This is a genomic window from Psychrobacter sp. 1176_08, from assembly GCF_052850615.1.
On record NZ_VXCU01000003.1, the window covers coordinates 1 to 115,343 of the forward strand.

Annotated in this window: 88 protein-coding genes, 3 tRNA genes and 1 pseudogene (1 of these 92 running past the window's edge); 50 read left to right on the forward strand and 42 right to left on the reverse strand. The window is 43.1% G+C overall.

Annotated elements, in window-relative coordinates; translation table 11 throughout:
• Nucleotides 1-38: 38 nt before the first annotated feature.
• Together purN and purM are read right to left on the reverse strand one after the other, a co-directional pair.
• Nucleotides 39-734 (reverse strand): phosphoribosylglycinamide formyltransferase, encoded by a 696-nt coding sequence (purN, locus tag FW759_RS04380; protein ID WP_446442313.1) that lies wholly within the window; start codon nt 732-734, stop codon nt 39-41.
• Nucleotides 734-1,783 (reverse strand): phosphoribosylformylglycinamidine cyclo-ligase, encoded by a 1,050-nt coding sequence (gene purM / locus FW759_RS04385; protein WP_446442314.1) that lies wholly within the window; start codon nt 1,781-1,783, stop codon nt 734-736. Before purM ends, purN begins: the two co-directional genes overlap by 1 nt.
• 340 nt (nt 1,784-2,123) lie before the next feature.
• Here purM and FW759_RS04390 point away from each other — a divergent pair, with 340 nt between their 5' ends.
• The 3 genes from FW759_RS04390 to FW759_RS04400 all read left to right on the forward strand — a co-directional run bounded on the left by FW759_RS04390 (nt 2,124) and on the right by FW759_RS04400 (nt 5,162).
• Nucleotides 2,124-3,230 carry an AI-2E family transporter gene (locus tag FW759_RS04390; RefSeq protein WP_062845200.1) on the forward strand — a complete coding sequence of 369 codons (1,107 nt, stop codon included), beginning with the start codon at nt 2,124-2,126 and terminating at the stop codon, nt 3,228-3,230.
• Between the two features lie 364 nt (nt 3,231-3,594).
• On the forward strand, nt 3,595-4,398 hold the full coding sequence (gene hda, locus FW759_RS04395; RefSeq protein WP_062845199.1) for a DnaA regulatory inactivator Hda: 804 nt from the start codon (nt 3,595-3,597) through the stop codon (nt 4,396-4,398).
• 56 nt (nt 4,399-4,454) lie between these two features.
• On the forward strand, nt 4,455-5,162 hold the full coding sequence (locus FW759_RS04400; RefSeq protein ID WP_446442315.1) for a DUF2057 family protein: 708 nt from the start codon (nt 4,455-4,457) through the stop codon (nt 5,160-5,162).
• Between the two features lie 128 nt (nt 5,163-5,290).
• Here the strand turns inward: FW759_RS04400 and FW759_RS04405 are convergent, their stop codons facing one another.
• Together FW759_RS04405 and FW759_RS04410 are read right to left on the reverse strand one after the other, a co-directional pair.
• The gene (locus FW759_RS04405) at nt 5,291-5,776 is read right to left on the reverse strand and encodes a Dps family protein (RefSeq protein ID WP_446442316.1); all 486 of its coding nucleotides are present in this window, start codon (nt 5,774-5,776) and stop codon (nt 5,291-5,293) included.
• A gap of 374 nt (nt 5,777-6,150) precedes the next feature.
• Nucleotides 6,151-6,810 (reverse strand): YcxB family protein, encoded by a 660-nt coding sequence (locus FW759_RS04410; RefSeq protein WP_446442317.1) that lies wholly within the window; start codon nt 6,808-6,810, stop codon nt 6,151-6,153.
• Between the two features lie 488 nt (nt 6,811-7,298).
• On the opposite strand from FW759_RS04410, the gene serS reads away from it, so the two are divergent.
• The 6 genes from serS (at nt 7,299) to FW759_RS04440 (ending at nt 14,566) form a co-directional block, all read left to right on the forward strand.
• On the forward strand, nt 7,299-8,585 hold the full coding sequence (gene serS, locus FW759_RS04415; RefSeq protein WP_446442436.1) for a serine--tRNA ligase: 1,287 nt from the start codon (nt 7,299-7,301) through the stop codon (nt 8,583-8,585).
• Nucleotides 8,586-9,080: 495 nt separating this feature from the next.
• Nucleotides 9,081-11,078, forward strand: coding sequence for a transketolase (tkt, locus tag FW759_RS04420; RefSeq protein WP_446442318.1), 1,998 nt, complete (start codon nt 9,081-9,083; stop codon nt 11,076-11,078).
• 225 nt (nt 11,079-11,303) lie between these two features.
• On the forward strand, nt 11,304-12,653 hold the full coding sequence (locus FW759_RS04425) for a hypothetical protein (RefSeq protein WP_446442319.1): 1,350 nt from the start codon (nt 11,304-11,306) through the stop codon (nt 12,651-12,653).
• 141 nt (nt 12,654-12,794) lie between these two features.
• A complete protein-coding gene (locus tag FW759_RS04430; protein WP_446442320.1) occupies nt 12,795-13,538 on the forward strand; it encodes a DUF3239 domain-containing protein in 744 nt (247 codons plus the stop codon).
• 41 nt (nt 13,539-13,579) lie between these two features.
• Nucleotides 13,580-14,365, forward strand: coding sequence for a nuclease-related domain-containing protein (locus FW759_RS04435; RefSeq protein ID WP_446442321.1), 786 nt, complete (start codon nt 13,580-13,582; stop codon nt 14,363-14,365).
• A gap of 27 nt (nt 14,366-14,392) precedes the next feature.
• Nucleotides 14,393-14,566, forward strand: a complete 174-nt coding sequence (locus FW759_RS04440; protein WP_446442437.1) for a topoisomerase DNA-binding C4 zinc finger domain-containing protein — start codon at nt 14,393-14,395, stop codon at nt 14,564-14,566.
• Nucleotides 14,567-14,610: 44 nt separating this feature from the next.
• Here the strand turns inward: FW759_RS04440 and FW759_RS04445 are convergent, their stop codons facing one another.
• Nucleotides 14,611-15,567, reverse strand: coding sequence for a LysR family transcriptional regulator (locus FW759_RS04445; protein ID WP_446442322.1), 957 nt, complete (start codon nt 15,565-15,567; stop codon nt 14,611-14,613).
• Nucleotides 15,568-15,886: 319 nt separating this feature from the next.
• On the opposite strand from FW759_RS04445, the gene FW759_RS04450 reads away from it, so the two are divergent.
• On the forward strand, nt 15,887-16,306 hold the full coding sequence (locus FW759_RS04450; RefSeq protein ID WP_446442323.1) for a nuclear transport factor 2 family protein: 420 nt from the start codon (nt 15,887-15,889) through the stop codon (nt 16,304-16,306).
• Nucleotides 16,307-16,412: 106 nt separating this feature from the next.
• Here the strand turns inward: FW759_RS04450 and FW759_RS04455 are convergent, their stop codons facing one another.
• The 7 genes from FW759_RS04455 to exaC form a co-directional block, all read right to left on the reverse strand.
• Nucleotides 16,413-17,384 carry a peptide ABC transporter ATP-binding protein gene (locus FW759_RS04455; protein ID WP_446442324.1) on the reverse strand — a complete coding sequence of 324 codons (972 nt, stop codon included), beginning with the start codon at nt 17,382-17,384 and terminating at the stop codon, nt 16,413-16,415.
• Entirely contained in the window at nt 17,381-18,454 is a 1,074-nt protein-coding gene (locus FW759_RS04460; RefSeq protein ID WP_353670230.1) for an ABC transporter ATP-binding protein, read from the reverse strand. The genes FW759_RS04455 and FW759_RS04460 overlap by 4 nt, the downstream gene beginning before the upstream one ends.
• Before the next feature lies 1 nt (nt 18,455).
• Nucleotides 18,456-19,370 (reverse strand): ABC transporter permease, encoded by a 915-nt coding sequence (locus tag FW759_RS04465; protein ID WP_062845187.1) that lies wholly within the window; start codon nt 19,368-19,370, stop codon nt 18,456-18,458.
• Nucleotides 19,371-19,511: 141 nt separating this feature from the next.
• Complete coding sequence (locus FW759_RS04470; protein ID WP_062845186.1) at nt 19,512-20,528, reverse strand: ABC transporter permease; 1,017 nt, start codon at nt 20,526-20,528, stop codon at nt 19,512-19,514.
• Between the two features lie 163 nt (nt 20,529-20,691).
• The gene (locus FW759_RS04475; protein WP_443531338.1) at nt 20,692-22,332 is read right to left on the reverse strand and encodes an ABC transporter substrate-binding protein; all 1,641 of its coding nucleotides are present in this window, start codon (nt 22,330-22,332) and stop codon (nt 20,692-20,694) included.
• 535 nt (nt 22,333-22,867) lie between these two features.
• Entirely contained in the window at nt 22,868-23,194 is a 327-nt protein-coding gene (locus tag FW759_RS04480; RefSeq protein WP_095570011.1) for a DUF779 domain-containing protein, read from the reverse strand.
• 276 nt (nt 23,195-23,470) lie between these two features.
• Nucleotides 23,471-24,997: an acetaldehyde dehydrogenase ExaC gene (gene exaC / locus FW759_RS04485; RefSeq protein WP_443567321.1), complete on the reverse strand. Its 1,527-nt coding sequence runs from the start codon at nt 24,995-24,997 to the stop codon at nt 23,471-23,473.
• A 418-nt stretch (nt 24,998-25,415) separates the two neighbouring features.
• On the opposite strand from exaC, the gene FW759_RS04490 reads away from it, so the two are divergent.
• From FW759_RS04490 to FW759_RS04500, 3 genes are all read left to right on the forward strand, one after another.
• Complete coding sequence (locus tag FW759_RS04490) at nt 25,416-27,383, forward strand: AAA family ATPase (RefSeq protein ID WP_446442325.1); 1,968 nt, start codon at nt 25,416-25,418, stop codon at nt 27,381-27,383.
• 144 nt (nt 27,384-27,527) lie between these two features.
• Nucleotides 27,528-28,673: a type I glyceraldehyde-3-phosphate dehydrogenase gene (locus tag FW759_RS04495; RefSeq protein WP_446442326.1), complete on the forward strand. Its 1,146-nt coding sequence runs from the start codon at nt 27,528-27,530 to the stop codon at nt 28,671-28,673.
• A gap of 95 nt (nt 28,674-28,768) precedes the next feature.
• Nucleotides 28,769-28,859, forward strand: a tRNA-Ser gene (locus FW759_RS04500).
• Between the two features lie 109 nt (nt 28,860-28,968).
• Here the strand turns inward: FW759_RS04500 and FW759_RS04505 are convergent.
• The 3 genes from FW759_RS04505 to FW759_RS04515 all read right to left on the reverse strand — a co-directional run bounded on the left by FW759_RS04505 (nt 28,969) and on the right by FW759_RS04515 (nt 30,519).
• Nucleotides 28,969-29,697, reverse strand: coding sequence for a hypothetical protein (locus FW759_RS04505; protein WP_443567325.1), 729 nt, complete (start codon nt 29,695-29,697; stop codon nt 28,969-28,971).
• Nucleotides 29,698-29,924: 227 nt separating this feature from the next.
• Nucleotides 29,925-30,254 carry a hypothetical protein gene (locus tag FW759_RS04510; RefSeq protein ID WP_062845178.1) on the reverse strand — a complete coding sequence of 110 codons (330 nt, stop codon included), beginning with the start codon at nt 30,252-30,254 and terminating at the stop codon, nt 29,925-29,927.
• A gap of 189 nt (nt 30,255-30,443) precedes the next feature.
• Nucleotides 30,444-30,519: transfer RNA gene (locus tag FW759_RS04515), tRNA-Asn, on the reverse strand.
• 483 nt (nt 30,520-31,002) lie between these two features.
• Here FW759_RS04515 and FW759_RS04520 point away from each other — a divergent pair.
• The 15 genes from FW759_RS04520 (at nt 31,003) to FW759_RS04590 (ending at nt 53,329) form a co-directional block, all read left to right on the forward strand.
• A complete protein-coding gene (locus tag FW759_RS04520; protein ID WP_062845978.1) occupies nt 31,003-31,347 on the forward strand; it encodes a DMT family transporter in 345 nt (114 codons plus the stop codon).
• Between the two features lies 1 nt (nt 31,348).
• Nucleotides 31,349-31,930 carry a TetR/AcrR family transcriptional regulator gene (locus FW759_RS04525; protein ID WP_353670223.1) on the forward strand — a complete coding sequence of 194 codons (582 nt, stop codon included), beginning with the start codon at nt 31,349-31,351 and terminating at the stop codon, nt 31,928-31,930.
• Between the two features lie 147 nt (nt 31,931-32,077).
• Nucleotides 32,078-33,580 (forward strand): betaine-aldehyde dehydrogenase, encoded by a 1,503-nt coding sequence (gene betB / locus FW759_RS04530; protein WP_446442327.1) that lies wholly within the window; start codon nt 32,078-32,080, stop codon nt 33,578-33,580.
• Between the two features lie 128 nt (nt 33,581-33,708).
• Nucleotides 33,709-35,409, forward strand: coding sequence for a choline dehydrogenase (betA, locus tag FW759_RS04535; protein ID WP_446442328.1), 1,701 nt, complete (start codon nt 33,709-33,711; stop codon nt 35,407-35,409).
• Between the two features lie 269 nt (nt 35,410-35,678).
• The gene (gene betT / locus FW759_RS04540) at nt 35,679-37,724 is read left to right on the forward strand and encodes a choline BCCT transporter BetT (protein ID WP_095570115.1); all 2,046 of its coding nucleotides are present in this window, start codon (nt 35,679-35,681) and stop codon (nt 37,722-37,724) included.
• A 198-nt stretch (nt 37,725-37,922) separates the two neighbouring features.
• Nucleotides 37,923-38,411 (forward strand): M48 metallopeptidase family protein, encoded by a 489-nt coding sequence (locus FW759_RS04545; protein WP_446442329.1) that lies wholly within the window; start codon nt 37,923-37,925, stop codon nt 38,409-38,411.
• Nucleotides 38,412-39,469: 1,058 nt separating this feature from the next.
• On the forward strand, nt 39,470-46,141 hold the full coding sequence (locus FW759_RS04550; protein WP_446442330.1) for a YadA-like family protein: 6,672 nt from the start codon (nt 39,470-39,472) through the stop codon (nt 46,139-46,141).
• Nucleotides 46,142-46,226: 85 nt separating this feature from the next.
• On the forward strand, nt 46,227-46,688 hold the full coding sequence (locus tag FW759_RS04555) for an outer membrane protein assembly factor BamE (RefSeq protein WP_446442331.1): 462 nt from the start codon (nt 46,227-46,229) through the stop codon (nt 46,686-46,688).
• Between the two features lie 423 nt (nt 46,689-47,111).
• Nucleotides 47,112-47,534 carry a tetratricopeptide repeat protein gene (locus FW759_RS04560; RefSeq protein WP_446442332.1) on the forward strand — a complete coding sequence of 141 codons (423 nt, stop codon included), beginning with the start codon at nt 47,112-47,114 and terminating at the stop codon, nt 47,532-47,534.
• A gap of 154 nt (nt 47,535-47,688) precedes the next feature.
• Nucleotides 47,689-48,630 carry a DMT family transporter gene (locus FW759_RS04565; RefSeq protein ID WP_446442333.1) on the forward strand — a complete coding sequence of 314 codons (942 nt, stop codon included), beginning with the start codon at nt 47,689-47,691 and terminating at the stop codon, nt 48,628-48,630.
• Between the two features lie 181 nt (nt 48,631-48,811).
• The gene (locus tag FW759_RS04570) at nt 48,812-50,572 is read left to right on the forward strand and encodes a TrkH family potassium uptake protein (RefSeq protein ID WP_446442334.1); all 1,761 of its coding nucleotides are present in this window, start codon (nt 48,812-48,814) and stop codon (nt 50,570-50,572) included.
• Between the two features lie 111 nt (nt 50,573-50,683).
• Complete coding sequence (locus FW759_RS04575) at nt 50,684-51,385, forward strand: potassium channel family protein (RefSeq protein ID WP_443509249.1); 702 nt, start codon at nt 50,684-50,686, stop codon at nt 51,383-51,385.
• Between the two features lie 44 nt (nt 51,386-51,429).
• Nucleotides 51,430-51,972, forward strand: coding sequence for a DUF3124 domain-containing protein (locus FW759_RS04580; protein WP_446442335.1), 543 nt, complete (start codon nt 51,430-51,432; stop codon nt 51,970-51,972).
• Between the two features lie 47 nt (nt 51,973-52,019).
• Nucleotides 52,020-52,433, forward strand: a complete 414-nt coding sequence (locus FW759_RS04585; protein WP_062845166.1) for a PaaI family thioesterase — start codon at nt 52,020-52,022, stop codon at nt 52,431-52,433.
• Between the two features lie 77 nt (nt 52,434-52,510).
• The gene (locus tag FW759_RS04590) at nt 52,511-53,329 is read left to right on the forward strand and encodes a hypothetical protein (protein ID WP_446442336.1); all 819 of its coding nucleotides are present in this window, start codon (nt 52,511-52,513) and stop codon (nt 53,327-53,329) included.
• Nucleotides 53,330-53,381: 52 nt separating this feature from the next.
• Here FW759_RS04590 and FW759_RS04595 read toward each other — a convergent pair whose 3' ends face one another.
• From FW759_RS04595 to FW759_RS04610, 4 genes are all read right to left on the reverse strand, one after another.
• Entirely contained in the window at nt 53,382-54,410 is a 1,029-nt protein-coding gene (locus tag FW759_RS04595) for a glycosyltransferase family 2 protein (protein WP_446442337.1), read from the reverse strand.
• Between the two features lie 75 nt (nt 54,411-54,485).
• A complete protein-coding gene (locus FW759_RS04600) occupies nt 54,486-55,688 on the reverse strand; it encodes a hypothetical protein (RefSeq protein WP_446442338.1) in 1,203 nt (400 codons plus the stop codon).
• Nucleotides 55,689-55,690: 2 nt separating this feature from the next.
• Nucleotides 55,691-57,079, reverse strand: coding sequence for a glycosyltransferase (locus FW759_RS04605; RefSeq protein ID WP_446442339.1), 1,389 nt, complete (start codon nt 57,077-57,079; stop codon nt 55,691-55,693).
• 118 nt (nt 57,080-57,197) lie between these two features.
• Nucleotides 57,198-58,781, reverse strand: a complete 1,584-nt coding sequence (locus FW759_RS04610) for a glycosyltransferase family 2 protein (RefSeq protein ID WP_446442340.1) — start codon at nt 58,779-58,781, stop codon at nt 57,198-57,200.
• Between the two features lie 671 nt (nt 58,782-59,452).
• Between FW759_RS04610 and FW759_RS04615 the strand changes: the two genes are divergently transcribed.
• Together FW759_RS04615 and FW759_RS04620 are read left to right on the forward strand one after the other, a co-directional pair.
• Nucleotides 59,453-61,810: an ATP-binding protein gene (locus tag FW759_RS04615; protein ID WP_446442341.1), complete on the forward strand. Its 2,358-nt coding sequence runs from the start codon at nt 59,453-59,455 to the stop codon at nt 61,808-61,810.
• A 47-nt stretch (nt 61,811-61,857) separates the two neighbouring features.
• Entirely contained in the window at nt 61,858-62,799 is a 942-nt protein-coding gene (locus tag FW759_RS04620) for a response regulator (RefSeq protein WP_062845159.1), read from the forward strand.
• Between the two features lie 322 nt (nt 62,800-63,121).
• On the opposite strand, the gene FW759_RS04625 is transcribed toward FW759_RS04620, so the two are convergent.
• Complete coding sequence (locus FW759_RS04625; protein ID WP_353670200.1) at nt 63,122-63,490, reverse strand: hypothetical protein; 369 nt, start codon at nt 63,488-63,490, stop codon at nt 63,122-63,124.
• Nucleotides 63,491-63,823: 333 nt separating this feature from the next.
• Here FW759_RS04625 and FW759_RS04630 point away from each other — a divergent pair, with 333 nt between their 5' ends.
• From FW759_RS04630 to FW759_RS04670, 9 genes are all read left to right on the forward strand, one after another.
• Nucleotides 63,824-64,687, forward strand: a complete 864-nt coding sequence (locus tag FW759_RS04630) for a LysR substrate-binding domain-containing protein (protein WP_443530988.1) — start codon at nt 63,824-63,826, stop codon at nt 64,685-64,687.
• 267 nt (nt 64,688-64,954) lie between these two features.
• A complete protein-coding gene (locus tag FW759_RS04635) occupies nt 64,955-66,379 on the forward strand; it encodes an aspartate ammonia-lyase (RefSeq protein WP_446442342.1) in 1,425 nt (474 codons plus the stop codon).
• A 454-nt stretch (nt 66,380-66,833) separates the two neighbouring features.
• Nucleotides 66,834-69,014 carry a TonB-dependent receptor gene (locus tag FW759_RS04640; protein WP_446442343.1) on the forward strand — a complete coding sequence of 727 codons (2,181 nt, stop codon included), beginning with the start codon at nt 66,834-66,836 and terminating at the stop codon, nt 69,012-69,014.
• 96 nt (nt 69,015-69,110) lie between these two features.
• Nucleotides 69,111-70,157: an ABC transporter substrate-binding protein gene (locus FW759_RS04645; RefSeq protein ID WP_446442344.1), complete on the forward strand. Its 1,047-nt coding sequence runs from the start codon at nt 69,111-69,113 to the stop codon at nt 70,155-70,157.
• Entirely contained in the window at nt 70,154-71,173 is a 1,020-nt protein-coding gene (locus FW759_RS04650) for a FecCD family ABC transporter permease (RefSeq protein ID WP_446442345.1), read from the forward strand. Before FW759_RS04645 ends, FW759_RS04650 begins: the two co-directional genes overlap by 4 nt.
• The gene (locus FW759_RS04655) at nt 71,166-72,203 is read left to right on the forward strand and encodes a FecCD family ABC transporter permease (RefSeq protein WP_443571910.1); all 1,038 of its coding nucleotides are present in this window, start codon (nt 71,166-71,168) and stop codon (nt 72,201-72,203) included. Before FW759_RS04650 ends, FW759_RS04655 begins: the two co-directional genes overlap by 8 nt.
• Before the next feature lie 19 nt (nt 72,204-72,222).
• Entirely contained in the window at nt 72,223-73,065 is an 843-nt protein-coding gene (locus tag FW759_RS04660; RefSeq protein ID WP_446442346.1) for an ABC transporter ATP-binding protein, read from the forward strand.
• On the forward strand, nt 73,062-73,862 hold the full coding sequence (locus FW759_RS04665) for an IucA/IucC family C-terminal-domain containing protein (protein ID WP_446442347.1): 801 nt from the start codon (nt 73,062-73,064) through the stop codon (nt 73,860-73,862). The genes FW759_RS04660 and FW759_RS04665 overlap by 4 nt, the downstream gene beginning before the upstream one ends.
• A gap of 161 nt (nt 73,863-74,023) precedes the next feature.
• Nucleotides 74,024-74,785 (forward strand): class I SAM-dependent methyltransferase, encoded by a 762-nt coding sequence (locus tag FW759_RS04670; RefSeq protein WP_446442348.1) that lies wholly within the window; start codon nt 74,024-74,026, stop codon nt 74,783-74,785.
• Between the two features lie 101 nt (nt 74,786-74,886).
• On the opposite strand, the gene FW759_RS04675 is transcribed toward FW759_RS04670, so the two are convergent.
• From FW759_RS04675 to FW759_RS04685, 3 genes and pseudogenes are all read right to left on the reverse strand, one after another.
• Nucleotides 74,887-75,741 carry a patatin-like phospholipase family protein gene (locus tag FW759_RS04675; RefSeq protein ID WP_446442349.1) on the reverse strand — a complete coding sequence of 285 codons (855 nt, stop codon included), beginning with the start codon at nt 75,739-75,741 and terminating at the stop codon, nt 74,887-74,889.
• A 45-nt stretch (nt 75,742-75,786) separates the two neighbouring features.
• Complete coding sequence (cueR, locus tag FW759_RS04680; protein ID WP_446442350.1) at nt 75,787-76,179, reverse strand: Cu(I)-responsive transcriptional regulator; 393 nt, start codon at nt 76,177-76,179, stop codon at nt 75,787-75,789.
• A gap of 110 nt (nt 76,180-76,289) precedes the next feature.
• Nucleotides 76,290-78,521: pseudogene (locus FW759_RS04685) on the reverse strand (heavy metal translocating P-type ATPase); the annotation flags it as partial.
• 422 nt (nt 78,522-78,943) lie between these two features.
• Here FW759_RS04685 and FW759_RS04690 point away from each other — a divergent pair.
• Complete coding sequence (locus FW759_RS04690; protein ID WP_062845150.1) at nt 78,944-79,849, forward strand: LysR family transcriptional regulator; 906 nt, start codon at nt 78,944-78,946, stop codon at nt 79,847-79,849.
• 225 nt (nt 79,850-80,074) lie between these two features.
• Here FW759_RS04690 and FW759_RS04695 read toward each other — a convergent pair whose 3' ends face one another.
• The 5 genes from FW759_RS04695 to FW759_RS04715 form a co-directional block, all read right to left on the reverse strand.
• Nucleotides 80,075-81,391: a DUF3100 domain-containing protein gene (locus FW759_RS04695; RefSeq protein WP_062845149.1), complete on the reverse strand. Its 1,317-nt coding sequence runs from the start codon at nt 81,389-81,391 to the stop codon at nt 80,075-80,077.
• 63 nt (nt 81,392-81,454) lie between these two features.
• On the reverse strand, nt 81,455-82,618 hold the full coding sequence (locus FW759_RS04700) for a M20 aminoacylase family protein (protein ID WP_095570138.1): 1,164 nt from the start codon (nt 82,616-82,618) through the stop codon (nt 81,455-81,457).
• An 18-nt stretch (nt 82,619-82,636) separates the two neighbouring features.
• Nucleotides 82,637-84,178 carry an aldehyde dehydrogenase family protein gene (locus FW759_RS04705; RefSeq protein ID WP_446442351.1) on the reverse strand — a complete coding sequence of 514 codons (1,542 nt, stop codon included), beginning with the start codon at nt 84,176-84,178 and terminating at the stop codon, nt 82,637-82,639.
• Nucleotides 84,179-85,108, reverse strand: a complete 930-nt coding sequence (locus FW759_RS04710) for an NAD(P)-dependent oxidoreductase (RefSeq protein ID WP_446442352.1) — start codon at nt 85,106-85,108, stop codon at nt 84,179-84,181.
• 380 nt (nt 85,109-85,488) lie between these two features.
• The gene (locus FW759_RS04715; protein WP_062845146.1) at nt 85,489-85,920 is read right to left on the reverse strand and encodes an Lrp/AsnC family transcriptional regulator; all 432 of its coding nucleotides are present in this window, start codon (nt 85,918-85,920) and stop codon (nt 85,489-85,491) included.
• A 168-nt stretch (nt 85,921-86,088) separates the two neighbouring features.
• Between FW759_RS04715 and FW759_RS04720 the strand changes: the two genes are divergently transcribed.
• From FW759_RS04720 to FW759_RS04735, 4 genes are all read left to right on the forward strand, one after another.
• Nucleotides 86,089-87,183, forward strand: coding sequence for an ornithine cyclodeaminase (locus FW759_RS04720; RefSeq protein WP_446442353.1), 1,095 nt, complete (start codon nt 86,089-86,091; stop codon nt 87,181-87,183).
• Nucleotides 87,184-87,409: 226 nt separating this feature from the next.
• Nucleotides 87,410-88,369 (forward strand): arginase family protein, encoded by a 960-nt coding sequence (locus FW759_RS04725; protein WP_131400698.1) that lies wholly within the window; start codon nt 87,410-87,412, stop codon nt 88,367-88,369.
• A 94-nt stretch (nt 88,370-88,463) separates the two neighbouring features.
• Nucleotides 88,464-89,873, forward strand: coding sequence for a YjiH family protein (locus FW759_RS04730; protein WP_353670187.1), 1,410 nt, complete (start codon nt 88,464-88,466; stop codon nt 89,871-89,873).
• A 511-nt stretch (nt 89,874-90,384) separates the two neighbouring features.
• On the forward strand, nt 90,385-90,984 hold the full coding sequence (locus tag FW759_RS04735; RefSeq protein WP_443522419.1) for a BLUF domain-containing protein: 600 nt from the start codon (nt 90,385-90,387) through the stop codon (nt 90,982-90,984).
• A 483-nt stretch (nt 90,985-91,467) separates the two neighbouring features.
• Here the strand turns inward: FW759_RS04735 and FW759_RS04740 are convergent.
• Nucleotides 91,468-91,544 (reverse strand) — tRNA-Val (locus FW759_RS04740).
• A 264-nt stretch (nt 91,545-91,808) separates the two neighbouring features.
• On the opposite strand from FW759_RS04740, the gene FW759_RS04745 reads away from it, so the two are divergent.
• On the forward strand, nt 91,809-92,786 hold the full coding sequence (locus tag FW759_RS04745) for a glutathione S-transferase family protein (protein ID WP_443505865.1): 978 nt from the start codon (nt 91,809-91,811) through the stop codon (nt 92,784-92,786).
• 291 nt (nt 92,787-93,077) lie between these two features.
• Here FW759_RS04745 and hemB read toward each other — a convergent pair whose 3' ends face one another.
• From hemB to FW759_RS04770, 5 genes are all read right to left on the reverse strand, one after another.
• Nucleotides 93,078-94,085, reverse strand: a complete 1,008-nt coding sequence (gene hemB, locus FW759_RS04750) for a porphobilinogen synthase (protein WP_062845092.1) — start codon at nt 94,083-94,085, stop codon at nt 93,078-93,080.
• A 249-nt stretch (nt 94,086-94,334) separates the two neighbouring features.
• Nucleotides 94,335-96,137 (reverse strand): efflux transporter outer membrane subunit, encoded by a 1,803-nt coding sequence (locus tag FW759_RS04755; protein ID WP_446442354.1) that lies wholly within the window; start codon nt 96,135-96,137, stop codon nt 94,335-94,337.
• Nucleotides 96,134-99,364, reverse strand: coding sequence for an efflux RND transporter permease subunit (locus tag FW759_RS04760; protein ID WP_062845090.1), 3,231 nt, complete (start codon nt 99,362-99,364; stop codon nt 96,134-96,136). Before FW759_RS04760 ends, FW759_RS04755 begins: the two co-directional genes overlap by 4 nt.
• Before the next feature lie 35 nt (nt 99,365-99,399).
• Nucleotides 99,400-100,800, reverse strand: a complete 1,401-nt coding sequence (locus FW759_RS04765; protein WP_062845089.1) for an efflux RND transporter periplasmic adaptor subunit — start codon at nt 100,798-100,800, stop codon at nt 99,400-99,402.
• Between the two features lie 611 nt (nt 100,801-101,411).
• Nucleotides 101,412-102,437, reverse strand: a complete 1,026-nt coding sequence (locus FW759_RS04770) for a polyprenyl synthetase family protein (protein WP_443505863.1) — start codon at nt 102,435-102,437, stop codon at nt 101,412-101,414.
• Nucleotides 102,438-103,012: 575 nt separating this feature from the next.
• Here FW759_RS04770 and rplU point away from each other — a divergent pair.
• The 3 genes from rplU (at nt 103,013) to lolA (ending at nt 104,742) form a co-directional block, all read left to right on the forward strand.
• Nucleotides 103,013-103,324: a 50S ribosomal protein L21 gene (gene rplU, locus FW759_RS04775; RefSeq protein ID WP_062845087.1), complete on the forward strand. Its 312-nt coding sequence runs from the start codon at nt 103,013-103,015 to the stop codon at nt 103,322-103,324.
• 91 nt (nt 103,325-103,415) lie between these two features.
• Nucleotides 103,416-103,673: a 50S ribosomal protein L27 gene (rpmA, locus tag FW759_RS04780; RefSeq protein ID WP_062845086.1), complete on the forward strand. Its 258-nt coding sequence runs from the start codon at nt 103,416-103,418 to the stop codon at nt 103,671-103,673.
• A gap of 370 nt (nt 103,674-104,043) precedes the next feature.
• Complete coding sequence (lolA, locus tag FW759_RS04785; RefSeq protein ID WP_095570177.1) at nt 104,044-104,742, forward strand: outer membrane lipoprotein chaperone LolA; 699 nt, start codon at nt 104,044-104,046, stop codon at nt 104,740-104,742.
• A 179-nt stretch (nt 104,743-104,921) separates the two neighbouring features.
• On the opposite strand, the gene scpB is transcribed toward lolA, so the two are convergent.
• From scpB to mrdA, 8 genes are all read right to left on the reverse strand, one after another.
• Nucleotides 104,922-105,467, reverse strand: a complete 546-nt coding sequence (gene scpB, locus FW759_RS04790) for an SMC-Scp complex subunit ScpB (RefSeq protein ID WP_443505888.1) — start codon at nt 105,465-105,467, stop codon at nt 104,922-104,924.
• A 150-nt stretch (nt 105,468-105,617) separates the two neighbouring features.
• Nucleotides 105,618-106,499, reverse strand: a complete 882-nt coding sequence (locus FW759_RS04795) for a segregation and condensation protein A (protein ID WP_443505862.1) — start codon at nt 106,497-106,499, stop codon at nt 105,618-105,620.
• 70 nt (nt 106,500-106,569) lie between these two features.
• Nucleotides 106,570-107,655, reverse strand: a complete 1,086-nt coding sequence (trpS, locus tag FW759_RS04800) for a tryptophan--tRNA ligase (RefSeq protein ID WP_095570178.1) — start codon at nt 107,653-107,655, stop codon at nt 106,570-106,572.
• Between the two features lie 126 nt (nt 107,656-107,781).
• Complete coding sequence (locus tag FW759_RS04805) at nt 107,782-108,870, reverse strand: LpxL/LpxP family acyltransferase (RefSeq protein WP_095570179.1); 1,089 nt, start codon at nt 108,868-108,870, stop codon at nt 107,782-107,784.
• 363 nt (nt 108,871-109,233) lie between these two features.
• Nucleotides 109,234-109,620, reverse strand: a complete 387-nt coding sequence (gene rpsI / locus FW759_RS04810) for a 30S ribosomal protein S9 (RefSeq protein ID WP_062845080.1) — start codon at nt 109,618-109,620, stop codon at nt 109,234-109,236.
• Between the two features lie 10 nt (nt 109,621-109,630).
• On the reverse strand, nt 109,631-110,059 hold the full coding sequence (gene rplM / locus FW759_RS04815) for a 50S ribosomal protein L13 (protein WP_062845079.1): 429 nt from the start codon (nt 110,057-110,059) through the stop codon (nt 109,631-109,633).
• A gap of 195 nt (nt 110,060-110,254) precedes the next feature.
• Nucleotides 110,255-110,944 carry a 16S rRNA (guanine(966)-N(2))-methyltransferase RsmD gene (gene rsmD / locus FW759_RS04820; RefSeq protein ID WP_062845078.1) on the reverse strand — a complete coding sequence of 230 codons (690 nt, stop codon included), beginning with the start codon at nt 110,942-110,944 and terminating at the stop codon, nt 110,255-110,257.
• 22 nt (nt 110,945-110,966) lie between these two features.
• On the reverse strand, nt 110,967-112,946 hold the full coding sequence (mrdA, locus tag FW759_RS04825) for a penicillin-binding protein 2 (RefSeq protein WP_062845077.1): 1,980 nt from the start codon (nt 112,944-112,946) through the stop codon (nt 110,967-110,969).
• A gap of 502 nt (nt 112,947-113,448) precedes the next feature.
• Between mrdA and FW759_RS04830 the strand changes: the two genes are divergently transcribed.
• Both FW759_RS04830 and FW759_RS04835 read left to right on the forward strand, forming a co-directional pair.
• Nucleotides 113,449-114,783, forward strand: a complete 1,335-nt coding sequence (locus FW759_RS04830) for a hypothetical protein (protein WP_062845076.1) — start codon at nt 113,449-113,451, stop codon at nt 114,781-114,783.
• Nucleotides 114,784-114,991: 208 nt separating this feature from the next.
• Nucleotides 114,992-115,343, forward strand: the 5' end (the start) of a protein-coding gene (locus FW759_RS04835) for a heme lyase CcmF/NrfE family subunit (RefSeq protein ID WP_062845075.1). Its footprint extends 1,679 nt past the window's final position; 352 of the gene's 2,031 nt are visible here — the first part of the coding sequence; it begins with the start codon at nt 114,992-114,994; its stop codon lies off the right edge, out of view.

Sequence of the window (115,343 nt, forward strand, 5' to 3'; positions counted from 1 at the left end):
ACTGTCATTGAATAATAATCTGTTATCTTATTATCCCATCAACTGTCTAGATACAGTTTTAAAGGCAGAGCTGGTAAAAAAGTGCTGGCCTGACTATTTGACTCACCGTGATTCAATGATAATACGCCTTTTGCCAATAATAAAACGGTCCAAGGTAGTAATTGATGCTCAAGCTTTTGTACACGCTTCTGCAAATTCTCAGCCGTATCTTTTTGATCCAAAGATAGGACAGCTTGGGTCAGAACGGCTCCAGCATCAAGCTCAGCGGTCACAACATGAATGCTACAACCATGATGATACTCACCTGCTTGTATGACGCGTTGATGTGTATCAAGACCCTTATAGGCAGGCAGTAGAGAAGGGTGCAAATTGATCATCGGTGCTGGTGAGGTATTGATAAATGAGGCACTCAATACCCGCATAAAACCTGCCAGCACAATGAGATCTGGCTGCCATGCTTGAAGCTGATCACTGGCATGGCGCTCAAAGGTTTTGATACCCATACGCTTACCACTAGCAACGTGTGACAACACGGCCACTGGAATAGAAGCAGCATTGGCACGTGTGATGGCATAAGCGTCATCACGATTGCTAATCACACCAACTATCTCGATGGGTAGCGCGCCGGCTTGCATGGCATCGATCAAGACTTGTAGATTGCTGCCGCTACCAGAGACCAAAACCGCCACTCGTAGTGGTTTGGTAGTTTGGGCTTGGTTCGTATTAACGGACATTAACTGTATACCACCGCGTCAACGTCACGATTGACCATTTCGCCCAATTGCCAAGCGTTTTCACCAGCGTCGTTTAGTGTTTTGATTGCGATGTCAGCTTTGTCTTTAGGAACTACGATGACAAAACCGACACCGCAGTTGAAGGTGCGGTACATCTCGCTTTGTTCGATATTGCCTTGAGTTTGCAACCAAGTGAATAGCTCTGAGAACTGCCAGCTATTGGTGTCGATACTGGCGGCCAAGTTCTCTGGTAAGACACGAGGTAAGTTATCGGTCAGACCACCACCTGTGATGTGAGACATCGCATGCAAAGCTGAACTGCCAAGAGTGTCTTGTAAGGCTTTGATGGCTTTTACATAGATACGAGTAGGGGCCATTAGTGCGTCTTGGATAGGTTGACCATCTAGCTGCTCATTGCTGTTAGTCACATCAATACCGCTCACTTCGATGACTTTTCGAACCAATGAGTAACCATTAGAGTGCGCGCCACTTGAAGCAAGCGCAATCAGTACGTCACCTTCAGCAACATTTTCACCCGTGATGACTTCGCTTTCTTCAACCACACCCACACAGAATCCGGCCAAGTCGTAATCTTCATCTTGATACATGCCTGGCATCTCAGCCGTTTCGCCACCGATTAATGCACAGTTCGATAACTTACAGCCTTCACCAATACCAGTAACCACAGTCGCCGCGGTATCGATATCAAGCTTGCCCGTTGCATAATAATCTAAAAAGAATAACGGCTCTGCGCCGCATACCAATAAATCATTGACACACATGGCGACCAAGTCGATACCGATTGTGTCGTGACGATTCAGCTGCAAGGCCAATTTGAGCTTAGTACCAACGCCGTCAGTACCCGATACTAATAAAGGCGACGTGTAACCAGTTGGAATGCGACAAAGCGCTCCAAAGCCGCCAAGTCCGCCCACAACCTCAGGACGAGAGGTGGCTTTTGCCACTGATTTAATACGTTGAACCAGCGCATCGCCAGCATCAATATCAACGCCAGCATCTTTGTAGCTTAAAGAAGGCTTGTTACTCATGGTCATCTCACAATTTTATAGGGGAATGAAGGTCAGTCAGTAGAAAAGCGAATCGGTCGTGTTAATTTTGCTGATAGTGCGCGCATTATACCCAAAAATGCCCCTCACTCGCAAAGCAACTTGCCGATATTTGGCTGATTTTCACTAGGATTTGCTATAACTCATCAATCAGACGTCAAGAAACAAAAAAATGACGGATTTTTTTTTGGACTCTGCGATAATGGAACGCTAAATTTATTGTCAATAACGGCTCATTATTATACTGGTGTTACTCAATAGATATAAGATCTACTCAATCACGCCGATGTCTTAAATTAGCCCTGTCATAGGATTGCTTATCATGATAAACCAACCAATAGATCCCTTTTTTCGGCGTTTATTTATTGTCGTTGGTCTGGTTGTCGCTATTTATTTATTATATTTGATGCTACCGGTCATTATGCCTTTTGTCGTCGCTTTCGTACTTGCATACCTGTTCAATCCGCTGGTGAGACGTTTGTCAAAGTATCTCAAACGTTGGGTGGCGATTATCATTGTGTACTCCACCATTACTTTTGGGATGGCATTACTACTTTGGTGGTTAGTCCCGACATTGTGGTATCAGTTGCAAGCCGCGTGGGAGTACTTGCCTAAAGTGCTGAATTGGTACAATCAAGTGGTACGTGAATGGTTTGTGGCTAACACTCCCATGCGTCTGCCAAGGCTTGAGTCCAAAGAGTTTTCTGATACTTTGCTAGATTATATGCAAACGAATTATAAATTTTCAGATGCCAGTACCTTGATGAGTCAAGTCATTGCATCGAGTATGATCTTTATCAACAACGCAGGACTTATTGTACTTGTACCAATTCTGACCTTCTATTTCTTATTTAATTGGGACAAGCGCTTGCATACATGGAAGATGGCACTCCCTGCCTCTCATTGCGAAAGAATTATTCATATCGCTCAAGAATGTGATCGTGCGCTAATGGCTTTCATCAAAGGTCAGTTGCTAGTGATGGTGCTATTAGGGGCTATTTACGCAGTACAGCTACAACTGATTGGGCTTGAGCTTGGACTTATCATTGGTATGGTTGCAGGTATTGCAAGCTTCGTTCCTTACTTGGGTTTTGGTATTGGTTTTATTGCCGCCATCATCGCCTGTCTATTTCAGTTTGGACTAGATTGGACATATTTGGCGTTGGTTGTTGGTGCGTTCTTGGTCGGGCAGGCAGCAGAAGGCTATATTCTACAGCCATTGCTCTTAGGGGATAAAATCGGTTTATCACCATTATGGGTTATTTTTGCTGTACTAGCAGGAGCCAGCCTGTTGGGCTTCGTTGGTATGTTGATTGCCTTGCCCGTTTCTGCTGTGCTTAATGTATTGTTCCGCCATTTATACGCTTACTATCGCTCAACGGATTTTTATAGAGGCCGTAAACAACTGGTTTTGTTTAAAAAAGAGTAGGTAGGTCATTAGTTAGTCAATTGGGCCATGGAGCCTTGATGACGAATGGCAAGGTAGGAAAGCCGCGCCTATTCAACCTTAATCTGTAAAAGACTTGTCAGTCATTTTGCAAATATGTTATATATAGGCGCAGTATTGATGGTATAAGTTGCTATTAAGCATGTCAGGCATAAGCGTCATTTTGGTAAATACGCCTGTGGTTTACATTTAAAAAAAGACAATTTATGAACGCTGTCAATCGGTAGCAAGTAATTCGCATTAGATAGTTCATACTAAATAGTATCAGAGCAGTTCGCACCTTTAAAAATATTGGTACTCTATTCCTTTTTATTATATTGCATTACGCAAAACGAGTTGATGATTCATGGCAGAAGCACAGCTAAGTCTCAATCTGGACATTAAGCATGATGCAAGTTTAAGCGACTTTGCCGGTCCGGGTTGGATGTCGATTATTGACGCAGTACGGCAACTCCATGTCGGCCTGATTGGTCAGCTATATCTGTTTGGCAGTCCTGCCACGGGTAAGTCTCATCTGCTGTCTGCTATTTGTGAGTCGTTTATTGAGATGGACAAGTCGGCGATTTGTTTGTCACTCAATGAGTTGATTCATACGGATGTGCACGTACTGTCTTCTTTAGAGAACTTTGATCTGATTGCGATTGATGATTTAGAAGTGTTAGAGCAAAGCAGTCAGTGGCAAGAAGCCTTATTTCACCTGATCAATCGCAGCCGTGAAGGGCAACGTCAGTTGTTGTTTGCGGCCAATACGCCTGCTGGTGATTTGCCATTTCAGCTAAGAGATTTGATGACTCGTTTGGCACAAGCGCCTACGTTTAAAGTCCCTAACGGTCATGATCTTGCCGACCGTCAAGCATTGTTACAGTCTATTTTACGTCGTCGTGGCTGGCAGTTTGATGATCGAATTATTGATCATTTACTGACAGAGGGGCCTCATCGTATTGGGGCCATGATGGAAGTACTTAACTATATTCAGCCCATGTTTTCTAACCTTGGACGTAGTAATATATCCAAAGCAGTCATCAGCGATGCTCTACGTACTATTGATGAGCAGACGCTCGCAGCTGAGCTTGCTGATATTGCACAAGAAACACAAGTAGATAACGATGCGGCTGGTCAAGAGCAGCATACAATGCCCCTCGATTTTTAGTATTAAGAACACCCATTTTTCTATCCAAAACGCTTTTACTATTAATGGAACCCTTTATGAAACCAAACGCTTCTTTGCTAAAAAAAATGACTCTCAGCACGTTACTTGTTACTGCTGCGTCCGTTCCTATGCTGTCACAAGCCGCGGTCACTTTGTCCGTTGATGATCATATAAAGGTAACTGCTATCAATGGACAGGAGTTGCAGCAAAGTATTTTTCAGCCATTAACCAAAGAGTTTACTCTTGAGCCGGGTCGTCACGCAATTACTGCAAAATACGATCGTCTATATGATTTGCGCCGTGATGAACATGACTACTTGCGCTCTGGTAACGTCAGTGTCGTCGCAGAATTGGCAGACAACCAAAACTATCGTCTTGTCATGCTAAATCAGCCAGAAGAGTATCAAGCTGCCAAAGAATACGCCAAACAACCGACGCTAGCGATACAACAGAACGGCACAGTAATCGCAAGTCAAAAGGCGATGGCGGGCAGTCAGGGCAGTTTGTTTGCAGGATTGGGTAAAGCGTTAGGCGGTGTATTTGATGGCGCAGGTGATGCTGAGATGCAAAATCAGCGCGCTATTGCCGCGATCAGCCCAGCAACGACAAATACTCAAAATAACATGAGTGCTGGAGCAGTTACTTCTACCACTCAAACCACAAACATGAATGCATCTACGGATAAGCTGGATCAGTTTATGCAAATTTGGCTACAAGCAACGCCAGCTGAGCGTGAAAAAATGCGTCAGTGGGTACAAAAATAACGCGTTACTTCTATCAAATTTAAAACCAAAAAAAGCACCTGTTAAGGTGCTTTTTTCTTACGCTTCATATTTTTTAGTGCCATGAATTCTTTGATGTTATGAATACAAGGGACTATTTAAGCGGGTTATTAACCCAAAAAGGCATTATACATCCATACATGCTTTTCTTGTAGCTGCACATATTCATCGACCAAATCCGCTGTACCTTGATCTTCTGCTTCTTGCGCTGCGGCTGACACATCACGTTGTTCTTCAATCATTGTTTGTAAACCAGTTACAATGCCTTTTACGCAGGTTTTGCCATCTTTGACATTTTTATCTTCTTTGATGGTTGTGTGCTGAGCAAAGTCGCTATAAGCGTGAAGCGGTGTGCCGCCTAGCGTTAGGATACGTTCTGCGATCTCATCAATCTGTAATTGTAGTTCAGTATATAACTCTTCAAACTTAGGATGTAATGAAAAGAAATGCTCGCCTTTCACGTTCCAATGATAGCCACGCACGTTGATATAAAACGTATGATAGCTTGATAACAGACCGTTTAGCTTCGTGATGATACTGCTCATGTCGGCTGTTTCTAGACCAATTTGGTTTGTATCGTTATTAGTATGACTCATAATATTATCCTTATAGTGTGAGTGTTGATATAGCAGGCTTAAAGAAGATTAAAAGTGTAACAACTCGCTTGCTGTATTACCATACATACTTTATATATGGCGACTTATAATGTTAAAGTTTTTTGAACCAGAGTTAATAAAGTACGTTTGAATCAATAAAACTTTTTTACCTTCTTTTGATGCTTATTATAATAACAAATAACTATCTATAAGTTAAATTCAATGAATTTAATAATGCGATTGGTTTTACAAATTAATATGGTTTAATAAAATTGCAATCCAAACAAACATGTATCCAAGCGACTACTGGTACTTATTAACAACGATAACCCCTTTATCGCTTATTACATGAACGATAAAAGGGAGGTTTTGCTTCACACTGGCGGTTTTAAGTTTTCAGGATTTAACCCTTTAACGGCAACCACTTCTTGTAAGTGTTGACGTACTGTGTCAATTGGGAATTTCTGTGCTTGCAAACGTTTTGGTAAGATTTGGCTGCCTTGCTGACCTTTCATCTCAAACATCATAAAAATATAGTCGTCGGTCTCATCCCAGCTTTTAATAGCGCTCCAAGGTATAACGGCTTGCTGAGTAGAGCCAGCTCGCATCTGCATACCGCGCATCTGATTACTTTTCATCATGTCAGGCTGGTTGCTTGGCATTGCCATCACTAAGCCATGTTTTTGTACGCCGAGCTTCATTTGACGCATCTCATCTGGCATTTCTTGATCGGCTACTTGTTTCTCAAACTCCCGTTTGACATACCATTTAAAGCCAAGCGTACGAACCAATAAATAAATTACAACTGCAACCATCATCAACCAAAAAATAATGGTGGAATAGCCAGTGACAAAAACCAGCCCTGCAACCGCTAATATCACAACGATTGCCATGATGATCCATTCTTTTTTCTTAATGCTCTTTAGACCAAAAGAAGGACTGGCACTAGCAAACAATTCGTATTGTGCTTGATGAAATTCAGCCTCGGTGATGTTTAAGGCGACAGGTTGCAGCGTGTAGGGGTACAAGGCCATAAAGGTTTCTCAAATACTTGTATGAAAAGCGTTGGGTTTAAATCGTCAAATTAAAGCAGTAATGCCATATTTGACCAAATGTCGAAAAATAGTATGCGCTTATCTTACCGAAAAGTGCTCCTAAATGAAACAGATAAGCCATCCTCTTCACCGATAGAGGGCACATTATTGCTATTAATTGAGCGAGACAGTATAAATTGAGAGTAATTGCAGACCAAAGCATGATTTATCGTCAGAACAGGCTTGCCATAAACCAAATACATGAGGCAAAACAGCGTATTTAGAAAACGCGCAAAATTTAACCAAAACATGGTCAAATCTGCTGGGTCTTGGTATTATAGCGTCTGGCTTATATTTTGATAAAGAATAGGCCAGCATGGCAAGATAATGATTGGGCTATCAAGCTTAATGATATCTATGAGCTGACCAATGATTATACCAATAATGTTTCAACTTCTTATTCACTCTCAGTGTTACAGGCAACTATTATGATTGATCCGAAACTCTTACGTGGCGATTTAAGCGATTTACAGCAACAACTGGCCACTCGTGGCTACGCGCTTGATATGGAGTTTTGGCAATCGATTGAGTCCGAGCGTAAATCCTTGCAAGTTAAGACTGAAGAGCTACAAGCGCAACGTAATGCTGGTGCTAAGCAAGTGGGCGCGCTAAAAAAATCAGGCGAAGATGCCACTGAGCTGCTTAATGAGATGCAGCAAGTCAGTGGAGAGATCAAGGCGGCTGAAGATGAGCTGCGCACCTTACAAGAACGTATCACGCAAGCGGCATTGCAGATTCCCAATATTCCAGCAGCAGATGTGCCAGTAGGTACATCAGAAGAGGATAACGTCGAGCTACGCACATGGGGTACGCCGCGTACGTTTGATTTTGAGATAAAAGATCACACGCATATCGGCGAAACGCTTGGTATGCTGGATTTTGAAGCAGCGACTAAGCTAACGGGCAGCCGTTTTAATGTGCTACGAGGCCAGCTTGCTCAAATGCATCGCGCACTGATTCAGTTCATGCTGAACACGCACACCATCAAGTATGGTTATACTGAAATGTATGTGCCTTATATTGTCAATTCGGAGAGCTTAAAAGGCACAGGTCAGCTGCCTAAGTTTGAAGATGATTTGTTTAAATTGACCAATCATACGAACAATGACGAGATGGACTTTTATCTGATTCCAACAGCAGAGGTACCAATGACCAACTTGGTACGCGGTGAGCGTTTGGATATCAAAGAGTTGCCGCTAAAGTTCACTACGCATACGCCTTGTTTCCGTAGTGAAGCAGGTTCGCATGGTCGTGATACGCGCGGTTTGATTCGTCAGCATCAGTTCGAAAAGGTTGAGATGGTCAACATCGCTACCGCTGAGCAGTCTGATGAGTTGCTTGAGGCGATGACTGGACAAGCCGAATATATCTTGCAGCAACTTAATTTGCCGTATCGCGTGGTTAAACTATGCACTGGCGATATGGGTTTTTCGGCGCAAAAAACCTACGACATCGAAGTATGGCTACCAAGCCAAGACACTTACCGTGAAATCTCTAGCTGCTCTAACTGTGGCAATTTCCAAGCCCGTCGTATGGGCACACGTGTCAAAGATGGCAAGCAAACCAGCCTCGCGCATACCCTAAACGGTTCAGGCTTGGCAGTCGGTCGTACGCTGTTAGCCGTGATGGAAAACCATCAAAACGCTGATGGTAGCATTGCGATTCCAAAAGTACTGCGTCCATTTATGGGCGGTGCTGAGCGTATTGAAATTTGAAGTTAGTAACGTCATGAAGATCTTGACCATAGTTGATGAATTGAATTACTCACAATATCTCATCTATGGTCAAAGCAGCGGCGACAATTTGTTAGGCTTTGAAATAGATGCCAATATATTTTTCTGTTGTAAGGAAAACAATGTTGGTTGCGATTTTCTTGATCAAGAACGCCATGATGATGCAAATTGTATGCTTACGTTGCGCTGCAAATTTGCAAATTTGCAAATAATATAAGCTATCAGCAAATGGCAGATTATTTGGAAGAGAGATGGCTTCAGTATGTTTGTTATCGAGAATTTGAGAAACATTATATTGAAGTCATTAATAATCAATTGATTTTTTATTATGTGACCCGATCAAGTTGTGGACTAGGAGTAACAGGAAAAATTGTTGCTACTTAGTTTATAATGAGCCACCTATTTAGATATCCAAGCAAATTCAGTTCAAGAGCCTTTTTTAATCAAATAAACTTTCCTTTAATATTAGGACATGCTATGCCTACCCCAATTAACGAACGTAAACTAGCCAATGCCATCCGTGTGCTGTCGTTTGACGCGGTTCAAAAAGCCAACTCTGGACATCCAGGTGCGCCAATGGGTATGGCCGACATTGCCGAAGTGTTGTGGCGTAAATTTTTGAAGCATAATCCTGCTGATCCGCAGTGGCATAACCGTGATCGCTTTGTACTGTCAAACGGTCATGGCTCAATGCTTATCTACTCATTGCTACATTTATCAGGCTATGACGTTAGTGTTGATGACCTAAAAGGCTTTCGCCAGTTACATTCAAAAACCCCAGGTCACCCTGAGCTTGGTTATACGCCAGGGGTTGAAACCACGACAGGTCCACTAGGACAAGGTATTGCTAATGCCGTTGGTTTTGCCATTGCTGAAAAAACATTAGCGGCGCAGTTCAATCGTGACGGGCATAATGTTGTTGACCATCATACCTATGCATTCTTAGGCGATGGTTGCTTGATGGAAGGTATCAGTCATGAAGTTTGCTCACTGGCTGGCACGTTAGGTCTTGGCAAACTGGTATTCTTCTATGATGACAATGGCATCTCAATCGACGGTAATGTCGAAGGCTGGTTCACTGATGATACCGAAGCCCGCTTTGAATCGTATGGCTGGCAAGTCATCAAAGTTGACGGTCATGATACTGATGCCATCACGCAAGCAACTGAGCAAGCGATTGCAGAGACTAGCAAGCCAAGTCTAATCATTTGTAAAACCACGATTGGTGCTGGTAGCCCGAACAAACAAGGCCTAGCAGCAAGCCATGGTGCACCACTCGGTGATGACGAAATCATATTGACTCGTGATGCCTTAGCTTGGACGCATGCGCCATTTGAATTAGATGATGAAATCTATGGAGCGTGGGATGCCAAACCAAAAGGCGATGTACAACAAAAGAATTGGGAAGCAGATTTTGCCGCTTATGAAAAAGCCTATCCAGAGCTTGCAGCAGAACTGTCACGTCGTCTAAATGGCGAGTTGCCTGCTGACTTTGCTAGCCAAGCGCAAGCGTATATTCAGCAAACGCAAGAAGCGGGCGGCGATGTTGCTAGCCGTAAAGCCAGTCAAAATGCTATCAACAGCTTGCAGCCATTATTGCCAGAGTTACTAGGCGGCTCAGCTGATCTCGCTGGCTCGAACCTTACGCTATTTAAAGGCGCTAAAGGTATCGAGAAAGACGCTGATGGCAACTATATCTATTACGGCGTACGTGAGTTTGGTATGACGGCGATTGCCAATGGTATTGCATTACACGGCGGCTTTATCCCTTACGTAGCAACGTTCTTGATGTTTATGGAATACGCGCGTAACGCAGTACGTATGGGCGCACTCATGAAGCAGCGTGTCATCCATGTCTATACGCATGACTCGATCGGTTTGGGTGAAGATGGCCCAACGCATCAGCCAGTTGAGCAATTGACGAGCCTACGTACCACGCCAAACCTACGCACGTGGCGTCCGTGTGATGCGACTGAATCTGCCAGTGCTTGGGTAGAAGCAATCAAGTCTGAAAATAATCCATCAGCATTGATCTTTAGTCGTCAGAGCTTGCCACATCAAGCACGTGATAGCGAGCAAGTAGCTAACATCACCAAAGGTGGTTATGTACTGGCGAAAGAACAAGGCGAGCTACAGGCAATCATCATCGCAACTGGCTCAGAAGTTGGTCTAGCGATGGAAGCGTACGAGACACTAAGTGCAAACGGTGTTGGTGTGCGTGTGGTGTCTATGCCATGTGCTGAGATATTCGTTGAGCAAGAGGCGAGCTACCGTGAAGCCGTATTGCCTGCCAATATCCGTGCTCGTGTCGCAGTGGAAGCTGCGCATGTAGATTACTGGTACAAGTTTGTTGGCTTAGATGGCAAAGTCATTGGTATGACCACTTATGGTGAGTCAGCGCCAGCAGATGAGCTGTATAAAGAGTTTGGTATCACGACTGACGCTGTGGTTGATGCGGTGAATAGCTTGGTGTAATAAACTTGAGTTAGTTAATGTTTAGAAAAAGAGCCATCAGATAAATCTGGTGGCTTTTTTTGTTATTCATAACAGAGTAAAAGATTGACTAATGTATATAGAAATAGTTAATATGCTTGGAAATATGTATTAGATTAGTAAAAAAATTTTACAATACATAATTAATCGTGCATGGCTTGTTGCAAAGCATGAATGCTAAATTAACTTTATCCAATGAGCCTATACATGTCGACTACTTACACTATAAAGAAATTAAGCTCTGCTATTGCTATTATTCTTTTCGCCACTTCATTAACGGCTTGTGGTGGAGGCTCTGACTCTGGTGGTCAGAGTAATAACAACCCTGATAAACCCCCTGTTAATATCCCTATTGATAAATGTAAAGGCGTTACCGCTAGTAATTCAGGACAAGCAGATTTGGACAAAGATGGCATCATTGACGACTGTGATCCAGACATTGATGGTGATGGTGTTGAAAATGAGAAAGATGCAAAACCGCTAGATGCTACTGTTGCTGGTGTCAGCACTAAATCCTATCGAGGAAACGGTTTTGGTTATGTGAACGCGACAGAAATTGCTTATTTTAATGCAAAAAAACAGCTTATCGAAACAGAATATTTATCTTCTTATAATCCTGAACGAGCTAATTCATCAGAGAGATTTACTTATGATAATAAAGGTCGTTTGATTCGTCTTGAAAGTACTCGTGGTATTGATAAACAAACTGATAGGATTGAAGTATGGGTATACGACAAAAAAGATCAGTTGATTGAACATCAGACTAACGATGATGGGGATAGTGTATTTGAAGCAGTAACTACTTATCGATATAACTTAAATGGTGATATAACGCAAATAGCAAAGAGTGATACGAGCGATACAAGTTATTTTGATAATTCAACAAGCACCTATATTTACAATGATTTAAATCAATTAGAACAAATTGAGACTGATGAATATAACAATGGTAGTATAGATAGAATCAGATATATAACTCTCAATGCTAATAATTACGTAGCCAAGTCTGCTTTATATTATCTAGAAGGTAATGATGTTACTAACACCGAAGTCAAAAAATTGTATGAGACTTTTGAATACAACTATGATGACCAAGGTAACGTTACAAAGCTGATTGATAGCTCACTTGATTATGGAAGTGTTCGAACAGTCAACTATGCTTATGATAATCAAAAAAATATTATTAGAGAGACAACCAATAACAATTCTGGTGGCATAGATGTTATTGATATTAAAGTAACTTATGATAAAGCTAATTTGGCCACTGGTGCTACGTTTGAATATGATAGCTTCAATAACATTCAGGATGTGACCGAAAAAGCTGAATATAACAGTGCTGGATATTTGACTAAAACTTTAGTTGATGTCAGTCAAAATGGAAAAATTAACCAAGAGATTACTTATAACTATGAAGGAAGCGTTCCGCTGAAATTTAATATGCCAACATTTTTAAATTTTGGATTACCTAATAATAGAGCTCCTACTGCGACTAGTCTATTGAGTAGAGTGAATGCTAGATATACCGCAGATATGGTTAAAGATTTTTATTATTACTAACTAAGTGTCTGAGCTTATTCTGATTATAAAGAATTTAGTGTGATTTAAGCTCAAACTGAACTTTTAGTTGATAAAAGAGTTGCTAAATTAATTTGGCAGCTCTTTTTATTTATATACCAAGTTTGATAAAGTGAATATTAAATGAGAAATAATTACACAGTCGATGATAATAGTGTCGCTTCAAACCCAGGCAATGCAGAGCTAAATAAATGGGTATGGTTTTGTCATAATAAAATGGATGTAGGTTTACTAACTCTGTTTCTAATTTGCTCACTATTAGCTGCAATAGTCGTAGATATTATGTATTTATTTATCGTGGTTATTGCAATCGTTATAAACCTTTATTACTGGACAAATAAAAAGGAGCATTTCTTAAGTGGAGATTCAAATGGCGGTATCGTTGTAGATATTCATCCGACGCTCATTGCAGTTAATACAAATTTAACTAAGGGTTATGGTGACTTTCCTGTGGTAAAAATAACGAAACGCGCTTCGTTGAAAAATGTGTCTATTGGCGATAGAGTTCCCACAGTTGCACTTTATACGGCCTCAACTAATGAGAGTTTAGCGCATTGGCTAGACTTCAACCCTATTCCTTTATCCTATGCAACTAATGATGTAAAGGTCATAAACTTAGCGATGCAAAGTTATCCAAATGAGCAGTGGGAGCAGCTAGAAAAATATTTATTAGAGTTGGAGAAGCCCTATAAAACAGGTTTGTATCAAGTTGATAAAGAACAGAGTGGTTGGAATGGAATACCGAGTGATGCCATGAGTGTTCTAGATGATCTTGAAAAGGGAGATGGAAGTATAAACTTCAAGAAAATAGTAATTGGTGTAATTATATTTATCGCTATTTTGAAAGTTTTTGATTTTTTTAGATAGAAAATATCAGCTTCAATGATTGATTTTTTGAGATTACTACCATGTCCCTAAAATCCACCTTCAAAGGCTTTTTCGGCGAAACCGTCATCAACGTCGCCATGTGGCTAAAGCTTGAAAAAGACGTTTATCATCGCCTAAACAATGTCACCTTGCCATTAGCTAATGGTGGGAGTACGCAAATTGACCATATTATCGTCTCCGTATACGGCATCTTTGTCATTGAAACCAAAAACTATAAAGGCTGGATATACGGTAGCGAGAACCAAAAGCAGTGGACGCAATCATTCCCAAATGGCAGTAAATTCAAATTCCAAAACCCACTACGTCAGAACTACTTGCACATAAAGACGCTCGCAGATTTATTAGACTTGGAGCTGCGCTACTTTCATTCGATGATTGCGTTCATCGGTGAGTGTGAGTTGAAAACCCGCGATGAGCTACCCGAACACGTATTGACGAGTGGTATGGTCTCTTATGTGAAGAGAAAACAAGATAAACTACTGACTGAAGACGAGGTCATATCCATTGTTGAGCAGATTGAGAGCAAGAGATTTAGCAAATCGTGGCGCACCAATCGGCAGCACAAAGCCTATCTAAAAGATAAGCATAGTAACCCGAGCAAAAATACTGACAATCCTACACCTGAACCAACAGTAAAAGAAACCGTAAAAAGACCTATCCTAAAAAGTAGAGAAGTGCAGCGATGGTCTGGTCAAACTGAGATTGAATCTAACGATTTAACAATTGATGTTTTGAATATTCAGCAGACAATCACCCCATATGATATGACCAATAAAGTGTTTTTGACGCCGTTTGAAATTGTATAATCTGAGCCATAGGTCAAAGAACCTGAGATACTTAAGGCGTTAGAAGATGCAGCTAATCTTGTTCAAACACCAACCTGCCCAAGATGCAACGGTGAGATGATCAAACGTGTTGCCAAAAAAGGCGCGCGTCAAGGCCAGACTTTTTACGGTTGTCGTCAGTTTCCTAGATGTCGCGGTATAGTGAATATTAGTACGCCGTGAACAGACTGCTATTTATAGATTTATCATCTAATCAATAAAAAATATCATGCAAACCCCTCTAACCGATTAGAACAATCAATTAACCAATCTGCTACTGCTCTGACTCTTGCCGAGCGCCGAACATCCGGGTGCATAACCAAATAGAGAGGATAAGATTGAGCCAATGGAATAGGTGAGTGTGTATCTAACTGCTCAGGTTGTAATGGCTCAGCAGCCGCGTAATTGTCCGCTGGGGAATGAATTTCCAAGTCGGTCATGGTTACTCTATTAATAGGATCAATCGCTGTTAGTTCTGGATACTGACGGGCTAAAAAGTCAGGTAATAGCGCAAACCCTATTTTTTGACGAGCCGCGTGACACGCCATATATAAGTCATTGGTACTAAACGCAATCGTATATTCTTGCTGCTTTATGAGTGTCTGCGACCAAGCGAGCACTCTGGCGTTGGCTTGAAATTCTATGAATTGCCACTGCTCAGGTCTGGTGTCTTTGAGGTATTTATTATGGGCATAAAATCGATAAGTCGACGACCCTAATGTACGAATAACCAAGTCTTCTTGAGTGGGGCGGCGCGTGCGTATAGCGATATCAGCTTCTCGTTGATGTAAATTGCTCATACTTACATCGCCGCTTAAAGCCAATACGATATCTGGAAAGCGCTGGCGAAAATCAGCCAAAGCAGGTATGAGCACCTCATTTGCCCATACAGGCGGGGCGGATACCACCACTTTGCCTTGCAGAGCGTTCTGATCAATCGCCATTCTTTGAAAAGTGACCATCTCTTTTTTGACTTCTACTGCTTGATGATAGAGCCGCTCGCCCTCGATAGTTAAAACGTAGCGTTTGCCCAGCCGATCAAAAAGATTGACGCCCAATGTTTGCTCAAGATGTTCAATACGCCGAGCAACCGTGCTGTGCTGCACATTCATTGCTTCAGCGCATGCAGTCAATGTTTGTTTTTCTACTAAGCAAACAAAGTAAGCCAAATCGTCCCAGTACATAGTTATTCTCTTGTTTTAATCATCTCTTATCTTAGCAAATTCTGTTGTGCATATTTGCACAGTCAATGTGTGGGTGTCGTCTGTTTGTCTACTACGCCTTTCATTAGACTGTATATAATTCGTTGGCAGCCTTGAAAGTGCCACGATTTATGCAATCCATAATATAGTCAGTCCTAAACAAAAGAGGATCACCTATTATTACGCACTACTGAAACAAATTTTTCTTGCTTGCTGTGCCTTCGCAGACAGAGGCAACGTAAAATTTATCTCAGTAGCGCTGTATTTGTTTTATAAGGGATCAAATATAGCGAGAAAATATATGCAAAAAAAATCAAATACCCAGACCCTTGACCAGTTTGTCGCTCATGTCTTCACAGGGGAGTATGAGCAAGCCATGGCGCTGTGTGACGCAGACGTGAAATTTGTGGTCTTTCGAGAAGAGAGGGACAGCCAAGTGCCGATTTATGGTGCTCACATTGGTCAAGCTGCAGGCACGATATTCTTTAAGAATCTGGCTCAGATGTTTGAATTTGGTACTTTTGAGATGGAAGATTCTATCGCAAGCGATGATTACATTGTTAGGTTTGGCGAATTGGCTCACACCGTCAAGCGCACCGGAAACGTATTCAACAGCCTTTGGACGATGATTGTGCGCTTCGATGCGGCAGGCAAGATTTGCTTATACCGTATGCATGAAGACACCGCTGCGCTGGAAGCGGCGATGCACATTGAAAGATAGACGTATTGATAAAATAAAAAGAAGTCTATAAAGGGTAAATTCAAATGTTCATAAACAAAAACCGCCATGACGGCGGTCTTATGGTCTATTAAACTATTAAACACTTTTAACCATGTATTTCTTCTAGACGCAAACAGGCCACCAATCGCCCGTCCCATTCTCGAAGTTGTGGCTCTATTTCGCTGCACTGTGACTTAGCATAAGGGCAGCGCTTGTGTAGGGCGCAACCACTTGGCGGGTTGAGAGGACTTGGCAGCTCACCTTGCAGTGTTAAATCCTTTTTTTGACCATTCACTGTGGGTGCTGCTGCCAATAGGGCCATCGTATAAGGATGTTTTGGCGCGTTGTAAATGGCTTCTTTGGGACCGTGTTCGACCGCTTGACCTAAGTACATTACCATCACATCATCCGCGACATGGCGCACGACGGATAAGTTGTGTGAGATAAAGACATACGCCGTATGGTACTCATCTTGCAAGTCCATAAACAGGTTCAATACTTGAGCTTGAATGGACACATCGAGCGCTGAGGTCGGTTCATCAGCGACAACGATTTTTGGGTTGAGCATCATTGCACGCGCGAGGGCAATACGTTGACGTTGACCACCCGAAAACATGTGCGGATAACGTCCAGCATGTTCAGGACGTAAACCGACATTTCTCATCATGTCGTTGATTTTGTCGCGCTTGTCTTCTTTTGACAGTTTGGTATGAATATCTAATGGTTCCATCAGCTGATACCCAATCGTATGGCGCGGATTTAAGCTGCCATAAGGGTTTTGAAAGACCATTTGAATCTCAGTACGCAAATCTTTTAATGCTTTTCTACTATAGCCTGTTGTACCTTCATCATTAATAAATAGCTCACCGTCACTCGGCTGTTCGATGAGCGTGAGCTGGCGGGCAAGCGTTGATTTGCCGCAGCCTGATTCACCAACGACCGCCAGTGTTTTGCCAGCGCGTAGCTCAAACGAAATACCATTTAAGGCTTTGACATATGCTTTTGCTTTACCCAAACCTTGAGATACAGGGTAGTGTTTGCGTAGATTGTCTGCTTTTAAGACCACTTTATCACTCATGCTTGGGACTCCAAAGTAGCAGGGTCAAAGGGAGAAGTACCAGCAGATATGCTTGGTAGATCGGTATGAATACAGCGCACCTTGCCATTAGGCGTATCTAAAATAGGCGGCGGCACGTCACACGCAGGTTCTTTGTAAGGGCAGCGCGGAGATAGCAAACAACCAGTTGGGCGATCATATTGGCTGGGCACCACGCCTGGTAAGCTGTGTAATCTGTCTTGACCGATAGCCAGTTCAGGGATGGCTTGTAGCAATGCTTCGGTATAAGGATGCGCTGGGTTTTGGAAAATCTCTGGCACCGTATTGGTTTCAACTACTTGTCCAGCGTACATAACAGCGACGTCACGTGAGTTTTGAGAGACCAAACCCAAATCATGAGTGATCAGTACCATGGCCATTTGTTTTTCACGTTGTAAGCGCCCAAGTAGATCCATGATTTGTGCTTGTACCGTGACATCAAGTGCTGTGGTGGGTTCATCGGCGATAAGGAGTTTTGGCTCGCACGCCAGCGCCATGGCAATCATCACTCGCTGGCTCATACCGCCTGACAGTTGATGTGGATACACCTTGAGTCGGTTTTTGGCATCGGGCATCTCGACCAATTCTAATAGCTCTAATATGCGTGCCTGTACTGCCGAGCCTCGCAAACCGAGGTGTTTTCGAAGGACTTCGCCTAATTGCATCTCAACCGTAAAGCTTGGATTTAGGCACGACATGGCATTTTGAAAAATCATAGAGATGTCTTTACCAATGATGCCGCGTCGCTCTTTGGGTGACATACCGAGCATGTCCTTATTATCGAACATCACGCGTTTGGCACGCACGCTTGCATAAGGTGGCAAGAGTCCCATCAATGCCATCATCGTAACGGACTTACCTGAACCTGACTCGCCTACTATCGCGATTACTTCGCCTTGAGTCACTGTCAAAGACACATCATCTACGGCGCGAAAAGCACGCGACCCTTCACCAAAAGTGACCGAGAGATTTTCGATATCTAATAATAATGGCGCCTCTTTTACTAATGAGCCATTCATCGAGGTATTGGTATGGTTTAAAGTATCAGTCATTTTAGGTCACCTGCTTTAATTTGGGGTCTAGCGCATCGCGTAGGCCATCACCAGTCAGGTTGATTGATAAGGCAGCTAAAAAGATAGCGACACCTGGCCAAATGGCGAGCCAAACGTTACTTTGAATATACTGACGTGCTGTGCCCAGCATAGCGCCCCATTCAGCATCAGGTGGTTGCACGCCAAATCCTAAGAAACCAATCGCACCTGCTTCTAAAATCGCTGATGAAAAAATCATCGTCGCTTGTACGATTAGTGGCGCCATACAGTTGGGTAAAATCGTTACAAACAAGAGTCTGAGCACGCCAGCACCCATCACTTGTGAGGCAATAAAATACTCGCGTTGCAGCTCTACCATCGCGGTAGCTCGAGTGAGACGAATGAAAGGCGGCGTACAGACCAATGCAATGGTGATAATCGTATTGGTCATTGAAGGGCCTAAGATTGCCGCAATGATAATGGCCAATAGCAAGCTGGGGTAGGACATCAAAATATCATTGACCAACATGACAGCTTTGCCCCAAACTTTAGGCCAAAATGCAGCACTTAGTCCTAACGAGATACCGACCAACATAGCAAGCGTGGTCGCACTCAGACCGATGAATAAAGAATAACGCGCGCCATACATCACGCGAGACAGCGTATCGCGACCAGCATCGTCCGTACCCAGCCAAAACATAGTATCACCACCGCTTAAAAACGCAGGCGGTAATTGCTCTTGACCTGTAAACAATTCATAAGGATCGTGAGGGGCAAGGGCTGGTGCAAATATGGCAATAATAACCATCAATGCCAAGACAATAAATCCAATGACAGCGCCTTTGTTTCGGCAAAATGTCGATAAAAATAACTGCCAAGATGAAGGCGGCGTGGCTGCCACAAGGTTGGCATCAGAGGGAAGAGTAGAAGACTTCATGAGCAGTTCCTATAGTGGCGAACGCGTTGAAAGTGGCTAGAATCTTATTCCTAATAAGGAGATAGATTTTGCTAAAAACTCTAAAGACCACTCAAGCGCTAATCGTCCCTATTTATAATATGAGTATTTATCAATGTTAGATTAAGAAGTATGGCGAATACGTGGATTGATTAAGCCATACAAAATATCAATAAATAAGCTAACCAAAATCAAGGCAGTGGCGACCAACAAGATACCGTTTTGCACGATTGGATAATCACGTGTGAAAAAGCCATCAAGTAGCCAATTACCAACGCCTGGCCAGCTAAAGATGGTCTCAGTAATAATAGCGCCTGCAAGCAAAGTTGCCATCTGTAAGCCAACCACCGTAACAACGGTAATCAATGCATTACGCATCACGTGTATCAAAATCACGCGGCGCGGTGACAAACCCTTGGCTCGAGCCGTACGCACATAATCTTCATCCAATACTTCCAGCATCGCAGAGCGTGTCATACGCGCAATCATCGCAAGTGGAATGGTCGATAAAGCAATAGAAGGCAAGATAAAATGTTTGACCACGTCCCAAAACGCACCCGGTTCTCCTGAGGTCAGAGAGCCTAATAACCATGAGCCATATAAGGGCTGTACATCTAAAAACTGAGCGACAGAGATCACACCAGCGACGGGCAGTAGGCCGAGATAATGGGCAAAGATACCAGTGAGTATAGGACCCAATAAATAAATGGGCATGGAGTAGCCAGCGAGAGCGCCTGACATTAGCGTGTAATCAATCCAAGTACCGCGGCGCAGTGCGGCAAAAATACCCAAACTGATACCAACGACACTCGCAATGATGATCGCACACAGCGCCAACTCTAATGTTGGTACAAAGTGGGCAAAAAAATCTTGTAAGACTGGGGCGCGCGTACGAAAGGACGCACCAAAGTCACCGGTTAAGATACCGCTCAAGTAGTCCCAATATTGGACGATGAGCGGTTTGTCCAATCCCAATCTTTCTAAAGCGCGAGCATGTAGCTCTGGATCAACCATACGCTCACCCATCATAATCTCAACGGCATCGCCAGGGACGAGACGTATCAGGGTAAAGGTTGAGAGAGTTAAGCCTAGATAGACAGGAATGAGGATGGCAATTCGACGCAAAATATAAAGTAGCATAAGCCGCTCGACAGTTGTGGTTCGATGATTAGAGAGGTAGCAGTGATAAGAATGCCCGTGACAGGGTATTTAATGTATGTTGATGCGGTTGGAACAAAAGATTTGATCCAACCGACTACCCATTAAATAATAAAGCCTGTCTTGCTGGGCTTAGCGGAGTGCGCTATTCGACCTTCACGCCATCGAAGCGTACGGCACCAAGCGGACTGATTTTGAAATCCACAACATTTGGTGCAGTGAATACGGTTACTACCGAATGCGCCATTGTCGTCCAAGGAAGTTGCTCTTTGAATATCTGTTGAGCTTGTACATAATCATCCACACGTTCATCTTGATTAGTGACCTGACGCGCTTTCATGACTAAGTTGTCAAAGTCTTTGTTACACCAGCGTGAGTAGTTATTACCACCGACAGCGTCACAAGACAGTAACGAGCCTAACCAGTTATCAGGGTCACCATTATCACCCGTCCAACCTGCCAAGATCACATCAGGCTCACCTTTCGCCGCGCGTTTTAGGTATTCGCCCCACTCGTAGGTGACCAGCTTGGCATCGACACCAATCTTCGCCCAGTCTGCTTGTAGCATTTCGGCCATTAGCTTGGCATTGGGGTTGTATGGTCGTTGAACGGGCATATACCATAGATTGATAGACATATTGTCCGCGCCAGCTTCTTTGATCAAAGCTTTTGCTTTTTCGACGTCATAAGGTGCATCTTTAAGCGATTTGTCGTAACCCCACTGCGTTGGCGGCATTGGGTTGGTGGCCTTGAGACCCTCGCTTTGATAGACGGCATTGATGATCGCATCTTTATTAATCGCCATATCTAATGCTTGACGGACTCTAAGATCACTCAGCTTTGGTTTTTCGACGTTGTAGCCCACATAGCCGACGTTAAAACCTGGTTGATCAAGAACGGTGGCTTTACCCGATTTTTTGACCGATTCAATTTCGGCAGGTTTTGGATAAGCCGATACATGACATTCGCCCGCTTGAACTTTTTGCGCACGAACCGCTGAATCTTTGGTGATGACAAAGACTAAGTTGTCGATGTGGATATTATCTTTGTCCCAATAATCTGGGTTTTTGGTATAACGAATTTGGGCGTCTTTTTGATAAGACGTAAAGACGAAAGGTCCAGTACCGACTGGCTTGTTATTGATATCAGGCTCATTACCAGAAGCCATCAATTTGTCTGCATATTCAGCAGAATTGATATAAGCAAACGGCATGGCTAGATTTTGTAAAAATGGCGCATTGGTTTCGCTGAGCGTGACTTTTACCGTGTAATCGTCAACTTTTTCAATGTTGGAAATGATATCAGGCAGTCCCATGCCAACCGAATATGGGAATTCAGCAGGGTAGGCTTTGTTAAATTCAAATTCTGGGTTGGTGAGACGTTCTAGGGTAAAAATGAGGTCATCTGCATTAAAATCGCGGCTTGGTGTGAAGTAATCTGTTTTACCGAACTTGACGCCTTTTCGAAGATTAAAGGTGTAAGTCTTGCCGTCTTCGCTAATATCCCAGCTTTCCGCCAGTCCTGGCTGAATCTCAGTACCATCTCTTTTGAATTGCACCAAACCGTTATAGATAGGATAAGCGCTCGCATCAAAATCAGTACCAGCAGTATATTGCGCTGGATCGAAACCAGCAGGGCTGCCTTCTGAGCAGTAAAGTAGGGTTTTGGCAGCTTTGGCATCTGAGCTGGCAGCAGAGTCATCAGTGGTTTTGTTATCGCCACTACAGGCACTGATGCCTAAGATAAGAGTCGCTAACATTGTCAGTTTGAAGAGTGATTTTTGCATTCTTACATCCTATGTAATGATAAGTAGTCGCCCATACATTGATATGTTTGTATTCAAGCCATGAATACAGCTGGCGTTTTTCTAATTCCTTTTAAAGCTTTTATTTATATAAGGTTTTTAGTGTACAAAGTAAGAAGCAACTCAGTTTTTAGCGACTTCAATTTCGCTTTGCAACACCCATTAATATAAACAAGTGGTCTGAATATACTCCTTTAAATAGGAAAAGCGCAAGGGGTATATAAAAAAGTTTTGATACATATATGAAATAGTTTTGATAGAAAGCTGTGACTTTTTAAGGCTCCTAATCTTGCTGAAACAATTGTGATTAAAGCGTTTGCTTGGCTATATTTTGTACAACTGACTCACTCAATACGACAGGATTGTATTTCAAAAATATTTACTATTTTTTATGATTATAAATGGGGACAGGGATAATAAATGAGGGCTGGCACGCATATACGTTGGTGCCAATGAACGTTGTCATCACCAGTAAGGAAAAAGTACTCATATGAGAACAGTTTGATGGTTTTTGAAATTACACGGCACAAATCTCTGAGCGTACAATGAAGCGTTTGCCTTCAGGGATTTCTAACGAGAAGCTTGCTCCGCGTCCATTGACTACATCAATGGTCAAGTCTGTGTGTTGCCAAAGCTGATACTGGGCTTTACCCATATAAAATGGACAGCCAGCCAGCTCACCGACCAAAACATCTTGTCCGCCTACTTTAAATTCGCCCAGTGGATAACACATAGGCGAGCTACCATCACAGCAACCACCTGATTGATGGAACATCAGCTCGCCATGTTTGGACTTGAGTAAATCGATTAATTCTTTGCAGGCTTCTGTGGCTGTTACTTTCATGATGATTTCCTTCTCGTTAAAAGCATGAACGTTAAGAGCATAGGGGCTGAATATAAAAAGCCGCATCATTTTCGCTCACGCTATATATAGCCTGTGATTGAAGAAGATGCGGCTTACTGCTTCACTTAAGTGTGAATAAAACCATAATTTAGATAACCATCTTGATTACTAACAATCACTAAGACAGTTATCATCTTATCAAGCCACGCTAAGTGCTCAATCACATTGCGTGGCAAGCTAAGTCGTATAAATTCTCATCAAAAGTTAAGATTTGCTCTAGAAGAAGCCCATCTTTTTAGGACTATAAGAGACCAGCATGTTTTTGGTTTGTTGGTAATGATCGAGCATCATCAGATGGTTTTCGCGACCGATACCTGATTGCTTATAGCCACCAAAAGCAGCATGCGATGGGTAAATGTGATAACAGTTGGTCCATACGCGGCCTGCTTGAATACCCCGCCCGAAGCGATATGCCTTATGAACGCTACGTGTCCAAACGCCAGCACCGAGGCCATACAAGGTGTCATTGGCAATTTTCATCGCTTCTTCGTCATCTTTAAAGGTAGTGACAGCAAGCACAGGCCCAAAAATCTCTTCTTGGAACACGCGCATGTCGTTTGTACCTTCAAAGATGGTTGGCTTAACATAGTAACCATCTGATAAGTCGCCATCATGCTTGGCTTGCTCGCCACCGACCAAAACCTTCGCTCCTTCTTTTTTACCAATATCAAGATAAGAAAGGATTTTTTCTAACTGATCTGAGCTGGCTTGCGCCCCAATCATGGTATCTGTATCTAATGGATTGCCCATTTTGATGGCTTCGACACGAGCGATACAACGTTTGATAAATTCATCATAAATGCTTTCATGTACCAGTGCTCGAGACGGACACGTACAGACTTCGCCTTGGTTTAACGCAAACATAACCAAGCCTTCGACGGCTTTGTCTAAGAAGTCATCGTCTTCATCCATTATATCGGCAAAGAAGATATTGGGGCTTTTACCACCAAGCTCTAGGGTGACAGGAATGATGTTTTCGCTCGCATACTGCATAATGAGGCGACCAGTTGTGGTCTCGCCAGTAAAGGCAACTTTATTGATACGTGGATTAGAGGCCAGTGGTTTACCTGCTTCAACCCCAAAACCATTGACAATATTGAGGACGCCTTTTGGCAAAAGGTCAGCGATACCGATGGTTTCCAACATATATAAAATAGAAGCGGGCGTTTGTTCTGCTGGCTTCATCACGATACAGTTACCTGCCGCAAGCGCTGGGGCAATTTTCCAAACGGCCATTAAGATAGGAAAGTTCCATGGGATAATTTGACCAACGACGCCAAGCGGTTCATGGAAGTGATAAGCAACCGTGTCTTCATCGATTTGGCTAATACCGCCTTCTTGCGCGCGGATGGCACTGGCAAAATAGCGGAACTGATCGATGGCTAGCGGAATGTCTGCCATCAAAGTCTCGCGCACGGGCTTGCCGTTTTCATAACATTCAGCGATGGCAATGGCTTCTAAGTTGGCTTCCATGCGATCAGCGATTTTGAGCAACAGATTAGCACGATCGGTGACGCTGGTTTTACCCCAAGCATCTTTGGCAGCATGGGCGGCATCTAGCGCTTTTTCGATATCGGCTTCTTTCGAGCGGGCAACTTGGCAAATAGTCTTGCCATCAATAGGGCTAGGGTTATCAAAGTATTCACCATCGACTGGTGCGACCCACTCACCGTTGATGAAATTGTCATATTTTTCGCGGAATTGGACGGGACTGTTTTCAGTATTGGGATAGGCGTATAACATTAACGACTCCTTGTTGTGTATTATGGTTATTGGATAACAAATATTTGGCCTTCCTAACCAAGTATGACTCTATCGTACTGAGCTTTTGTGCGGAGGAATAATGACTTTTTATAATGATATATTTCGTCTCACAAAACTTCTGGTTATGTGGTATATGATGGTGAAAGTGGTTCGCAAAACGGGTGTAGCTGTTATAATCATGGCAGCTGTTTTTGCTTATAGTGAATATTCAATAAAATGGGTACACGTCATTGCAACGCGTGACTGCTACAAATTTTTCTTACTTGCTGTGCCTATGCAGATAGAGCCTACAAAAAATTTATACCAGCCCCGTTGACACTTTTTATATTGACCTGATCACATATTATTTTTCTCATGCTATTTTTATTATTACTACTCATTTAATTGGTTTGGATATATGCGTCAATCTTCTGCTCTTGATATCTTAAAAACAGGTCAAAATGTCTTTTTAACGGGCTCAGCAGGCTCAGGTAAGACCTATACCCTCAATCAATACATTGATTATTTGCGTGCACGCCGAGTACCAGTGGCTGTGACTGCTAGTACAGGTATCGCCGCCACCCATATGAGTGGTACGACTATTCATAGCTGGTCGGGGATCGGCATCAAAGATGAGTTGTCGGATCGTGACTTGAGCAATTTATCGCGCAAACAGTTTTTGGCTGATCGATTAAAAGACACGGCGGTATTGATTATCGATGAGATATCGATGCTGCACGCCAAGCAGCTCAACTTGGTGAGTCAAGTGCTCAAGTATGTGCGCAAAAATGACAAAGCGTTTGGCGGTATTCAGGTTGTGGTTGCAGGCGATTTTTTTCAGTTACCACCGATTGGTAGTAAAGGTGAAACCAACCGCGAGAAATTCGCCTTTATGTCAGAGGCGTGGCTCGATGCCAAGTTCCATATTTGCTACTTGAGTGAGCAGCACAGACAGGTCAGTGAAGCGGCCAATGGCGGTTTGGATTTGGATGATATTTTGAACCAAATCCGCCGTCAGGAAGTCACTTTTGAGGCCATCGCTGCGCTAGAAGCCACCTTTGATCAAGACGTCGATATCAAGCGCACGCGCCTTTATACGCACAATCTCAATGTCAACAAAATCAATGATAAAGAGCTTGCCGCGCTAGAAGGTGACATGATGCGCTTTGAGGCGACGTCGACTGGCGATAGTAAGCTGGTTGAGACATTGAAAAAAACGGTACGGACTCAAGACGACCTGATTCTTAAAATTGGCGCCAAGGTCATGTTTATCAAAAACAATTCTGAGCTTGGTGTCTCGAATGGCACGATGGGCGAGCTGATAGGATTTGCTGCCGTCAAGATTGAGGATAATCAAGATAATAGTAGTGCGTTGATTGAAGACGATGAAGACGTGGATAATGGCACTGAAAGCGACACTGACAACGCTACTGAAAACGATGAAGCGTCGGCAAAGACTGCCAAAACAAAGCCAAAAAAAGACAGTGATAAAAAGCAGCCCAAGCCTAAAAAAACCACCACACAGAAAATGCCTGTGGTGAGACTCAATTCAGGACGTGAAGTAGTCGCGGAACCTGAAGAATGGATCATTGAAGATGAGACAGGTGAGGTGCTGGCAAGCTATGAGCAAGTACCGCTATGCTTGGCGTGGGCAATCACCATTCATAAGTCGCAAGGGATGACGTTAGATGCTGCTGAGATTGACTTGTCTCGTACGTTTGAGCTTGGGCAAGGTTATGTGGCGTTGTCACGGTTGAAGTCGCTGGCAGGCTTGCAGCTGCTTGGTATGAATGATATGAGCTTGCAACTTGACCCATTGGCACGCGGTGCTGATAGACGCTTTTTGGTCTTGTCTGATGAAGCCGATGCCAATTATGCGATGCTTGATGAAGAAAGTATGACGCAGGCGCATGAAAAATTCATTCTTAAATCAGGCGGTACGCTGAGTAAGTCAATCATCGATGCCTATGCCAATCTACAAAAAAAGCGCCGCGAGCAACTGCAAGCGCAGCAAGACAAAAAACAAAAACTTGGCAATCAAGTCTCTGATAAGTCGGACAGTACGCTGTTAGCCACACGAATACTGTTAGAAGAAAGTTTGTCTATTGCTGAGATTTCACAAGCACGCCAGCTGTCTCAGTCGACCATCATGCGCCATATTGCTGAGCTGAGGTCTCAAGACTCAAGCTTGTTGTGTGATCATTTGCGCCCAGACGATGAGGTGATGACAGCGGTTGGCAACGCGTATATCGCGATCAAGGTGGCCAATAATCCAAATGACTTTAATGATGACGGCAGCATCAAACTGCGTCCGATCTTTGATCATCTTAAACAGGGTATTGATTACAATACCATTCGCTTGGCTCTCATCTTTATTACGCCATAACAGCTCACACGTCTTTCAATGCGTTCATTACCTATTAAAGACTCTTGGTGAAAACCCTATTGGTTGATGCATGAGGGCGCTTCGTCTTTCGCGCTCCGTGTTTATGCTTTTTTTTCTTATTCCCCTTTAAAGCGATCATTTGTTATGCCTGATTTTTCTAGTGCCAATTATCAATTGACATCCGATCCAGTCGCCGCCGTATTTCGTGCCACAGGTGAGCACACACAGCCACTAAGAGTCGCCATCAATGGTTTTGGGCGTATAGGGCGCAATGTATTACGCGCATTGTTAGAGCGTTTTGAAGTATTGGGCCGCGCCATCCATGTGGTCGCTATTAATGACTTAGGGCCAGCAGATATTTTATTGCATTTGCTAAAGTTTGACAGTACGCATGGGCGCTTAAGTCGATTGGGAGTCAGTGCTGAGATTGTAGAAACTCACATCAATGACGATAATAAAACTCAGCTTTGTCTGACTAAGAACAATCTGACCTATTGTATTACGATGCTCTCAGAGCCTAATCCCAAGCATCTACCGTGGCAGGCGCTTGGCGTCGATGTGGTATTAGAGTGTACAGGGCACTTTCGCTCTTATGAGCAAGCGCATCTACATATTGAGGCAGGGGCACACCAAGTCATTATTGGTGCCGCGCCTTTTGACGATGTAGATGCTTGCATTGTCATGGGCGTGAATGCAAATGAGTTGACACGCGCTTTACCGATTATCTCTAGCGTTTCTTGTACCACTCAGGCGCTAGTACCACTGATTGATACTTTGGATAAGGCATTTGGGGTAAGGTCAGCAATGATGACCGAGATTCATGCAGTCACAGCCGATCAAACGGTCTTAGATCAAGCGCATCGTGATCCCAGACGCGCGCGTGCTTCTGGTTATAATATTATTCCCACCACATCTAGTAGTATTGCGGCCACTGAGCGTGTGCTACCAGCGATGATAGGTAAAATAAATGGTCACTCGATACGGGTGCCAACCATCGATGTTGCTGCCATCGATGTGACTTTTGTGTTTGAGCAAGCTGATGTCAGTATTGAAACAGTGGGCGAAGTGCTGAAATCTGCTAGCCAAGCGCATTTGCTCGATATCATGGCGTATACCGATGAGCCATTGGTTTCCAGTGATTTTATCCATCAGACCGAATCGCTTATTATCGATGGACAGCAGCTGATGCGAGTGGGCGATCAATATAAGGTATTTGCTTGGTATGATAACGAATGGGGCTATGCCAATAGACTACTGGATATGTGCCTGCATCTCGCTTCAAACGAGTAAAATATGAGCAATTATGAGGTATCAGAAAATTATTTTCATTTTTTTAGAATATAGGCTTGCATTATAAAATGATCTGTATATAATGATGCACCAATGGAGACGTGGCAGAGCGGTTGAATGCACCGGTCTTGAAAACCGGCAAGGGTTCATAGCCCTTCGAGAGTTCGAATCTCTCCGTCTCCGCCAAATTCGAAAAGCCCCCAATCATCACTGATTGGGGGCTTTTTTTATGCGTATATAAAATGGCCGCACATTGAGGTTAGTTTTATTTATATTGGACTGACTATACTAACGGTTACTTCACAAGTGACTGAGCAAATTCGATCGTTTCGCCATCTTCTAATACAAGAGTGCCTTCACTAATTTCAATGGTCATGTCTTTCGAGTTTTTGATGGCTCGCATGACGTTGATGTCTTCAATGCTACTTTCAATGACTATTTTTCCAGATTGCTCTGGCTGAATGGATGGCTCGAACTCAATCAATGGAACGTTAAAGTGCTTGCCTTTCTTTAAATTGGCATCTTGCATGGTCAACGTACCCTTAAAGCTTCGGATAGCGACTTTACCGTGGTTTGATAGCATAAACTGTAGCTTTACTTGGTTCAAACTATCGCTATCGCTACTTTTGACGGGAAGTAGGGCAACAGGATAATTCAGAGTTGGGTTGGTGGCTTGTTGATGCGTCACAATAGGGCTTTTTTTACCCGTTGGGTTATTAGGATGCAAACGCTCATATTCACGCTGTTGTATGAGCGCTTTTTCAATAGTAGTACGCGGCATCGCGCCCGACTCATAAGCTTCGCTCAGCTTCATGCGCAGCATATATCGACTCAGCAGTTGCTGGTCAGACTCAGGAAGTTGCTCTAAGGTTGCCCCCAACTTTTTTTGCCATTGATCTGAGTCGGTTGGTATGGTTTGTTTGGTCGGGTCTGTTTGTGGCTGCGAGCAGCCAGGAGCGATTGCTAGTATCGATAAAGTCATCGTTAATAACAAAGCTTTGTTGAAACGCTGATATGAATTCATTATCGTACACCTCCTAGTAAATGCTCATCAATAGTAACAACTGTTTTCTTAATATACCGTGTTTGATTGTCTGTTGTGTTTAATTATGGCTAAATACTGTAGGAAACTTAATATAGCGATAAAGAAATAGGTGTGGCGTAATTCATAGAGAAAAGAGGCACAAAAAAAAGACTGAGCGCCTGTCGGAGCACTCAGTCTTTTTTAATGATGGTCTGCTATATGTGCTTTTAGTCGTTGTCTTGCAGCTCAGATAAAGGATGAGTGATGTTATTATTGTGCGTGTCTACGATAGCCTGATCAATGATGTGCTGACTCACACCGCGCTTGCGTAGCGTTTCGATAAAGACTTCATCGTGTGCCAAGGTGTAATCCTGATGGTCACGATCAAGACCTTGGCGGATGTATAGGCGAATAAGCCCTTGAATACGTTTAAAGCCCAACTCTGTCGACGTTGATTCTAATAAGGCAATCATCTCTTCAGACAGGCGAATACTGATCGGGCGCATGATTTTTTGCGGATGATCAGAAAACTTATTTTTTACACGTACAGGTATCATAATAAACCATTACTTTTAGTGAGTAGGAGTAAAGCACTCAGACAAAAAACAAACCAATCAAAACTAACCTTACCATACAACAAAAATGCTTAAAAGAACACCACGGTTGCGCGAATATTATGATCAGTCATTACAAAATGGTGGCAATAAAAAAACCTTCATCATTAAGTGATGAAGGTTTTTAGTATATGGCTCTCCAACCTGGGCTCGAACCAGGGACACACGGATTAACAGTCCGTTGCTCTACCAACTGAGCTATTGGAGAATAAGCTGTCATAACAGTAAGCAGTTTAAGCTTTATAAAAGCCTAATCGCTTGGCTTGTTTGCGTTATGTGGGGCACATTTTAGCCAAGTCGTCATAGGCTGTCAACCTTATTATGCTATTAATTATGAATAATATCGAAATTTATCAAAAATAGTCTTTTAGCCTTTATTCCACATATTATCTGGGACGGGTTTTATCCCACGTATTTATCTAGGTATTCCTTTATTAGTGCGGGTTTGAGGCACGTAATCCATGCCAATTTTTTATAAAAAAGTCGCTCGGTAAGGTCTGATTTTTCCATACATATTTGAGTTGAAACCGGTAAATAGCTGATATTTTTGAGTTTTAAAACGATTCAATACCATGAAATACCATATTCACCCTTCACATTACAGGTTTCTTGCTATAGAATACCGACCGTATGGTTTCTTTTGATGGAAACTTTAATCACTGATGCTCAATTTGAGACGGGTACTTTTAACATGAGTCCAACGACTATTGCTTATGTCTATCTTGCCGCTGCCATCACTTGTGAAGTCATTGGTACGACTTTTCTTGCAAAATCAGAACAGTTCACACGTTTGGTACCAACGCTCATTATGTTTGTGCTTTATGCACTCTCTTTTTATGCACTGACGCAAACGCTAAAAGTAATACCGCTCGGCATTGCTTATGCATTGTGGGGCGGGTTGGGAATTGTACTGACTTCGCTCGCGAGCGTGTTTATCTTTAAGCAAAGTCTTGATGCAGCAGCAGTGATCGGTATTGCTATGATTGTTGGTGGCGTTATAGTAATGAATTTATTGTCTAATTCTGTGGTGCATTGATATGAATATAGAAACGGAAAATGCTCATAAGCGTAAAAAACAACCAGAAGTGGTTCGACGAGCCTTACTAGATCAGGCAGCACGCATCACGCTGGAGCAAGGGTTGTCTAAGGTGACATTTCAAGCGGTCGCTGATGCAACTGGCGTGACCAAAGGTGGCGTCATGCATCACTTCGCCACCAAAAATGCACTGGTGCTTGAAGTATTCAATGATGCCATGGCTAAGTTTGAAGCAGAAGTAGATGCAGCGATGGCCAAAGATGCTGTGTCTTATGGCTCTTTTACTCGTGCCTATATAGATGCCACCATCAGTTTGGGCGAGAAAGGGCAAGAAGAGTTCGATAATCAAGCGACACTATATGTGTTGATGCTGGGCGACAGTGAGCTGCGGGCATTATGGGCCAAATGGGCAAATGAGCAGTTGAAAAAGCATGAAGCCACAGACAATACCGAAACCTTATGTATGGTGCGATTGGTTGCTGATGGTATTTGGCTCTCTGATTTTTCAGGCATCAACATATCGGAAAAACAGTCATTACGTGACCGCTTAATCAAAATGACGCAGCGTGATTTTGATCAATAAAAGTAGAGCGATCAATCACCGTAAAACACGATAATTTTATTTTAATATGCAAACAATGGCGAACTATTTGGTTTGAGTGATTAATTAATTGATCAGTGAATTGATTAATAAATAACGCTTACCAGTCGTCGTAAGGAGAACATACTCATGACAGATTCAATCAACGTAACAGACATCATTGATTTACAGCAAACACAAACCGCCTATATCAACGGTCGCTATCTGCCAGTCGATGCATCGCTTACCACGTTTGAAGATATCAATCCAGCGACTGGCGAGGTCTTGACAACCATTCAGCAAACGACCCTAGAGCAGATTAATGACGCTGTGCAGGCGGCTAAGCAAGGTCAAAAAATCTGGGCTGCAATGACACCCGTCGAGCGTAGCCGTATTTTATTAAATGCAGTGGATATATTACGTGAGCGTAATGATGTGCTGGCATTGCTCGAAACAAAAGACACTGGTAAAGCGTACTCCGAAACCAAGTATGTGGATATTGTCACCGGTGCCGATGTTGTTGAATATTATGCAGGCCTTGCGCCAATGATAGAGGGTCGTCAGATTCCATTGCGTGACAGCAGTTTTGTATACACGCGCCGTGAGCCACTGGGTGTGGTCGCAGGTATTGGTGCGTGGAACTATCCTATTCAGATCGCAATGTGGAAGGCCGCGCCAGCATTAGCCGCTGGTAATGCGATGATCTTTAAGCCTTCTGAAGTCACGCCTTTAACGGCATTAAAACTGGCAGAGATTTTCACAGAAGCAGGACTGCCCAATGGGGTGTTTAATGTCGTGCAAGGCAATTACGAAGTCGGCGAAGCACTCACTCAGCATCCAGATATCGCCAAAGTATCGTTTACGGGTGGCGTACCAACGGGCAAAAAGGTTATGTCAAGTGCGGCTTCCTCGTCTCTTAAAGATGTAACGCTAGAGCTTGGTGGTAAATCGCCATTGATTATATTTGATGATGCCGATATCGATATGGCGGCCGACATTGCGATGATGGCGAACTTTTATAGCAGTGGCCAAGTATGTACCAATGGCACACGCGTATTCGTACCAAAAGCGCTACAAACCAAGTTTGAGCAGGCTATTTTGACTCGTGTTGAGCGTATCAAGCTGGGCGATCCGATGGATGAAAACATCAATATGGGCCCATTGGTGAGCTTCCCGCATATGGAAAGAGTGCTAAATTATATCGAGCAAGGTAAAGCCAGCAGCGCACGTTTGCTTGTGGGCGGTGATAGAGTCACGAATGGCTCACTAGCTAACGGAGCGTTTGTCGCGCCGACGGTCTTTACCGACTGTAGTGATGATATGACTATCGTCCGTGAAGAGATCTTTGGCCCTGTCATGTCGATATTGACTTACGAGACTGAAGAAGAAGTCATTTGCCGTGCCAATGATACGGATTACGGTCTGGCAGCAGGCGTGGTAACCGCTGATCTAACACGCGCTCATCGTGTCATTGCTCAAATCGAAGCAGGCATTTGCTGGTTGAACACGTGGGGCGAGTCGGCAGCACAGATGCCAGTTGGTGGTTATAAGCACTCAGGTATTGGTCGCGAAAATGGCGTTGAAGCGCTTGAGCATTATACGCAGACCAAATCTATCCAAGTAGAATTGGGTGCATTTGAGTCCGTATTTTAAGAATTTTATTGAAAAAACACTTAGACAATAGGGTTTTATTGAGGCGCATGTGCTTTTTTATTCAATCCTACTGATAGTAAATGACGTATTTTTCAATACTGACCTTTTTTAAGATTATGGAGTATTTTATGACATCAACCACACCTGAGTATGACTACATTATCGTCGGGGCAGGTTCTGCAGGGAACGTCTTGGCCACTCGCTTGACGGAAGATGCCAATATCAAAGTATTACTACTAGAGGCGGGTCGCCCAGATTATCGACTGGACTTTCGTACGCAGATGCCAGCCGCGCTTGCCATGCCTTTGCAAGGAACCACCTACAACTGGGGTTATAAGACCGACCCTGAGCCTTATATGAACAATCGCGTGATGGACTGCGGCCGAGGCAAAGGTCTTGGCGGCTCGTCATTGATCAATGGCATGTGTTATATCCGCGGTAATGCGTTGGATTTTGATGATTGGGCGAAGCTAGACGGTCTGTCAGATTGGACGTATCTGGACTGCTTGCCGTATTTTAAGAAGTCAGAAAATCGTGATGTTGGCGAAAATGACTATCATGGCGCAGGTGGCCCTGTTGAGATGACCACGTCAAAACCTGGGGTCAATCCACTGTTTCAGGCGATGATTGAAGCGGGCGTGCAAGCTGGGTTCCCGGCTACTGATGACTTAAACGGCTATCAGCAAGAAGGTTTTGGTCCGATGGATCGCTTTGTGACGCCTAATGGTCGCCGTGCGTCGACTGCTCGCGGTTATCTGGATACTGCAAAAACGCGTAGCAATATCACGATTTTGACGGGTGCGTTGACGGATGTCATCTTATTTGATGGTAAGCGTGCTGTCGGTGTTAAAGTCGAGCACCAAGGTCAGACCAAAAACTTTTATGCTGCTCGTGAAGTCATTGCCTCATCAGGTGCCATTGCTTCACCGCAATTGTTGCAGCGTTCAGGCATTGGCCCTGGTCAATGGTTAAAAGACTTGGGCGTGGCAGAAGTCTTAAATCTACCAGGAGTGGGTAATAACCTTCAAGACCATCTTGAGTTATACATGCAGTATGAATGTAAGCTGCCTGTCTCCATTGCGCCTGCCAACAAGTGGTGGAACAAACCTGCTATTGGTGCGGAGTGGTTATTTAATGGCACAGGGCTTGGCGCTTCCAATCAGTTCGAGGGTGGCGGCTTTATTCGCACGGATGAGAAGTTTACACATCCCAATATTCAGTATCATTTCTTACCACTTGCGGTTCGTTATGATGGTCGAAGTGCCAGTGATTCGCACAGTTTTCAGGCACATGTGGGCTCATTGCGTTCACCCAGTCGTGGCCGTGTCAAGCTGACCTCAAAAGATCCAAGCGCCCATCCAAGTATTTTGTTTAACTATATGTCTCATGATCAAGACTGGCAAGAGTTCCGTGCGGCCATGCGTATCACTCGTGAGATTATGCATCAACCTGCGCTTGACCCTTACCGTGGTCGCGCGCTCTCACCAAGCGAAGACTTGGTGACCGACCAGCAGTTGGATGACTATGTACGCGAGCATGGTGAGACGGCTTACCATCCTTCTTGTACCTGTGCGATGGGTGAAGGTAATGATGCTGTCGTCAACGGCGAAGGGTTGGTACATGGTATCGATGGCTTGCGTGTCGTTGATGCGTCTATTATGCCCAATATCATCAGTGGTAATCTGAATGCCACCACCATTATGTTGGCAGAAAAAATAGCGGACAAGATGAAAGGCGTGCAACTGCCACGTTCGACAGCAGATTATTATGTTGCCAATGGCGCACCATTGCGAGCCGAACCGATGCGTGACTATAGCTCTATCGTATAAGAAGCCTATTTTAATTGGCTGTAAAGATTATCAGCAAAATAGTGAGATAAGACAACTTCAACAAAAAGACCTTTTCAAACAAAGGTCTTTTTTATCAGCGCTGACGTAGCTCATGTATTAAATGAATTGGGATTAATATAGTTGGCGTTGTCTCGGTTATTTGTATAACCATTTCTTATTTATTGGTACTGCTTTGTGCGTCATGCATCCAGAAGGTTATAACGGACAAAGCACTATCACAGTGTCTAATTTACTTATTGAGGTCGTTTATGTACAGCTCGCCATCAGAAGATGCGACAAAACCCTTAACCCTAAATAAAGTCGTGTTTTTAGGCTCCGCTATTATTTCTATTTTATTAATAATTTGGACCATTGTTTTTCCAGATTATAGTCAAACGCTACTTAGCTCAAGTATGGCATTGGTATCAGCGAATTTTGGTTGGTACTATATGCTGGTCGTGGCCGCTTACAGTATATTTGCGTTGTTTGTTGGTTTTTCTAAGTATGGTGATATCAAACTTGGACAAGACCATGAAAAGGCTCAGTTTCCCTTTTTAGCGTGGGCCGCCATGCTGTTCTCGGCGGGTATCGGCATTGACTTACTGTTTTTTGGTGCATCTGAACCCTTGATGCATTATTTGACGCCGCATGCCGGGCTTGAACCTGCTAGCTCTGAGGCTATGCGTCAGGCGCTTGCACAAACCTTTTTGCATTGGGGTTTGCATGGTTGGGGTATTTACGCCCTCATCGGTATGGCACTAGCGTATTTCGCTTATCGTAAGAATATGCCGCTTGCGCTGCGTTCACCCTTGACACCCATATTTGGCGAGCGCTTGATTAAAGGCTGGCTTGGTGATGGCATTGATACTTTTGGTGTTGTATGTACATTGATGGGGATTGCAACCAGTCTGGGTATTGGTGTTTTGCAGGCCAATGCTGGATTGACCCATGTATTCGGTATCGAATCTAGCAAAACCGTTCAAGCTTTAATCATTGTAGGTGTCGTGGCTGCTGCTGCGGTCTCTGCGATGACAGGGGTTGAAAAAGGCGTACGCCGCTTATCTGAATTTAACATGCTGTCTTCAATATTGTTACTGCTCGCCATATTGATTATGGGCAATACCGTTTACTTGTTAAATGCGTTTACCCAAAATATTGGTCAGTATTTTCAAACAATCGTTGCAAAAACGTTTGACGTTTATGCTTATGATGGTGCCGCTGGTGCTGAGTGGAAATCAGCGTGGACAATATTTTTCTGGGCATGGTGGGTGGCTTGGGCACCGTTTGTAGGCTTGTTTATTGCTCGTATCAGCCGTGGTCGCACCTTACGTGAATTCGTGTTTGGCGTGATGTTTATCCCGCTTGGTTTTATCTTTGCATGGTTCTCTATCTTTGGGAACTCAGCGATAGACTTGGTTGCCAATGGTGCCACTGAGCTTGGTGAAATCGCGGTCAATGATGCAGCCATGGGTATGTTTGCGCTGTTTGAGTATTTTCCGTACAGCAGCGTCTTATCATTTGCTGGTGTGATTATTGGTTTGATATTTTTTGTGACTTCAGCTGACTCAGGCGCTCTGGTATTGGCAAATCTGAGCTCAAAAGGCATGACCAATGATACAGATGCGCCCGTCTGGTTGCGCTTGTTTTGGGCGGCAGCAACGGGTCTTATCACCTTGGGCTTATTGTTTGCTGGTGGCTTTGCTTCATTGCAGTCGGTCTCTGTGATTGCTGGTCTGCCATTCTCATTGATCCTTGTGCTTTATATGATGTCGATGTGGAAATCATTGAAAGAAGAGGGCAATAAACGCAAAGCCAGTACGATTGGTACAGCAAACGTCCTCGACAGTGGTAAAGGTTGGAAAGCTCGCCTGCAACGTATTGTGAGCTTCCCTGGACACAAGCAAGTCGAAAGATTTTTGCAAACGGTAGTGATGCCAGCAATGACCGAAGTGGAAAAAGAGTTTGCAGCAGGCGGTCTTAAAACGGCTTTAGATATTCGTAATCTTGATAGTATCGGTCAAAATATCGATGCAGGCATAGGTCAGGACAGTGGTCAGATAGATGGCCTAAAATTGCGTGTTGGTCATGGTGATGAAGATGACTTTATTTATGAGGTCAATTTGATCAAAGCTGAACGCCCGAATTTTACACTGAATACGTCAAACAAGCAGGCAGAGTTTTATTATCGTGCTGAGGTGTTCTTAAGTGAGGGCTCGCAAGAGTATGACTTGGTTGGTTATACTAAAGAGCAAGTATTGGTTGATATCCTAAATCAGTATGAGCGTCACTTGCAGTACTTACATCTTGAGCGTTAACTCTCTGCTTCGGTGAGTTACCAATGTATGTACAGTAAGTTTAAGTAGTATTTATAAATAACAACCCCATAAGCTACTTTTGGCTTATGGGGTTTATTTTTGAGAACGGATGAAGGAGATATGAAGTAAAATAGAAAGAGGCGGTCAATACACGTCAAAGACATAAGCCAATCAAAGGTAAGAGCTAAGGACAAACCTGTGACAACATTAAAATATATCGCTCATTATTCTGAGCAAATACAGACGCAAGCGGCGCTGCTAATCAGCGATGGGAGGCTGGATGAGTATTTAGAAAAAAAGTACCCAAATCAACATGAAATAAAAAGTGACAAAGCACTGTATCAGCATATCAATGAGATAAAAAATCAGTATATGCGTAACGTCGGCCCTTTATCCAATGTCAGTTATAGCAGTAAATTAGCCGTGCTGAAACATGCACTAGGTATTCATACCACTCAGTCTCGAGTACAAGGCAGTAAACTCAAATCACACAATAGCATCACGGTGGCTAGCCTATTTAAGGACGCACCGCCTGAGTTTTTACGGATGATTATTGTCCATGAATTGGCGCACTTCAAAGAGCATGATCATAACAAAGCTTTTTATCAATTATGCTGTCACATGGAACCCGATTATCATCAGTTTGAGTTAGACACTCGCTTATGGTTGCACTGGCGAGAGCAATAAATTTTATTATTGTGAGCTTAAATTTTAATTTCAAAATCCTTACTTAAATATTTTTCGGTTTTTTCGTCACTTAGTATCTGCCTTTTTATATTATATTTCCCTTATGTTATTAATAACATAAGGGAAATATAATATGTCTGCGCTTTCTTCTCTTTTATTAAATAAGTCGATAGGAACCTAATAATAAGTTCTCTATTCACTTGTTCATTTCAAATATCTTATCTTTTGGTATAAATTCATAACAAAGTGCGTTAAATCCATTGCACCGATCTTCACGCGTCTATAGAAAACGACATCATTTTTGATCATATGCTATGGGCATGTAGATGGGTACTTGATTGCCAAGCCTGAAGACAAAAACAAGAATGAGAATAGGTTGAATTTTGCAGTATTAATAAATGAATAGCATTCTACTCATCTTGGCACAATGCGCCCTTTCGGGTGCCATAGATAAAATATAACAAGTGAGCGTCTAATGAAGGGGAGAAATCGTAGTGTTCAAAGAGTATATAAGGGATATCTTATATTTATCAGAAAGTTATCTAGATTTTCAGTTTTATACTTTCTTAATCTAAAAAAATACTCTTGGAATATTTTTTTTATTGAGTAAAGCGAAATAGATATGAAGTATTCTTTAAAAAAGAACTCCTCGAATGAAAATAATTCATTTATATTTTAAAAAGATGAATAAATCTAATCTGTGAAATAATTTCAAAGCAATATTGTAACATCAAAAAATTCTATTTTAACAATTTTTTTTGATAAAAATACTAGACTTTTTTCATTTTATGAAATTTTCGATGAAAGGTCGCAATGGTGGTATGAGTGGTCTTGCCTGTATCTATATAGATACATTATATTCGAACCGTATTAAAAGTGTTAACTAAGCTTTTCTAATTGTTTCAGTATTTCTTTTTTTATATGAAACATAAAGTTTCTTTTAATTATTTTTGGACTAGTTTTTATATAAAACCTAAAGTTTTTGTTCCTGCTTTATTAGCTATAGGTTTTTTACCACAACCCAGCCAGCGCCCTTAATTTTCATAGGATGAAAAAGTATGAATCGTAGCTATAAAGTTATTTGGAATCAATCACTAAACTGTTTTATGGCCGTTGCAGAATATGCAAAGAGCCGTGGTAAATCATCTAGTAATGTTGTCAGTTCTACGTCTACTGCATCGGCTGTCGTATCATCAGGTGCGCGATTATTACGCTTGAGTAGCTTGACGGTGGCATTGGCAGCGGCTGGTCTAAGTATACAGGCGAACGCAGCAGATACTTTTTTCGTTGGGGACACGGGTACTGCTATTGTTGGTGATCAACAAGCACTCAATGTTAAGGGTGGTGCAGATACCAATAACCTAAGCGATAACAATATTGGTGTGATCGCTGCTGATACTACTGGTGATATTAATCGAGATAGTCTAACTATAAAACTGTCTAGAACCATTACTGGTCTTACTAGCGTCCAAGCTGCAAATACAACCATTAATAACATGGGTGTTATAGCTTCTGGTAATGCCGATGGAATCTATTTGACGGGTAATCAAAACAATGGAGTAACCGTATTTAACGGTAACAATGATGGACAAGCGATTACGCTTACCCGTGCAGGTCTAAACAATGGTGGTAATCAGATTAACAATCTGGCAGATGGTACTATCAATGACACCAGCCTTCAAGCGGTTAATGGTCGTCAATTAAATACGACTAACAATAATGTCGCAACCAATGCAGATAATATCGCTAATCTAACCAATGGTACAGCCGGTATTGTTCGTGAAGATAACGGTACAGGCGCGCTCACTGTTGGTTCTACTGCAGCTGCAACTGCTGATAATGCGATTGCAATGGGTGTGGGTGCAAAGGCTACTGATTTAGAAACGATTGCTATTGGTAGAAATGCTTCTGCCGCAGGTGGTGCATCAGTTGCTATCGGTGATAGCACAGTAACTACCGATATAGATTCAGTAGCTATAGGCAACGATTCAAAAGCCTTGGGTGCGCGTACTATTGCTATTGGTGATGATGCTGTTGCTGGTGACGAAAACATTACTATCGTCGATGCTATTGCTATTGGTACAGGCAGTCGGGCTACAGGCTCATCTAGTATTAGTATTGGTACCGGGAATCTTGTCTCTGGCAATAATTCAGGCGCTATCGGTGATCCTACAACTATCACAGGCACAGGCAGCTACTCATTAGGTAATGATAATACTATTAATGCTGATAACGCCTTTGCGATAGGTAACAATATTACCATTGATGCAGGTTTGGATGGTGCAGTAGGTATCGGTAATGATACTACTGTGGCTGAGTCTACCGTCGCAAGCTTCACACCTACTGGTGCAACCGTCGTAGGAACAGCAGTAGGTAATAATGTTGTCAGTATCGGTGCTGCAGGCAGTGAGCGCCGATTAACCAATGTTGCCGCAGGCGGTGCTGATACCGATGCTGTCAATGTCTCACAGCTAAAAGCAGTTGATGATAGAGTTTCCGGCATCGACTTCCCGATACGTTCAAGCAATGCTCAACCGTTCACAACAATAGCAACAGGAATTGATGCTCTCGCAGTTGGTTCAAGCGCTAGTGCAACTAACAATAATGCTAGCGCTGTCGGAGAAACTGCTTCTGCTACAGGTTCTGAGTCAACCGCATTGGGTGCAGCATCGCAAGCGTTTGCTAGTTCGGCCACTGCAGTTGGTTTTGGTGCAAGAGCGGACCAGTACGGTGCAACTGCGATAGGTGTGAGCTCGCGCGCTCAAGGCCAATACAGCACAGCTGTTGGTATTAATGCAAGAGCTACTGAAGAAAGTAGCACCGCATTAGGTCGTTTTGCTGAAGCCACAGTCATCGGCGGTGTTGCTTTAGGACAAGGCTCAGTGGCAAATGTTGCAGGCGGAGCTACGGGTTTCGTTCCAACAGTGGCGTCAACTCTTGATCAAGCTGCAATCACCGCGACTAACAGCACTAACTTAGGTGCGGTGTCAGTCGGTACAGGATTAGCTGGCGGCAATCGTCAGATCGTCAATGTAGCAGCAGGTACTAATGACAGTGATGCAGTGAACGTCTCACAACTAAAATCTGTTGAAAACGTAGCAAACCAAGGTATCAACTTTGGGAATGGTAATACAAGTAACAATTTTGCGTTAGGTGAGACCATTAGCGTGACAGGCGATAACAACTTGACTGCTACTACTACACCTAATGGTGTACAAGTAACGCTCAATCAGCAAGTTGAGCTTGATAACAGTGGTAGTGTCGAAATAGGTACAAGAGGAGGATTTACTGGCAATGCCACAACAGTCGATAGAGATGGTCTTGTAACAGGTACATTATTCAGAAATACCACAGTTGACCGTAATGGTGTATCTGTAGATGGTTTGTTGGGTGCTAATGCAGATCTAGCAGCTAACGGTCTGACCATTGCTAATAGTTTAACTGGTTTTAATGCGAATCTAACAGCTAATGGTTTGACCATTGCTAATGGTCCAAGTATAACCAGAGCTGGTGGCATCAATGCTGCAAATAGAAAGATTGTCAATGTCGATAATGGCACTAATGCAAGTGATGCAGTGAATTTCGGTCAACTTACTGACACTGATAATATCGCAAGAGGTAACCTTGCAGCATTAGGTGGTAATGCAGCATATGACGCGACGAATAATGCTTATACTCCGCCAAGCTACTTCCTAGATGACGGCAACAACACGGGCACTAATGCACCTGCGTACAATGACGTGGGCAGTGCTCTTGGTAACTTAGATGTTCGTACTACTACTAATACTAGTAATATTGCTGCTCTAAATACTAGAGTTGATGGCATCGATTTCCCGATACGCTCGAGTGGTAATCAACCGTTCACAACAGCCGCAGCGGGTCCTAATGCTCTTGCAGTCGGTTCAAATGCGAATGCAAATGGAAACAGTACAACTGCTGTTGGAGAGAATACCAATGCAACAGGTTTACGTAGTAGTGCAATCGGTACCAATGCACTAGCAGATAAGGAAGATAGCAGTGCGTTAGGTGCCAATGCTCGTGCTACTGATATCGGTAGTACTGCACTAGGCTCCAATGCAAGTGCAAGTGGACTTCGTAGTAATGCCATTGGTTTCAGTGCTGTGGCAAATAAAGAAGATAGCAGTGCATTAGGTGCCAATGCTCGTGCCACTGGTATCGGTAGCACTGCACTAGGTAATAGTTCTGATTCAAGAGGTTTACGTAGTAATGCGTTAGGTGCCAATGCTTTTGCAGATAAGGAAGACAGTAGTGCACTAGGTGCCTATGCTCGTGCCACTGGTATCGGTAGTAATGCGCTAGGTTCATATGCTAAGGCAAGTGGTCTACGTAGTAATGCCATCGGTACCAATGCTCGTGCAGTTGCTGAAGATAGTACTGCAATCGGTACCAACTCATCTGCTACAGCTATCGGCGGTGTTGCTTTAGGACAAGGCTCAGTGGCAAATGTTGCAGGTGGCGCTACAGGTTTTGCTCCAACAGCGGTGTCAGCTGTTGATCAAGCTGCAATCACCGCGACGAACAGTACTAACTTAGGTGCGGTATCAGTCGGTACAGGAGCAGCTGGAGGCAATCGTCAGATCGTCAATGTAGCAGCTGGTACCAATGATAGCGACGCGGTAAACGTAGCGCAGCTAACGTCTGTTGCGAACATAGCCAATCAAGGCTTTAATATCAGTGCAGACATTGGTGCCACGGACAATGTTCAGTTGGGCGAAGCGGTCAACTTTACCAACACTGATGGCAACCTCGTTGCAACTGTGTCAGACAATGGCATCAACTATGACTTGGCTGAAAACATCAACCTAGGAGTTAATGGTAGCGTCACGACTGGTAACACCGTGACTAACAATACTGGCGTAACCATTACTGATAGCACTAATACAGCTATTAAAACCACCATCACCACCGCAGGTACTAATGTGACTGATGGCAATGGCAATACTGGTAACTATGGTGCTGCTACCACAGTCTTGACGGATGACTCAGGTAATACCAATGCGAGCGCTGCTATCGGTAACGCTATATTGAATAATGATGGTGGTAATATAAGCGCAGCAGCAGGTAACATCATATTTAATGATGAAGGTGCGAATATAAGTGGCGCCGCAGGCAACCTCATAGTCAATGACCTAGGCGATACTAACACTAGCACTGCGACTAGCAACATCATCTCCGATGATGGTGACAATATCACTACTACCTCAGCAACTGGTACTAACGTCACAGACGGCACCAACACCAGTACTTATGGCGCTGATGGTCTAGTTGCCGCAGATGATGCTGGTAATAGTACTATCGTTAACCAAACAGGTCTTAGTTTTACTAATACTAATGGTACAACAACTCCAAGTATCACAGCAGCTGGCATTGATGCTGGTATGACTCAAATTACTGGTGTCAAAAGTGCTGGTGATATTACTAATATTGCCAATGCTAATAATGCCACCAACGCAGGAGACGTGAATGCTGCTATCACTGGCGTCACAAATCTAGGCTTAACGTTTGCTGGTGATAGTGGAACAGATGTACAGCGTAATCTTGGTCAAACTTTAAACATTACAGGTGGTGCAACTGGCAATCTAACTACAGGTAATATCGGCGTAGTTGCTAATGGTGCAGACGGCCTAAGCATACAACTTGCTGAAGCCATTGATCTAGGAGCTACTGGTAGTGTTAGATTAGGAGACACTAATGTAAACAGTGCTGGTATCACTATACTGAACGGTCCAGTTAACACAGTTATTCTTGGTAGAAACGGACTTAACAATGGTGGTAATAGAATCACTAACGTAGCTGATGGTGCTGTAGCAGACGATGCGGCGACCTTTGGGCAAGTAACAGCTGTTGAGGCAAAAGTAGATACTTTGGGTAGCAACACTGCTACTAACTTAGGTGGCGGCGCTATTTATGATGATATGACTGGTAGTATTAGTGCACCTACCTACACTCTAGATACAGGAGCTAATACAGGTACTACGGCTGATTTCAGTGATGTAGGTAGCGCGCTTAGTAATTTAGATGGTCGTACTACAACTAATACAGGTGCTATCGCCGACATTCAAACGCAAGCAAACCAAGGTTTTAACGTTAGTGCAGCAGGTGGTACAGCTGATAATGTGCAGCTAGGTCAAACTGTTGACTTTACCAATACTGATGGCAACCTTGTGGTTACCAATGATGTCGATAATGGTATCAACTACAATCTAGCAGAAAACATTGACCTAGGCATCAATGGAAGCGTCACAACAGGCAACACCGTTACAAACAACGCAGGCGTCAAAGTTGATGACGGCGCAGGAAACGCAACTACTATCACCACAGGCGGCACTAATGTTGTAGATGCAGCTGGCAACAGCGCTGACTATACGGCTATCGGCTCAATCTTAGATGACGGTAACGGCAACACCAATGTGAGTAGTGCGACAGGCAATACTATCGATGATGGCAATGGGAACGTTACCAGCATCACAAGTGTAGGAACTAACGTCACTGACGGCACTAACACAAGTAATTATGGCGCTAATGGTTTTACCGCGACCGATGCTGCTGGCAATAACGGTATCTCAATTAATCAAGGCGGAGTCAGCTTTATTAATGGCGCAGGTGCACCGACTGGTCCAAGCGTTACTGCAGCTGGTTTCAATGCTGGTGGAACAGTTATCACCAATGTTGGAGACGGTGTAGCAGCAACAGATGCTGCAAACAAAGGCCAAGTTGATGCAGTGTCTGATGGCTTAGCAGATTTAACAGCAGGTGCAGTTCAGTACGATAAGAACCAAGACAACACTGTTAATAAAGGTAGTATTACCTTAGGTGGCACTGGAGGCACAACGATAACTAATGTTAAAGCTGGTAATGTCAGTGCTGGTAGTACAGACGCCATCAATGGTAGTCAGTTACATAATCTTGGAAATGGTGTGGCGAGTATTATTGGTGGTGATGCGGCACTTGATGCGTCAGGCAACCTAACTGCCAGCAATATTGGCGGAACTGGCAAAGGCAATATCAGTGATGCTATTGCAGCAGTCAATCAAGGCAATGCTCAAGCCAATGAAAACATTCAAGCCAATACAGACAGACTGGATGCAGGATTAAGTTTCGGTGCTGACAGTGGCGCTACTATTAGTAAGCCGATTGGCGATACGACAGCATTGAAGTTTGAAGGTGGTAACAACATCACGACAACCGCTACCAGCAGTGGTATCAAGTTTGATTTGAATGGCAATATCGATGTGGATAACATCACAGCTGACACAGTTACTACTGGTAATACAACGGTCAATAATACGGGCGTAACCATCAAAGATGGTCCGAGTATGACAACAGCAGGTATCAACGCAGGTGATAAAACCATTACTGGTGTTGCTGATGGTATCGAAGTTAATGATGCGGTCAATCTTGGTCAATTAACCGCACTTGATAATAAGCTGAGCAATAGTGTCAATGAGTTGGGTTATAAGATTAACGAAGTAGAAGATGATGCAAATGCAGGTATTTCAGCTGCCATGGCAATGTCTTCACTACCGCAAGCTTATATCCCTGGTAAGTCAATGGTTGGCGGTGGTATCGCCACTTACAACGGCCAGAGTGCAGTTGCAATTGGTGTATCCAAAGTATCTGATAATGGCCGCTGGGTAATCAAGGTAAATGGTACAGCAGATACCCAAGGAAATGCAGGCGGCGCAGTTGGTGCAGGCTTCCATTTCTAATTGAACCACATGACTTTATGGCAGCGCTTTTAATTGATCAATGAGCGCTGTCAGCTTACTCATAAAATATATTAAGGGATAGATAATGAAAAAATCTGTATATCGTTATAGCGTGTTAGTCACGACCGCTTTGCTATTCACAGCAGGCTGCACTCAAAAAAACATCATGCCAACTTGGCATTTGACGCCTGGTGCTCAGCATGGTTCAGTGGATGCCAACAATCTTGTGTTTCCTGATGCACAAACAGCATGGCAAAAAGGTGGCACTATTGCCACTCAAGATGATATTGCTAAGATCAAAGTGGGCACGACCAAAGATGAGATTTATAAATTAATCGGTACACCGCACTTTAGCGAAGGTTTTAATGCTCGTGAATGGGATTATATTCTCAAGTTTTATGATGCCAATAACAACGTAGACACTTGCCAATATAAAATCATCTTTGATAATACCTATGAAGGTCGTATGCGTGATGATGAGTTTGGTGCCACTGAGTTTTATTGGCAGCCAGCTTCTTGTGCCAAATATAGTCAAATCATTCGCTAGTTTTAATAAATAACCGTAGTCAAAAAAGCAAGACAGCACATGTCTTGCTTTTTTTCGTTTTATTTTAGAGAAAACAAACGCCTGAGCTTCATGACATCTTGTGTTATTTTGATGAGGATTTCACCATATAGTTGGGCCGAAATAAAATAGATACGTTAATAGCTATGTGCTACCGGTATAAAATTTCCTTGCGTGCTGATAAACAGGGGCTGCGCAACATACATCTCAGTAGCACTGTATCGGTTTTAAAGTAAATCGACTTATTTTTCACAAAACTGTTTTGGTGTGATTGCGTATAAATACGCGCCAAGCGTCCTTGTTTCGTCTATGATGGCAGATTCTGACGGTTCTTATTTTTCTCATGTCTAAAATCCACTGTCATCTAAAAACTCCCTAAAGAATAGTATACAAAGGTTATGAGTAATGATTAATACCAAAATATATAAAGCGATTTACACCTTGGCTGAAGACTTGCTAGAAGCGGATCGTAAAGGCAATCAGACCGAATTCGATGCATTATATGCAGAGCTAAAGGCCATTTGTATTGATAATGAAAATACCGATAAAGACCATCCAGAGCAATGGGAGACGCTTGCAGACTTTACTGAAGACTTGGATGAAGCGTTGGTTATCTATGAAAAAGCACTGGTGAAAGCGACAGCTATAAATTCAAAAGATCATATGTCATCGATTGCGTTTTCGATGGCGGTTCTACAGCTTGAGATGGGCGACACAGAGGCTGCCATCAAAAGCCTACAGAATGCCAAAATCAGTGCCAATAAAATTGAAGACAAAGAGTTCAAAGTTGAGATAGATGAGATGCTTACTAAATTGTTGCCTGAGTAGTCGAGTCGTAAATCATAAGCGATCAATGACAAGCTTACCAACAAGAAGGCAGATTGCGTGGCTAAGAGTGCTATTAGTCAAATGTGCGACCAAGTAAGTAACATCGCCATGCCATTTAAAAGGTCATCTAAACGCTCACCTGATAGGATAATTGATGAGTGATGTGTCAAAACAGCAGACAAGTCACAATAAGCACGCATGGCTTATCCCTTTTACGTGCTTGTTGGTTGGGGGCGCGCTAATAGGTATCTCTACCAATCTAGCAAAATATGCAAATGAGATAGGGGTCACGCCACTGGCTTTTTTATTTTGGTCAATCACAGGCGCAGCCATTATTTTATTGGTAGTGGCGATCATCAAAAAAGAATTGCCTCCTCTAACGGCGCGCAGCTTTGAGTATTATTTTGTTGCCGCTTTGGTCAGTGTTGCCGGTTCTAATTTATTGCTATTTTCTGCTATTCCGCATGTTGGTGCCAGTTTCGTTGCGTTAATTGTCTCGCTGCCTCCGTTGCTCACTTATCTGGGTGCACTAATGCTGCGTATGGAACGCTTTAATATTATCCGTGCGTTGGGTGTGGCAGCAGCACTGACTGGGGCAGGAGTACTGGCTGTGCGTAAGTTTTCAGCGCCAGATGCCAGTATCGTTTGGATTTTGCTGGCACTTTGTGGGCCTGTTCTTTTGGCAATTGGCAATATATACCGCACGTTACGCTGGCCTGACCAAGCATCGCCGAATGCCTTAGCTCCTGGTATGTTAATAGCGGCTGCGTTGCTGCTATTTATGTGTAGTGCGCTGCCTGATTTTTCAGTCCATGTGTCGTTGGCAGGATGGCTGCCCTTAGGAGTGATAGTCGTACAAGCAGGTTTGTTTGCCGGTCAGTTTTTACTGCTATTTGTCCTACAAAAGACAGGAGGCCCCGTTTTATTGAGCTTATTGGGTTCGGTTGGTGCAGTGGTTGGTGTTCCTGTGGCTATTTTTTTGCAAGGAGAAAATCCGCCAGCAGGTTTGTTTTTGGGTGCGTCATTGATCGCGCTTGGTGTGGCTTTGGTGACATGGGGCGGGGTAAAGATGTCGGCCAAAATTGTTAAAAAATAACGTATTAGCTGATAGGGCAAGTGCATATTTTACAGTGTGATGAGGGTTTTTATCTTGCTCTATTATTTCACATTAAGTATGAGTGTTTAATAATTGGTTACGATTATCTATAATCATTTTTTGTGCATAGTAAAAAAAAGGAGTATAAATACCGTGGTTATTTCCATCATGGATTAAGGCTATGAATGCAGCCACGCGTTATCGATTGTTAAACAATTTTATGATTTTCATTAGTATTATTGGTGTCGCAGTTGCTTTATTAGATAGCGGTTTTACCTTACCCACGTGGCTACAACAAGTTTTTCATATCTTTTATTTGGCCATTATCTTTCTAGGCTTTACGCTAACCGCAGGGCGCTATATCTATACCAAAAAACCGCTGACCTTGAGCAAGGTAGCGGTTTTTGATTTTTTTACCAGTATTGCCATTATTATCCTGTTAGGTGCGCACTTTACGGATTTGGTACGCTTAGGACTGTCCGGCCCTGTTGATGGGTTTGTTGCCATAAAAATTGCAGTATTTGTCACCTTTATTCGTGAAATGTCTGATCACGATTTTAATCTCAAACGTACCTTTTTAAACCCTGCCCAGTTTTTTATCTTAAGCTTTTTGTCTGTCGTATTGATTGGCGCATTATTACTGATGATGCCCAATGCCACGACGCAGCCCTTGTCTTTCATTGATGCGCTTTTTACGGCAACGAGCGCTGTCTGCGTGACGGGTCTGATTGTGGTGGACACCGCAACCTATTTTACGACTTTTGGGCAAGTCATTATCATGGGACTGATACAAATCGGTGGACTCGGTATTTTGACGTTTGTGACGTACTTTAGTTACTTCTTTAAAGGTGGCGTCAGTTATGAGACGCAGGCGAGTATTAGTGAGATGTCGCACATGAGCGGTATGAGTGATGTGGTCTCGACACTCAAATCTATCTTATATGTTACCTTTGTCGTTGAGGCAGTAGCGGCCGCACTGATTTATGTCAGTATCTACAATATCGAAAGTATGGACTGGTCAGAGCAGCTGTTTTTTTCTGTTTTTCATGCTGTTTCGGCTTTTTGTAATGCGGGGTTCTCTACATTTAGTGCTGGACTGTACGATGATTCGCTACGCTTCAATTATCCATTACAACTGATCATTGTGACGACTTTTATCTTCGGTGGTATGGGTTTTACGATCGTGGTCAACGTACTGCGTTATTTGCGTTATCGTGCCCAGCGACTGCTATATCGTAATGATCAGCGCTGTGCCTATCAGCCTTGGTTGCTTAATATCAATAGCCGTATTACCTTGATTATGACAGGTGCGTTATTATTGATCGGGGTTATTGGGGTGATGATTTTTGAGTACAACAGTGTACTTGCTGAGCATACCAGCTTTTTTGGTAAGCTCGTCACAGCGTTTTTCACTGGTGCGACGCCACGAACCGCTGGGTTCAATAGCGTTAATATGGGGACGCTTGCGTTTCCAACGATTATGCTGACGATATTTTTGATGTGGATTGGTGCATCGCCCAACTCAACGGGTGGTGGTATCAAGACCAGTACGTTTGCCATTGCGCTATTGAATACTTTAAGTCTGGCGCGTGGACAGAACAAGGTAGAAGTATTCAAACGACAAATCGCTGAGATATCTATTCGTCGCGCGTTTTCTATCATGTGGTTGTCATTACTTGTCATCGGTACAGGCGTGACGCTTATCAGTTACGATCAACCAGAACTTGATTTGATAAAAGTGGTCTTTGAGTGTTTTTCAGCTTATAGCACAGTTGGTCTTAGTTTGAACTTGACAACGGAGCTATCAGATTTTAGTAAAATCGTGGTTTCTGTCATTATGTTTGTTGGGCGGGTGAGTATGCTGACCATCTTTATCGCGCTACTCAAAAACAGACGTCCGCGTCATTATCATTATCCGACAGAAGAGATTACGATTAACTAACGGGCAGTAAATAGGCTGTCAGTTAGGGGTCAGTGTGGTGGTTTTAGATTTAACAGTCGCTAAATCAGACGGTTAAAGGGTTTAAAAAATAACGAAACAAGGCTTAAGGTCATGAAATATATCATCGTAGGATTAGGCAATTTTGGCTCATCGTTAGGAATAGCACTGACCCGTCAAGGTCATGAAGTGATCGCCATTGATAGTAGTATGCAAAAGGTTGAGGCCTATAAAGAAGTCATTTCTCATACCATTTGTATGGATGCAACAGATGAGTATACCGTGAAAGGTTTACCCATTAGCGATACCGATATTGTTATCGTGGCCATTGGCGAAGACCAAGGCGAGAATGTGATGGTGACGGCTTTATTTAAAACCTTAAAAGCCAAGCGTTTGATCAGCCGAAGTATCAATCCATTACACGAAAAAGTTCTGCAAGCCATCGGGGTGGATGATCTTATCCATCCCGAAAAAGAAGCGGCCAAGCGCTGGGCAAAAAGGCTGTCGCTGCGTTATTTTGTAGACTCGTTTGAGCTGAGTGATCACTTTAGCCTGGTAGAGATTAGCATTCCAAGGACACTGATTGGTCAAAGTGTGGGTAAGCTAGAATTCGAGCAAAAGTTTAATATTCGATTGCTTAGTACCCTGCGCTATGAGTATTATGAAGACAGCTTTGGTCGTACGCAAAGCAAACCTAGCATTCGAGGATTGGCGGTGCCTGAGCAGATATTGCAAGATAAGGACGTACTGGTCATCTACGGCGCAAACGACGACATCAACCAGTTTTTGCGTAGCGTTGGTGTCAAAATAAAATAGACGATTGCGATGGCAGTGACGTAAAACGGCAAAAGGGAACACTTATGAATAAGTACAATATGTCCATCTTATTGATCGCGACCACGGCACTATTGTCAGGCTGTGGTCAGTCTGCGCAAGATCCCAATGTTGTCTTATCAGAGAGCCATGAAGATCCGATTGAAGCATTGGAGACGATATCGGATGTGGATCACAGTCGGCTTAGCTACAAGCAAACCTTTTATGTGCCGATTTATTCAGACATTTATACCGACAGAGACAATCGCAAAGTCTTATTGTCAGCGACGCTAAGCGTCCGTAATACCACCCTAGATAAATCTCTCTACGTCAATAAAATTGACTATTATGATACGGGTGGTACTTTAATTAAATCTTATTTGACCAAGCCCATAAAGCTTCCTGCGATGGCAACGCTGAATTACATTGTTGAAAAAGAAGAAGACAAAGGCGGTTCAGGGGCTAATTTTATCATCGAAGTTGAAGGCGTTGATGAGACAGTCAAACCTGTCATTGAAGCGGTTATGATTGGTAATTTTAGCAATAAAGGCTTTGCGTTTAGTACAGAGGGTACGCCTGTTGTACATTGATGAATCAGGATAGCAGTCTCTAGTAAAAAAATCGCTAAGGGAAGAGCATGTCTGCAACTAAAGAAGAAATCACGGCCTTTATGGCAGTAGAGTTCCCACAAACCAAATGCGTCGTTGAATCAGTGGATGAGATGGGGGCAACCTTATCGCATGATATCGGCATCAACGAGCTGCGTCCTGGCGGTACGGTATCGGGACCTGTGCTCATGAGCATTGCCGATGTGGCTATCTATGTGGCGATACTTGGTAAGATTGGCATTGTACCATTGACAGTGACAACAAGCCTCACCATCAATTTTTTGCGTAAACCTTCAGCAGAGGCGCGTATCATTGCAGAGTGTACGTTAATGAAAGTCGGACGCACGCTCATAGTGGGGGAGGTGTCGCTTTATTCAGAAGGGACAAGCGACTTGGTGGCTCATGTTGTGGGTACGTATTCTGTACCACCCAAGCTCGCTTAACGGTTCTCAGAGAAAATCCAATGCCACACGATGCTTGATGGGTATGTAACAGAGTATTGATATCAAATAGGACAAAAATGGCACACATAAAAACCTCGATACCTTCAAATGATCGAGCACTATCGAAGGATAGCGAAGCCAATATAAATAACATCAGTACAGAACAGGCAGCTTTTACAAGTTTGCCTACCAATATTCAAACTGCCTTAGCGCAAAACAATCGCCTTGTATTTATCGCCAATAATCCATCGATTGGTACGGATCAACTTGAGGCATTATTGCAGCCTGACGATGTGTTGGTATTATTCAATCACTTTATACATGCAGAGTTTTTTGCCAACCATCCGCTCGCCAGTATACTACCCAAGCTATTGTTTTTTCGTCAAATTGGCGACAGTAAATTGCATTTTGGCTTGCCGCCGCGCAGCAATAATGTGTCGGTCATCAAGCGCATGGCAAAGTCAGCACCTTTAGGCATCTTGCTGAGCAATCAGTCTTATCAATTTCCCTCGCCAGATGACGATCCAAGTCCGCATGATGATCCAATCACTGATGAGCGTATACTAACTGTCCCACCATCTGTGCAAGCGTTGCTACAAAACACGCAGCATCACGGTGTTTTATCAGAGCAGCATCCAGTCGTTGCTGATTATCCATGCTTTGCCGATATTCACTCATCGGCACCTTCGTCAGGGTTTCTACTGTATCGATTGTTACTTGCGGCTCGAGCGCATTTGCAGCACATTCAAAACACAGAGTTGCCACTGAGACTGTTGATGCTTGGGTTTAATGATAACGATAAGACGGCTCATTTTTGGCAAGGGCATAATTGGGAGTTTGAACGCCAAGAGATGAGCGCACCACCGCCAGAAGTAGAAATCATTCGCCAATACTAGCTATGCAAGACGAGTCACTCAAGACGACTCAGTTAAGAATAGAGATTTGACATCAAACGTATGCTGCGTGAGGGCAATGAGCAGATTCTATTTCAGTATGACTGGGCTTACGTATCAGAGTAATTGGGGTCGATTGATTGGCCTGCCAATTGATCAGTCCCATGTCTGCAAACGACAAAAGCCATCCATCCATCGGCCAGCATTGCCATTTATCATAGAAGCGATTGGCGTTAATGACAATACTGTCTAAATGATTGAGCGGCGGCCTATAGACACTATGCTGCTGGTGATAAACCACGTCAGCCGTGAGATAAAAATCAATATTGAGCTGGCGTGCGGTAAACGCCAAGTCCGTGTCTTCTGCCCCATAACCTGTATATTGGGTGTCAAATCCGCCAAGTTGCTCAAATTGCTGGCGAGTAATAGCAAAGCATAAGCTCCAAAATGCACCATAATCGTCAGTTTTTTTCATTGCTGTTTTTTTAGTCGCAGTTTGATTCAGGGCTAAAGGAATAGACTCATTATCATCAAAATTATCACGATAAGGGTTGTATACAGAGAGCCTATTTAAGCAAGTCATAGAGAGCGTACCGCACTGTAATTTGCTGCTTTCTTCTTCTGATAACGGCCGCGTTAGATAGCGCGGTTGCCCCATCAATAGCCCATTCGGTTGCGCTTGCAGTTTGGCACCTAACTGCTCAATAAACGTCGGTGCGACGATACAATCCACGTCTAAAAATATTAGCAAATCATGAGTAGCGCGAGCAGCTCCCAGATTGCGATTGTGACCAATATCAAATCTTGTCTTGGTAGGTACGTCGGACATGTTGTCAGTTGACGCATTGATGGTTGTGGGAATTTGTACGATGTTTAAAGGGAACTTAGCCAAGCATTTAGGGTCAGCGTCATCATTGACGATAATCAATTCATCAGGCTGTATGCTGCCATGCGTGAGGCTGGCTAGTAAGTTGTAAAGGTGACGGTTTCGTCCATAACAAGTCGTGATAACAGTTACTGGTTTACGATTGAGACTCGTATCTGAATTGATCGTAGATATAGGAATGGTTGTTTTTATTGTCATCGCTCATTACCGTTATTTTATAATAGGACTAAGATTCAAAAGGTTCGTCATCAGAGTATCAGACCAAAGCCAATGTTAAGAGTCAGGGCGCAACTCAAGCTGCGGCAACAGCCATTCGTTGAACCAAGATTTAGCGGTCGAGTAGGTTATAGTACTATCCATCAATGCCTGAGCCGCAAACGAGTCTTCAATAGGAAAAAATGATGATCTATCATCATTCAAGTTATCTTGTGTTTGCGCAGCAGTGATTTTGGTAGGATAAGCGGAGGTAGATTCAGCACTCATCGAGTATACGAATTGTTCCCAGCTCAGCGCCCATCCTTGGTCTATCAACGCCTGCGCCATGGTTGCTTGCTCTTGGTGTGGACGCTCATCAGGCAAGACTACAAGCGGCGTTGCACAATAATAGGCTTGCGCCACGGCATTGAGTCCACAGGCCATCAGCAAATAATCGCTGTGATACATAAATGGTGTCACATCATTCACGTGAGTAGCCACATCAACGTAAGCTCTCATGTCATCATCTATCGGTCCAAGCGATATAATAAAATAGTCAGGTAATAAACGGCGCAGCTCAGGCAGTTTTGAGTCAATGGCTTCATGTCCGCCGTAGCCTTTGACGACAGTGATGATGGGTTTGGCTGCAAATGAAGGACTAACGTTTGGATGGTCAGCAGTCAGTGTCGTCAGCGTTTTAATAAAATCCTCATGGCTGGATGTGTCTTTTTTGGTGAAATTGATAAAATCAAGGTACACCGTTTTTTGACGTACCCAACTGGGCGTCATAGCCGCTTCGATCGCTTGAGGATAAGGGGCTAGCAGGGCCAGCGAGCCAGCAAAAGCCTCAAGGTGAGGTGTATCGTCCCGAAGGCCCGGTAGCCTCACATAGAGATAGGGAATACTTGCCGTTCGGCATAGCATGGCCACTTCAACGCTGACATCAATAATCATCAAGTCAATGTCGCGCTGCATAATCGTATTTAGTATTTGATGGCTACGCTTCTGAATATCAGCATTACCAATAGGAGAGTAATGTAGACTTGCTGGTTGCCAATACTCGCCTGCACGTCCTTTTAAGACGTCATCTGTACGCTCATCCTCTGGATAAAGGCGGACAATCTGCTGCTCATCAATAGCGTTAAAAGCATACGCTTCTGGAGCCAAGCTGGTAAATACAGTTAATTGCTGCCTTTTTTGAATCGGTAGTAGAGCGGCAAGCTTGTCTATTTGTCGGCAGTGACCTGATCCATGATGATGTGCATAATAGCCAATACGCATCATTATTCTCCATAGGCCATAGTAGTGAGGTCATTAGTTGAAGCAGTCAATTGCTGTCTTTCATCCCTTAAATGGTTAAAGGTATTTGGTATCTGTCTAACATCGTCATGTCGAGCATTGCTTTGAATACTCTCTTGAGCATCGGCGTAAGTGCTGGCTTGAACGCTTTTTTGCCCATTAGACTCAAATATCTGCTGCCTTTTGCTTACCGCTGTTTGATATAACGCAAGGTAGCCTTCCACCATCGCTGATACGGAACAAAACGCCACAGCGCGATTGCGACAAGCTTGACGTGATATGTGTTTAATCTCAGAAAATCCTCTTATAAAAGCGGCTTTGTCCTCTTTTGGCACGATGATACCTGTATCTGGTATGATGATTTCTGCACTGGCACCTACGTTAAAGCCAATGACAGGCGTACCGCAAGCCAGACTTTCTGCCAGTATCAACCCATAAGGTTCATCCCAAGTGCTTGTAAATAGCATGGCTGTCGCTTGGCACAAATACCGATTTACTTCATCTTTTGTGACATGACCCACATAGTCAAACAGTGGTGACTCGTTGTATTTGCAGTCTTCTGCCAATAAGGGTGCCACGTACTCGTTGAAGTACTCTTCGTTACTTTTCGGCCCAGCAATGATGAGTTTTTTACCCGCTTCCATACAGTATTGCATTGCCAAATGCGTGCCTTTTTCGGGACAAATGCGCCCGTACCAAAAGTAACTTTCATGCTCGCTACTGGCATCGCTAGCAGTATCAACGTCGATATTGGCTACAAAAGACGCCACATCGATTCCGTTATAAACCACCTGTGAGGGTACGAATTCAGAAAAGAGTTGCTGCTGATGTTGACTGATAGCCGTAAACTGAGTTTTGGTGCCATGACGTAACGTCAGAAGCGCCAAGCGCAGCTGGGGAAATATAGGCGTGTGGAAAGTCGTAAAAAAGCGCTCACCAAACGCTTGACCGGTCATCATTGGGATATGGTGCAGACTGTGATTGTGCACAATATCAATCTCACCACGCGCATCACGATCGATCAAATCACGTAACGCGCTTTGATAGACCAAATACTGATACAGCTCCTCGCGGCTCATCCCTAAGGATTCATGCTCATTATCATAGACCGTCGCATCGAATTCATCTCGCGTTAATAAGGGGACTAATGTCGCCTGTGTTTGACTGTCTTTATGCGCATAAAGCAATACCTCATGACCTTGCGCTTCCATCTCATCACATAGGAGCTGGGTAATCATTTCAAGGCCACCCGCATATGGCTGGGCGATTGGGTATAGGCAATGAGCGATGATGGCTATACGCAGTGGTCGGTTTGGTAGAGCAGTAGGACGAATCTCAGCAAGATTAGCAGTCGTTAAAAAATCAGATGACATGTCACAAGACATAAGAACCTCAAAATAAAATAGCAATGAATGTACGCTAAAAATGAATCAAAATAAGTACTAAACAATCAGTACCACGTTTAAAAAACAGATATAAAGGTTTGTACGTCTAGTAATTGATGGTTTTTTTATCTTCAAAAACTGCTGTGATATCAGCTGTTTTTATAGGTTTGATTTGCTTATGTAAAGTGGTGATAGCAGGTTTTGATTTGGTGCTGATACTGGGTGCTTTTTGCTCGGTAGCAATAAAATTATCCATCACCACTTTTGCCGCTGCCAGCTTCAACAAACAGACAGTCACTGCACAGAAGAACAATATGGGTGAATAGAGCGGTGAAAAAGGCGCAACACATATCGCTGTTATGAGGTTTAGGGTCAGCAGCAGTTTTGGTAAGGCGGCAATATTCGCCAGTTGCACAGAACGACTGGTCTGAATAAATTCTTGCTTTGGGGTACATATAAAGGGCTTGGTACGTCCCCACAGCACGGGTAACCACGATAGTGCGCCAAGCTCCCAAAAGTTGAGATGCATCAGCCATGCCCGCAATTTTGTATGCGTGCTGGTCTGGTGGTTTTTATCAATTTGCTTGTTAAGCGGTGATTCATCATGACAGTATGCCCACAAACGCCTGCCCAAAAAGATCGCGTAACTGGTATACACCAAATATAAAGGCGTGAGCACAGACATATCCAAGTGACGATTGAAAAGTGCTATGCCAATTACTAACAAGGCGCATATTTGCAAAAAGATAAAAAACCCTGTGAAATTGACCCAAGCACTGAGCTGTGAGAAGTGAGCACACGTATAAGCTAGGCGCTCACTCACACGTAATGGGCTGTCAGATTTTTTGGCTGACAAAAAAAACGGCTTCGCTGCGTAATCTTGCAATACTTGCATGTTGCCATAGATCCAGCGTCGACGCTGAGACATCAAATCGTTCAACGTATTGGGCAATAAACCAGTGGCAATAACTTGTGATATAAATTTACTGTGAAAGCCTTTTTGGTGCATGAGGACACCCATCTGCGCATCTTCGGTAATTGATGCTCCTGACCAACCGCCCAAATTTAAAAGCGCTGAGCGGCGGATAACTGCATAAGTCCCTGTCGATAATGCACGATCTTGATTAAAAGGGCGATATAGATGATGATTGAAATAATGATTCAGTTCGCTCTGCGTATCCACTTGCCCACCATTGCGGTAAAACTGCGGGAACTGAAGTAGGGAGTGTTCAGGATGGCGTTTGATGGCATCGGCAATGGATGATCTTGCCTGTGGTAACGCTTGGTAGTCACTATCGACCACCACGAGATGGCTACAGTTTGGATTCATCAATCCCAATGCCAAATTCAATGCACCTGCCTTAAAACCTGCGACAGCGTCAATATGATAAAAATGCACTTGCTGCGTGGGATCTAAGCTGGCACAAAACGCGGCCAATGGTCGATATAGTGAGGTTGCCGTATTATTATTATCGATAATAATGATTTCGTCTTGAGGGGCTTTAACAGCAAGTAGGGATTGAATGGTAGCAATAACCAGTGCTGGTGGTTCAGCGCGTGTCATGAGTTGAAAGCTTAAACTAGGCCCTTGGGTGGCTGGGGAATGCGTTTCTTGTAGCGATTGTTTTATAGAAGTGCTCGCTATGTTTTTTAGTATTTTTTTACGAGGTACTCCATTGCTGACCAACATAATCTGTCCCTATATATCATCTAATATGTACTGCTTCATGAGCAATAGTTACGAAATATAAATATGCAATTATCTGATTGATTATTATTAGCATATCCAATATGAAAAGTATCATAGCCTAGGGTTTGACAATACATTACTACTTAAGTGTTTAATAAACCTCAATAATGTAAGTCTGAGTAATTATTGTAAAATTAAAAATATTTACATAATCATTACTACTGCTTAAAATTTTTGGAAAATAAGAAAGAGATTAATATCGATACATTAAATTTAAGATAAAGTAATTAAGAAATAATAATATTACAAAATATGAATATTTGAAAAATGAATGGATCTAATATATAGGTAAGTTACAGTCCTACTTTTACTTGCATAACCATAGTTGGTTGTATATTTATTATGTGATGTGAATTTCAATCTTGTTGTCTTTTAAGTTGCGCTCAATTTTTCAACAGAAAGTATTTAGCATTGATACTCCTAAAACCCTCAATCCGCGATAGGATTGCTGTCTTCTATCAATTTGTGTGTCTTTTGTCACTATATTGTCATAACCACATCGTATCCTTAAGCCCATTATAAATTGCTACTTATCAACCTTTATCGCTCCTCCATTGCTGGATGCCGATCCTAGGAAGTACAGACGTAGCACATACAGATAGGGTGTTTTTATGAGGGGAGCTGGTCGGCTTGGTAGTATCACCACACGCATGCTGATTATCTTAGCGTTGGCGTTTGCGCTCATTACTATGATGGTGTATTGGGTTATTGAGACCCAAGGAAAGCCACGCATATTGGCGATGACATCGGAAACTGTGGTTGAAACTGGTAATGAAGTGATCAACAGCATCATGACGAGTATCAATCACGTCGATGGCTTGGCAAAAGCGACCAGTGCCATAGCTGGCGGATTGCCCAAGCAGGACGCCTTGTATAAAGAGGCTTTTAATAACCTCATGAGCCAAACCGATCAGAGAATCGTGGGCGGCGGTGTGTGGTTTGATCCCAACACATATACTGAGGGACGAGATCGCAAGTCATTTGTGTGGATGCGTGATCAATCTGGTGTCATGCAGCAGACAGAGCGCTATAATCAGGTGCTACAAACGCCCAATGCCTACTATCGAGACTGGTGGTATATCCCTGCGATGTATGCGCGTCATGATCATTGTGTATGGAGCCGAGCGTACTTTGATCCGGTGAGCAATCAGCCAATGATGACCTGTGCTAAAGCCTTGTATGACAGTCGCAATCAAGCCTTTGACGGGGTAGTGACGTTCAATCTGCTGCTCGATAACCTCGATACAGCCATGAAAAAATGGCAAGAAAAGCTTGGTGGTTACGTATTTTTAGTAGATTTGGACAATCGGTTTTTAACGTTTCCTGACCAATCTATTGTCACTCAAGTGACCGAAAACAACCCTCAAGGCGAGATGGTGACCGCGCATCAGTTGGCAGAAAAAACGCCTGGTTTTGCGCCCATTGCTGATAGTCTGGATAGTATCAATCAAACGCTTATTGATGAAGCCGTTGCCAAAGACGAGAACCGTTATACGTTAGCAGCACGCAGTATTTTGAGTACCACCAATGTGGGTAAAATCAGCGAGCAAGAGTCTAAGCTGCTCTCAGCGCTGCTTCTACTAAATATCGATCAGACCTTTAATTTGGTAGACAGTCATTTAGTGGACACCATCGATGTACCCAATGATTTTGTATTACAAGAGCCTGCCACCGCTTTCGTGTTTCGTATGCCATTCACTTATTGGAAAATGGTCATTGTCAAACCAAACAGTGACATGATGAGTGTTGCCAATGCGCTGTCCAATCAGCTGATACAGGCAATGCTATTGGGCTTTCTGCCTATTTTGCTTCTGACCGCATGGGTGTTCCGTCACTATTTTACGCGACCATTGAAACGTATGGCGTCGGCAGTAGCGGACATGGGCGCTTTGATTGAACAAAAACAATATCAAAAACTCAGCGATCACAAATTGCCCAATTCCAATGTGAGTGAGATTCAAATCATCAGCGATCAAACCAATCAGTTGATTGATCGTGTGGTCGAAAACGAAGGTGCGCTTGCCGAAATCAATGTCCATCTCGAAAAGCAAGTCGCCGCTCGTACTCAAGATTTGCAGCAAGCGATGGATGAATTAAAAGCCTCGCAAGTACAACTGGTGCGCTCTGAAAAAATGGCCACGCTCGGTCAAATGGTGGCAGGCGTGGCGCATGAGGTCAATACGCCGCTCGGATATGTTCGCAGTAATATGGAATTGGTTGGTGACAATCTGGTGCGCTTTGATGAACTGCTCAGCCATACCGATCAATTATTACAAGCGCTAAAAACACCTGATGCGAACCAAGAACAAGTAGCACAGCTTATGGATCAAACCTTGCAGTGCTGTGAAGAAATCAAAGCAGACGAGGTAAGTGAGGACTTGGCAGATCTCATCAAGGATGGATTATACGGTGTCGATCAGATTGCGGAGTTGGTACTTAGCTTGCGCGACTTCTCTCGAATCGATGAGTCCAAAGTAAAGGACGTCGATATCAATGACTGTATCAATACTTCGCTCGTCATGACACGCAACAACCTTAAGAGCATGGCGGTTACGACCGATTTGGCGCCGCTACCTTTGGTGCAATGCAATCCTTCTCAAATCAATCAGGTGCTGCTGAATTTATTCAACAATGCTGCTCAAGCCATCAAACCTGACCGTAAAGGTGAGTTGCACATTACCTCATCTGTCGATGAAGCACAGCAAAAAATAATGGTTCAAGTCGCCGACAATGGGCAAGGCATCAATGAAAGCACATTGGCGCGTATCTTTGAGCCATTTTTCACTACCAAAAAAGCAGGTGATGGTACAGGCTTAGGACTTGCCATCAGCACTCAAATTATGGAGCAGCATGGCGGCAGTATCAACGCTCATTCGGCCGTGGGCGAGGGCACAACTTTTACCATTATACTGCCGATACAGCCTAAATCTCGTGAAAATAAACCCTCACAAGCTTTGTTCGAAAGTTGAGATGTTTCTAACCATTTACTTAAAGAAATTTACTTAAAGAGGGTGTCATGCAAAAACCAAAGATCGCTTTTATCGATGATGAGCCGCGCATTTTACGCAGTCTAAAAATGCACTTTCGTCAGTCACATGACGTGTTTATCACCACGGATGCCAATGAGTTGATGCAGTATGTCAATGAGCATGAGGTGCAAGTGGTCATCAGTGACCAGCGCATGCCAGATAAGCAAGGCACCGAAGTATTGCGCGAGGTTAAAGAAGCCTCACCCAATACCATTCGTATTTTGCTGACAGGTTACGCCGATCTTAATGCAGTGATTGATTCAGTCAATGAAGGTGAAATCTATCGTTATATTACCAAGCCGTGGCAAAATGACGAGCTCAAAAAGGTCGTCAACAAAGCCACCGAGATTGCCCAGCAAACGCAGGATATTTTACAAGAGCCTAGCCAAGCAGATGATATTCAGCACAGTGCAGCATACAGTAGCAATACCAAACGCAACATTTTGGTGTTAGACGATAATGAAGATATCTATCAACAAATGAAGCAGCATTTCAAGCATACCTATAGTGTCAGTTGGGCAAGCAACCTTGAGCAAGCAGCAAAGCTATTACAGAAAAAGAGTTTTGGCGTTACGATAACCGATGCCACACTGAATGGTGAAAACATCACGCCCATCGTTTATGCATTAAAAAACATCCAGCCTGATCTGATGGTGCTGATGCTGACGGAATTTAAAGACGCACATATGGTGATTGACCTGATTAATAAAGGTCAGGTATATCGTTGTCTGCCGCGCCCGACCAATTTTACGATGATGAGTATCAGCCTTGATCGCGCCTTTGACCATCATGAAAAATTGGTAAAACAGCCCATATTGGCTACCCGGCATCATGTTGAAGAGGTAACAGAGTCAGAAGCATTTAGCTTTTCTGACAGGCTTAAGGGGTTTTTTAACAAATTCAGAGGGTGGCGTATCAGTCGACAGTAATACGGTTGATTCTAAATAAAACAGAACCAGTTTGGTCGAAATAAAATAGCCACGTGCTAATGGTATGAATGCTTCTTGCGTGCTGCTAAACAGAGGCGGCGCAGCATGCATACTAGTAGCACGGTATCGGTTTTAAAATAAATCAACTATAGTCAATCCAGTATAAAATACATACAGTGCTGCCAACGTCATATTTTCTTGCTTGCTGTGCCTTCGCAGACAGAGGCGACGAAAATATATCGTTGGCAGTCCAGCATCATTGTTGTACCTTTTTTATTTAGGATTAGCTATATAACGAACGGCGCAAAATAATCGTCCGTTCTTAAGCCATTTCTATCACCCCAATTTTTTTCTCTAGCTCTATGATTTGTAGCTTATAACTTTTATAGTCATCTTTTTGGTTCGCTTCTTTTTTCTTCACCGCTTTTTGAGAGATAAGGCTGTATAGCGAGGTCAACCCTTTTTTAATGCTTTTGATTTCTTTTGAGGATAAGCTCATATTCTTATCAAAATCAGGAGATTTGATTTTTGCGCATAATTCAAAAAGCGTCAGGTTAAAGTTTTGATAGTGCTGCTGTATGAAGTCTTCTGTTGACTGGTTGCTATATTGAATGTTTTTTTGCATCAAGATAAGTAAAGCACTATCAATCAAATTCTTTTCATAATCTGTCAAACACAGGTAACTGCTCATTATATCGACTCGCTGTTATTGCAATAGAAATCTTCATGGATATCAGTAGAATACGATGACCACATATACTGTTTTTATCGGGGATTAAAAGTGTGTCACATCGCTGGTAATCCAAAAGAATCCACGCATTCTATAGAACAAAAATGAACGTATAATGACAATCGATGAGGTAAAAGCACGCTACTGGTATCAACTTCCCTTGCGTACTGCCAACATCATACTTTCGTAGTCCCTGCCTGCAAAAGTACAGCGAACAAAAAAATATAACATTGGCAGCAGGGTATCATTGTTGTACCTTATCTGACCGTGATGATAATAAGTGTGGTGACATCAATGATAAGAGAGCTTAAAACCTTTGTAGCCGTTTGCGAATTGGACAGTTTTGCCGCGGCTGCTCGGCATATCAACCTGACCCAATCGGCGGTCAGTGCCCAGATTAAAACCTTAGAAGACAATTTGGGGTTGTCATTATTTACCCGCTCTGCCAGAGCCATCACGCTCAACCCGCAAGGCACCCGTATTTTGCCTATCGCCAAAGAGATTTTGGCGCTTTATGCCACCATGCAGCTACCCTCAGATACTGACATTGCGAGCTACTATGGGCAGCTTAAAATTGGCGCTATCAACTCAGTACAAGTGGGTATTTTACCCGAGGCGCTAAAGTCGATTACTTTGCTCGCCCCATTAATGCAGACAGAGATTGTCCCTGGGCGTGCGATAGAGTTATTTGAGAAACTCGAAGTCGGGGAGATAGATGCAGCCATCACCATACAGCCCTCTTTTGCCTTGCCAAAAGACATCGTGACCCAATCTATTATGACGGAACCTTATGTGTTGATCAGTCCCAAAAAATGGCCCTTTCACAGTCTCAGGCAGACGCTTGAGCAGCACCCTTTTATCCATTACAGCCTACAGTCCTCAGCAGGGGCAAAGCTCAGTAAGTTTTTTAAAAAACAAGACATCAAGGTCAATACCATCATGGAGATTAATGACTTAGATGCCATTGTTAGGATGGTGGAGTCCGGTTTAGGCGTGGCTTTGATACCTTATGCTGGACTCTGGATTCGCAGTGCAGCGCCCGTACAAATTCATTATTTGGGCGATAACAGCTTGGTTCGAGAGGTCGTACTGGCTTATCGGTATGCTGATCGCCAGCAGCCACCAATCACTGCATTAAAGCAGGTGCTGGGACTGTAAGCTTCTCCAAAAGACGTATCTTACATATAGCAATGCTCAGTAGAGCAACCGTATCTATAACATAATTTGCTAAGCACGAATATTTTTGGGGCTGAGAGCAGAATATTTACGTTTTTCTCGCGCTCTATTCTCGGTTACGATGGCTCTGCTTTTTAGTAACGCCAATATTTCTTAAGTACATAAACTTTCAAGTGCATAAAGTTTTAAATACATAAGTATGGTGCGTTGACTGATTTAACTGACCTTATCTCCAAGAAGACCAAAAATATGAAAAACATCGACAACCTGACTGATGACAACATCCTAACTCGTATTGAGAAAGATTTATTGGGCGAACAAGCCGTTCCTGCAGAGGCTTTGTATGGTATTCAAACACAGCGCGCGTATCAAAATTTTAATATCACTGGCACGCCAATCAGTCATTTTCCGGATTTGATTAAAGCACTGGCCATGGTAAAAGCAGCTGCTGCCAAGGCCAACTATCAGCATGGTTTGCTCACCGAAGAGAAGCTTGGTGCCATTACCGAAGCATGTACGGATCTGATCAAAGGCGAGCATCATGATCAATTTATTGTTGATCTCATTCAAGGCGGTGCAGGCACGTCGACCAACATGAATGCCAACGAAGTCATTGCCAATATTGGCCTAAAAAAGATGGGCTTTGAGTATGGTCAATACCGTCATTTGCACCCCAATAACGATGTGAACCGCTCTCAATCGACCAATGATGTCTATCCGAGCGCGGCACGTTTAGCGATTGTGTTTGCGGCAAAACCGCTGAAAGCAGCCATTCTTAACCTACAACACAGCTTAGCGGCTAAAGGACAAGAATTTGGCGGTATCCTCAAGATGGGGCGTACCCAATTACAAGATGCGGTGCCGATGACGCTCGGTCAAGAATTCAACGCCTTTGCCAGTGACGTGGGCAGTGAAATAGCGCAAATCGAACAGGCTTGCTTACAACTATGCGAATTGAATTTAGGTGGTACCGCTATCGGGACGGGTATCAATGCGCCTAAAGGCTATGCCAGTTTGGCGATTAGTGAGTTGGCTGACATCAGTGGTTTACCAGTGACACTTGCTGATGATCTGATAGCAGCCAGCGCTGACATGGGTGCCTTTATTACGTTTTCCGGGGCGCTCAAGCGTCTATCCATCAAGTTGTCTAAATTGAGCAATGATTTGCGTCTATTATCGAGCGGACCACGCACAGGGTTGGGCGAAATCAATCTACCTGCTATGCAGCCTGGCTCGTCTATTATGCCAGGTAAGGTCAATCCAGTAATTCCTGAAGCCATGAACCAAACGGCATTTCAGGTGATGGGTACGGACACGACGATTACTATGGCAGCAGAAGCAGGACAGTTACAGCTGAACGCAATGGAGCCGCTGATTGTCTATAACCTACTGAACAACGCGCGTCTGTTAGAAAAGTCGATTCGCATGTTGGATGATCTGTGCATCAAAGGGATTACGGCCAATGAAGCCCGCTGCGCACAGCATGTCGAAAATAGCATCGGTATCGTGACGGCACTGGTGCCACATATTGGCTATGAAAACGCAAGTCGTATCGCAGGACATGCATTACTAAGTGGGTCAGGCGTGGCGGAGCTGGTCAAACAAGAAAAACTACTTAGTGATGAAGAGCTAGCAGCGATTTTATCACCGGACACGATGGTCAGTAGTATATAAAGATCATTGATATAAACATATTTTGCCATGAGAACTAGCATCGACTGAGGTTAGTTAGGCTTTCATAAAAAAGGGACATTGATTGGTCCCTTTTTTATTTGTGAGTTGTTTCATCAGAATGCGATGCAAACAACAGATGAATACTATCTTCTTTGTCTATGGCCTTTGCTATGAATAAGTAGAGATTCATTGACAATATAACTAATAATGATTATCATTTGCCTCATTATTTTTACTATTATTAACATAAAAGACACCATAAAGATCGTTGTTTTTACGATCGCTTATGGGTAAGTGTTTTTATCCAAATATCTATCAACGTAATTTGCCTCGCCATATTCCGTTTTAAATATCCTAATTCGGTGTCATCACACGCCTTCAACAGTATAAAACCCAATGTTCAAATTTATAGTCACTATCACTTAACAATAGAAATTCAATTCTAGGAATAGCAATGAGCGGTTTTAGCCCAAAAAAACAGTCGTTTTATGTCTTAAAAGATAAAAAGTTTTTACTCATACTGATGCCTTTTTTCTTAACGCCAGCCGCTCATGCCGATAATTCAGCGATGAATGCCACCAATTCAGAACAAGAGGTGTTGCCTGAAACTACTCTAGATCCTATCATCGTCACAGCATCTCGCTCAGACGTAGAGCGAGAAAAATCGCCGCAAACTGTACAAATCATTGAGCAAGATGAGATTGAACAACAGCTACAAATATCCTCTAACTCATCCGATGTGCTGAGCAATTTATTACCTTCTTATACACCAAGTAGAGGGAAGATGAACGGCAGTGGCGAAACCTTGAGAGGTCGCACGCCTTTGATTATGATAGATGGGGTGCCGCAGTCTAATCCGTTGCGACCAACAGGTAGAGAGGTTCACTCTATCGACTATTCCATGGTAGAGCGAATTGAAGTTGTCCAAGGCGCGAATGCGACCAATGGTATGGGTGCTACAGGCGGTGTCATCAACATCATCACAAAAAAACCAAAGTTAGGTACAGCCAATCAACACTTTGGTATTCAAGCCACAGTACCTACCGACACCGTTGACTCAGATACCTTTAGTTATAAAACCAATTATGGTGTGAATGGTGTTCAAGGCGATGTCGATTACTTATTGTCGTTGTCCTATGAAGACCAAGGCAAGTATTTAGATGGGGCAGGTCGTCAAATCGGTGTTGATAACACTCAAGGCGATTTGATGGAATCCCGAGCATATGATGTGCTTGCAAAATTGGGCTATCAGATTGATGATGATCAATATATTCAAGCCAGTATCAATCGTTATGAGATAAAAAACAAAAACAACTATACCAGCGTGCCGGGCAACAGAGAGCAGGGTATTCCCACAACTTCTATCAAGCAAAAACCGCCCGGTGATGCGCCTCACAACGATGTATGGACGTCGAGTATCCGATATGAAAATACCGATATCGCTGGCATGAAACTGGATGCCATGGTGTTTAATCAAGAGTTTGAAGGACTATTTGGGGCGACCAATTCAGCAACCTTTCAAGACCCTAATATTGCGCCAGTAGGTGAGCTGTACGACCAATCACGTACCAAAGCTTCAAAAATTGGTAGTAAGGTTAGTTTAACCAAAGACGACTTAGTGCAAGGACGTTTAAAGGTAACCGGTGGTTTAGACACACTCTACGATAAAGGCAAACAAGACTTGTACGGCACAGGCAGAACCTATGTGCCTTTGTCCACCTACACCAGCTACTCACCATTCCTCCAAACTGAAATTGCTGCCACCGATAAGCTAACCCTTCATGGCGGTGTTAGAAGAGAGATTGGTACTTTAGAAACCGATGACTATAGGACACTACCACGCTATAACAACGTGCTTGTCAAAGGTGGTGAATTGGATTTTAAAGAAAATCTCTACAATGCTGGAATTGTCTATTCTCCTATAAAGGATATGGCGCTTTTTGCCAATTACAGTGAAGGGTACTCTATCCCTGATATTGGTCGAGCATTGAGAGCGATTAACACCCCAGGTTTAAGCATAGAGAACCTCAACCAGCTCAAGCCGATTTTGACAGAAAATATCGAGCTGGGCACCCGCGTCAAACTCGATAATATTAATTTAGATTTGAGCGTTTTTGAGTCAAGCTCAGATTTTGGTGATCGTTCTCGTTTTGATAAAGAAACGGGTGCTTTCTTGATGGCTCGAGAAAAAACCCGTATCCGTGGTTATGAGACGAGCATCTCGCAAGCTTTTGATGATCATAAATTAAAGCTGTCCTATGCACATACTGACGGTAAATATGATACCGATGATAATGGTTCTCTTGACGGTCGAATCGGCGGGCTAGACGTCGCGCCAAATCGCTTGATTGCCTCATGGGGTGCAAAATGGAGCGATAAGATTAATTCATACCTACAAGTCAATCATGCTTTTGACCGTAACTTTGATGGTCAAAATTTAGACTTTGATGGTTATACGTTAGTGGATGGGTCTATTTCTTATAAGTTGCCAAAAGGGGTTGCCAATCTTGCAGTGTCCAATCTGTTGGATAAAGAGTACATCACTTATTACTCACAAAGTGCGCTTGATGATGATGATCGCTATTTTGCGGGTCAAGGTCGCACCGTGACAGTTGGTTATTCGGTAGACTTTTAGTCAAGCCTCTATTATGTAATAGGGTGCTGCTGAGATACGCGTTTGAACGATAGATACAATGAGAGAGAAAGTGGTTTGGCTATAAAACTATTGATAATGAAAGGTGATATAGAGCGATGTTTTGATCAAAAACATAAAGGCAAAGCGCTGAGTGTGATGTGCTTTGCCTTTATTGCGTTACATTTAGGGTTTTGTGCCGTATCCGCACACGCAGCTGACAATACCAGTACCCGCACAGTCAAACATGCGCTTGGTGAGACGGTGATTCATGGGCAACCAAAGAGAGTGGTGAGTCTATTCCAAGGCGCAACAGACACACTTGTCGCTTTGGGTGTCGAACCAGTCGGTATGGTCGAGTCTTGGGCGCAAAAACCCATGTATTCGTACCTACGCCCCCAGCTTAAAAATGTCACTTATGTGGGGCTAGAGACGCAGCCGAGTTTAGAAGATATTGCATTATTAAAGCCGGATTTGATTATCGCTTCCAGATATAGAAGTGAAAAAATCTATGGCATTTTATCGCAAATTGCCCCCACGATAGCGCTAGAAGAGGTATATGACTTTCGTCAAACCCTAAAAATAACAGGAAAGGCACTTGGCAGAGAGAAGAAGACCAATCAACTGCTTACTGATTGGCAAAAACGTATCATCGATACTCGTCACAAGTTACAAGGGCATTTTGGCAAAGACTGGCCGCAAAAAATATCTTTATTAGACTTTCGATCTGACCATGTGCGTTTATACACGCCCAATAGCTTTTCAGGTTCCATCTTATCGGATTTGGGCTTTAAATGGCCACAGGTTGTTGAAGACAGCCAATGGGCGCCGCAAAAATTAGTGAGTAAAGAGAGCATTCCTCTTATCGATGCAGATATGTACTTTGTGCTGATGAAAGACGATGCCGCAGTCAAGAAAAACTATCAATCTTGGTCGCAGCATTTATTGTGGCAGCGAACAAAGGCTGCCAAGACCCATCATATTTATCATGTTGATAACATTTATTGGAGCTTGGCAGGCGGTATCATTAGTGCAAACCACATGTTAGATGAAGTAGATACTATTTTTCATCCTCCCTATCAAAGTCCGACTCAAGGCTCAAATCAAGATCTAAATCAAATCCCACATCAAGGAAAGTTGCAATGATTTCTTGGTGGCAAAATGCCCAAAAACCTTTATTGATATTAATCCTCGGAACGACACTGCTACTTATCAGTTTTGTGTTGAGTTTATGTATTGGGTCTACTTTTATATCGCCACTCACAGTCATGCAAGCCTTATTCAATCCTGACTTATTCAATCTCGATCACATATTGGTGACGACGACGCGCCTATCGCGAAGTGTGATTGCGCTGGTCGTCGGCGGTTGTCTTGCTGTGTCTGGCTGTCTGATGCAAGCGTTAACACGCAATCCTTTGGCGTCCCCAAGTATATTTGGTATTAATGCAGGTGCAACGTTCAGTATTATTATTTGCTCGATGATCTTTCAATTGGATTCGATGCAGCAGTATATGTGGGCAGCATTGCTGGGTGCGTTTGTGGCAGGCGCTATGGTTTATGCAATAGGAACGATGGGTACAGGAAGGTTCAACCCGATTAGGATTGTATTGGCAGGCGCTGCCATCACCGCGCTTTTTGGCTCATTTACACAAGCTTTATTGGTTATCGATCAAGAAGGCTTGGACAGTATTTTATTTTGGCTGGCAGGTTCGGTGGCGAATCGTCAGTTGGATACGCTTACAACCTTATTGCCCTATATCGGCGTTGCACTGATAGGGGCTTTTTTACTTGCCAAGCCTATCAATATTTTGATGGCGGGTGATGAAATATCCAAAGGGCTGGGGCAGCGAACAGCCTTGGTTCAAATGACAATGGGACTCGCTGTTACTGTGCTGGCAGGGTGTGCGGTTGCAATGGCAGGCAATATTGTTTTTGTGGGTTTGATTGTGCCACACATTGTGCGAAAACTGATGTCTACTGCTATCGCGCACGAATGGCTGATTCCTGGCTGTATGATATTCGGCGCTTTGTTGCTATTGATTGCAGATATGGTGGCCCGCGTGATTATTTTTCCTCAAGAGATTCCGATAGGTGTGATGACGGCCTTTCTTGGTGCGCCGTTATTTATCTATTTGATTCGGCGAGGCATGCGTCATGGTTAATACGTACTCGTTACGGATAGGTTCTTTTTCTCGTATCATCAATACTCGCACGGTGGTCATCGTGACAGGTCTGATTTGTCTAACGGTCGCTCATTTACTCGTGTCATTATGCATTGGCAAAGTGCCGCTGTCGCTATGGCAAGTCATTAGGGTACTCAATGAGTTAGGAGTGACAGATAAAAGTGGGATTGGCTTTATCGTTGATACGCTAAGGTTTCCTCGCATTGTCATGGCGGCTCTTGTAGGCATCGCCTTGTCTTTGTCTGGATTGATATTGCAAAGTATCGTTCGAAACCCGCTGGCGTCTCCTGATATTTTAGGAGTGACGACTGGAGCATCAGCGTCTGCCATCTTTTTTATGTCTTTTTTAGCGCCTATTATGAGCATGCAACTACTGCCTGTCTTTGCCATGATTGGGGCTTGGTTTACCGCTTTTCTCATTTATCTGTTGGCGTGGAAGCGTGGTATCACGCCGATGCGTTTGATCTTGGTTGGTATTGGTCTGTCCGCTGTGATGGGCTCTATAACGACACTGCTATTGGTGCTGAGTCCGCTGACTTCTTCTTTGTCTGCTTATGTGTGGTTGACAGGTAGCGTTTATGGCACCATCTGGCAAGATGTGCGCTATTTTGCGATATGGTTATTGGGTTTGCTCCCTTTTTTGATGCTGGCTTCACGCTGCATCAGTTTGCATGAGCTTGATGATAGCATTATGACAGGTTTGGGGTTGAAGCCTGAGCGCGAGCGGATGTTGTTGCTACTGTTGGCTGTGGCTTTTGCTGCCATCGCGGTCGCTTTTGCTGGAGCGATTGCGTTTGTAGGTTTGATTGCACCACATATTGCAAAACAACTTGTCGCTCGTACTTTTGCAGGATTAGCGGTCACCAGCGCACTGGTTGGTGCCAATTTGGTGATGTTGGCCGATCTGATTGGACGAACAGCATTTTTACCCTTGGATTTACCAGCAGGTGTCTTTGTGGCGGTCATGGGAACGCCTTTTTTCGTTTACCTTTTAATCAAAAATAAATAACCCCGTAAAGGACGCAGCTATGAATCCATTACAAGGTCAGTCATTGACGCTTGGCTATCATCAACAAGCGATCATTGATCAGTTAGATATTGACATTCCGAAAGGAAAAATCACCGTCTTTGTGGGTAGCAATGGGTGTGGAAAGAGTACCTTATTAAAAGCGTTTGCAAGGCTTATTAATCCCAAACAAGGTCAAGTCATATTGAACGGCGCTGATATCCAGCAACGCTCCACGTCACAAGTAGCAAGAGAGCTATCAATTCTTCCTCAATCTCCGCAAGCGCCTGAATCAATGAGTGTTTATCAATTGGTGCGTATGGGGCGCTACCCTCATCAAAACTGGCTCAAACAATGGTCAGAAACGGATGAACAAAAAGTCATGGAGGCGCTAGAGCGTGCCAGCTTATTGGACTTAAAAGACCGCTCTGTGGATTCTTTATCTGGCGGACAAAGACAACGAGCATGGATTGCCATGACGTTGGCACAGGATACCGACGTTATATTATTAGATGAGCCAACGACCTATTTAGATCTTGCGCATCAAATCGATGTTTTGGACTTACTCTATGATCTCAACCGCGAGCAAAATAAAACGATTGTGATGGTATTGCACGATCTAAATCTGGCCTGCCGCTACGCTCATTTTATGGTCGCGATTGCGGACAAAAAAGTATTTACCAAAGGTGATCCTTCTGATATTTTGGATGCACAGAATGTGCGTCATATTTTTGGATTGGATTGTCATATCACCACTGATCCCATATTTGGGACGCCGATGTGTATTCCGTTTGGTAAAGGCAATAAACGCGCTTCTTTGGCGACAAGCGGTCAAATTGATGACCAAAAAAGTGTCCTGTCATGACTGCTTATTCTACTGACGCTTTCGATAATGCTAAGCGGTGGCAGCATCTTTGTCAGTCCTTTGGCTTAATGGATGCCACTCAGAGAAATCCTGCAACGTCTATTTGGCTGCCGCAACTGCTCGATCATGAACAATGTGAAAAACTGCTATATCACCTTACCCCAATCATCCATTCACCCTCACTCAAAGTCACCGCTTCCTTATTAAGTAAACGTTATGCTTATTTGGCCACGGCAGCCAGTTTTTATGCTATGACTGTTTATGATGCAGGGCTTGATATGTCAGCACAAAACTGCTTTTTGGATTATCAGTATACAGACAGATTATGGCAGTCAAAAATGCCCATCCATGATTGCCGTGTTAGCCATCCTACCAGCAGTAAGGACAGGGAAAAATGGAGAGAAATGGTGGTCAAAAACCTTTTTGCCAATCATTTGGCTTTACTATGGCAGGTCATGGTTGATGTGACAAAAATCCATCCGCGCATTTTGTGGGAAAACACAGCAGTGCGGGTATATTCGCTATACGAGAAAAAAATCACCACCACATCTCCAATAATCCAAGAAAAAGTCAAACAAGATTATGCGTATTTGATAAAGGAAGCTGCGCCTGAGATATTTGGTATCGATCATAATCCATTAAAACGCTATGACGTTAGAAAAATAAAACTGACTGAGGATAGTGGCTTAATTCGGTTAAGAAAAAGTTGCTGCTTTTATTATAAAGCCACTGATCCTATGGAGTATTGTAGTAACTGTCCATTATTGGTCGTGAAGCCTAAGAAGAAAAAGAGGTAGAAGCTATGACCTAATGTTTTATAGGTATAACACTATGGATATTAATGGTTTGATCTGCTTTTAGTAAGCTATAAACAGGCTTAGGATACACAAATAAGTGGTGTTTCTAAGCTATATCGCGAACTATGATATAAGTACAAAACCAAATAATGGATGAAAGCATGAAAGACTTAGCGTTTAAAGATCATTTCTCCAAAGGTTCTGAAGGGTATGCCACTTATCGCCCTTCATATCCTCTTGACCTAATAGATAAGCTTGCTGAACTATGTGCTGCTCAAAACCGTGTGCTCGACTGTGGGTGTGGTACAGGACAGCTTTCTGTATTGTTGGCCGAAAGGTTTGACGAAGTGATTGCCACTGATGCAAGCTCAGCCCAAATCGCCAAAGCCAAAAAGAAAGACAATGTGATCTATCGAACCGCGCTGGCTGAGCAAAGTGGATTGGCAGATGAATCAGTAGATTTGATTACCGTTGCTCAAGCCGCGCATTGGCTAAACTTAGAGAAATTCTATAAAGAAGTGACGCGTATAGCTAGACCTAATGGTATTTTAGCTCTAATTACCTATGGTGTTTTGCATGTAGAAGGGGCAGTTGATGCCCTTGTTCAGCAGTTTTATTATCAAACCATTGCACCGTATTGGCCAGCAGAACGACAGCATGTAGAAAATGGTTATCAAAGCCTGCCTTTTCCATTTGCAGAAATCAAAGTGCCTACTGTCAATATGCAGGAGTTCTGGAGTTTAGACGAACTTATTGGCTATTTTAATACGTGGTCAGCCGTCAAAGAAGCAAAAAAGGTACTGGGCTTCAATCCAGTCGATCAGCTTAGAGTCGTTTTGCTACCTGAATGGGGACATCCTGAAACTAAGAAAAAAGTCACTTGGCCATTATCCATCCGTGCTGGCAAAATAAAGAATCAATAAGTTTGGAGAAGGTAAGGTAGCGATAGATATTTTGTAGGCATCAAAAAGGCTCATTGGCTCGTCCTAACAATATGACATCGTTTTTTACCGCACTCTCTAGGTTAAAGCTTATGCCAATCTTCAATCGCTTGGTATCCAGCTTCCAGTCCTACCGCATAGCTATAACGGATTTTAGCTTTATTTTTGGACAATCGACTCGCCATATTTTTTAAGTCAGGTGGACAAACCTCTAAGAGATTCTGTGATGATGAAGTCTGTAAAAATTGTACCGCATCATTGTAGCGCTGGGTTCGTGTTAATAGACTTTGGGAAAAACCAGATTGCTGCTTAGCAAAATATTTGGCCAATAGCTGGTCGCCTTTGCGGCTTGATTTAGCGTAGTTTTGCGGGCGCGTACGTATGACCATGAGTTTAGCGACATTATCTTGCTTAGCTGCCCAATGTACAGGCAAAGCATCCGCTACACCACCGTCAAAATAAGGTTCGCCGCATATCTCAACCGCTTGCCGAGTCAGTACTGGGATAGAACTTGAAGCTCTTAATCCATCCAAAATATTGTCTTTAGACGCTTTGATATAAGTGGCTTCTCCTGAGATAGCATGCGTCAATACCATGTAAAATTCCGCAGGATTGGCAAATAACTGTGCTTGATTCAGTGGATATTCCTGTTCGACTACGTTCCACATCCACTTTAAATCCAGTAAGTCACCACCTCTAAAAAAACGACCATAGTGAATAAATTCAGATCGGAGGGAGTGATCCAAGTAAATGTGTAGGGTACGACCTTGTTGTGCTGCCAAATAGTTAGCAACGTTGGTTGAACCTGAAGAAACCCCCACACAAAGATCAAAAGGATTGAATTGTTGTTCTAAAAAGGCGTCTAAAACACCACTGGTAAATGCGCCACGCATGCCGCCGCCTTCAACCACTAGGGCTTGTCGATGTTGTGCTAGCATTGAAAACCTCGAGTCAATGATGAGTATATTCTAGTGAATATTTTTCTATTTACTTTGTTCTAGATCTTTTAGTATGGCACAGTCTGCGTTTTCATCACCTGAGCAATGATCAGCAGAGAGCTGTAACGCACTCACGATATCTTGTAATTGAGCTATTTTTTGGTTTAAAGTTTCTATATGCGTCAGTGTCAATTGTTTCACATCCGCACTCTGTCGATCTGTGTTTTTCCACAAATAGAGTAGCTCTTTCATCTGTTTGGAGGAAAAACCCAAATCGCGAGCTTGTCTTACAAAGCACAAGTTTTTGATATCTTGCTTAGAGTATATGCGATAACCTGCATTCGAGCGTTTTGCGCTATCAAGCAGTCCTATCTGTTCATAATAGCGAATCATTTTGGGGGAGATTCCTGATTGCTCCGATGCCTGACCGATATTCATATCTGTCCTCCTGATATAAAAAGAGTGAAAGCCAAACGACTATTTTGCACAGCGACTTTAAATAGCGGTTTTAACCCTACATAGCGACTCTAATCCTATATTAACAGTGTCTACGCTTTAATCGCTGGTATCTGAAAATACTTTAAGCGTAAGGCGTTACCTAATACAAAAACAGAGGACAGTGCCATTGCGCCTGCGGCAAAAATTGGTGACAACAAAATTCCAAAGGCTGGATATAAGACCCCTGCGGCAATTGGAATTAAAGCAACATTATAGAAAAATGCCCAAAATAAATTTTGTTGGATGTTTTTGATGGTGGCCTTACTTAAGGCAATCGCATTAAGAACCCCTTGTAGACTACCCGACATTAATACCACGTCCGCTGCTTCGATCGCTACATCTGTCCCTGTCCCAATCGCCAGACCAACATCCGCTTGAGCGAGAGCAGGGGCATCATTGATCCCATCGCCAACGAAAGCCACTCGTCCATACTGTTGTTGTAATTGACGTAACGCATCCACTTTACCATCAGGCAGCACTTCTGCGACCACTTGGTCAATATGTAATTTTGCTGCAATTGCTTGCGCAGTATGCCGATTGTCGCCTGTAATCATTGCAACTTTCAAGCCCAATTGATGCAAACCTGTAATAGCGGCATAAGTGGTGTCCTTGATGGGATCTGCAACGGCAATAATGGCTGCCAACTTTTGGTCAATCGCGACATAAAGTGGGGTTTTACCTTCTTGTCCTAAGCGTGCCGCTTCATTTTTTAAGGGTGTGATATCAACTGCCAACTGCTGCATATAACGATCAGCGCCGATGTAGATAGCCTGATCTGCAACTTCTGCTTTGATTCCTAATCCAGTCACCGACTCAAAGACGGTAATGGATAATAAATGGAGATCTTTCTGTTCTGCGGCCTGAACAATGGCCACCGCAATTGGATGCTCAGACTTTGCTTCGACCGATGCCACAATGCGCAAGACTTGCTCATGATCGAACCCTTGCTGTACATAAAAATCTGTCAAGGTTGGTTTACCTTGAGTTAATGTGCCTGTCTTATCGACAGCAATGACTTCAACGTCCCGCAAAGCTTGTAATGCTTCTCCTTTACGGAACAACACCCCCATTTCTGCACCGCGACCTGTGCCAACCATGATAGAGGTAGGGGTTGCCAATCCCATTGCACAGGGACAAGCAATAATTAGGACGGCAACTGCATTGACAAGAGCAAACGTCAATGTAGGCTCAGGACCAAAAACAAACCAGAGCATAAAAGTTAGAGCGGCTAAGAGTAATACGATGGGTACAAACCACATGGTGACTTTATCAACCAATGCTTGAATCGGTAATTTAGCGCCTTGAGCCTGTTCAACCATACGAATGATTTGCGCCAATACCGAAGAGTCGCCAATGGCTGTGGCTCGAAAATTCAATGTGCCATTTTGATTGACGGTTCCTCCTACCACTTGATCACCTATTTGCTTTTTGACAGGAATTGGTTCACCTGTGATCATGGATTCATCAATATAGCTTTGACCTTCAACCACTTCACCATCGACAGGAACACGATCGCCAGGACGAATCTCAACAATCATTTCTTTGGTCACTTCTGCAATAGGTACTTCAATCACTTGTTTATTATCGTAAACACGCGCTGTTTTTGCTTGCATGCCTACTAGATGTTGAATAGCTTGAGAGGTACGTCCTTTGGCTTTTGCCTCAAAATAACGCCCTAACAATATCAAACTCACAATCACAGCTGCCGCCTCGTAATAGACATTCACAGTGCCTTCGGGTAAGATTTTTGGAGCAAAGGTTGCTATTAGAGAAAAGCTATAAGCTGCCAATGTACCAACCGCTACCAATGTATTCATATCTGGGGCAAAGCGCCATAATGCCGGAATACCTTTTTGATAAAAACGCCTCCCTGGAAAAACGAGTACCAACGTCGTCAAAACACATTGAATCAGCCAGCTTGGTTGCGTACCGATATTTTGCATGACCCAACTATGAAAAGCGGGAATCATATGTGAACCCATTTCTAGAACAAAAACAGGAGCGGCCAAAATCAAAGAGATGATTAAATCTCGTTTGAGCTGCTGCTGTTCCGTGGCTTTCTTATCTTTTTGTTCACTCTTATTTTGCTCAACCTGCTTAGCATGGTATCCCGCTTTTTTGATCGCTTGAATCAGATCACCACTATTTATCTGAGTATTACCTTGCACCCATGCTTGTTCGGTAGCAAGGTTGACGTTAGCTTGTTGTACACCTTCAACCTTTTTTAATGCTCTTTCTACTCGTCCCACACAGGAAGCACAAGTCATGCCTTCAATCGAGACGATCTCGCTATAAAGATAAGGCTTAGTATTTTTTGGATTCATAACAACCTCTATCATTTCAATCTGTTATCAATAGCATATAGGTTGACATGATGGTAAGGTCAAGCCTGCTTTTCAAAAAATATGTTTGACCTTGCCATCAATGATAAGACTTAAGCTTTGTCATGAAATAAACACTCATTTGGAGAGAGGAGATGAAACTACAAATTGGAAATATGAATTGTGGCAGTCTGTTTTAAGTGATCTATTAACTGAGTAAGAGGTCTGTTTGGCTGACTTATTTGGGGTATACTTTTTGATATACCACTGGCACTTCTGCAAGGTAGACCAAATGGTATGCCGACACTGACTCTCATGGCTCAATACGTGAGTCAAAGTGCTGCACTTATTCAATAACACTCAGAAGATCGCAAGGACAAGCAATGACAGAGATTAATGGCAAGCGGTTATCTTATCTTTATGAGGCGGTAACGATGGGTACGATTAGAGCTGCTGCAGATAAGCTCAATATTGCGCCCTCGGCCATCAGCCGACAAATATCTCTGTTAGAAGAAGAGTTGACATGTACTCTGATTGAACGGCACCGCAAAGGGGTAACGCCGACAGAAGCGGGTAGTGTTCTCTTACGATTTTATCGAGAATCACTTTCTGCTGAAGAGGCTTGTGTGTCCAAATTACAGGCGCTATTGGGATTACAGCGGGGGCATATAAAGTTAGCCGTGGGCGATGGTTTTATTGCGGATTTGATGCTTGGCCCATTGTCTGAGTTTTCCCGTTTATATCCTGAGTTAACACTGTCAATCAGTACGGGTGGATCAAACGAAGTGATTCGTCAGGTTGAAGAGGATGAAGCACATATTGGGCTAGTGTTCCATTCCAGCAGTCATCCGCGCATCCGCTCGCAGGTAGTCAGTGATCAGCCAATGTATGTTATTGTCTCGCCTGACCACCCATTGGCTGATCGAAATAAACCGATGCGATTGGAAGCGCTTTTAGAATATCCAGTGGGACTGGCTGAGAGTCGTTTTGGCGTCCGTCAGTTATTAGCGATGGCCGAGTTTCAACAAAAGATTCGATTTAATCCTATCTTAACCACTGACTCATTTAATGTACTAAAGAATTTTGCTCGCTCCAATATGGGGTTTACTTTTTTACCATATTTTGTCGTGTCCAAAGAAGTCGAAGACGGACACCTGATTGCAATCCCCATAGACAATACGCTGCTGGCAAGCGGTGAAGCTCATCTTGTCACGCGGTTGGGTCGTCATCTCTCTCAAGGTCCGCATGAATTGCTACAGCATCTGAAGTTATGGATGAAAGATTTATAAGCAGCCTATAGTCAGTGAAAAGTAATATCGATACATCATGCAACGCTCATATCAATGCCCCTATTAATATTCTGGCTTGCTGCGTGTGCGTAGACAGAGGCTGCAAAAGTTGATATGAGCCGTACCGTAGCGCTTTTATTGTTTTTCAACTATACCTTCCCATCAGGCCAAGCACAGACGATTCGTCAGTGCCGTGACCCATGAGACAATACAGATGGATACCTTTTACAATAAGGCTTGGGCCACTACGGCAGAACCCAAGAAAGTGCCAGTGAAGGTAAGTAAGGCAACCACGGCAATTTTAAATCCAGATTTTTTAAACAAATTTACTTCCATCTGAGAGATAGCAAACCCTGCGTAGGCAAGTACCGGCGTAATAAGCTGTAACACGCCTAACTTATCTGTTTCTACTAAGACATACTCGCTCATTGGAAACTGTGGCAGAGATATCAAAATAGCCACAATAGATATCCAAGCGATAGCGGGGACGTTGACAGGAATGATTTCCTTTAATAAGACGCCAACGATACAACACGCGAACAGAATTAACATGGCAGGTAGGGCAGAGATTGGATCAACGCCTTGTCCCACCCAATTACTGAGTAATAGAATGATACAGATAACCGCTAATAGAGACAAAGACTGCGTGACTGATAAGATAGATTGCTCTGGTATCTTTAAACTAGGATCTGTTTGTATAGCAGCAGTACTATTATTCTTTTTCTTAAACTTGCTAGTGATTTTATATAAAAACTCTGTGAATGGTAGGGCAATAAACAAACTGACAAATAGCCCTGTCGCGTAAGTCAGAAGGTTAGAGGTCGCTGCAAAGGCAGTAATAGTCTCCGCTTGCTCAGGCACCGTTTCCGCGAGCGCTGCTGAACAAGCACCCATCATACTACCACTACCAATACCACAAGCCATCGCCAACGCACGGATATCCATAATATCCATGGAGGCAATAATCCCCGCCATTAATGAGAAATAAATGGCGCCAAACAACGTGCCCATCACGTAGACACCCATGACGCCGATACCTTCGGGACTTTGGAGCCCATACTTATCGGCAATAAGCGCGATATTCGGTTCACGAGCAATTGAGTGAGTGGCACCAATAGCCTCTCTACCCATACCAAACACCAATACAGCCACAGGTAAGGCAATAAGGGCAGTCGTTATGTTGCCCAATTCTTGTAGTAAAAGGGCGGGACCTGCGGCTATTATTTCTTCTACTTTGGGACCGACCCCAACACCAAATTTTGCAATAAAAGGCATGATACTTAAGAGAACCGCATAACTTGCAAATTTTGCTCGGTCTTTAGAGATAACCGCTTTCATCGTTGGGATGACATTTGGGTTTAATAGTAGGGTAAATATGAAGGCGTAGAGTAAAGGCAGTAAGACCAGTACGCCAATACCAATGGGAATCTTAATAATCCCTATCCATTCTGCAAGTAGTGATGTGACAATCACTAGTAAATGCAGCTTCCAATCAAATAAGTACTTAGTCATCGTACTTGATAGCACACTGGTATTATTCATAGCAACTCCCTTTGCAATTTATGGTTTCTACATAATGACTTCTACGTGTTGTTACTACTTAATTTATGCAGACATTTTTGGTAGTTGAGATTCCACTAAAGAAACCCATACTTTGATACCTGTCTCAATTGCATCGTCGTTAAAGTCATAAGCGGCATTGTGTAGGGGTTTAGACGGACTACTACCATCAACACCTAACCAAAAATAAGCGCCTTTGACTTCTTGACTCATAAATGAGAAATCTTCAGAAGCCATGGATGGCTCTACATCCGTATTGACCTTATCAGCACCGAGCGCGTTAGTAGCAGCTTCTTTGATTTCAAGATAGGCTTGACTGTCATTAGTGGTGACTGGATAGCGAATATGGTAATCCATCTCGCCTGTGACACCATATAAAGGCGGTAGTACGGTCACCATTTCTGTCAGCATGTCTTGCATGGACTGGCGTACGTCCATATCAAAACTACGAACCGTTCCTTTTAAAATAGCGTAATCAGGAATGACGTTGGTTGTGTCACCGCTATTCATCTGCGTGACGCTAATGACACCTGATTTGAGCGGAGAGATTCGACGAGAGACAATAGATTGAATATTAGTAATCAATGCCGCACCTGCTGCTATAGGATCTGCTCCTAAATGCGGCATCGCTGCATGAGTGCCTTTACCCGTTAACGTAATTTCAAAGGTATCAAAAGACGCCATCATAGGGCCGTTATTGACCGCAATCTCTCCCACAGGTAGGCCTGGCCAGTTATGTAACCCGTAGACGGCGTCCATAGGGAACTTATCAAACAACCCATCGTCAATCATGGCCTTGGCACCGCCTAAGACCTCTTCAGCAGGCTGAAAGATAAAGTAAATAGTGCCGCTAAAGTTTTTATGTTGGCTTAAATACTTTGCCGTACCGAGCAGAACGGACGTGTGACCATCATGGCCACAGGCATGCATACAGTTTTCATGAGTGGATTTATGCTCAATATCGTTTTGCTCTTTTATCGGTAGCGCATCGATATCTGCTCGTATGCCAATAGTCGGGCCTGAGCCGTTCTTTAGAATACCGACGACCCCTGTACCGCCCAATCCTTGATGTACTTCAATTCCAAAGGATTTTAACTTATCGACAATAAATGATGAGGTCTTAAACTCTTTAAAACCAAGCTCTGGTTGACTATGAATATGCTGACGCCACTGTTTTACTTCACCTAGTAAGGTTTCGTTAATCGACATGTATTTTCTCCTGAGGTACTATTGGATTGAATAACCAAATTGAATAGCAGAATCTTTTGCGGTTTCGACCCAGACACTTTTCGTCTGTGTATATTCGAGTAAACCTTCGTAGCCACTTGATCGACCATAGCCGCTCTCACCAAAACCACCAAATGGCGACATGACGTTGATTGACTTATAGCTATTTACCCAAAAGGTTCCTGCATTTACCTGCGCGGCCATCCGATGCGCGCGGCCGACATCAGCCGTCCAAACAGCGCCCGCTAAACCAAACCGACTGTCATTTGCTATCGCGACCGCTTCTTCTTCTTCTTCAAATGAAATAACAGAAACCACAGGTCCAAAAATCTCTTCTTGTGCGACTCTCATATTATTTTTTACATTGGTCAAAACGGTTGGCTGATAAAAATAGCCGTTTTCACCGCCAACAATGTCACCTGCCTTTCCGCCTGCGGCAACAACTGCACCTTCAGCAATACCGTCCGACACTAACGAATGTACGTGATTAAATTGTTTTTGATTATTAATTGGCCCGACCATCGTGCCTTCATCCCATGGCAAACCCACAGGTAACTTACCGGCTGCTGAGGCAACACGTTCCACGACCTCTTGATAAACATCACGATGGACCAATAACCGAGCACCCGATACACAGCTCTGTCCAGCCGCAGAAAACACGGCAGCTTGTGCGCCCACTACCGCACGATCCAGATCAGCATCTGGATAAATGATATTGGCTGACTTTCCGCCCAGCTCCAACACGCAAGGGATGACACGTTGCGCAGATGCCGAAGCGATGAGCGCGCCAGTCTTTGGTGAACCAACAAAAACCACTTTTTTAGTGGCCGGATGAGCAATGGCGGCAGAACCTGTGGTGTGTCCCAATCCATTAATGACATTGACTAAACCACGCGGGATACCTGCTTGCTCAAGAATGTTAACGAGTGCCGTTGTGCTTAGTGGCGTTAATTCAGAGGGTTTTAGTAAGACGGCATTTCCTGCACAGATGGCAGGCGCGATCTGCCAGCCTCCGGTAAATATAGGTGCGTTCCAAGGGGTGATTTGAGTCACGACACCATACGGCTCATGACGAGTATAATTCAAATGACTTGTTGGTACGGGAATCACTTGTCCCATAATTTTGTCACACCAACCAGCATAGTATTCAAACATCTCGGCAACTTTTGCCACCTCAACTCGGCAATCACGAATAGGTTTACCTGCAGAGATACACTCTAAGCGTGCCAACGATTCTGCGGCTTCGCGTATTTCCATACTGCACTTCCACATTGACTGACCTCTGGCACTGGCTGTCATTGACCACCATACTTTTTGGGCTTTTATGGCAGCAGCGGCGGCGTCAGCAACAATATCTTTTCCCGCATCACGATAGGTTAAAAATACCTGACCAGTCGCTGGATTAGTCAGATCGATGTTGTCTCCATTCCCTGTCACCAATTCTCCATCAACCCAGCTGCCAAATTCAGAAGTACCCAGTAGTTCATTAAGCAATATGCCAACTTGCTGCTCGCCATTTCCTTCTACGATAAAACTCATCATCTATTCTCCTAAGCCAGCATTTTTTACGATGCAGTTAAAATCATCCTGATCAGGTATGTTTGCTTCGCTTTGCGACCAAATCTCGGCTACCTGTTGCGCCAAAGGCAACTCTAATCCCATCTCACCAATCATATTTTTTGCTAGACGCACATCTTTACGCATCAGCTCCATAGTGAAACCAGAATCAAAACTTTGATTGAGAATCCAGCGAGGGAAATTCACTTCACTGATCGCACTACGGCCTGAGCCCGCATTCAAACCAGCAATAAGGTCTTCAGGATCAAGTCCTGCCTTGGTACCCAAAGCGATTGCTTCGGCAGTGGTCACGAGATGTGCAGCACACAGAAGATTATTAATGAGTTTAGCGGCATGTCCATTGCCAGACTGGCCCATGTAGACCACTTTTGAGCTCAAAGCATCTAGATACAACTGAGCGCGTTCAAGGGAGCTACGTTCACCGCCCACCACCATGACCATAGTACCGGCCTCAGCACCTGCTGGACCGCCACTGACAGGGCAGTCCAATAGTTGATGGCCCAATTGATCTAGCTCTATAGAGAGTGCTCGTGTTACTTCTGGTTCTGAGGTAGAGGTGTCAATAATTAAGGTTTTGGGCTGAGCATGGTCGATGATGCCACCATCGCCTTTAATCACTGCTTGTACATGCTTTGCCATTGGCAAAGATAGAATGATGACGCTAGATTCAGCACACAGTGCTTTGATATCTGCAACAACGTTTACGCCGATTTCCTTAGCAGCTTGGCGTTGGGTTTCTCCTATGTCCGTGCCGAACACATCAAAACCCTCACGAAGCAAAGACTGAGCCATACCGTTACCCATACGGCCCAATCCGACGATACCTATAGTGTTTTTACTCATACCCATTCCTTTGTTTTTGTATCTTCTTTCAGTTTTATTGTAACCAATCAAACATCAAGAAAAACTACAACGGATAACCTTTTGTGTTCTAAAAAAGGCAACACGAAGACAAGCAAGTTGATTTACTTTTCACATCTTGTGGTTTCTATAAATTGGTGAAGCGCTTATAAAATAGGCATAGCGGTCACAACGGGCTGATGAATCATCTAAATGACCACAGTATGTAAACAGGATTTTTTCGCTATAGCCTTGATATAATAGGTATAAAAAAACCCCAATCGTTAAACTGAGGCTTTCTAAATTTGGTAGGCATAAGCAGATTAGAATTGTTAATAATACCTTCTATTGTATCAATGTAGAGGCACGAAAATATGTAGAGCGAAAAACCGAATATTTTTAAGGTTCCAGTCCTCATTATAGATACAGCCACATCACAGACTCGACAGCAAAACACTGGTTTCGCTATTCAAAATGCCATCTATTTCTCTCACTTGACGCAGCACTTCATCAAATTCTCTCAAACTTGTCGTATGTATCTCTGCTACCAAGTCCCATGCCCCATTGGTTGTATGAAGCTTGATCAGTTGCGGGATCCCTCGTAATTTCCTAATCACTTGTGACGTAGATTTGCCTGTTACTTCAATCATCATCATTGCTTTGACAGTTTCTTTATCTAGTGCCTCATGCACTCGAATCGTAAATCCTAAAATAGCGCCGTTATGGATTAGTCTATCCAACCTGTTTTGGACAGTGGCACGTGAGACTTTGAGTTTTTTCGCAAGGTCTGAGATGGTTGCTCGACCATCTTGTCGAAGTTCAGATATCAGTTCGCTATCTAAAGAGTCATAAGTGTAGTACGCCATAAAAGTGCTTCCTTCATCAAGTTTTGACATTATGCTAAGTGGCACTTATCAATATGTCAAAAATACATCAATATTTAATAAGTTATTGACATTTTAACTGACAATTATAGTTGATAGCATATTGATTGTCGGTTTAACAAATAATATTCATGGAATGGAGAAAAACTAATGTCTAAATTTATCGTATCACAGAAGCAAGGTGTGCCATTTGTTAGCGTACAGGCGATGGCTAAAATGATTAGCAATCATGGTATAGAACAGACCATAACAGAATTGGTAGATGCGTTAGAGCAAGATTTTTCTCGCTGGGATCAGTTTGAAAAATCCAGTCGTTTTGCCTCCCACTCAAAAGATGGTGTCATAGAGTTAATGCCTGTCAGCGATGGCGACATGTTTGCGTGCAAGTATGTTAACGGTCATCCTATCAATACCAAGCGTGATTTGCAGACGGTAGCGGCTTTTGGCGTGTTGTCTGATGTTGACACAGGCTATCCGATTTTATTGACAGAAATGTGTATTTTAACGGCACTGCGTACAGCGGCGACCTCGGCACTGGTTGCCAAACACTGTGCGCCTAAAAATGCTGAAACGTTGGCGCTCATTGGTAACGGTGCTCAAGGTGAGTTTCAAGCAATGGGTATGAAGGCAGTGGTAGGTATTTCAAAAGTGCGCTTGTATGATGTTGACCCAGCCGCCTCTGAAAAAGTAGCGCATAACCTTGCCGATTCAGGCTTAGATATTACTATTTGCAAAACCGTAGAAGAAGCCGTTGAAGGTGCAGATATCATCACTACCTGTACCGCAGATAAGAAAAACGCCACCATTCTGCGTGATGACATGATCAAAAAAGGCGTCTATCTCAATGCCATCGGTGGCGACTGCCCTGGCAAAACGGAGCTGGATGCCAACATTTTACTAAGAGCCGATCATGTCATTGTAGAGTTTGAACCACAAACTCGTGTTGAAGGCGATATTCAACAGCTTTCTCAAGATTTTCCTGTGACCGAGTTTCACCGCATCGTAAAGGGTGAGAAAGACGTACGCACCAACGACAATAATTTAGTGGTATTTGATGGTGTTGGTTTTGCCTCAGAAGACTTTACGGCTTTAGTATTTTTGCGTGATTTGATCAAAAAACAGGACGCCTATGAGTTACTTGATTTGATTCCTCATCAACAAGATCCTAAAAACCTCTATTCGGTAGTGAAAGCGCATAGCAAGGATCGTAGCGTAGCGACGATTGAAGCTGAGTCTATGGCATAAGTGGCTAGAGGCTATATATTTGATCCACTACAAAATAAATAGAGCGCTGCTGAGATAAATTTTGCGCCGCCTCTGTCTGCGAAGGCACAGCAAGCCAGAAAAATTTGTTTCAATAGCGTGTGATATTGGGATATATCTTTTTTATGTAGGACTGACTATAGCCAAGTAGTTAGGAAAAATAGATTTAAATGATGAAAAAATTGTTTTATTTAATGGAGACAGAATAATGAATGATTTAATGAAAAACGTGCGAATAGTAGAAGTGTATTCGGATGTCGCAGGGTACAAAAAAGGCGCGTCTCTAGGCATTGATGCATTGCGCGCCTCATCAAAAGAGCTCAACGCAGAGTATTATGAAAAACTGCAACTTGACAGTATCAAAAATGACTATATCCATGAAGAAGAATCGCCATTTAAACATGCAAAATACGCTGATGTGATTGAGCCTGTTATTTCTAAATTGGCACACAAAATAAAAGAGATTAGAGAAGAGAATCAATTTCCGATTGTCATTGCAGGCGATCATTCTAGCTGCGCAGGTACGATGCATGGTCTAAAAATGGCGCATCCTGATGCTGAGATCGGTGTGGTGTATATAGACGCTCATGCTGATTTTCACTCTCCGTATACCAGTGGATCAGGAAATATGCACGGCATGCCTTTGGCAATGGCCTGTGCAATCGATAACTTGGAATGTAAGCGCAACGAGCTTTCTGACGAAGAAAAAGCGTACTGGGAGCGATTGAAGTTTATGGCATCTGATGAGCCATCAATCAAGCCAGAAAATGTGGTGTTCTGTGCGGTTAGAGATTATCAAGAAGAGGAGATGGAATTAATCAAAAGACATAAGATTCCTTTATATAGCGTGGCTGAAATAACCAAAAAAGGCATCAGCGCCACAGTAGCAGAAATCTTCAAAAAACTAGAATACTGCGATCATATTTATGTGTCATTTGATGTGGATAGTGTTGATCCTTTATACGTTCCAGGAACAGGCACGCCTGCCATGAATGGCCTGTCTTATGAGCAAGCCATGCAGCTTAATATAGAGTTGATTAAGAATGAAAAAGTATGCTGTTGGGAAATGGCAGAAATCAATCCCTTGTACAATAACTCAAAAGACGACTCAACGAGAATTTTTAAGATTTTAGAAGAAGTTACGCATTCACTTTTGAATAATTACTAACCTAAATTTTAAAATAAGTTAAAGAATCCAATCTAAAACATCATTATATAAGATTATTTAGGTTGGTTAAAAAGGGACGAAAGGTAACAATAATATGGATATTATTAAAGCCAGTGCTTCAGATCAGGATGTCAGCAGTAACAGTATCAACATCAAACAATTTTTAAAATTCTTCATACCCTCTATGATAGGGTTGATCGTCTTTGTATTTCCTATTCCCTATGTGGATGGTAAGTTTGTCAGCTACTCAGACGGATTTACCATTCCTATCGCTGTGCTAAAGGATTATATACAAGGTTATATGAGCGACTTTTTACCATTGCTCGTTGTCATCTCAATTATGATTACGGTGGTTGGCAGCTTATATACCAAAATCATGAAACCTGCATGGATTTTAAACAATCAATTTTTGAATAATTTACTGAACGTCAAAACATCTTGGCTAATTCTTAGAATGCTTGGTGCATTTTTTGTTGTTGTGACCTATTTTAAATTTGGATTTGAGGCAATATATTCAGACAGTATTGGCGGTCTATTATTGTATGAGCTCATGCCCATACTTTTTATCGTTTTTTTCTTAGCAGGATTATTGCTGCCGCTATTGCTAGATTTTGGCTTATTAGAATTTGTTGGCGTTTTATGCACCAAAGTCATGAGACCGTTATTTGGTTTACCAGGTAGGTCATCTGTCGATTGTTTGGCATCATGGTTAGGTGACGGCACGATTGGTGTGTTACTAACGGATAAACAATTGCAAAGTGGGTTTTATACCAAAAGAGAAGCAGCGGTGATTGCAACAAGCTTTTCAGCGGTTTCAGTGACATTCTGTTTGGTGGTGATTTCTCAGGTCAAGCTAGAAAGTTACTTTATCAATATGATTGGCGTGGTTGCGTTGTGCGGCATCGTTTGTGCGCTCATCGTACCAAAGTTATTCCCTTTGTCTAAAATTGAAGATACGTATATAACAAAGAACGATGAAGTAGATTGTGAAGCCATTCCCGAAGGAAGAACGCTATTCAACTATGGCTTACATAAAGCCGTTCAAAAAGCGGACAAGAGCCCCAGTTTTTTGACCTTTTTAAACGATGGGTTAAAAAATATCTTGGATATGTGGATAGGGATACTACCGATCGTCATGGCAATTGGAACGTTAGGGTTGATTGTGGCAGAAAAAACGCCCGTATTTGATTATTTGGGTATGCCATTTATTCCATTCTTAGAGCTATTAAATATCCCGTTTGCAGCAGAGATGTCAAAAACGATCATGGTAGGTTTTGCAGATATGTTTTTACCCGCTATCATCGGCTCTTCCATAGAATCAGAATTAACGCGGTTTGTCATCGCTTGCTTGTCAGTCTCTCAATTGATCTATATGTCGGAAGTCGGCGGATTGATTTTAGGAACAAAAATCCCCGTTAGCTTTGTTCAGTTATTAGTCATTTTTCTATTAAGAACCGTTATTTCATTACCGATTATTGCATTATGTGCTCATATGATTTTTTAAGGATATTCAGCTGTAAATTTGGCTTTGCAAGCAAGTTTTTTAAATAGGGCTGTCTAAAAACTAGTTGTACCACGTCTGAACAGAAATCAGCAGCAAAAAACCACCTATCAAGGTGGTTTTTTGCTGACATCGAACTACTTACAAGATAGGTATTGGCTTTTAAGAGTATGTCAATCTGAGCTATGCTGAGGACAGCATAATAAATATGGTTTGATTTTTATCGTCAGACTACGTAATTAACATCTCCCAAAGTTAATTGTACGGATTTGACGGTAGGAGTCAGTACTTGCTCGACGTTATCATTAATTTGTTTTTTACAACTCACTCGGATATACAATATTGGTATAACTGTAATTATGGACGTAAAGCGTTATTTTTCATACTCTCAGCCTGAACATATACTTAGAAAACATGTAAAATAACAAATATTATATTAATTAGAAAGACAAGATCGTTTAGGAAAGTGAAAGTAAGAATGAACATAATAAATCATAAAATGCTAGAAGGTTGTATGAGCGATACTCCTTCAGACGCTCTCATAAGATTGATATATATCAGTAAGGTAAATACCAATAAGATGTCTGTGTTTAAGCATATACAGACTCACTCGGAGAGCTTTAATAGAGGCAATAATATTAGAGGTTTTTTGTGTAATAACGAAGAAAGCTTTTTACAGTGCCTAGAAGGTTCAAAGGGTATAGTATTCTCTCTTATGCAAAGAATTTTCCAAGACGTTAATCATAAAGAGGTAGACGTCATTTTTGCTGAAAAGGTAGGTGGTTACAGCTTTTTAGATTGGCGCATGCATAGCCTTTATCTAAACGATAGTAACTGGGAAAAGATTTCAAATCATACTCAGCTGAGCGATATTTCGCCATTTAAACCAGAAACTTGGCCGAATTGGTTTGTAGAGCATTTTATAGAATGTGTCAAGATAGTGAATTATTCCAACATAGATGAGGATTTTGATCACATTACGTTTGATACTTTAGGATATTCTGAAGTTGAAAAAAAGTTGGCAAATGATGGCTTGTTCTTTTACATCTTTCTTGGTTTACTCATTTGCTCGATAGTGGCTATTTTATTATTTAAGTATGATGTCATTTCTTAGCACTATTTATCGACGTAAATTTTAGTACTCTAGTAACACTCATGATCTGGTCGTGATGTATGACCTTGATTAATATAAAAATTTTATTTGTAATGCGTTGCCAAGTTGATTAAAGAATAGTACCACATCAGGTATATTCATCGTAAACGTGGTGTGGAAGTTGCCATTATTTTTTATAAAGCCACAACAAATGCGATAGTTTCCCATTGATATATACGTTCTAAAATAGAGTTACCAAATGTAGTTTTCAAATCAATAAAATACCTATAGTTTACTATCTGTAATAGGTGGAATTTTGCAGTAGAGGTCAAAAAAGAGTTTTAATTTAGAGTATTTTGAAGGGCTGGCCACCATCGCTTTTCTAAATGACTTAGAGCGGATTGAATAATCATTACTATGAGCTGATGAAAACTCCATTTCTCCTATAGCCCATATTTCACAGACAAAAAAAGCCCCGATCGTGAGATCGGGGCTTTCTAAATTTGGTAGGCATAAGCAGACTCGAACTGCTGACCTCTACCATGTCAAGGTAGCGCTCTAACCAACTGAGCTATACGCCTATTTAGGTTGAGCATTTTAGCAAGTTTTGAAGACTTTGCAAGTCTTTTTTATACCAATATCAAATTATAATCAAAATACCAAGAAAATAGTCTCATTAGCACCCGCATGCTTACTAAAACAATAGCCATGACCTGATTTTGATACAATGTTGCGAGCAACAACATACTTGAATGGCAGAACCAGATAGAAGTGTTACCATGGATATCAAAGAGTGATAAAGACGCACAGTTAATAAATAAGATTAAAATATATAGGAGAACAAAATGGGCTTATTAGTCGATGGTCAATGGCAGGACAAATGGTATGACACAGATGCCAATGGTGGACGCTTTAAACGTGAAGACTCAGGTTTTAGAAATTGGGTAACCGCCGATGGTAGCGCAGGGCCCTCAGGTAAAGGCGGTTTCAAGGCCGAAGCCAACCGTTATCACTTATATGTGTCTTTGGCTTGCCCTTGGGCACACCGAACCACCATTTACCGCAAACTAAAAGGGTTAGAGGACATGATTTCGATGTCTGTGGTGCACCCATTTATGGGAGACAAAGGATGGACGTTTGCAGAAGGTGAGGGCGTCGTTGCCGATCCGTTATTTGACGCCGACTACTTATATGAAATTTATACGGCTGCCAAGTCAGATTATACAGGGCGCGTGACAGTTCCTGTTCTATGGGACAAGCAAACAAATACTATCGTAAGTAACGAGTCTGCTGAAATCATTCGTATGTTTAACTCAGCCTTTGACGAAGTAGGGGCAGCAGAAGGTAACTTTTTACCATCAGAGTTGTTGGCAGAAATCGATGAGATCAATGCGTTTGTCTATTCTGCAGTAAACAATGGGGTGTATAAAGCAGGATTTGCAACCACTCAAGAAGCTTATGAAGAGCCGGTAACAGAGCTGTTTGATGCGCTAGATACACTAGAAGCACGTTTAGCAGAGCGTCGTTATTTAATAGGTGATATTTTAACAGAAGCTGACTGGCGTTTATTTACCACATTGGTTCGTTTCGATGCCGTTTATGTCGGGCATTTTAAGTGCAATATACGCCGTATCGTTGACTATCCAAACCTTTGGGGGTATCTACGTGAGTTGTATCAGGTATCAGGTGTGGCAGAGACAGTCAATATGACGCATATCAAGACGCACTATTACACCAGCCATGCCAATATCAATCCTACCCGTATCATACCAGTGGGTCCTGTTTTGAACTTCAATGAACCGCATGATCGCGCGCGTTTGTAATATAGTTGGCTCGAAATAAAATAGATACATGAATAGTCACATGCTACTGGTATAAACTTTCCTTGCGTGCTGCTAAACAGAGGCTACGCAAAATCCATCTCAGTAGCACTGTATCGGTTTTAAAGTAAATCGACTATATCTAAGCCAAAACCCATTGGGTGTCTAAAATTGGCCGAATAAGTGGATTGATTTTGTTTGGTTAAGTCAGCTCAATAATGAATAAAAAATGCGCCAGCTGATCTCAGTCAGCTGGCGCAATGCCTTCAAAACTCATAAAAGTACGTCTAAAAGCTAAGCGTTATTTAACTGTCTGGCCGCTTCTAAGGCAAAATACGTTAAGATGCCATCAGCGCCCGCACGGCGGAAACCAATCAAAGATTCTAAAATAACGGCGTCGCTTAGCCAACCATTTTGAATGGCGGCCATGTGCATGGCGTATTCACCAGAGACTTGATAAGCGAATGTTGGTATACCAAAAGTATTTTTCACTTCGCGGATCAAATCCAAATACGGCTGACCTGGTTTAATCATCACCATGTCAGCACCTTCATTGATATCCATTGCCACTTCATGCAAGGCTTCAGCACGATTACCAAAGTCCATTTGGTACTGTTTTTTATGTCCGCCTTTTAGATTGCCAGCACTACCAACGGCATCACGGAATGGACCATAGTAAGCGGATGCATATTTGGCTGAGTAGGCCATGATGGCGGTATTGGCAAAGCCTTCTGCTTCAAAAGCATGACGCATGGCTCTGATGCGACCATCCATCATATCGCTAGGAGAGATAATATCAGCACCAGCACGAGCGTGTACCAAAGCTTGCTTGACCAACACCTCAACAGTTGCATCATTGACGACATAACCGCTGTCATCAAGTAAGCCATCTTGACCATGTGACGTGTACGGATCTAATGCCACATCAGTCATGACGACCATTTCTGGCACGGCATCTTTGACGGCTTTGACCGCGCGTGCAGCAAGGCCGTCTTCATCATAAGCTGCCTTGCCATCAGGGGTTTTTAGTGAGTTATCAACGACAGGGAAGATATCAATTGTCGTCACGCCTTCAGCCAACAATTCCTTGGCATAGTCGATGAGCAAATCGATGGACAAGCGCTCAACTCCTGGCATGCTTGCAATGGCTTCGCGTTGATTGGTGCCTTCTAATACAAAAACAGGGGCAATAAAATGTTTAGGATGTAGCTCAACTTCACGAATCATCGCTCGAACGTTGTCGTTATAACGCAAGCGACGTAAGCGAGTTTCAGGAAATTGGCGATTAAAAGTATAAGTCATGATTTTTCCTTATTTAATTATCAGTCACTGCTATCGTAATATTAAAATGATGGTCTTAAATAAACGGCCTCATTTAAACAACTCAGTAAGCGGTACAGCATTTTATTGAGCGTATATTATAGTGCCACTACTATACCCAATAGCTGGTGACAAAAGCAAAAAACCCCACCAAGTCGGTAGGGCTGATTGTATTTAGCAATGGTTAATGTGAAGATATATTAACCTTGTAAGAGTAAGCGATTATAGACATTATTCAGCAATTTGTGTGACAGGCACTTGCTCAACATTGTCTTCATTTTGAATGGTTTGTCTAGTCACCACACCTACAGCTGTCTCTTTTTTACCATCATCATTGACATCGACAACCGCGGTAGGTTTAAAAGTAGTGACTTTTTCGCCTTGCGCTTGTTTGATGTTAGCCACTTCTTGCGGTGATGCGACACGTGCTGAGCCAGCTGCATCAATAGCATTGACGGCTTTTGCTTTATTGGTATTGGTCGGCAACGTCAGCACCTGAGCCAAATTGGTATGCTGCGGTACTGGTATGATCGTTGGTACGTCTAGATTGGCACCGCCACCCAACACTTGATATAGCTCAATTTGGCTAACGATTTTTTGTAATTCCAAATCTAAAATACCTTGCTGCGTTGAGAACAACGAACGCTGCGCATCAAGCACATCTAGATAGTTATCGATACCCGCTTTAAAGCGTGCATCAGCGATTTGATACGTCTGCTCAAAGTTATCTTGCAGACGATATTGTGACTCTAGCTGTTCGCCAAGTGTGGCACGCGTTGCCAATACATCTGACACTTCGCGGAAAGCCGTTTGAATAGAGCTCTCATAATTTGTCAGAGTTTGTTCACGTTCAATCTTAGCCACATCATAATTGGCATCTAAACGACCAGCGTCAAAGATAGGCACACTAATACTTGGGCCAAACGACCAACCAACTGAGCCGCTTTTGAATAAGTCATTTAGACTACCGCTACTGACACCGATACTGCTTGCCAAACTGATAGAAGGGAAGTAAGACGCTCGTGCGACTTCCAGATTGGCGCCAGCTGCTTTTAAGTTATATTCCGCTTGTAATACATCAGGACGATAGCGTAGCAACTCACTTGGTAAGCCAGCGTTGAATATTTGCTGACTGGTAATATTGCTAACGGCAGGCGTTGGAATCAAGTTGGTCGGAATGGGCCCACCAACCAAAAACTGTAGCGCGTTGCGTGACGTCAAGATACTGCTTTGCGCACGTAACACGGCAAGCTTGGCGGTCTCCAATGATGCACTGGCTTGCAAAGAAGGCAGTTTTGGATCAATACCTGCCTCAAAGCGTTTACCCGCAATAAACAGTGATTGCTCACGGCTTTCAACCGTCGCCTCTGCCAGTTTTAGCTGAGCCAAGCTGTAGCTTAGATTGGCATAACTTTGTGCAATATTACTAATAAGACTGATCTGAGTCGAATCTTTAGCCGCTGTTGTGGCCAAAAAGTTCTGTAATGCTTGATCTTTTAGGCTAGAGATTTTGCCCCAAAAATCAAGCTCATAGTTTGCCAAGCCAAGATTGACGCTATAGCCATCACTGGTGACGCTTCTTTGACGCTGGCGAGTATAACCTGCTGAACCATCAATACTTGGTAAATCATTGATATCAGTAATCTGATATTGTGCCCGCGCTTTTTCGATGGCCAGACGCGCACTTTCAAAGTCTTTGTTATTTTCAAGACCTAACGCAATCAAGCCTTTTAGACGATCGTCACTATAAAAATTCTGCCAACGCTGACTGGCAATACTGGGTTGCTCAGCCGTACTTGCCGTTTCCTTGTCGAACGCACCATAAGTTTGTCCAATCGGAATATTCGGCTCTGCTAGGACAGGGCGCGTATCAGCTTTTGGGATAGTATTACAAGCTGCCATACTCATCGCTAAGGCGGTTAAACCTAGTAAACGACTGCTGTTTCTGCGGATCCGTGATAAAGCGGGTTGCGTCGCGGTAGTAACGTTCGTTACCGCGACTGAGTTGATGGTAAATATTTTTTGGGCACTCATTGTGTATTATCTCCAAAACTTACAGGCTGATAACTCTCAGAAGGCGTTGGGTTATGTGGATCAGGCGTACCATTGCCTCCATCTCTATCGTTTGGCTTGTTGTTCTCGTATTTGTGCGGGAACAGACTACGTACCCAAATATAGAACATAGGGATAAAGAATATACCTAAGAAGGTAGCGGTAACAACCCCACCAAGTACACTAGTACCAATGGCATTTTGACTGCCTGAACCAGGACCTGTGGCGATGAATAATGGCACAACACCCAGTCCAAAGGCAAGCGAGGTCATGATAATAGGACGCAAACGTTGACGCGCCGCTGTCATGACAGCCTCGGTAAGACTATACCCTTCCTCTTGGTGCTCTTTGGCAAACTCAATAATCAAAATAGCATTTTTCGCGGATAGACCAACCACGGTGAGTAGACCTACTTGCAAATAAATATCGTTACTAAACCCGCGTAGCAATGTAAATATCACAGCACCCAATACCCCAAGAGGAATAACCAATAGTACTGAGAACGGAATCGACCAACTCTCATACAGGGCAGCCAGACATAAGAATACCACTAAGATTGAAAGGGCATATAGCATTGGCGCTTGTGCACCTGATTTTTGCTCTTCAAGTGACATACCCGTCCATTCATAACCCACACCTTCAGGCAAATCTTGGATCATAGTTTCCATCGCGCTCATTGCTTCACCAGTACTTAAGCCCGGCGCTGCGCTACCTTGAATGTTCATTGATGGCAGACTGTTATAACGAGTAAGACGTGGTGAGCCAGATTCCCATTCACTACTGGAGAATGCGTCAAATGAGATCATATCACCGCCATCATTACGTACATACCATTTGCCGATATCATCAGGATTAGTACGGCTACTTGGTTCTCCTTGAACATAAACGCGTTTAATACGTCCACGATCAACGAAGTCATTGATGTAACTTGAACCCCAAGCCGTAGAGATAACGCTATTAATATTGGCCAATGACAAGCCATAAGCGGCGGCTTGCTCTTGGTTGATATTCACTTTCAACTGTGGCGCATCTTCTTGACCGTTCGGACGTACACCCGCAACTTGATCATTTTGCGCTGCCATACCTAGCAGCATGTTACGTGCTTCTAGCAAGCCTTCATGTCCAAGATTGCTTGTATCCTGAATCATCAAGTCAAAGCCACTGGCGTTACCAAGTTCAGTAATGGCCGGTGGTACAATGGCAAATACTTGTGCCTCATTTAACTGAGTAGTGAAGTAACCCATGGCGCGACCCGCAACACTTTGCGCGGTGTTTTCTGCACCAGAACGATTCTCCCAATCTGACAAGCGTACGAAAGCCAGACCCATGTTTTGCCCTTGACCCGCAAAACTAAATCCTGCAATCGTAAAGACGGATGCGATATTATCGGTCTCTTGCGTTTCATAGTAGTCGCTGACTTTATCCAATACGTCCTGCGTCTCATTTAGTGTAGAACCGGCAGGAAGCTGAACCAAGGTGAACATAATACCCTGATCTTCTTCTGGTAAAAACGAGCCTGGAATACGTAAAAAGACGACAGCCATGATACCGATGATGGCTGCATAGCCGATTAGATATAGCCATTTAAAACGAATACTTTTACCAACAAAGTTTTCATATGAGCGACTAAGCTTAAAGAAGCCGCGGTTGAACCAACCAAAGAATCCTTTTTGCTCTTCACTATTGCCTTTTTCATGACTTTTGCTACGTTTGAGCAACGTCACACATAGGGCAGGGGTAAAGATAAGCGCCACTAATGCTGACAACACCATACTGGTAATTAGAGTAATAGAGAACTGACGATAAATTACCCCGGTTGAACCACCAAAGAAGGCCATCGGCACAAATACCGCGGATAAAATCAACGCAATACCGATAACGATTTTACTGATCTCACCCATCGACTGTGTTGTGGCATCTATGACAGAGATATGGGGGTCTTCTTCCATGATACGCTCGACGTTTTCAACAACGACGATGGCATCATCGACCAGTAGACCAATGGACAGTACCATTGCAAACATGGTAAGTACGTTAATACTAAAGCCAGCCACATAGAGTACGGCAAAAGTACCAAGTAAGACTACAGGTACAGCGAGCGTTGGAATAATCGTTGCACGCCAGTTCTGTAGGAAAATGAACATGACGATAAATACGAGCACAATGGCTTCAAGTAGCGTCATCACAACTTGTTCGATAGATAAACGAACAAATGGCGTCGTGTCATATGGAACAACGGATACTAGACCAGCTGGGAAGTTTGATTCCAGCTCTGCCATACGCGCACCAACGGCTTCACGAGTTTCAAGTGCGTTTGCACCGCCCGCCAATGAAATACCAATACCCGCTGCTTCTTGACCGTTATACAGTGAGATAACGCTATAGTTCTCACTACCGATTTCAACATCGGCAACATCACCCAAACGCACTTGTGCGCCAGAAACATCGGTTTTTAGTAAGATGTCTCTGAATTCTTCAGGAGTTTGTAAGTAGCTTTGGACAGTAACGGTGGCATTGATAACTTGTTGGTCGGTATCAGCAGGTGCTTGACCTAGCTGACCTGCAGAGACTTGCGCGTTCTGCGCACGTACTGCTGTAACCACGTCAGATGGCACCATGTTATAGCTACGCAAGCGAGCAGGGTCTAACCAGATGCGCATGGCATAAGTTGAGCCAAACACCTGTACTTCACCCACACCTTCGACACGGCTGATCTGATCAACGACATTTGAGTTGACATAATCGGCGATATCACTGCGGTCCATGCTACCGTCTTCAGAGACGAAAGCCTGTACCATCAAAAAGCTGCTAGAAGATTTATTGACGTTAACGCCCTGACGCTGTACCGATTCAGGTAGCGAGCTCATAGCGGCCTGTAGCTTATTTTGTACTTGCACCTGTGCTGTATCAGAATCTGTACCGTTTTCAAAGGTCAGTGTGACAGAAGCACCACCATTCGATGAGCTTGATGACGACATATACATAAGCCCGTCGAGACCTTTCATACGTTGTTCAATAATCTGTACAACTGAGTTTTCGACGGTTTGTGCGTTAGCACCAGGATAGCTTGCACTGACTGAAATAGTCGGTGGCGCAATACGTGGATACTGTTCAATCGGTAGATTAATAACCGATATCACCCCGATGAGCATGACCAAGATAGCCAATACCCATGCAAAAATAGGGCGATTAATAAAAAAACGTGACATAGTATATCCCTAAGTCTTCCTATCTTTGAATGGAATTATTGAGCAGCGGCTTCTGTTTGTTTTTCGCTAGAATTATCATTGCCAGCTGGTTTCTTATCCACTGTCTTTGCAGCCTGTTGCGGCGTTTTGGCAGTCGAGGCGTTTTGTGCAGAAGGTGCTGGATTGGCATTTTCTAACGGTTTTACGACCACTTCTTGTTCAGGTTTGACCTTACTGCCACCAATGACAACAACCTTATCGCCTGCTTGCAAGCCATCCGTTACTACCCATTGTCCATTGTAAGTACCATCGATAGTCACTGGACGTACTTGAATTTTATTGTTTTGATCAGTGATATAAACTTGCGTTTCCCCTTTAGGTGTACGCATTACAGCACTTTGCTGAACCAATGCTGCATTACTGATCACGCTTTGTGTCAAGCGGGCAGTTACATACATACCTGGTAACAACAGATTATTACTATTTGGGAAGATAGCTCGTAAAGTAACAGCGCCTGTTGACTCATCAACTTTTGCTTCAGACAAAGCAAGCTTGCCGCGTACTGGATACACTGAGCCGTCTTCTAATACCAACTCAACTGAGTTCATACCTGGCTGTGCCTTGCCTTCAGATATTTGCTGACGTAGCTTTAATAGCTCAGATGAGGACTGACTGATATCAACATAAATAGGATCTAAGCGCGAAATAGTGACTAGCGGATCAGCCTGACCTGCGCTCACCAATGTACCAGCAGTCACGCTAGAGCGATCTGTACGACCAGTAAGTGGCGCACGTACAATAGTACGATTAAGATCTAAGTTGCTCGCCGCTAAACCCGCCTGAGCCGTTTGAATACCAGCCCTTGCGCTTTCGATGCCCGCTTGTGTTTGTCCAACAGCAGCGGCAGCGCTTTGTACCGCTGCTTGCGCGGTACGTACTTGTGTTTGCGCTTGATCATACTGCTGCTTTGAGATGGCATCAATGCTTACTAAGCCCTCTAAGCGCTGTAGATCATTTTGCGCTTGCGCCAATGATGCCTGACGGCTGGCGAGCTCAGCCTTTGCATTGGCGTTATTTGCCTGTGCTGTCTGATAGTTGGCTTGTGCTTGTTGCACAGCTGCCTGACCACTGGTGACAGAAGACGCATAGTTATCGGTATTAATACGGTAAAGTGGTTGGCCTTCTTTAACGTTACTTCCTTCACGGAACAGTACTTCTTCAATGACACCGTTGACCTGTGGGCGAACGTCAGCCGTTTGGTAAGCTGCGGTACGTCCAGAAAAAGTTTGTACTTGAGGAACGGTTTCTAAGGTGACAGTCTGCACGTTGACAACCGCAGGCGGCATCTGCTGCTGTGCGGCTTGTTCACCAGCAGCGTCCTCGTTTTTGTCACAGCCGATAAGTACAGCTCCAGATAGTACAGATGCTATTACAAGCGCAAGAGTAGAGTGCTTCATCAATGTCCTCGGCAATATGTATGAAATAAAGAATGACAGTATAAAAAATTGTCAATAAATCTTAGCGTATCGAATATTAAAATTAGTATTTACCCCAAGCACTTATACTATCTTTGCTTAATTAATTCTCAATAACACGTAATAGGCGGAATTTCCTACTAAAGTGTCCAATAGATATATATGTTTAGTATTGGTGTAAGACTTTGTAATGCCGAAAGTGTAGCTAAGCTACAGATTCAACCGATAAATTTAATGAGTAATTATAAACTATAGGGGTAACCCCACAGTCAAGTAATTGAATATAAAATTTGAGACAAAAAATGACAACGGAGGGGTTTTAGGGCGAATAAAATATCGCTATCGCAAGCACTGGCTTTACTAACAGCTATTAAGGAGGCATACAATCTTCAATTGAAACCTATTGTAAAATTTTGTGAAAACAGCAAAACCGTATGAGCATTAAGGTCTTAAAACCTCTGTAAATCAGCTTTGTAAACAAAAAAATAATTTTGGCAACCATTAATTTTGATTAGAGCAATAATAGCGTAACCGCAGTACTTGAGAGACAACATTTATCATGCTACTACTGCTCACCGTCAAAGCAAACATGGCTACAATAAGCGGGCGCTCGCCAATTCAGTTAGCTGATAGAGACCTTTGCGATAACGATTGTCAGGCAAGGTTGCCAATGCTTGTTGTGCTAGTTTGGTTTCTTCGAGCGCTCGTTGTTTACAGTAATCCAGCGAGCCTGAATGACGTACCAGCTCGATAAGCTGTTCTGCATTTGGGGTTTTGCCTGTTTGTACGGCAACACGTAATTGATCGTAGCCTTTAACATTGCTGTTTTTTAGCAACTCGAGCGCCTTGATAGTGGGCAGGGTCGGTTTGCCTTCTGCCAAGTCATCACCCAAATTTTTACCCATTAAAGCACTGTCGCCGCTGTAATCAAGGACATCATCAATGATTTGGAACGCATTGCCAAAGTGCTGACCAAAGTCACCTAACGCTTGCAGATACTCTGTTTTGCCTTGCAAAATAGCAGCGCCTTGGGTGGCCATCATAAACAGACGTGATGTTTTTCCATCGATAATTCGTAAATAGTCTTCTTCCGTTGCAGCAGGATTGTGTTGATGTTGTAGCTGTAACACCTCACCCTCAGCAATATCACAAGTGCCATCTGAAAAAATCTGTAACAAAGGCAAGCTTTGAAAGCCGACCAGTAGATTAAAAGCGCGAGCAATCAAATAATCGCCGACCAATACAGCAGTGGCATTGTCCCATGTCGCATTGGCTGTTGGCTTACCACGGCGCTGTCCTGACTCGTCAATCACATCGTCATGAACCAAAGTAGCCGTGTGTAGCATCTCAGTAATCGCCGCTAAATGCATGGCATTTTCTGACGGCGCATCATCAAACATACGGGCGCATAGCAAAGTAATCAGCGGACGCATACGCTTGCCGCCAGCATCGATAACATGCTGAGAGACGCTCATCACTAGCTGAACTTTCGAATTTAGGCTACCAAATACTTGCTTGTCCATAATCTCAAAATCATCGGCCACAATGTTTTGGATATCAGCATAGCTCAGTGTCGATTGAGGCTTGGAAGGGATATTATTTATAGAAGTGCTGGTCATAATAAATAGTCATATTAATAAGAATAAAGAAAGTGTTTATAGCCTTGGTTTTATGGTAGGTAAGGCAACGTTTTACCTATAATAACATAGCTCGGTATCCAAATTGTCGGTTAAAGCACGCTAATAATGAAGCAATAAATTTTTATCAAAATAAAACTGGTTATCTAAAAAAATTGGGTGTGAATTGCTAAAATAGACTCAACTATTTAAGATGAATTTGTTGCGCATATTATAAGTATTCGATAAGGCAATAAAAGAACAAAAGGCTATAAGTAACTGATTATATGAGTTATAATAGCCATCTTTAGGCATATGACACTATTGAATGCTATTTAATGCTATGGTATGACGTATTTTTATACTGGATATCAGGTTTGCTATACTTATAGACGGTATTTTATTCCTTAATATAAGATAGAATTTTTAGTGTCATTACATTATAAAGACAAGCTGCGCTACTTGCTTTTCTAAGCAAAAAGACGTAAAATCTTGCCTTTAATTTTTCCCTGTCGTGTTCGTCGTAAAAGCGTTGGTATGATATCAGCCACGGCACACGGGTTAAACGGAGTCATACAATGTACGCAGTAATCAAAACTGGTGGTAAACAGCACCGTGTAGTTGTCGATGAGCTTTTGAAAGTTGAACTACTAAAAGCAGAAAAAGGCGAAACAATCAAATTTGAAGACGTGTTGATGGTTGTTGACGGTGAAAACGTCAAAATCGGTCAGCCTGTTGTTGATGGCGCTAGCGTAGAAGTTGAAGTTGTTGAGCATGGTCGCGGCGAAAAAATCCGTATCATCAAGCACAACCGTCGTAAGCATTATCACAAAGAGCAAGGTCACCGCCAATGGTACACCTTGTTAAAAATCAAAGCCATTAATGCCTAATTACTTATTTAGCTATCATTGCTAAACAGCGCACTAAATGCTTAAGAGTTGTCGCATTAGCGATAAGTCACATTAACAAGGAGATTTTCTCATGGCACATAAAAAAGCTGCCGGTTCGACTCGTAACGGTCGTGATTCAAACCCAAAAATGCTAGGCGTAAAAATCTTTGGTGGCCAAGCCATCACTGCTGGCAACATCATCGTTCGTCAACGTGGTACTGAATTCCACGCAGGCGAAGGCGTTGGCATGGGTCGTGACCACACTTTATTTGCACTGAATGACGGTGTTGTAAAGTTTGCGACCAAAGGTAAATTTAACCGTCGTTATGTAACGGTTGAAAGCGTATAATCGCACATTTTATTTGACTCACTCGTAGAGTGAGTTACTGAAATGACCAAAAGCTCCTATTGCCATCTGGTAGTAGGGGCTTTTTGTATTTATCGAGTTGCCTATTCTTTGGCAAGAAAAGCGATAAAATAGCGCAAAGGTATGTCCTGTAGCCTTTAGCACAGTGTGACTATACTGGTTACAAGTGTGTATGGCAGCCGTAGTAATGATTGCAAATCATGACTAGGCGCGTAATAAAAAAACTGGCACACTGTCTACGTCGTTTATGAATACCAGCGTTTTGTTGGTCATCTAAACAATTATAGAAAACAAAAATTTTATTAGAATATTTTATTTTTAAGTAATTACGTATTTTGAGAGAGGATTGATGATGACTTTATTAACCAAGCAATCAGTTAAACAGACAACTTTAAAACAAAAAATGATGAGTGGCGCTTTAACAGGTGTATTGATGACATCGCTTGGCGTGGCAGCACCTATGATGGCATTGACTCAATCTGCAACTGCTGCGCCTGCCGACAACTTAACAGCGGCCAAGCGTTTGAATAAATTGCTGACAAACACAAAGAGTATGACGGCAAATTTCAGTCAGACAACTAAAGGTGCCAGTAGTGGTACTTTTTCAGGTACGATGAATGTACAACGTCCAAATAATTTTCGCTGGGAAACAAAATCGCCTTCAGAGCAATTGATTGTTGCTAACGGTAATTCTATGTGGATATATGACAAAGACTTGGAGCAAGCGACCAAGCAAAATGTCGATAGTCAAGTTGGTAATACACCAGCGCTCTTACTTTCAGGTGATCCAAGTAAAATTGATAAAAACTTCAAAATCACTCAGCCGTATGACAACAAAAACTACTATGTACTGTATCCAAAATCAGATAGTGCTAGCTTCAAGAGCTTATCTATCAGCTTTAGTGGCGGTAAACCTGTCATGATGGTGTTGAACGATACTTTGGGTCAGACGACCTCGATTAAATTTAGCAACATTAAATTGAACCCAAGCATCAGTAGCAGCCAGTTCAAATTTACGCCACCAAAAGGTGTTGACGTTATCAATCAATAACTGTTAAATACCGGACGTGATAAGTTTTATACTTTAGTGTTTTTCATGATTAGTTGAAGCAAGTGTAATAAAAAAGGACAGACCTGAAACGGCCTGTCTTTTTTGTGGGTATAAAACAATCATCTGATATAATTGAACCATGACGTGATAATGTATTTTCAAACAAAACAGTGCTGACACTATGACATCGATTGAATGGCTTCCATATCAGGCATCGTTGGTAGCTCGTTCAAATGCGTCAATCCAAAAGCATCTAAGAATTGAGCGGTGGTATGCAGTAGCGCTGGGCGACCTAACGTGTCTTTGTGGCCTTTTTCGATGATCCAGCCTTTATCAAATAGCTGCCTTAATATATTGCTGGATAAAGTAACCCCGCGTACATGCTCGATATCGCTGCGTGTCACTGGCTGCTTGTAAGCAATAACGCTTAACGTCTCGAGCAAGGCTTGGCTGAGGCGTTCTTGACGCTGAGGAAAAACGCGCTGTATAAGGGTGCTGTAGTTGTCGGCGATTTGCAAGCGATACCCACTAGCCGTCTCATGCAGCTTTAACACACCGGTGTCTAGCCGTTCTTGTAATAGTCCTAAAGCGTCTGCTAATTCTTTTGTAGACACAGACAGATGTTTCTTCAACGCACCAGCAGTGAGCGGCGCTTCTGAAGCATGCAGTAGTACTTCAATATGTCTACTTATCTCTTCTGAGTTTTCGCGTTTTTCAGACGACATAGGCACAGAGATAGACATTGGTTTTTGTGCTTTATTCTCATACTTTGGGTTATCAACATCTGCCATTAGCTAGGTACTCTTTTTTCACAATTATGTTATCAGTCATAACAATCTCTGCAATGCTGATTATTTTTATGATACTCGTTATTGTTACACCAGCCATTGAAAGGTTAAATTTTCAAATTTAGCATCTGCATCAGCTTGATGGTTATCAACAACAGCCTCTAAAAGGTCATTATCCGTATCATCACTCACCAAACCAATAAGCTGCCGCTTCATCAATTCGAGTACAGCGACAAAACTGACAACAACTCCCACCTTGCCTTGTGACTTATCTAGTAGATCATAAAAGGAGCGAGCACTTCCAGTACTGAGCTGTCGACTGATACTGGCAATACGGTCAGCAAGCGGCACGGTATCAACTTTGATGGTATGCATCTGATAGTCGGGCTGTAACTGCATTTTGAAGAGGCTATCAATCAACAAGGTAGGAGAGTAATTGGGTAATTCAGTTTTCATCACGTCTTGACTTGGCATACTCACCATCGCCAAAAACACATCTCGCTCGAGACGCACCAAGTTGTCTAAACGCTGACTGGCCGCTTTAATCTGCGCATACTCTTCTAGACGTTCAATAAGCTCTGCTTTGGGGTCGCGCTCATCAGTCGGCGTTTCTGGCTTGGGTAACAATAGCTCAGTTTTGATGGCAATGAGAGTGGAGGCCATCAGCAAATAATCACCTGCCAATTCAAAATGGGCTGTGTCCAGCTCGCTGATATAAGCCAGATATTGCTCAGTGATGGGCAATATTGGCAGCTGGGTCAAATCAACGTTGTTCTTTTTGACCAAGTATAATAAAAAATCCAGTGGCCCAGCAAATTGCTCTAACCAAATAGCAAATGCTTGTGGTGGTACATAGAGATCTTCTGGAAGGTGTTGTACGGGCGTCTGGTAAATGCGCAAGGACATATCGTTAGTCTTTGAGTGCTCTTTAATATTTTTTACGTCATTATCATTCAAGAGTTCAGGCATATAGTAAGCACTCATAGACAAAGCAGCTTTCTCAAAAGCTGCTTGTTTTAGTTATAGTACACGTGATCATTTATTTAAGCTTAGCAAGCGGACGAATACCAATGGCTCTACGCGTTTTATCTAGCTGCTTACGGCTATGACGACGCGCTTTTTCTGCCCCCATCTGCAAGATTTCTTCTAGCTCTTTTGGATTGGCCATGAGTTCTTCATAACGCGCGCGGAATGGGGCAATCTCGGTATTAATTTTGTCGAACAAGGCTTGCTTGGCATCACCCCAGCCAATACCTGCCAGATACTGCGCACGCATATCGGCGATTTCTTCAGGCGTGGCAAACGCTTTATATATCTCAAACAGCGCTGAGTCGTCAGGATCTTTTGGCTCATCAGGCAACTGTGAGTTGGTCACGATTTTCATGATAGCTTTGTGCATTTGCTTTTCGGAGCTCACTTGCGAATTAGGCTCGCCAAATAAGGGAATGGTATTGCTATAGCTTTTGCTCATTTTACGACCATCAAGTCCTGTCAATAACGGAATGTCGTTATCAACGACAGCAGATGGTAAGGTAAATAGAGTCTTGTAGCGATGATTAAAGGTGCCTGCAATGTCACGCGCCATCTCAATATGCTGGACTTGATCGCGACCAACTGGGACGTGCGTGGCATTGAACATCAAAATGTCAGCGGCCATCAATACAGGATAACCAAACAGACCCATGGTCACGCCTTGATCAGGATCGACATCGGCTTTCTCCATATTAATATCGACTGATGCTTTATAAGCGTGAGCGCGGTTCATCAGACCTTTTGCGCACGAACAATTCAAAATCCAAGCCAGTTCTGGAATCTCAGGTACGTCTGACTGACGATAAAAAGTGACGCGTTCAGGATCTAGGCCACACGCAATCCATGTGGCTGCAATCACCTTTGTGGACTCATGAATAATAGCTGGATCATAACAACCAATAATTCCGTGATAATCAGCTAAAAAGAAAAACGCTTCATGATCGCTATTTTGGATCGATTCGATTGCTGGACGAATGGCACCGACATAATTACCCAAATGCGGGATACCAGTCGGTTTGATGCCAGTCAAGATACGCTTGGCTTCGGTTAAGCTGGCAGAAGTCTGCTCATTAGGAGTGCTGTTATTACTCATGTGGAATCCATTACTTTATTTATCAAGTTATTATCAATGCATTGGTCATTGTGTGTTTTGAATGACGCAAAATATTAGGCACAAATTATAGCAAATTTCCCTAGCGTTTTTCTTGGGAATAAGGTTCTACTTATAGATATTGGTACGTCCATTGGGTCCGTGTTTAAAACGGCGATGAAACCACATCCACTGAGTAGGATCAATACGAATTAGTCCTTCTAACACTTCATTGACGCGAGTAGCATCAGCGACTTCGTCGTTGCTTGGATAGTTATCCAGCTCAGGCGTAATGGTTAGATGATAGTGGGGACGTTTGCCACGTGGCAGATTGTCTGGCGTTTGACGATAAGTGTGCAATGCCATAACAGCAGGTGGGTGATCTTTGCTGCCCAATTTGGCCATGCGACGTGACGCAGTAATCGTGGCAGCGGGCACGCCAAAAAATGGTGCCATGACCCCTTGTTTTAGGCCATAGTCTTGGTCAGGGGAGTACCAAATGACGTGCCCAGCCTTGATTGAACTGACCAAACTGCGCATATCACGGCTAGAAATTTGCTTACCAAAAATGCTGGTACGACCATTATAAATAAACCAGTCGAGCAGAGGATTGTTCTGTGTGCGATACATACAATCGACAGGAAAAAACTGGGCACAAAATAAGCCACCCAAATCAAGCATCGTATAATGAGCCCCTAATAAGATAACCGGTCGATTGTCTTTTTGAGCGTTGACGATGTGTTGTAGTCCAGAGATAGAAACAGTACGAGTGAAAACATCTGGACGAAACCATGCGCATAAGGTCTCGAACACACCGATGCCTTGATTGACAAAGACTTGTTTTGCCATTAGTTCACGCTCAGCTTCAGGCTTTTCTGGAAAGGCAAGCTTGAGGTTGATTAACGTATCACGGCGACGCGAGCCTGCAATTTTATAACATAAGATGCCAAGCTTGCGTCCCAACCAAAACTGCCAACGAAGGGGCAAATACATCATGGGTAGCATAATAAAAAACAGTAACCAAATACCCCAGTATTTCGGTAATAAAAACTGTTTTTGAAAGGGCTTTTTCTCAGCGTGTGCTGTACGCTTATGAGTTTGCTTAATCGTTGGCGTGCCAGTAGGTATGGCAGGCGATTTGATCGACTGCTGAATACTTGGTGATATATGATTTTTTGAAGAAGATTTGCTGGGGTCGTATTGTTCAGGCGCTTTCATAATATCCTTTTGCAGCACGGTTTATGGCATCGGGTTATAGCTATCTTATGGCATTGAGGCTAATGATAAAAATTTAGTATTATGATGGGGTAGCGTCAAGTGCTTTGCAAGTCAAAATCGCTAAGAGGCATCTGTCAGGCATAATTAACTTCGATGCACTGGTGAGGAAAACAACAGCTTAAATTGTAAACCAACGCTATCTAAATAACCCATTGTCACTCCAAGAGCTATATATAGACATAAAAAAACCTTACAAGCTGTGACCAGCTTATAAGGTTTTGCAAATCTACACGCTTATTTAAGACTGATACTGTGGCTCCGAGAAAAAGCCAATAGAAACAAGAAAATAAGCGAGAGCTTTGATTAACGTTTTGAGAATTGTGGACGTTTACGTGCTTTACGTAGACCCAATTTCTTACGTTCAACTTGACGTGAATCACGAGTAACAAAACCAGCTGCTTTTAGGGCAGGCTTTAAAGTTTCGTCAGCTTCGATTAATGCACGTGTGATACCGTGGCGAATTGCACCCGCTTGACCACTGATACCACCGCCTGCAACAGTCACATACAAATCGTATGAGTTAGCAGAATCTAGTAGTTCTAGAGGCTGGCGAACAACCATGCGTGAAGTTTCGCGGCTGAAGTATTCGTCAAGTGGCTTACCGTTAACAACGATGCTGCCAGTACCTTTTGATAAAAATACACGAGCAGTAGACGTCTTGCGGCGACCAGTTCCGTAATTGCGTTCCATAAGTATATCCTTAGATGTCTAGTTCTTTAGGTTGCTGTGCAGTATGTGGATGTTCAGTACCCGCATATAGCTTTAGCTTCTTGATCATTGCATAGCCAAGAGGGCCTTTTGGAAGCATACCCTTAACTGCTTTGTGTAGAACATCTTCAGGCTTATGTGCAATCAGCTTCGTGAAGTTGGTTTCTTTAATACCGCCTGGGTAACCAGTGTGACGATAATACTTTTTGTCTTGTGCTTTTTTACCCGTTACCGCGATTTTTTCTGCATTGATGACAACAATGAAGTCACCAGTATCTACGTGTGGAGTATAAGACGTCTTATGCTTGCCACGTAAGCGACTAGCGATTTGAGTAGCCAAGCGACCAAGGGTTTTGCCGTCAGCATCTACGACATACCAGTCATGGGTCACTTCAGCTGGTTTTGCACTAAGTGTTTTCATGATAAAACCTTAAAATTAGAATTCGTTGAGAGTTTAGCTGGGAACGGGGCTCTCAAAAAACAGACTGCACATTATAAGCAGTAGCGCCTACGCTTGCAAGCTGCATTGGGGTTTATTTTTGCCTTATATACATTTAACTGCAGCGTTGGGCCAGTTTTTAAGCGGTTTTAGACATTTTTAACAAATACTACACAATTATGACGATGATAGTCGATAAAGTCCAGCGACAACTTGTCCAACTTTGGTTTGTTTTAAACAGTCAAAGCCAACTGCTTTTAGTGTTGCTTGGTGCGGTGCAGTCACATTTTTATTAAGGGTATTTGCCAGTTGTATCAATTGATCTTCTAATTCTTTATCAGCTTCGAGATAAATCAAGGTATCGGTATTGATGAGCGACTGGGTGATTAATGCCATCAAAATAGGTTGCCACAAATCCTGCGCATAAGGCGGGTCAATGAAAACCAAATCAAAATGACGTGGAACCAATTGATTTTGAGTCAAGACTTGCTCAGCTGTGCCCTGAATGACTTGATAAGTGGTTGCATCGAGTCTTAGTTGGTCAGCACTTTGACGTAGCATATGACTCTGCGCTGGATTGACTTCAATAAAAGTTGAGTGGGCAGCGCCTCGTGATAATGCTTCAAATCCTAGTACACCGCTACCAGCACAACTATCAAGTACATACGCACCATGAATATCAGCCAGCAGCCAATTAAACAACGTCTCACGCAAACGATCTGGTGTTGGACGTAGACCGTCAGCCTCGACGAAATGGACGATACGACGTTTAAACTGACCGCCAATGATACGTACATCGCCTGCTGCTGTATTTTTTTTGACTTTAGTGTTTCTCTTTGGCTCGCGGCCGTTTGAAGGTTTGGTCATAACAGGTCTCTTTCACCGTCTCTTACTCAGATGTTGATGCAGCAGCTGCTAGGGCTTCTTTTTCTTCTAATGCTTTTGCCTCTTTATCACGAATAGCATCACGCGCCGCCTTGTCTAATGCTTTTTGGTGTTTGATGGCACGAAGCTCATCTGCGGTTGGTGGCAAAATAGGATTGGTTTTACGTTGCAATACCCAATAATCAAAAAGCTCACGACCGATGGGGGCGGCCACGGCACCACCACCACCACCGTTTTCGACCAATACAGCAAGAGCAATCTGAGGATCATCTACAGGTGCAAAGCCATTGAACCAAGCGTGATCCCAGTGACGCGAATCTAGCGCGGCTTTATTATAACGTTTACCTTGGGCAATAGATTTGACCTGCGCGGTTCCAGATTTACCTGCTATACGATACTTTGGATTATAAGCGCGGCGTGCTGTACCACTTTTCACAGTTGCTTCCATTGCCTCATGCATGCGTACCCAGTCAGAGGGCTTACCATTATAATCAATTTTGCCATCAGGTTTGGTGATGACGTTGACTTTTGCTGCCCCGTCACTGCTTTTTAATAGGTGAGGGGTAATGTGATAGCCCTTGTTTGCCGTCATAGCAGTTGCATTGGCAATCTGTAGTGGCGTGGCTAAGAAATAACCTTGTCCAATACTGACTGAGATGGTTTCGCCAGGTAACCACCCTTTATCATAAGTGTCTTTTTTCCATTTGGGTGATGGCATGATTCCTGATTTTTCGTTGGGTAAGTCGATACCAGTCTGGTCACCAAAACCAAACCGCACCATCCAGTCATGAAGGCGCTGGATGCCCATCTCGTAGGCCAATTTATAATAATAAGTATCAACTGACATGACGATCGATTTTTTCAAATCCACTGTACCGTGACCGCCGCGTTTCCAATCGCGGAACCGATGTGAATCTCCTGGTAAGCTAAAATAGCCTGGATCGTAGATGGTGGTGTCCCAATTGCGTAAACCATAATGGATACCGCCCAAGCCTTCAAAAGGTTTAATGGTTGAGCCAGGAGGATACATACCTTGTAATGCTCGGTTGTATAATGGTTCGTCAGGATCTTCTTGTAGTGCGCCGTAGTCTTTAAAAGAGATGCCTGAAATAAAAGGATTGGGGTCATAGCTTGGGTTGCTGACAAATGCCAGTACATCGCCATTCTTGGGATCAATGGCGACAATCGCACCGCGACGTCCATCTAGCTGTTGTTGAGCCACAGTTTGTAAGCCGTAATCTAAACTCAAAGTAATGTCGTTACCAGAGACAGGCGGCTTAGTATCTAATTGCCGTAAAATATTGCCGTGCGCATCAGTCTCTACAGATTGATAACCCGGCTGGCCCAATAGAATATCTTCATAATAGTCTTCGATACCAATTTTACCAATCAGGTCAGTACCCGCGTATTTGTCTTTATCGATGCGTTTGCTCTCTTTGTCATTAATGCGGCCCACATAACCAATGACATGTGCAAACAACTCATCATAAGGATAAGAGCGTGTCAGCTTACTTTGAATAGTGACGCCGCGAAAAAAAGGCTTACGCTCGCTAAACTGAGCCAGCTGCGCCTCAGTTAAGTCGATTTTGATGGTGACAGGATCGTTCTTACTTTTGCTGATACGAGCCAAAATATCAGTAATGTCTTTGTCTGTCAGATCAAAAATAGGCGCAAGTAAATGTAGCGTGCGCTCTGGGTTTTCAACTTCGTCAGGGCTCAGCATGGCTGTAAAGACAGGCTGATTGTCTGCCAATATGATACCGTTACGATCATAAATATAACCGCGGCTGGGCGGCGCAGATATCAGTTTAATGCGGTTGTTATCTGCCTGAGTGGTGTATTTATCGTGGGCGTAGACTTGTAAATAACCATAACGCATGATCAAGCCACCCAAACCTAAAAATATTAAAACCCCAAGGATAATAATACGAGAGGTAAAAACACTATTGGTCTGTTCAGTGTTGGGAGTTAGCGGTTTATTCATATAAAGTAAAAGCCCAAACAGTCGGTGAGTCAATAAAAGAGATACATGAGCGGGTTTATGAACCAAGGTGCGGTGAGCATAAAGGATAATGCGAAGGATTTCAATCACATAGACTGATCTTGTTTGCAATTATGATGCATTAATTAAGAGGCAGAAAAGTAGAGAAATAGGTATTGGCATTTACCCGCGGATTATAGCAGAACAAATAACAGGACGCAGTATTTGACCACTTATTTTGTCACTGTCAATGGTTTCAGCAGGGATAGGCCAGTTGAAAGCTTTATCAATACAGTTAAGCGGTAAAACTTGTCATCTCTAGTCACAACTTGGCTAGGGTCTACCTGTGCTAATAGGTAGCAAGTATGCTAAAATCAGGCGATTTATTTATAGTCATTTTTTTATCTTATAGACACCATTATGGGCGGAGCGTATTTCTTAATACGTTCTAATTTGCTAAAGATAGTTTATTAGCAATGATAATCAACCAGAGGCAAGATAAGTCATGGATGCAACTTCATTGTGGCAGACGATAGCTGAGCACCCAGAGTTTTTTGCCATGTTAACCATCCCACCAGTGACGGCATTTGTTACTTGGATACATGTATGGATGGCGCTTAAAATGCTGTTCTATCCCATCAAGTTTTGGGGTATCCGTATTCCAAATTTCCCGTTTTTTGGTTTACCTGGTATTGGCTGGCAAGGTATCGTCCCACGTAAGGCTGGTAAAATATCGGGCGTCATCGTTGATCAGACGCTATCGAAGCTTGGGTCGCTTGATGAGTTTTTTCAGGCAATGGAGCCTGAGCAAATGGCGGTATTCATTACCAATACGGTTGATGAAAATCTTGAGGTATTGATTGATGAGATCATGCTGGATCATTCACCAGCCTTGTGGGGCAATCTGCCTTACGCTCTAAAGCGTCGTGTCTACGCTCAAGCGCATCAAGAATTGCCCAATATTATGCAGTCCTTGGTGACCGACCTGACTTATCATGTCGAAGATTTGGTTGATATGCGTAAGATGATTGTCAATACGATGGAGAGTGATCGTCGTTTGATGGTGAATATGTTTTTAAAAGTGGGTCAAAAAGAGATCAATTTTATTTGGCATATCAGTGCTTTGATTGGTTTGGTTTTCGGTATTATTCAGATGTTTATCTTTTTGCTGGTGCCACAGCATTGGACGGTACCGTTTTTTGCTGCGATTTGGGGCTTTTTGACCAATTGGATCGCTATTTGGATGGTGTTTAATCCAGTCGAACCGCGTTTTATTCCTTATTTAAAGCTTTTTACTGTCCAACGCCATTTCCCATTTATTAAGCCACAGATACCGCATATCGCACAGTATCGCCTACAAGGCGGTTTTATGAAGCGACAAGAAGAAGTATCTGAGGTTTTTGCTGAGATCGTCGTCAAGGATTTGGTCACACTTGAAAATATCATGAATGAGATGATGTATGGTGAACGTGCTGCACAGACGCGAGATTTGATGAAATCGCATCTCTATAAGGTACTAGAGTCGCCAGTCATTAGTACTACATTGCGTGTGGGGCTGGGTCGCCGAGAATATGGTCAATTAAAAAATACCATTATTGATAAATCTATTATTGCAACCATGGTACCGCTGCGTGATCCTGAACTGAACGAAAGCCGTGCCAGTAAGATATTTGGTCTGTTCCGTGATCGAATACGTGCATTGACGCCCAATGAGTTTCAAAACTTATTGCGTCCCGCATTCCGAGAAGATGAGATGACTCTAATTATTTTAGGGGGCTTAACAGGATTCTTGGCGGGTTGGCTGCATCTTGTCTTGGTGTTTTTTCCATCCATGCAATAATCAATAAGTTTTTTATTTTTTACACACATCAAATACAGAGTGGATACAAAAACGTGACAAGTTAACGCTAATGTACCCTGCTGTAAGTCTCTGATATTGCTGTGGCCATCGTCAACAGCAATAGCGAATATCGGACAGTTTTACTACTCCAAATTACCAATCCCTAAAATAAACAATGATCGTACTAAGGTAAACAGGGTTAGACCGTATGTTAATCACAGAATTGGGTTATTTTGCCTTGCTAGCCGCCTTTATGTTGGCGATTTTGCAGGTGGTGTTACCGACTATTGGTGTCATGCGTGATCACGTTGCTTGGCAACGTCTTGCGCCAAGTCTTGCATGGGCACAATTTGCTGCCATGATTACTTCGTTTGCTGCGCTGATGGCAGGCTTTTATTATAATGACTTTAGCTTAGTCTATGTCACTCAACATTCTAATACCTTATTGCCTTGGTACTACAAATTATCAGCGACTTGGGGTGGGCATGAAGGCTCCCTACTGCTTTGGATGACCATTATGGCGACTTGGTGCGCCTTGGTGTCTTATTTTAGCCGTGGTC

Excerpts from the sequence above, each read along its gene's own strand:
- FW759_RS04505 (WP_443567325.1), bottom strand. The coding sequence starts at position 29,697 with ATGAATTCATATCAGCGTTTCAACAAAGCTTTGTTATTAACGATGACT.
- FW759_RS04695 (WP_062845149.1), bottom strand. The coding sequence starts at position 81,391 with ATGAATAATACCAGTGTGCTATCAAGTACGATGACTAAGTACTTATTT.
- FW759_RS04705 (WP_446442351.1), bottom strand. The coding sequence starts at position 84,178 with ATGATGAGTTTTATCGTAGAAGGAAATGGCGAGCAGCAAGTTGGCATA.
- FW759_RS04620 (WP_062845159.1), top strand. The coding sequence starts at position 61,858 with ATGCAAAAACCAAAGATCGCTTTTATCGATGATGAGCCGCGCATTTTA.
- FW759_RS04760 (WP_062845090.1), bottom strand. The coding sequence starts at position 99,364 with ATGTCACGTTTTTTTATTAATCGCCCTATTTTTGCATGGGTATTGGCT.
- betT (WP_095570115.1), top strand. The coding sequence starts at position 35,679 with ATGTACAGCTCGCCATCAGAAGATGCGACAAAACCCTTAACCCTAAAT.
- FW759_RS04455 (WP_446442324.1), bottom strand. The coding sequence starts at position 17,384 with ATGAGTGATAAAGTGGTCTTAAAAGCAGACAATCTACGCAAACACTAC.
- FW759_RS04745 (WP_443505865.1), top strand. The coding sequence starts at position 91,809 with ATGGGCTTATTAGTCGATGGTCAATGGCAGGACAAATGGTATGACACA.
- FW759_RS04405 (WP_446442316.1), bottom strand. The coding sequence starts at position 5,776 with ATGAGTCATACTAATAACGATACAAACCAAATTGGTCTAGAAACAGCC.
- purN (WP_446442313.1), bottom strand. The coding sequence starts at position 734 with ATGTCCGTTAATACGAACCAAGCCCAAACTACCAAACCACTACGAGTG.
- FW759_RS04645 (WP_446442344.1), top strand. The coding sequence starts at position 69,111 with ATGAAAGGTGATATAGAGCGATGTTTTGATCAAAAACATAAAGGCAAA.
- FW759_RS04465 (WP_062845187.1), bottom strand. The coding sequence starts at position 19,370 with ATGAAGTCTTCTACTCTTCCCTCTGATGCCAACCTTGTGGCAGCCACG.
- lolA (WP_095570177.1), top strand. The coding sequence starts at position 104,044 with ATGACTTTATTAACCAAGCAATCAGTTAAACAGACAACTTTAAAACAA.
- scpB (WP_443505888.1), bottom strand. The coding sequence starts at position 105,467 with ATGTCGTCTGAAAAACGCGAAAACTCAGAAGAGATAAGTAGACATATT.
- purM (WP_446442314.1), bottom strand. The coding sequence starts at position 1,783 with ATGAGTAACAAGCCTTCTTTAAGCTACAAAGATGCTGGCGTTGATATT.
- FW759_RS04450 (WP_446442323.1), top strand. The coding sequence starts at position 15,887 with ATGCAAAAAAAATCAAATACCCAGACCCTTGACCAGTTTGTCGCTCAT.
- rplU (WP_062845087.1), top strand. The coding sequence starts at position 103,013 with ATGTACGCAGTAATCAAAACTGGTGGTAAACAGCACCGTGTAGTTGTC.
- FW759_RS04570 (WP_446442334.1), top strand. The coding sequence starts at position 48,812 with ATGAATGCAGCCACGCGTTATCGATTGTTAAACAATTTTATGATTTTC.
- FW759_RS04730 (WP_353670187.1), top strand. The coding sequence starts at position 88,464 with ATGGATATTATTAAAGCCAGTGCTTCAGATCAGGATGTCAGCAGTAAC.
- FW759_RS04525 (WP_353670223.1), top strand. The coding sequence starts at position 31,349 with ATGAATATAGAAACGGAAAATGCTCATAAGCGTAAAAAACAACCAGAA.
- FW759_RS04795 (WP_443505862.1), bottom strand. The coding sequence starts at position 106,499 with ATGCCTGAACTCTTGAATGATAATGACGTAAAAAATATTAAAGAGCAC.
- FW759_RS04635 (WP_446442342.1), top strand. The coding sequence starts at position 64,955 with ATGAAAAACATCGACAACCTGACTGATGACAACATCCTAACTCGTATT.
- mrdA (WP_062845077.1), bottom strand. The coding sequence starts at position 112,946 with ATGAATAAACCGCTAACTCCCAACACTGAACAGACCAATAGTGTTTTT.
- FW759_RS04755 (WP_446442354.1), bottom strand. The coding sequence starts at position 96,137 with ATGAGTGCCCAAAAAATATTTACCATCAACTCAGTCGCGGTAACGAAC.
- FW759_RS04805 (WP_095570179.1), bottom strand. The coding sequence starts at position 108,870 with ATGAAAGCGCCTGAACAATACGACCCCAGCAAATCTTCTTCAAAAAAT.
- FW759_RS04765 (WP_062845089.1), bottom strand. The coding sequence starts at position 100,800 with ATGAAGCACTCTACTCTTGCGCTTGTAATAGCATCTGTACTATCTGGA.
- FW759_RS04470 (WP_062845186.1), bottom strand. The coding sequence starts at position 20,528 with ATGCTACTTTATATTTTGCGTCGAATTGCCATCCTCATTCCTGTCTAT.
- FW759_RS04565 (WP_446442333.1), top strand. The coding sequence starts at position 47,689 with ATGAGTGATGTGTCAAAACAGCAGACAAGTCACAATAAGCACGCATGG.
- FW759_RS04595 (WP_446442337.1), bottom strand. The coding sequence starts at position 54,410 with ATGACAATAAAAACAACCATTCCTATATCTACGATCAATTCAGATACG.
- FW759_RS04675 (WP_446442349.1), bottom strand. The coding sequence starts at position 75,741 with ATGCTAGCACAACATCGACAAGCCCTAGTGGTTGAAGGCGGCGGCATG.
- FW759_RS04670 (WP_446442348.1), top strand. The coding sequence starts at position 74,024 with ATGAAAGACTTAGCGTTTAAAGATCATTTCTCCAAAGGTTCTGAAGGG.
- betA (WP_446442328.1), top strand. The coding sequence starts at position 33,709 with ATGACATCAACCACACCTGAGTATGACTACATTATCGTCGGGGCAGGT.
- FW759_RS04625 (WP_353670200.1), bottom strand. The coding sequence starts at position 63,490 with ATGAGCAGTTACCTGTGTTTGACAGATTATGAAAAGAATTTGATTGAT.
- FW759_RS04390 (WP_062845200.1), top strand. The coding sequence starts at position 2,124 with ATGATAAACCAACCAATAGATCCCTTTTTTCGGCGTTTATTTATTGTC.
- FW759_RS04430 (WP_446442320.1), top strand. The coding sequence starts at position 12,795 with ATGAGAAATAATTACACAGTCGATGATAATAGTGTCGCTTCAAACCCA.
- trpS (WP_095570178.1), bottom strand. The coding sequence starts at position 107,655 with ATGAGTAATAACAGCACTCCTAATGAGCAGACTTCTGCCAGCTTAACC.
- hemB (WP_062845092.1), bottom strand. The coding sequence starts at position 94,085 with ATGACTTATACTTTTAATCGCCAATTTCCTGAAACTCGCTTACGTCGC.
- FW759_RS04550 (WP_446442330.1), top strand. The coding sequence starts at position 39,470 with ATGAATCGTAGCTATAAAGTTATTTGGAATCAATCACTAAACTGTTTT.
- betB (WP_446442327.1), top strand. The coding sequence starts at position 32,078 with ATGACAGATTCAATCAACGTAACAGACATCATTGATTTACAGCAAACA.
- FW759_RS04830 (WP_062845076.1), top strand. The coding sequence starts at position 113,449 with ATGGATGCAACTTCATTGTGGCAGACGATAGCTGAGCACCCAGAGTTT.
- FW759_RS04510 (WP_062845178.1), bottom strand. The coding sequence starts at position 30,254 with ATGATACCTGTACGTGTAAAAAATAAGTTTTCTGATCATCCGCAAAAA.
- FW759_RS04475 (WP_443531338.1), bottom strand. The coding sequence starts at position 22,332 with ATGCAAAAATCACTCTTCAAACTGACAATGTTAGCGACTCTTATCTTA.
- FW759_RS04490 (WP_446442325.1), top strand. The coding sequence starts at position 25,416 with ATGCGTCAATCTTCTGCTCTTGATATCTTAAAAACAGGTCAAAATGTC.
- FW759_RS04655 (WP_443571910.1), top strand. The coding sequence starts at position 71,166 with ATGGTTAATACGTACTCGTTACGGATAGGTTCTTTTTCTCGTATCATC.
- cueR (WP_446442350.1), bottom strand. The coding sequence starts at position 76,179 with ATGAATATCGGTCAGGCATCGGAGCAATCAGGAATCTCCCCCAAAATG.
- FW759_RS04575 (WP_443509249.1), top strand. The coding sequence starts at position 50,684 with ATGAAATATATCATCGTAGGATTAGGCAATTTTGGCTCATCGTTAGGA.
- FW759_RS04615 (WP_446442341.1), top strand. The coding sequence starts at position 59,453 with ATGAGGGGAGCTGGTCGGCTTGGTAGTATCACCACACGCATGCTGATT.
- FW759_RS04690 (WP_062845150.1), top strand. The coding sequence starts at position 78,944 with ATGACAGAGATTAATGGCAAGCGGTTATCTTATCTTTATGAGGCGGTA.
- FW759_RS04445 (WP_446442322.1), bottom strand. The coding sequence starts at position 15,567 with ATGTACTGGGACGATTTGGCTTACTTTGTTTGCTTAGTAGAAAAACAA.
- FW759_RS04715 (WP_062845146.1), bottom strand. The coding sequence starts at position 85,920 with ATGGCGTACTACACTTATGACTCTTTAGATAGCGAACTGATATCTGAA.
- FW759_RS04580 (WP_446442335.1), top strand. The coding sequence starts at position 51,430 with ATGAATAAGTACAATATGTCCATCTTATTGATCGCGACCACGGCACTA.
- rplM (WP_062845079.1), bottom strand. The coding sequence starts at position 110,059 with ATGAAAACACTTAGTGCAAAACCAGCTGAAGTGACCCATGACTGGTAT.
- FW759_RS04665 (WP_446442347.1), top strand. The coding sequence starts at position 73,062 with ATGACTGCTTATTCTACTGACGCTTTCGATAATGCTAAGCGGTGGCAG.
- FW759_RS04725 (WP_131400698.1), top strand. The coding sequence starts at position 87,410 with ATGAATGATTTAATGAAAAACGTGCGAATAGTAGAAGTGTATTCGGAT.
- FW759_RS04480 (WP_095570011.1), bottom strand. The coding sequence starts at position 23,194 with ATGAAAGTAACAGCCACAGAAGCCTGCAAAGAATTAATCGATTTACTC.
- FW759_RS04585 (WP_062845166.1), top strand. The coding sequence starts at position 52,020 with ATGTCTGCAACTAAAGAAGAAATCACGGCCTTTATGGCAGTAGAGTTC.
- FW759_RS04650 (WP_446442345.1), top strand. The coding sequence starts at position 70,154 with ATGATTTCTTGGTGGCAAAATGCCCAAAAACCTTTATTGATATTAATC.
- FW759_RS04630 (WP_443530988.1), top strand. The coding sequence starts at position 63,824 with ATGATAAGAGAGCTTAAAACCTTTGTAGCCGTTTGCGAATTGGACAGT.
- FW759_RS04520 (WP_062845978.1), top strand. The coding sequence starts at position 31,003 with ATGAGTCCAACGACTATTGCTTATGTCTATCTTGCCGCTGCCATCACT.
- FW759_RS04560 (WP_446442332.1), top strand. The coding sequence starts at position 47,112 with ATGATTAATACCAAAATATATAAAGCGATTTACACCTTGGCTGAAGAC.
- FW759_RS04770 (WP_443505863.1), bottom strand. The coding sequence starts at position 102,437 with ATGACCAGCACTTCTATAAATAATATCCCTTCCAAGCCTCAATCGACA.
- FW759_RS04495 (WP_446442326.1), top strand. The coding sequence starts at position 27,528 with ATGCCTGATTTTTCTAGTGCCAATTATCAATTGACATCCGATCCAGTC.
- hda (WP_062845199.1), top strand. The coding sequence starts at position 3,595 with ATGGCAGAAGCACAGCTAAGTCTCAATCTGGACATTAAGCATGATGCA.
- FW759_RS04720 (WP_446442353.1), top strand. The coding sequence starts at position 86,089 with ATGTCTAAATTTATCGTATCACAGAAGCAAGGTGTGCCATTTGTTAGC.
- FW759_RS04600 (WP_446442338.1), bottom strand. The coding sequence starts at position 55,688 with ATGCGTATTGGCTATTATGCACATCATCATGGATCAGGTCACTGCCGA.
- FW759_RS04460 (WP_353670230.1), bottom strand. The coding sequence starts at position 18,454 with ATGACTGATACTTTAAACCATACCAATACCTCGATGAATGGCTCATTA.
- FW759_RS04400 (WP_446442315.1), top strand. The coding sequence starts at position 4,455 with ATGAAACCAAACGCTTCTTTGCTAAAAAAAATGACTCTCAGCACGTTA.
- FW759_RS04700 (WP_095570138.1), bottom strand. The coding sequence starts at position 82,618 with ATGTCGATTAACGAAACCTTACTAGGTGAAGTAAAACAGTGGCGTCAG.
- FW759_RS04610 (WP_446442340.1), bottom strand. The coding sequence starts at position 58,781 with ATGTTGGTCAGCAATGGAGTACCTCGTAAAAAAATACTAAAAAACATA.
- FW759_RS04435 (WP_446442321.1), top strand. The coding sequence starts at position 13,580 with ATGTCCCTAAAATCCACCTTCAAAGGCTTTTTCGGCGAAACCGTCATC.
- FW759_RS04735 (WP_443522419.1), top strand. The coding sequence starts at position 90,385 with ATGAGCGATACTCCTTCAGACGCTCTCATAAGATTGATATATATCAGT.
- FW759_RS04605 (WP_446442339.1), bottom strand. The coding sequence starts at position 57,079 with ATGTCATCTGATTTTTTAACGACTGCTAATCTTGCTGAGATTCGTCCT.
- FW759_RS04660 (WP_446442346.1), top strand. The coding sequence starts at position 72,223 with ATGAATCCATTACAAGGTCAGTCATTGACGCTTGGCTATCATCAACAA.
- rpsI (WP_062845080.1), bottom strand. The coding sequence starts at position 109,620 with ATGGAACGCAATTACGGAACTGGTCGCCGCAAGACGTCTACTGCTCGT.
- FW759_RS04590 (WP_446442336.1), top strand. The coding sequence starts at position 52,511 with ATGGCACACATAAAAACCTCGATACCTTCAAATGATCGAGCACTATCG.
- FW759_RS04640 (WP_446442343.1), top strand. The coding sequence starts at position 66,834 with ATGAGCGGTTTTAGCCCAAAAAAACAGTCGTTTTATGTCTTAAAAGAT.
- tkt (WP_446442318.1), top strand. The coding sequence starts at position 9,081 with ATGCCTACCCCAATTAACGAACGTAAACTAGCCAATGCCATCCGTGTG.
- rsmD (WP_062845078.1), bottom strand. The coding sequence starts at position 110,944 with ATGACCAAACCTTCAAACGGCCGCGAGCCAAAGAGAAACACTAAAGTC.
- FW759_RS04555 (WP_446442331.1), top strand. The coding sequence starts at position 46,227 with ATGAAAAAATCTGTATATCGTTATAGCGTGTTAGTCACGACCGCTTTG.
- FW759_RS04410 (WP_446442317.1), bottom strand. The coding sequence starts at position 6,810 with ATGGCCTTGTACCCCTACACGCTGCAACCTGTCGCCTTAAACATCACC.
- serS (WP_446442436.1), top strand. The coding sequence starts at position 7,299 with ATGATTGATCCGAAACTCTTACGTGGCGATTTAAGCGATTTACAGCAA.
- rpmA (WP_062845086.1), top strand. The coding sequence starts at position 103,416 with ATGGCACATAAAAAAGCTGCCGGTTCGACTCGTAACGGTCGTGATTCA.
- exaC (WP_443567321.1), bottom strand. The coding sequence starts at position 24,997 with ATGTTATACGCCTATCCCAATACTGAAAACAGTCCCGTCCAATTCCGC.
- FW759_RS04425 (WP_446442319.1), top strand. The coding sequence starts at position 11,304 with ATGTCGACTACTTACACTATAAAGAAATTAAGCTCTGCTATTGCTATT.